This window comes from Streptomyces sp. NPDC048297 (assembly GCF_043201585.1).
Classification (GTDB): domain Bacteria; phylum Actinomycetota; class Actinomycetes; order Streptomycetales; family Streptomycetaceae; genus Streptomyces.
The window spans coordinates 76387-171099 of sequence record NZ_JBICZA010000020.1 but is presented as its reverse complement, the minus strand read 5'-3'; the positions used below and the strand labels follow the sequence as shown (position 1 = coordinate 171099).

Genomic DNA, 94713 nt, shown 5'->3' with positions numbered 1-94713 from the left:
AGGAACAAGATCAGCACGCACTCCGGACACCCTGCCGACCAAGATCGTCGAGCACAAGACCCGCAGCGCAACTCATTCTGAAACGATCAGTTAGGCGCAAAAAGCAGGCAGCCCACCGACGGGGGACGGTCGGCGGGCTGCCCGGGGTGTTGCCGCGATGGCTCTAGTGGACGGAGTGCTCCTCCAGCGGGAACGTCCCGTCGATCACGTCCTGTGCGAACTCCTTCACCGCGTCGCCCATGACCTCACGCAGGTTCGCGTACTTCTTCACGAACTTCGGGACCCGGCCCTGCGTCAGCCCGAGCATGTCGGTCCACACGAGCACCTGCGCGTCCGTCTCGGGTCCCGCGCCGATGCCGACCGTCGGGATCTGCAGCACGCGCGTGACCTCGGCCGCCAGCTCCGCCGGAACCAGCTCAAGCACCACCGCGAACGCGCCCGCGTCCTGCACGGCCTTCGCGTCCCGCAGCAGCTGCTGGGCCGCCTCCTCGCCCCGCCCCTGCACGCGGTAGCCCATCGCGTTCACGGACTGCGGGGTCAGCCCGATGTGGGCCATGACCGGGATCCCGGCCTCCACCAGCAGCCGGATCTGCTCGTGCGAGCGCTCGCCGCCCTCCAGCTTGACCGCGCCGACCCCGGCGTCCTTCACCAGCCGGGTCGCCGAGCGCAGCGCCTGCACCGGGCCCTCCTGGTAGGAGCCGAAGGGCAGGTCGCCGACGACGAGGGAGCGCCGCGTGCCGCGGACGACGGCCGCCGACAGCATGGTCATCTCGTCGAGGGTGACGGGCACCGTGGTCTCGTACCCGAGGTGGCAGTTGCCCGCCGAGTCGCCGACGAGGATCACCGGGATCCCGGCCTCGTCGAAGACGGACGCGGTCATCGCGTCGTAGGCCGTGAGCATGGGCCACTTCTCGCCGCGTTCCTTGGCGAGGGCGATGTCGCGGACGGTGATGCGGCGGGTGCCCTTCCCCCCGTACAGCGTCGTGCTGCCGTCGGAAGGCTTGTTCTGGGCAGCCGAAAGCTGCGTCATGACAACGGCTCCTTCAGTCATCTCGAGGCACCCTGACGGCGTCCCCGGACCGGTTCCATGGTGGCACTTCGTACCGGAGAGGGCCAGGGGGGACCCCTGTGATCCGCCGGACCACCCGAACGGCCGCCCGGACGTGCGGAAGCGGCCCCTCCGTGTAAGCAGTCGGTAAAAGTATTCAGATACGAGACGGTGCCGTATTGGAATGATCGTACGATCGAACACATGACAACGTCCGTCCCTGCCTCCCGAATACCGGAAGCCGTGCACCGGCGCCGCTGGGCGATCCTCGGCGTGCTGATGCTGAGCCTGCTCATCGTGGTGCTCGACAACTCGATCCTGAACGTCGCCATCAAGACGATCTCCACCCCGGCGCCCACAGGCATCGGCGCCACGCAGAGCGAGATCGAGTGGGCGATCAACGCCTACACCCTCGTCTTCGCCGGCCTGCTCTTCACCGCCGGTCTCATCGGTGACCGACTGGGCCGCAAGAAGATCCTGATCGGCGGCCTGCTCGTGTTCGGCATCGGGTCCGCCCTGGCCGCCGAGTCCGGCACACCGGGGGAGCTGATCACCTACCGCGCCCTCATGGCCCTCGGCGCCGCCTTCGTCATGCCCGCCACCCTCGCCGTCCTCATGAACGTCTTCGAGCGCGAGGAGCAGCCCAAGGCCATCGGCATCTGGGCGGGCGGCGTCGGCCTCGCCATCGCCATCGGCCCGATCACCGGCGGCGCGCTGCTGGACCACTTCTGGTGGGGCTCGGTCTTCCTGGTCAACGTCCCGATCGTGATCGTCGCCATCGCGCTGATGCTGTGGCTGGTGCCCGACTCGCGCGACCCGAACCCCGGCCGCCTCGACCCGGTCGGCGTCGTCCTGTCCGTGGTCGGCCTGGTCCTGCTCGTCTACGGCATCATCAAGGGCGGCGAGCTGGCCGACTTCACCGACGGCAAGGTGCTGGCGACCATCGTCGCCGGACTCGTCGTCCTGACCGCCTTCGTCGTCTTCGAGAAGCGCAGCGACCACCCGTCCCTGGACGTCAGCTACTTCAGGAACAAGGTCTTCTCGTCCGCCATGAGCGCCATCGCGCTCGTCTTCTTCGCGCTGATGGGCGTCACGTTCTTCGGCGTCTTCTACATCCAGAGCGTGCGCGGCTACTCGCCGCTGCAGGCCGGTCTGATGATGCTGCCGCTGGCCGCCGCGCAGATGATCTTCGCGCCGCGCGCCCGGCTGCTGGTCGACCGGTTCGGCAACAAGGCCACCACCACGGCGGGCCTGGTGCTGGTCGCCGCCACCCTGGCCGCGTTCGCCGGTTTCGAGGCCGACACGCCGATCTGGCTGATCGAGGTCGTCTTCTTCCTCATGGGCACCGGCATGGCGCACATCATGACGCCGACCTCCGTCGTCATCATGCAGGCCCTGCCGCGCGAGAAGGCCGGTTCGGCCTCCGCGCTCAGCAACACCTTCCGCCAGGTCGGCGGCGCCCTCGGCATCGCCGTCCTCGGCTCGGTGCTCTCCACCGCGTACCGCAACGGCATCGAGGGCAAGCTCGGCCTGCTGCCGCCCGCCCTGCGCGACACGGCCGGCGAGTCCATCGAGGCCACCCTCGGCGTCGCCGCCAAGCTCGGCCCGCGCGGTCAGGGCCTCGTCACCCCCGCGAACGACGCCTTCCTGCACGCCATGCACGTCACCGCCCTGTGCGGTACGGGCGTCGCGCTCGTCGGCGCCGTCGTCACGGCCCTCTTCCTGCCGGGCAGGCCGGCGGCGGGTCAGAAGGACACGAAGGAACAGGAGTTGGTGGTCGCGGCCGACTGAGAGCCGTGGACGCCGGGACGGGGGAAGGAGGCCGCTGCGGGACAATTCCCGCAGCACACCGAGAGGACGGACCATCGTGAGCCTTGCCGAAAGCCGGCCGCGCCCGGACGGCCCCGCCAGGGGACGGCCCCGCAGCGAGGCCGTGGAACACGCCATCGTGGAAGGCGTGATGAAGCTCCTGGAGGACGGCGTACCGCTCGCCGAGCTGTCCATCGAGCGCGTCGCGCGCACGGCCGGAGTCGGCAAGGCCACCATCTACCGCCGCTGGAGCGGCAAGGAGGAACTGTTCGTCGACGTCATGCGCGCCGCCGAACCCCCCGACCCGGTCCTGCCCGGCACCTCCATGCGCGACGACCTCGTCGTCCTGCTGGAGTCGCTGCGCCGGCGCGGCCTGGCCAGCCGCTCGTCGGCGATCCTGCACAACGTCTACGCCCAGATGAAGAGCAGCCCCAAGGTCTGGTCCGCCTACCACACCTGCGTCATAGCTCCCCGGCGCGCCCAGACCCTGGAGGTCCTGGAGCGGGGGCAGCGGAGCGGCGAACTGCGGGCGGACGTCGACCTGGAGCTGGCCAGCGACATGTTCACGGGCCCCATGCTCGTCCGCTCCGTGATGCGCCCCGACGCCGACCTGCCCGAGGACCTGTCCGAGGAGATCGTCGACGCGGTCCTCGCGGGCCTGCGGCCCGGCCCGCCGGCCTGACGGGGTCACCCGCCCGGCGGAGGCACCCGCCTTACGGGGTGCCCCCCTGACGCAGGCACCCGCCTGACCGGACCGCGGGGCGGAACTCGACGGTCCGGTGGCGCTGATGTGCATGTTTCGTCACAGACTCCCCGCCCGGCGCGGTGCTCGGAACTCCCCGCCCCGCCTTGTTCGTCATCGTCTTCCGTACGGCCGTCATGGGACGGCGGAACGGAGCCGTTCATCCCCTAGGGTCGGACACCGGGGGACGGCGGAGTGCACAGCGGGCAGTGAGGCAGACGGTATGGCGCAGCAGGCGTACGTGACGGAGACGGACGGCGACGGCTCGGGGCCCGAGCGACGTGGATCCCGGCTTCGGCGCCTGTCGCACCGCGTTCTGTCCCGCTGGCGCGGCGATCCGCGGATCTGGCGCCGGGGCCGGGTCCTCGCGGCGCTGGCCCTGCTCCTCGCCCTGGTGATGCTGCTGCACTCGCGCATCCCCAACCGGATCGGCAACCTCGGCAGCCTCACGGAGACCTTCCTGCCCTGGCTGGGGCTGGCCGTCCCGGTGCTGCTGGTGCTCGGCGTGCTGCGCAGGTCCGCGCCCGCGCTGATCGCGGTCCTCCTCCCGGCGATCGTGTGGCTGAACCTCTTCGGCGGGCTGCTCACCGACAAGACGGGCAGCGGCGGCGACCTCATGGTCGCCACCCACAACGTCAACGCCGACAACCCCGACCCGGCCGCGACCGCCCAGGACGTCGCCTCCTCCGGCGCCGACGTGCTCGCCCTGGAGGAACTGCCCGCGTCCGCCGTCCCGGTGTACGAGAAGGCGCTCGGGACGACGTACCCCCACCACGCGGTCGTCGGCACCGTCGGCCTGTGGAGCAAGTACCCGATGGCGGGCGTGCACGCCGTCGACATCAAGCTCGGCTGGCAGCGCGCGATGCGCGCGAGCGTCGACACCCCCGAGGGGCCCGTCGCGGTGTACGTCGCCCACATGCCCTCGGTGCGGGTGAAGATGGAGGCCGGGTTCACCGCGCGGCAGCGCGACAAGAGCGCCGACGCGCTCGGCGAGGCGATCGCCGACGAGACGCTGCGGCGGGTCGTCCTGCTCGGCGACCTGAACGGTACGATGAACGACCGCTCGCTCAACGCGGTCACCTCGCAGCTGCGTTCCACGCAGGGGGCCGCGGGAAGCGGCTTCGGGTTCAGCTGGCCGGCGTCGTTCCCGATGGCGAGGATCGACCAGATCATGGTCAAGGGCGTCGAGCCGGAGAGCTCCTGGACCCTGCCGCGCACCGACAGCGACCACTTGCCGGTGGCTGCTCGTGTGAAGGTGGACACGTCCTCTTAACCGGCCGGAATACTGGGCCTGGGAGAGTTTGTTCCGCGTCTGAACATAGAGTGGACGGAACTCCGCCCTCCCTGCTTCCCTCGAAAGGCACAGGCCCTTCATGCCTCTGGCCCTGCTCGCCCTGGCCGTCGGCGCTTTCGGTATCGGAACGACCGAGTTCGTGATGATGGGCCTGCTGCCCGACGTCGCGGACGACCTGGGCGTATCCATCCCCACCGCCGGACACCTGGTGTCGGCGTACGCGCTGGGCGTCGTCATCGGCGCCCCGCTGCTGGCCGCCCTGACCGCGCGGCTGCCCCGCCGCACGGTCCTGATCGGCCTGATGGTCCTGTTCGTCGTCGGCAACGCCCTCTCGGCCCTGGCCCCCGGCTACGACTCCCTCCTCGCCGCCCGCTTCCTCAGCGGCCTGCCCCACGGTGCCTTCTTCGGCGTGGGCGCGGTCGTCGCCACCGCGATGGTCCCGCCGGAGCGCAAGGCCCGCTCGGTCTCCCTGATGTTCCTCGGCCTGACCGTCGCCAACGTCGCGGGCGTCCCCGTCGCCACCCTGACCGGCCAGCACCTCGGCTGGCGGGCGACGTTCCTCGGCGTGAGCGCGATCGGCGTCGCCGCCATCGCCGCGCTCGCCCTCCTGATCCCGCACGACCGCGCCACCGCCCCCACCACGGGCCTGCGCGGCGAACTGGCCGCACTGCGCTCGCTGCCGGTGTGGCTCGCCCTGGGGACGACCGTGGCCGGCTTCGGCGCCCTGTTCGCGGCCTACAGCTACATCACCCCGATGCTGACGGACTCCGCCGGTTTCGCCGAGGGCAGCGTGACGGTGCTGCTCGCCCTGTTCGGCGTCGGCGCGACGGCGGGCAACCTGCTGGGCGGCCGCCTCGCCGACCACGCGATGCGCGGCACGCTGTTCGGCGGACTGGCCGCAGTGGGTGTCGTCCTGCTCCTCTTCCCCGTCCTGATGCGCGCCGAATGGAGCGCGGCCCTCGCCGTGACCCTCCTCGGCACGGCCGCCTTCGTCACCGGCTCCCCGCTCCAGCTGATGGTCATGGAGAAGGCCTCCAGCGCCCCCTCCCTCGCCTCCTCCGCCAACCAGGCCGCCTTCAACCTGGCCAACGCCGGCGGTGCCTGGATCGGCGGCCTCGCCCTGGCGGCCGGCTTCGGCGCCACGTCCCCCGCGCTGGCCGGGGCCGCCCTCGCGGTCCTCGGACTCGCGGTCGCCGCCGTGGCGTACGCGGTGGACGTGCGCCGGGCGCCGGTACACGCCGGCCGGGTGGTCGCCGCGCACGTACCCGAGGAGTCCGGCGCGCTGCACCACTGAGAGACGCGGGCACGCCGCACCACCGAGAGGCGCCGGCGTGCTGCACCACTGAGAGGCCCCGCGCTGCACACTGAGAGGCGCCGGCGCCCCGGTTACGGGCGCCGGATCGTCCCGTCCTGCGCGATACGGGCGGCGTCCGCGCCGAAGTCCTCCTCCGACACGCCGGAGACGAGGTCGATCGCGTCGCCGCCCGGCTCCGGGGTGCCGGGCGCCACGATCCGGGTCGGATCCAGGCGCCCGGACACATAGGTGCCGTCGGCGCGGAGGGTGACGTGCAGGACGCCGCTGGTGGAGAGGGTGCCGCCGAGGCCGAGCACCTTGTAGCCGGAGAAGTTGCCCAGGCTGTAGGCGATCAGCCGGCCCTTGTAGAACTCCATCCCCCGCATCACGTGCGGGCCGCTGCCCACGACCAGGTCGGCTCCGGCGTCGATCACCGCACGGCTGAAGCGGTGGCTGTCGCCGCGGTCCTCGCCGAGGAAGTACTCGGTGCCGGGCTCCACATGGGTGCGGTCCGAGCCCTCCGCGCCGGCGTGCATCGTGACGACCACGATGTCCGCCATCTTCGCGGCACGCGCGGTGAGCCGTTTCGCGGCGGGGATGTCCGTGAGGTCGTTCGCCCCCTGGTCGGGAGCGAACCCGAGCAGCGCGACCCGGACGCCGTGCACCCGCTGGACGGTGATCTGGCCGAGGCGCCCGGTGAAGGGCAGGTTCACCGAGCGCAGCGCGTCGAACGTCTCGCGCCGCCCCTGCGCCCCGAAGTCGTCGATGTGGTTGTTCGCCGCGTTCATGACCGTGAACCCGGCCTTCTTGAGCACATGGGCGTAGGACGGCGGGACGTGGAACGCGAAGCAGTTCGGGCCGTCGATGTCGTCGCACTTGCTGGGGCCGCCGGTGGCGAGGGTGCCCTCCAGGTTCCCCAGCACCACGTCGCCGGTGAGCAGATCGCCGACAGGGTCGAAGAACGAGGCGCCGTCGTCCGGCGGCAGGGCGTCCGGCAGCGAGCCCATCACGATGTCGCCCACGGCGGTGATCCGCACATCGGCGGCCGGGCGCGGCGGCGCCGGCGCACCGGACACCGTGGTCCCGGTCCTGTGCGGCGGGGCCGGGACGGAGCCGGTGGAGGCCGCGCCCTCGGGGCCGGCGCGGAACGCGAACACCGCGGCGACCACCACGCCGGTCCCGGCCAGGCCGAGAGCGAACGGGAGGTGACGGCGCACCGCCTTGTGCCGCTCGCGCCGCTGCTGCGGACGCTGTCCGTCGGACGTGATCATCGGCTCATGCTACGAAGCGGGCGCCCCTTCGTGACGGATCGTCACCCACGGGCGTGTTCCCGCCCCCGTTCCCCGTCCCCGCAGCCCTGCTGCCGTGCCGCGGTCAGAGATCGAAGCGCGGTCAGAGACCGAAGCGCGGTCAGAGATCGAAGCGGGCGAGGTCGCGCAGCCAGGCCCGTGCGTTGCCGTCGGACGGCGCGCGCCAGTCGCCGCGCGGGGAGAGCGAGCCGCCCGCCGAGACCTTCGGCCCGTTCGGCATGGCCGACCGCTTGAACTGCGCGAACGCGAAGAACCGGCGGCAGAAGACCTCCAGCCAGCGCCGGATCTCCGGCAGGTCGTACGCCACCCGCTCGGCCTCCGGGAAGTTCGGCGGCCAGGCGCCCGCCTTCGGGTCGTTCCAGGCGTGCCAGGCCAGGAAGGCGATCTTCGACGGCCGGAAGCCGTGGCGCAGGACGTGGAAGAGCGTGAAGTCGTGCAGCGCGTACGGGCCGATCTTCGACTCCGTGGACTGCATCTCCTCGCCCGGCACCAGCTCCGGGCTGATCTCGGTGTCAAGGATCGCGGCGAGCGTCCGCCCGGTCTCCTCGCCGAACTGGCCGCTGCTGATGACCCAGCGGATCAGATGCTGGATCAGCGTCTTCGGCACGCCCGAGTTGACGTTGTAGTGGCTCATCTGGTCGCCCACGCCGTACGTGGACCAGCCGAGCGCCAGCTCCGACAGGTCACCGGTGCCCAGCACGATGCCGCCGCGCTGGTTGGCGAGCCGGAAGAGGTAGTCCGTGCGCAGCCCCGCCTGCACGTTCTCGAAGGTGACGTCGTACACCGGCTCGCCGGAGGCGAAGGGGTGGCCCATCTCCGTCAGCATCAGCCGTGCGGTGGGCGTGATGTCCAGCTCGGCGGCGGTGACGCCGAGCGAGTTCATCAGCTTGTGGGCGTTGCCCTTGGTGTGGTCGCTGGTGGCGAAGCCGGGCAGCGTGAAGGCGAGGATGTCGCTGCGCGGGCGGCCCGCGCGGTCCATCGCGCGGGCGGCGACGATCAGCGCGTGCGTGGAGTCGAGGCCGCCGGACACCCCGATGACCACCTTCGGGCCGCCGATCGCCGCGAGCCGCTGCTGAAGGCCCTCGACCTGGATGTTGTAGGCCTCGTAGCAGTCAAGGGCGAGGCGGTCGGGATCGGCCGGCACGAACGGGAAGCGCTCCAGGCGACGGCGCAGCCCCAGGTCGGTGAGCGGCGGGTCCAGCTCGAACGCGACGGTCCGGAAGTCGCTCGTCCGCGCGTGATGCGTACGGCGGTTGTCGTCGAACGTGCCCATCCGCTGCCGCTCCTGGCGCAGCAGGTCGAGGTCCACGTCGGCCACCGCGTACTGGTCGCCGAGCGGGAACCGCTCGGTCTCGGCCAGCAGCGCGCCGTTCTCGTAGATCATGGTCTGTCCGTCCCAGGACAGGTCGGTGGTCGACTCGCCGAGGCCGGCCGCCGCGTAGACGTAGGCGGCGAGGCAGCGCGAGGACGCCGAGCGGCACAGCAGCCTGCGGTCCTCGGCCCGCCCGACCGTGATCGGGCTGCCCGAGAGGTTGACGAGGACGGTCGCGCCGGCGAGGGCCGCCTCCGCGCTGGGCGGCACCGGCACCCACATGTCCTCGCAGATCTCCGCGTGCAGGACCAGCCCCGGGACGTCCTCCGCCGCGAACAGCAGGTCCACGCCGAACGGCACGCTCTCGGAGCCGACCCGGATCGACCCGCCGCGCTCGTCGGCGCCGTCGCCGATCTGCCGGCGCTCGTAGAACTCCCGGTAGTTCGGCGGGTACGACTTGGGAACGACACCGAGGACACGGCCGCGGTGCACGATCACCGCGCAGTTGTAGACCCGGTTGCGGTGGCGCAGCGGGGCGCCGACGACCAGGACCGGCAGCAGCCCGGCCGACCCGGCCACCACCTCCCGCAGCGCCTCCTCGACCTCGTCGAGCAGCACGTCCTGCAGCAGCAGGTCCTCGATCGAGTAGCCGCACAGCACCATCTCCGGGAAGACGGCGACGGCGACCCCGTCCCCGGCGCACCGGCGCGCGTGGCGCAGGACCGCTTCGGCGTTGGCCCGCGGGTCCGCGAGGACCGTGTGACCCGTGCACGCGGCGACGCGTGCGAAGCCGTGCTGATAGATCGACCAGAAGTTCAACGGAGGCACCCGGCCAGTGTAATCGTCAAAGCGACGCGATGGGGGGCGTGGGGTGTCGGACACCCCACGCCCCCTACCGGCGTGTCACGTCAGCCGCTCAGCGACATCAGCGGATCAGTGACATCAGCGGATCGCTGACGTCAGCGGTTCAGTGGCGACGGTACGACTGCACGTAGCCGTTCGCGGGCGAACCCACGCCGGTGACGTCGTCGTAGCCCTTCACCGCGGACAGCGAGCTGTCCTTGCCGAGGCTGCGGACCGAGGTCGCGAGGCCGTCGGCGGCGTCGAAGCCGTTCACGAAGTCGAGCCGGGCCACCGCCAGGCCGGAGCCCGTCGGGTTGTCGGTGACGTCGTGGAAGACACCGGCCTTGCCGTACTTGCCGTAGATCGCCGGGTTGGCGAAGCCGATCGCCTTGCCGCCGCGCGCCTCCTGGGCCAGCGCCTGGACCGCCGCGATCACCGGGGCGGCCAGCGAGGTGCCGCCGATGCGGTACTCGCTGTACTGCTCGGAGCCGTCGGGGAAGGTCTGGGTCTGGCCGACCAGGAAGCCCGTGTTCGGGTCGGCGACGGCCGCGATGTCCGGGACGACGCGGTTGCCGTCGGCGCTGTTGGCCTTGGCGAGCGCGCCCGGGACGACACCCTTCTGGTAGTACGGCTGCGCCACCGTCTTGCTGGTGCCGCCGCCCGCGCCCGAGGTGAAGGCGCCCGGGAAGCCCGTCCAGCTCTTGCCGTCGGCCGCCAGGGTCGCCTTCTGGGTGCCCCAGCCGGTCTCCCACTGGTACGCGTCGCCCTTGCCGACGGCCAGCGAGGTACCGCCGACCGCAGTCACCCACGCCGAGTTGGCCGGGGTGTCGACCTGCTTGGTGCCGGTGTTGGCGACCTCGTCGCCGTTGTCGCCGGAGGAGAAGTAGAAGCCGATGCCCTGGACCGCGCCCAGCTGGAAGACCTGGTCGTAGGCGGCCGCGAGGTCCGGCGTCTGGTTGGCCTCGATGTCGCCCCAGGAGTTGGAGACGATGTCGGCCAGGTGGTTGTCGACGATCTTGCTGAGCGAGTCGAGCAGGTCGTCGTCGTAGCAGGACGCGGCGCCCACGTAGGTGACGTCGGCGTTCGGCGCGACGGCGTGCACGGCCTCGACGTCGAGGGTCTCCTCGCCGTACCAGCCGGCCGCGCCGCACTCCTCGGTCTTGGTGTACTTCTTCGGCAGCACCTGGTGCAGCTGGCCGGTCTTCCAGGCCGCGTCACCGTTCTTCACCGCGTACTTGCCGGCGTCGAAGGCGATGGTCGGCGAGGCGTAGGCGTCCGTGATCGCGATCCGGACGTTCTTGCCGGTGTACGCGCCCGCACCGTAGGAGGCGCGCAGCTGCTTGCCGGTGTAGCCCTTGACCGCGTACGGGATCGTGTGGCCATAGGCCTGCGGCAGCGTGCTCGCGGCGTTCGAGCCGTAGTACGAGGAGAACGGCCCGGCGTTCTTGAACACGGCGTCCGGCGGCGGGAGCTGCTCGTCGTGGTTCGACTTGTGCGGGGCGTTGTCCAGACCGGTCACGGTCAGGACGGCACCGCGCAGACCGGCCGGCACCGACGCGGTCCTCGCGGGGGCGCGGTAGGTCTTCGAACCCTTGGCGAACTGGTGCAGCTGGGTGCCGAAGGCCTTCTCCGCGGCGGCGACGTCACCGGAGACGGTGACGTAGTGCGCGCTGACCCCGGTGACCTTCAGACCGGCCGACGTCAGCCAGGACCTGACGGCGGACACCTGGGCCTTGGTGGCCCCGAAGCGGGCCTGCGCCTTCTTGGCGCTGAGGTACTTGCCGTAGTGCGGCGAGCTGGGGTCGGACACGGCCTTGGCGTAGGCGGCGAGTCCGGCGCGGTCCCGGCCGGCCAGGTAGACACGGGCCTTGACCTGCGCGTTGTCGGCGGTGGCGCCCTTGTCCGCCTTGGCCGTGGCCCAGGCGGGCCGCGAGCCCGCCAGTGCGTCACGGGCCGGGGTGTCCGCAGCGTGGGCCGCGGGTATGCCGAGCGCCAGCGCACCGGCGATCATCGGCAGTGTCGCTGCCATGCTCACGCCGGCGCGCATGGTGGCGCGGTTGGATCTCATAGAACCCCCTGCGATGCGGTTCGCATGCATGTAGTGGTCGGAACGTCGTGGAGGCGCGCACCGGCCCGCGGCGGTATCGGCCGGCGAATGGATCACACGATGGGGGCCACTCTTGCGATGAACCGTTCATGCCAGGGGAACGTGAAGGTCAAGAGAAGCTCAAGGAACCGTCATTCAGGGTGATTTGAGGGGGTGATGGAGGATTCGTCCCTCCGTCGGCGTTACGAACGGGCTTGCGCACCACGCTCCTTGAGCATGTCGGCCATCAACTGGATCTCCGACTGCTGCGCGTCGACCATGCCCTGCGCGAGCCGCTTCTCCACCCTGACGGTGCACTTGGCCACACACCCCTCGGCCATGTGGATACCGCCCCTGTGATGGGCCGTCATCAGATGGAGGAACAGGATCTCCGCCTGCTTCCCGTTCAGCGAACGGAGCTTGTCCAGCTCCTTGTTCGTCGCCATGCCGGGCATCAGCGCGCCGTCCTCGCCGGAGGCCATGTCACCCATGCCCATCCAGGTCATCGGCGGCTCGGCCGACACCTTCGGCAGCCCCCACAGATCCAGCCAACCGAGCATCATCCCGCGCTGGTTGGCCTGCGTCTGCGCGATGTCGTACGCCAGCCGCCGCACTTCCTCGTCCTTCGTGCTGTCCCGCACGATGTACGACATCTCGACGGCCTGCTGGTGATGGACGGCCATGTCCCGCGCGAACCCCGCGTCGGCGGACCGCGCACCCGGCGCCCGCGCCACGGACCCGTCGGTGCCCTCGGCGACCGCGTACGTGACCGCGCCGGCCGCGACGAGCACCGCCGCCGCGGCCCCGGCGACCCAGCCGGCGTGCCGCCGCCTCACTTCATCGCCCCGCCCGTGCAGGACGCGCCCGGCTCGGGCGTCTGCTGTCCCTGCACGTAGGTGGCGAAGAACGTGTCGACCTCGGGGTCGCTCGCGCTCTTCACCGTCACCTGGTGACCCCAGGCCGACAGGGTCAGCGGCGCGTCCTGGTTCTGGTACGGGCTCATCAGCGAGTACGGCGTCTTCTTCACCTTCGCCGCGAGCGCGTCCACGTCGGCCTTGCTCGCCTTGTCCGTGTACGTCACCCAGACCGCGCCGTGCTCCAGCGCGTGCACCGCGTTCTCGTCCTGCACCGGCTGGGTGTAGACGTCGCCGTTGCAGTTGAGCCACACGGGGTTGTGGTTGCCGCCGACCGGCGGGTGCATCGGGTACGACACCTTCGTCGTCACGTGTGTCCGCGCCAGCTTGCCGGACCAGGTCTTCACCCCGTCCTTGCCAGTGACGAAGTGCCCGGAGTTGCCCGCGTTCTTCGCGTCGCCGCTCGCGGACGAGTCCGCCGTGTTCGCCTTGTCCTTCTGGGCGTTGACGAGGACCACGCCGCCGACGACGAGTCCGGCGACGACCACCACGCTCGCGCCGATGGTCAGCACCCGGCCTCGGCGCTCGCGGGCACGCTCCGCGCGTCGCATCTCCTCGATGCGCGCCTTGCGCGCCGCGTTGCTGCTGTTCTTGGCGGAACCCATGAGGTGTGTCCTTCTGGGGGAAAGAGACGTGGACGGTGAGGCTCGCCGATCGTAGTGGGCCCGGTGCGGTCTCCCGTAGGGGGGCGGGGCGACCGCGGGGTGAGGACGCGGTGACGACAGCGTGCTGAGGGCGCGGCGACGGCAGCGTGGCGAGGGCGCGGCGACCGCGTGGTGAGGGTGTGGCGACCGCGTGGTGAGGGTGTGGCGACCGCGTGGTGAGGGTGTGGCGACCGCGTGGTGAGGGCGCGGGGACCGCGTCGCGCGGGCACGGCGTACGTCGTCGCCCCCGTCCGGCTCGCGGTCGTCGTGAGGGCACGGCGACCGTGTGGCGAGGACAGGCGACCGGAAAATTTGAACGCGGGATGCGCATTACCTACCCTCGCGATATGCGGCTGCTGCGTTCCACCGACCTGGCTCTGCGGGTCCTCATGCGACTCGCCGTCGCCGGCGACGACAGCCCCACGACCCGCCAGGTCGCGCAGGACATGGCCGTGCCCTACACGCACCTCGCCAAGGTCGTGGCCGAACTCCAGCACCTGGGCCTGGTCGACGCCCGGCGTGGCCGCGGCGGCGGCCTCACCCTCACCGAGAAGGGCCGCGGGGCGTCCGTCGGGGGCGTCGTCCGCACCTTCGAGGGCGAGGACGAGGTGGTCGAGTGCGAGGGCGCGAACCCCTGCCCCCTCAACTCCGCCTGCCGGCTGCGGGGCGCCCTGCGCCGGGCCCAGGAGGCGTTCTACGCGACCCTGGACCCGGTGACGGTGCGGGACATGGTCGCCGACCCGACCGGCCCCCTGCTGCTGACCATCTCGAAGGGCCCGCGCGACCTCTGACACGGGCCCCTCCTCCGTTCCTCCCGCCCGCTCAGCCCTGCGTCAGCCAGAGATCCGGCCCGAACACCTCGTAGTGGATGTCGGCCGGGGCCACGCCCTTGCCGATCAGCTGGGAGCGCACCGCGCGCATGAAGGGCAGCGGGCCGCACAGGTACGCGCGCGTGCCCGCGGGCACGGCCACGCCGGCGAGGTCGACCAGGCCGGTACGGGTGCCGGGCGCGGCGTCCCGCTCGTAGAAGAAGTGCACGGACGCGTCCGGGAGCTTGCCGGCGTACGCCTCGTGGTCGGCGCGCAGGGCGTGCTCGGCGGGGGAGCGGTCGCCGTGCACGACCGTGACCGGGGTGCCGTGGCCGTCGGCCGCGAGGGCGGCGAGCATCGCGACCATCGGGGTCACGCCGATGCCCGCGGAGGCGAGCAGCAGGGGCCGGCCGTCGCTGTCGCCGAGTACGAGGTCGCCGTACGGCTCGGACAGTTCGAGGACGTCACCGGCCCGCACGCGCGCGTGGAGGTGGTGGGAGACCTCGCCGTCGGGCCCCGCCTCGTCGTGCACCCGCTTGACGCTGATCTGCCGCAGGCCCGAGCCCGGCGCACCCGAGAGGCTGTACTGCCGTATCTGCCGGGCCCCGTCGGGCAGGGTGACCCCGACGGAGACGTACTGCCCCGCGCGGAAGTCCGTCACCGGGCCCCCGTCGGCCGGCCGCAGCCGGAAGGAGACGACGTCCGCGGTCTCGGCGACCCGCTCGACGACCTCCCACGGCCGCATGCCCTGGCTGCCGCTCTCCTCGTACAGCCGCTTCTCGATGGCGATGAGGGCGTTCGCCATCAGCCAGTACACCTCGTCCCAGGCGGCGGCCACCTCGGGCGTGACGGCGTCGCCGAGCACCTCGGCGATGGCGGCGAAGAGGTGCTCGTGCACGACCGGGTACTGCTCGGGCGTCACTCCGAGGGAGGCGTGCTTGTGGGCGATACGGCCGAGCAGGGCGTCGGGCCGCTGGTCCGGGTGCTCCAGGAGATGGCCGGCGAAGGCGGCGATGGAACCGGCGAGGGCCTGCTTCTGGGCGCCGGAGGCCTGGTTGCCGCGGTTGAAGAGGTCCCGCAGCAGTTCGGGGTGGGCGGCGAAGAGCCGGGCGTAGAAGCGCTCGGTGATCTCGCCCAGGGCCCCGCCGACGGCGGGAAGGGTGGCGCGAACGGTGGCCGCGGACTGGTCGGACAGCATCGGGACTCCTCACGACTCGACTGGTCCGCACGCTATGAAAACTTGCATCTGAGATGCAAATTAAACGGGCGTGTTCTGGGTCACGACCGAAGCGAACCGGCCACGCCGAATATCGACGCGACGGGCCACGCCGAATATCGACGCGACGGGCCACGCCGAATATCGACGCGACGGGCCACGCCGAATACCGACGCGACGGGCCACGCCGAATACCGACGCGACGGGCCACGCCGAATGCCGACGTGACGGGCCACGCCGAATGCCGACGTGACGGGCCACGCCGAATGCCGGCGCGACGGGCCATGACGAATGCCGGTGCGAGCAGGCAAGATGGGCGGCAGAGCGGTGCACCAGCCCCGCAAGGCGCGTTCAGACCCGCGACGCTCACGCGATCAAGGTCGGCAACGCGCACGAAACGGTGGTGTGGTGGGATGCTCAGGTGCCCGACCGCCTCCCGTTCACTCGGGGGCACAGGCGGCCTGACCAGCAAGGATGGGGAAGCGGAAGATGGACAAGCAGCAGGAGTTCGTGCTCCGGACCTTGGAGGAGCGCGACATCCGGTTCGTACGCCTGTGGTTCACGGACGTGCTGGGCTTCCTGAAGTCCGTCGCCGTGGCCCCGGCCGAGCTGGAACAGGCCTTCGACGAGGGCATCGGTTTCGACGGCTCCGCCATCGAGGGCTTCGCCCGGGTCTACGAGTCCGACATGATCGCCAAGCCGGACCCCTCCACCTTCCAGGTCCTGCCCTGGCGCGCGGAGACCCCCGGCACCGCCCGCATGTTCTGCGACATCCTCATGCCGGACGGCTCCCCGTCCTTCGCGGACCCGCGCTACGTCCTCAAGCGCGCCCTCGCCCGCACCTCCGACCTGGGCTTCACCTTCTACACCCACCCCGAGATCGAGTTCTTCCTGCTCAAGGACCGCCCGCTGGACGGCTCCCGCCCCACCCCGGCCGACAACTCGGGCTACTTCGACCACACCCCGACCAACGTCGGCATGGACTTCCGCCGCCAGGCGATCACCATGCTGGAGTCGATGGGCATCTCGGTCGAGTTCTCCCACCACGAGGGCGCCCCCGGCCAGCAGGAGATCGACCTGCGCTACGCCGACGCGCTCTCCACCGCGGACAACATCATGACGTTCCGCCTGGTCATGAAGCAGGTCGCGCTGGAGCAGGGGGTCCACGCGACCTTCATGCCGAAGCCGTTCTCCGAGCACCCGGGCTCCGGCATGCACACCCACCTCTCCCTCTTCGAGGGCGACCGCAACGCGTTCTACGAGTCGGGCGCCGAGTACCAGCTCTCCAAGGTCGGCCGCTCCTTCATCGCCGGCCTGCTCAAGCACGCGGCGGAGATCTCCGCGGTCACCAACCAGTGGGTCAACTCCTACAAGCGCATCTGGGGCGGCTCCGAGCGCACCGCAGGCGCCGGCGGTGAGGCCCCCTCCTACATCTGCTGGGGCCACAACAACCGCAGCGCCCTGGTCCGCGTCCCGATGTACAAGCCCGGCAAGACCGGCTCCTCCCGCATCGAGGTCCGCTCCCTGGACGCGGGCGCCAACCCGTACCTGTCCTACGCGGTCCTGCTGGCCGCCGGCCTCAAGGGCATCGAGGAGGGCTACGAACTCCCGCCGGGCGCCGAGGACGACGTCTGGGCCCTCTCCGACGCCGAGCGCCGTGCGATGGGCATCGAGCCCCTGCCCCAGAACCTCGGCGAGGCCCTCGCCCTGATGCAGCGCAGCGACCTGGTCGCCGAGACCCTGGGCGAGCACGTCTTCGACTTCTTCCTGCGCAACAAGAAGTCGGAGTGGGAGGAGTACCGCAGCGAGGTCACGGCGTTCGAGCTGCGGAAGAACCTGCCGGTGCTGTAGGCGGCGCGGCGCGGCGCCCCCCGAACTCCGGTGCGCCCCTGGGCACTTGGGCGCCCGGACCGGGCGGCGAGCGGACCGCGCCGTCCACCTGCGAAAGACCCCACACACGGCCCGACCACCACTCCACTCGGCGCACACGACTCACCGCACACGACTCAGCGCAGATAGGCGGGCGACACCGCCGCCCTGCTGATCAGCCGCGCCCTTCCGGAGCCGTCCGCCGGGACCTCGTACAGATCGGCGCCGTAGTCCCCGGGCAGGGCGTACACGAGCGTACGGGCGTCCTTCCACACCGCCTGGTCGTCCACGCTCCTGTGCTCGGCCGGCGCGGTCTCCCGCATCGTCCGCAGATCGAGGACGTACAGCCGCCAGGGAGCGTCCTTCGACACCCCCGCGACCCGCTTCTTGTAGGCGACGCGGGTGCCGTCGGGGGAGAGGGAGGGGCATTCGACGTTCGCGTGCACCGTGGTGACCGTCCGCGCGCGCAGGTCGCCCCGGACCAGAAAGGTGTGCCCCTCGGTCGCCAGGGTGGCGTAGAACGTGCGGTCGTCCGAGGCGAACGTGACGCCCCAGAAATTGGCGTCCGCCGCCCGGTAGGGCCGGCCGTCCTTGACGATCCGGAAGGCCTCCAGGGACGGGATCAGCTCCCCCGTACGGGTGTCCACGATCGTCGCGCGCGTGGAGAAGTCCGTCCCGGCGTACGAGTCCCCGCCGACGAACGCCGTCCAGGCGGCGAAGTGCCCGGTGGGGGAGACCCGGGCACGGGAGGGGATGCCGGGGACGTCGTACCGGTGGGTCTCCTTCAGCCGCGCGTCCAGGATCAGCGCACGGTAGGTGTCGGACACCGGGCCGTGCACCGCCTGGAGGCAGACACCGGTGCCCGAAGCGGCGTGGAAACGCAGGCACTTGACGCCCGAGGCGGTGCGCGGCCCGGCCGGGTCGGAGGCCGGCACGGCGGTCAGCTCGTCCCGGTGCGGACCCCACGCCATGTTGCGGAACACCATGCGCCCGCGCCCGGTCAGCGACACCGCGCCGGAGACGACCTCCGGGCCACCGGCCTGCGCCTGATCACGCCGCTCCGCCCGCGCCGACGCGTGCAGCACGGCCGCCAGGCCCACCCCCGCCAGCACCACGACGGCCGAGAGCAGAATCAGAATCCGAGTGCGCACGGTCATACGGCGACAGCACCTTTCGGCCGGACGACCACCGAGAAGACGGCACAGACGACCAGCACCGACGCGGCCCCCGCCAGCGCCGCCCGGTCGCCCCACACCGTCCAGGCCGCCCCGAACAACAGCGAGCAGGCGAACCGGGCCAGCGCCTGCCCGGTCTGTACGACGGCCAGCCCGGACGAGCGCAACGCCTCGGGCACCCCCTCCGAGGCGGCAGCCATCAGCACCCCGTCGGTGGCCGCGTAGAAGCAGCCGTGCAGGGCGAGGACGACATACGGCAGGGCCGAGCCGCGCCACGAGACGAGGAGAAGCACGTACGCCCCGAGCAGAGCCCCGTGCCCGGCCAGGAACACCGCCCACCGCCCCACCCGGTCCGCGAGCCGCCCCAGCGGCACCGCCAGCAGGAGGAACGCCGCCGCCGTACCGAGCGGCAGCAGCGCGAACCAGCGGTCGGGAACCCCCAGACGGCGCTGCAGCAGCAGATAGACGAAGGAGTCGCTGACCGTGGCGAGCCCCAGCAGCAGCGAGCAGCCGGTGATCCGCCGCAGGTCACGCCGCCGCAGCAGCCCCACGGCGGCACGCAGGGTGGGCCGCGTCTGCCCCACACCACCCACACCACCCGACCCCCCCGCACCCTCCCCCCGCCATCCCCGCCATCCCCGCCTTCCCTGCCCCTGACCCGGCACGAAGAGCACCAGCACGAGCACTCCGAGCACCGCGACACAGAAGCTGACGGTGAACACCGCGTCGTACCCGTCCACCGTGGCCCGCAGGATCAGGAACGCGACCAGGGGCCCCAGCAGCGCACCGGCCGTGTCCATGGCCCGGTGCACGCCGAAGGAACGCCCCCGGTTCTCCGGCGTGCTGGACAGCGAGATGAGCGCGTCCCGGGGAGCCGTACGCAGCCCCTTCCCGGTCCGGTCGGCGGCCAGGACCATTCCGATGGGCGTGAGCGTATGGACGACGAGCAGCAACGGCTTGCACAGCGCGGACATGAGGTAGCCGATCCCGGCCACCCACTTGTGCCGCCCGCCGCCCCGGTCGGCGAGGTGGCCGCCGACCAGCCGCACGAGCGCGGAGAACCCGTTGTAGACGCCGTCGAGCAGCCCGAACCCCAACGGTGAGAGCCCCAGCCCGGTGACCAGGTACAACGGGAGCACCGCCGTGACCATCTCGGACGAGACGTCGGTGACCAGACTGACCGTGCCGAGGGCGAGCACGGTCGGCGCGATCGCGGCACGGCGCCGCCCGGCCGGGGGCCGGACGGCGCCGTCCGCGGACGCCGGCGTACTCGCGCGGCTGTCCGCTACGTACACGTCAGGACGCCCAGATGCCGGTGATGTCCTTGGCGGAGGCCGCGTTGCCCGCGTGCGAGGTCAGGCCCTGGGAGTCCTCCAGGGTGCGCAGCAGGTCGTAGTGGTTGTACGTCGTGGAACTGCTCGCCCCGGCCGTGACGGGCTGGCCGTACAGAACCGTCGGGATCCGGTTGCCGCTGAGGCTGTTGTCCTCGTCGAACGTCACCACGAGCAGGCTGTTGTGACTCTGGGCCCATGTGGCGAAGGCGCCCAGATTGTTCTTCAGCCAGGTGTCACCGGTGGACACCGAGCAGTCGTGCATGTCGCTGCACAGGTTGGGGACCACGAACGACAGCTGGGGCAGCGTCGAGTAGTCCGTCGGGAACTGCGCGAAGGTCTTGGCGCTGGACGTCGGCACGTTGCCGAACCCGAACCACGGGTTGTGCTTGCGGGCGTACTTGCCGCTGCTGCACGTGGTGGACCCCTGGCTGGGCAGCGTCTCGTTGTAGCTGGCCCAGCTGCGCCCGGCGGCGATGAGCTCGGACGCCAGGTTCGGCGCGGACGAGAACCCCGGGGTGTAGCAGCTGTCGTCCGTGATGCCCTGGGTGGAGCCGGAGAACAGGGCGAAGTAGTTCGGCTGGCTCGGGTGGGTCAGGGCGTGCGACTGCGTGAGGTTGGCGCCACCGCTCTTGAGCGAGTTGATGTACGGGGCGCTGGAGGAGCCGATGACCTGGCTGTACGCGTGGTTCTCGAAGACCACGACGACCACGTGGTCCGGGCTCGGCACGGCGCCCGCCGCGTGCGCGGACTGGCTGCCGAGCCCGCTCCACAGGCCGATCGCGGCCGCGGCCAGCGCGGTGGCGGCGGCCACGAGGGTTCGGGCACGTCGGTACACGGAACTGCCGGACACATCAACCTCCGGAGGGGGGGAAGGACGGAGTTGGCAGCACGAGCATGCACACGCCAACATTCCCCCACTCCATCGAAGCCAACCCCACGCATGAACCCCGGATGAACACCCCTCCGCACACCACACCCGAGCCCCACCGCAGAACCCACCACGGCGCTCCACACCCCCTTCCCACCACAGCGCGTCGCTTGCCACGGCGCTCCACACCCCCTTCCCACCACGGCGCGTCGCTTGCCACGGCGCTCCACGCGCCACACGCCCTTCCCACCACGGCGCTGCACGCCCTCTTCCCGCCACGGCGCGTCGCGGGCCATGCCCCTCTTCCCGCCACGGCGCGTCGCGGGCCATGCCCCTCTTCCCGCCACGGCGCGTCGCGGGCCATGCCCCCCTTCCCGCCACGGCGCGTTGCTGGGCCATACCCCCCTTCCCGCCACGGCGCGTTGCTGGGCCATGCCCCCCTTCCCGCGATGGCGCTTTGCTCGCCACGGCGGGGAGGGGACGTGGGGGGTGGTGTCCGCCCGCAGCGGCCGGCGTCAAACGGGGGGTGCCGACAAAACGAACGGTCTCGCCGGCCCGAGGACGGATACCACCCCCCGCGGCACCGACTCACAACCCACCGTAGGCGCGACAGAACCCCCACCGCACCCGCAGAGGCCGCCGCAGGCATACCGCCCACCACCTACCGCTCCCCACCCCCCACCCCCCGCCCATTCCAGTTACGCTCTGGCCAGGACGACTCACGGGAGGCCACCCATGACGCCGGGGCGCAGAAGCAGCACCTTCACCCGACTGCTCCGCCACGGCTTCACCGACCCCTCCGCCGCCGAACGCCTCCTCGACAGCCCCGAGCTGTCCGCCGTCCGCGACGACCCCGTCCTCCTGGAGGCCCTGGGCGCCACCGCCGACCCCGACCTCGCCCTGCACGGCCTCGTCCGCCTCCTGGAGGCCCAGCCCGCCCCCACGGCCCACCGCGAACTCCTCGACACCCTCATCGCGGCCAAGCCCCTGCGCGACCGCCTCCTCGGCGTCCTCGGCGCCTCCTCCGCCCTCGCCGACCACCTCGCCCGCCACCCCAGCGACTGGCAGGTCCTCGTCACCTACGAGCCCCGCGACCTCCACCCCGGCGTGGAGGAGTTCGAACGCGGCCTGGCCGAGGCCGCCGACCCCGTCGCCCTCCGCGTGGCCTACCGCCGCTGCCTCCTCTCCATCGCCGCCCGGGACGTCTGCGGCACCACGGACGTCGCCCAGACGGCCGCCGAACTGGCCGACCTGGCGACCGCCACCCTGCGCGCCGCCCTCGCCCTGGCGAGCGCCGCCGCCCCCGAGGACGCGGCCGCCTGCCGCCTCGCCGTGATCGCGATGGGCAAGTGCGGCGGCCACGAGCTGAATTACGTCTCCGACGTGGACGTGATCTTCGTGGCGGAGGCGGCCGACGGCGCGGACGAGGGCAAGGCCCTCGGCTCGGCGACCAAGCTCGCCTCGCACATGATGCGGATCTGCTCGGAGACCACCGTCGAGGGCTCGATCTGGCCGGTGGACGCCAACCTCCGCCCCGAGGGCCGCAACGGCCCCCTCGTGCGCACCCTGAGCAGCCACCTCGCCTACTACCAACGCTGGGCCAAGACCTGGGAGTTCCAGGCCCTGCTCAAGGCCCGCCCGGTGGCGGGCGACGCCGACCTCGGCAAGGACTACACCGACGCGGTCGGCCCCCTCGTCTGGATGGCGGCCGAGCGCGACAACTTCGTGACCGACGTGCAGAAGATGCGCCGCAGGGTCGTGGAGAACATCCCCGTCTCCGAGATCGACCGCGAACTCAAACTGGGCCCGGGAGGCCTCAGGGACGTCGAATTCGCCGTCCAGCTCCTCCAGTTGGTGCACGGCCGCACCGACCCGTCCCTGCGCAGCGGCACCACCCTGGACGCCCTCCAGGCACTTGCCGCGGGCGGCTACGTGGGCCGCGAGGACTCCGCCCGCCTCGACGAGGCGTACCGCTTCCTGCGCTCCATGGAGCACCGTATCCAGTTGTACCGCCTGCGCCGCACCCACCTCGTCCCGGTGGACGAGGCGGACCAGCGCCGCCTCGGCCGCTCGCTGGGGCTGCGCACCGACCCGGTGGGCGAGGTGAACCGCGAGTGGCGGCGGCACACCGGTGTCGTACGCCGCCTGCACGAGAAGCTGTTCTACCGCCCGCTGCTGGACGCGGTCGCCCAACTCGCGCCCGGCGAGGCCCGGTTGCGCCCGGAAGCGGCCCGTGAACGCCTCGTCGCCCTCGGCTACGCCGACCCGGCCGCGGCCCTGCGCCACATCGAGGCGCTGGCCTCGGGCGTCACCCGCAAGGCAGCCATCCAGCGCACCCTGCTCCCCGTCCTCCTCGGCTGGTTCGCGGACTCCGCCGACCCGGACGCCGGCCTGCTGAACTTCCGCAAGGTCTCCGACGCGCTCGGCAAGACGCCCTGGTACCTTCGCCTGCTGCGCGACGAGGGCGCGGCGGCCGAGAACCTGGCCCGTGTCCTGTCGGCGGGCCGCCTCGCCCCCGACCTGCTGATGCGGGCCCCGGAGGCGGTGGCGCTGCTCGGCGAGGGCGACGGCACCATCGGCCGTATCGGCGGCCTCGAACCGCGTGGGCGCGCCCAGTTGGAGCAGGAGATACTCGCGGCGGTGGGCCGCGCGGAGAACGCCGCGCAGGGTGTCACCGCGGCCCGTGGCGTGCGCCGCCGCGAGCTGTTCCGCACGGCGGCCGCGGACATCATCGGCTCCTACGGCACCGAGACGAACCCCGCCGAGGCGGACCAGGGCGCCCTGATCGACCGGGTCGGGGCCGCCGTCTCCGACCTCACGGCCGCGACCCTCGCCGGCACCCTGCGCGCGGTGGTCCGCGAGGGCTGGGGCGACACCCTGCCGACCCGGTTCACGATCATAGGGATGGGCCGCTTCGGCGGCCACGAACTGGGGTACGGCTCCGACGCGGACGTGCTGTTCGTGCACGAGCCGCGTGACGGCGTGGACGACCAGGAGGCCGGGGCGGCGGCGAACAAGGTCGTCGCCGAGATGCGCCGCCTGCTGCAGCTGCCGAGCGCCGACCCGCCGTTGCTGATCGACGCCGACCTGCGCCCCGAGGGCAAGTCGGGCCCGCTGGTGCGCACCCTGAAGTCGTACGAGGCGTACTACCGCCGGTGGTCCCTGGTCTGGGAGTCACAGGCGCTGCTGCGGGCCGAGACGGTGGCCGGGGACCAGGACCTGGGCCGCCGCTTCATCGAGCTGATCGATCCACTGCGCTACCCGCGCCGGGGTCTGGGCGACGAGGCGGTCCGCGAGATCCGACGGCTCAAGGCCCGTATGGAGTCCGAGCGCCTGCCGCGCGGCGCCGACCCCAAGCTGCACACCAAGCTGGGCCCGGGGGGCCTGTCCGACGTGGAGTGGACGGTGCAGCTGATCCAGCTCAGGCACGGCTGGCAGGAGCCGGGACTGCGCACGACGCGCACCCGCGACGCCCTGGCCGCCGCCTGCGCCGCCGGGCTGCTGTCCGCCGAGGACACGGCCGTCCTGGACGAGGCATGGGTGCTGGCCGGCCGGGTGCGCAACGCGGTCATGCTGGTCCGCGGCCGGGCCGGGGACACGTTCCCCACGGAGCCGCGCGAGCTGGCCGCGGTGGGCCGCTACCTGGGCTACGGCGCCGGGCACGCGGGCGACATGCTGGACGCGTACCGCCGTACGACGCGCAGGGCACGAACGGTGGTGGACGAACTGTTCTACCAGGACTGACCCACCACGACTCTGCCTGAACCGACCCACCACGACTCTGCCTGAACCGACCCACCACGACTCTGCCTGAACCGACCCACCACGACTCTGCCTGAACCGACCCACCACGACTCTGTCAGAGCCGCCCCACCACGACCGGTTCCGGCTGCTCGGCCACCCCCGCCACCACCCTCGGCAGCGCATACGGCAGGCTGCCGTACCAGACCCGTGCCAGCGTGAACCCGAAGCACAGGCACACCACACCCCCCACCGCGTCCAGCCAGAAGTGGTTGGCGGTGGAGACGATGACCAGCAGGGTCGTGGCCGGATAGAGCAGCCCCAGCACCCGCACCCACGGCACCGAGGCCAGCGCGAAGACCGTGAGCCCGCACCACAGCGACCAGCCGATGTGCATGGACGGCATGGCGGCGTACTGGTTGGACATGTGCTTGAGGTCGCCGGAGGCCATCGAACCCCAGGTGTGGTGGACCATGACCGTGTCCACGAACCGTCCGCCGCTCATCAACCGAGGCGGTGCGAGCGGATACAGGTAGTAACCGACGAGAGCCACACCGGTGGTCGCGAACAGCACCGTACGGGACGCCGCGTAGCGGCCCGGATGCCAGTGGTAGAGCCACACCAGCACGCTCAGCGTGATGATGAAGTGCAGCGTGGCGTAGTAGTAGTTCATGCCGATGATGAGCCAATTCACCGTGTTCACGGTGTGGTTGATGGACTGCTCGACGGCGATGCCCAGCTGGTGTTCGAGCCCCCAGATCCGGTCCGCGTTGCGCAGCGCGTCGGCCCGCTGCTCCGGGACGGCGTTGCGGACGAGTGAGTACGTCCAGTAACTCACCGCGATCAGCAGCATCTCGAACCACAACCGGGGCCTGTGCGGCCGACGCAGCCTGCCCCGCACACCCTGCCCGTCCTCGCCCGTGACGTCGCTCGGAAGGGTCGCGTCCTCGCGACCTTCCGGATCTGTCACGGTCGAGTCACTCATAGGCACAGAGTCTGCCAGACAAGACTTCCTCGACAGATCATCCCAAGGTCGGGCCTGCCACGCATGTCCTACGACGTGCGGAGGAAACGTATGAAAATCAGGCGCGACGCGGAACGACGATCACACGCAACCGGGAACGACGATCACCGACGCGGAGCGACGATCACACGCGTCCGGGAGTACGCTCACCCGGCGCCGAAGCCGTCGAGCCACGCACCACCAGCTCCGGCATGAACACGAACTCGCTGTGCGGCGCGGGCGTCCCGCCGATCTCCTCCAGCAGCGTGCGCACCGCCGCCTGCCCCATCGCCGGAACCGGCTTGCGGACCGTGGTCAGCGGCGGGTCGGTGAACGCGATCAGCGGGGAGTCGTCGAAACCGACCACGGAGACGTCCCGGGGGACCTGAAGACCCAGCTGCCGGGCGGCCCGTATCGCACCGAGCGCCATCATGTCGCTCGCGCACACCACCGCCGTGCACCTGCGCTCGATCAGCGCGGTCGCCGCCGCCTGGCCGCCCTCCAGGGTGTACAGCGAGTGCTGCACCAGCTCCTTCTCGACGGTCTGCGCGTCCAGCCCCAGCTGGTCCTGCATCGCGCGCACGAAACCCTCGATCTTGCGCTGCACGGGCACGAACCGCTTCGGCCCGAGCGCCAGCCCGATCCGGGTGTGGCCGAGCGACACCAGGTGGGTCACGGCGAGCGTCATCGCGGCCCGGTCGTCGGGGGAGATGAACGGCGCCTGCACCTTCGAGGAGAACCCGTCGACCAGCACGAACGGCACGTCCTGCGCCCGCAGCCGCTCGTAGCGCTGCATGTCGGCGGTGGTGTCGGCGTGCAGCCCGGAGACGTAGATGATCCCGGCGACGCCGCGGTCCACCAGCATCTCGGTCAGCTCGTCCTCCGTGGACCCGCCCGGGGTCTGGGTGGCGAGCACCGGGGTGTAGCCCTGCCGGGTCAGCGCCTGGCCGATGACCTGCGCCAGGGCCGGGAATATCGGGTTCTCCAGCTCCGGGGTGATCAGGCCCACCAGGCCCTCGCTGCGCTGGCGCAGACGCACCGGACGCTCGTAGCCGAGGACGTCCAGCGCGGCCAGCACGGACTGGCGGGTGGTGGCGGCGACGCCCGGCTTCCCGTTGAGGACCCGGCTGACGGTCGCTTCGCTCACCCCCGCCTGCGCAGCGATGTCCGCAAGCCGTGTGGTCACGGCACCGGACTGTACCGGTCGTCCCTGCCCTTGCACACCGACGGGACGACCGACCGTGCGCCGTGCGCGGCCGGCCGGACGGCCTCCCGTGGATTGCTGCGTCATCGCGCTCCCTCGAATTCGTGACGGCAAGAGCTTGCAGAGTCTTGCACAAGTGCCCGTCCGCCCGCTCAACGGCTTCGATTCCCGGTTGCGGCGGGGTCGAGAGCAGGTCACGGCCGCGTAACCATCGTGCTCTCTTGCACTTTTTTTCTGCAAGACCTTTCGCAAGGCTTACAACGCTGTTACGTTCCCACTCGCCCGGCGGACGCAAAGGCGCGGTCGGCAAGACCGCGGGGACCGGCGGACGGGACCGCTCCCCGCACCACACGGGCTTTTACCTGAAGGAGAACTCATGCGGCGTGGCATAGCGGCCTCCGCGCTGGTGGCGTCCCTCGCCCTCACGGCGACGGCGTGCGGCGGGAGCGACAGCGGCGGCAAGTCGGACGGCCCGGTGACCATCACCTGGTGGGACACCTCCAACGCCACCAATGAGGCGCCGACGTACCAGGCCCTGGTCAAGCAGTTCGAGGCCGCCAACAAGAACATCAAGGTCAAGTACGTCAACGTGCCCTTCGACCAGGCGCAGAACAAGTTCGACACCGCCGCCGGCAGCAAGGGCGCGCCGGACGTGCTGCGCTCCGAGGTCGGCTGGACCCCCGCCTTCGCGAAGAAGGGGTACTTCCTGCCGCTGGACGGCACCGACGCCCTCGCCGACCAGGCCAAGTTCCAGCCGAACCTGATCAAGCAGGCCCAGTACGAGGGCAAGACCTACGGCGCGCCGCTGGTCACCGACACCCTCGCCCTGGTCTACAACAAGGCCCTGTTCAAGAAGGCCGGCATCACCGAGGCCCCCAAGACCTGGGACGAGCTGAAGGCCGACGCCGCCAAGGTCGCCGACAAGGCCAAGGTCGACGGCTACTGGGGCTCCACCCAGGCCTACTACGCGCAGAGCTTCCTGTACGGCGAGGGCACCGACACCGTCGACGCCGCCGCGAAGAAGATCACCGTGGACTCGACGGCCGCCAAGAGGGCCTACGGCACCTGGCTGAGCCTGTTCTCCGGCAAGGGCCTGCACAAGGCGGACACCACCGCCGACGCCTACGCCCACATCCAGGACGCGTTCGTCAACGGCAAGGTCGCCGCGATCATCCAGGGCCCCTGGGAGATCACGAACTTCTACAAGGGCTCGGCCTTCACGGACAAGTCCAACCTCGGCATCGCCACCGTCCCGGCCGGCTCCAGCGGCAAGGCGGGCGCCCCGACCGGCGGCCACAACCTCTCGGTCTACGCCGGCTCCGACAAGGCCCACCAGGCCGCGGCGCTGAAGTTCGTGCAGTTCATGACCTCGGCGAAGTCCCAGGAGACCATCGCCCTGAAGAACTCCACGCTGCCCACCCGCTCCGACGCCTACACCGCGCAGGTCAAGGCCGACCCGGGCATCGCGGGCTACCAGGGCGTCCTCGACGCCGCCCAGCCCCGTCCGGCGCTGCCCGAGTACAGCTCCCTGTGGGGTCCGCTGGACACCGAGCTGCCCAAGATCGCCGGTGGCAAGGAGTCCCTGGACAAGGGCCTGGGCAACGCCGAGGTCGCCATCGCCAAGCTGGTGCCCGACTTCAGCAAGTGAGCCCCTCGTGGCCGCCGGATCCTCCGAGAGGGGGAGAGGATCCGGCGGCCACCAGCCGTGCCCGGCGCGATCCCTGAACCTTCAGCCCGGTCCTGACCTGAACCGTCGGCCCGGCCCGGCCCAACCCCTGAACATGCAGCCCGGCCCAACCCCTGAACCATCAGAAGGTGTCGAACCATGACAGTCGCCATCGACCGCGCGACCGGCAGCGACCGCCGCGGTGACCGCGCGCCGCGGCCAGGGCCGGGTCAGCGCCTCAGGAACGCCTACCAGAAGCACTGGTACGCCTACGTGATGATCGCCCCGGTGGTCGTCGTGCTCGGCGTCATCGTGGGGTACCCGCTGATCCGCGGGTTCTACCTGACCCTCACCGACGCCAACAGCCTGAACTCGGCGCGGACGATCGGCGTCAACCACATCGCCGCCACGTACAAGTTCATCGGTGCCGGCAACTACAAGGACATCCTGTTCGGACCGCTGTCGTACGACCGGTTCTGGTCGCACTTCCTGTGGACCGTCGTCTGGACGGCCGCCTGTGTGGCCCTGCACTACACCATCGGCCTGGGCCTCGCGCTCATGCTCAACGAGAAGTTGCGCGGCCGCACCCTCTACCGTGTGGTGCTGGTCCTGCCCTGGGCCGTGCCGACCTTCGTGACCGTCTTCTCCTGGCGGATCATGCTCGCCGACTCCGGCGCGGTCAACCAGCTCCTGGGCGCCCTCCACCTGCCCGAGCCGCAGTGGCTGGAGGACACCTTCTGGCAGCGGTTCGCCGCGATCATGGTCAACACCTGGTGCGGTGTGCCGTTCATGATGCTCTCGCTGCTCGGCGGCCTGCAGTCCATCGACTCCACGCTCTACGAGGCCGCCGAGATGGACGGCGCGAGTGCCTGGCAGCGCTTTCGGCACGTCACGCTGCCGGGGCTGAGGCCCGTCAGCTCGACCGTCGTCCTCCTCGGCATCATCTGGACCTTCAACCAGTTCGCCATCATCTTCCTGCTGTTCGGCCCGACCAGTGCCCCGGACGCCCAGATCCTCGTCACCTGGGCGTACTACCTGGGCTTCGGCCAGCAGCCGCGCGACTTCGCCCAGTCCGCCGCGTACGGTGTCCTGCTGCTCTCGATCATCACCGTGTTCACGTCCTTCTACTTCCGCTGGCTGAAGCGCAATGACCAGCTCGCCGTCTGACGCCGCAGGAGCCGCCGCCATGAGCACCACGACCCCCGAGAAGACCGGCACCGCACCGGCCCCCGCCCCCGGGCCCCGGCGCCGCCGGCGCGGCGAACGCGGCCCGCTCGGCGCCGCCCTCCTGCACACCGGCCTCACGATCGCGAGCCTGATCGCGCTCGCCCCGGTGGTCTGGCTGATCTTCCTGTCGCTCGGGCCCGACAAGGACGACTATCTGCACCCGGGCAAGATCCTCGGCAAGGTGACCTTCTCCAACTACAGCTTCGTGCTGGAGCACACCGCGTTCTTCGACTGGTTCAAGTCGACGATGATCGTGGCCCTCGGCACCACCCTGATCGGTGTGTTCGTCGCCGCGACCACCGGCTACGCCGTCTCGCGCATGCGCTTTCCCGGCTACAAGTCGCTGATGTGGGTGCTGCTGCTCACCCAGGCCTTCCCGATCGCCATCCTGATCGTGCCGATGTACGAGATCTTCAGCGAACTCGGTCTCATCGACACCTACTGGGCGCTGATCGTCATCAACTGCACCACGGCCGTGCCCTACAGCGCCTGGCTGCTCAAGGGGTACTTCGACACGATCCCCTTCGAGATCGACGAGGCGGGCCGGGTGGACGGGCTCAGCCCGTTCGGCACCTTCTTCCGGCTGATCCTGCCGCTGGCCCGTCCGGGCCTGGCCGTCGCCGCCTTCTACAACTTCATCACCGCCGTCGGCGAGGTCGCGTTCGCGACGACCTTCATGCTGGACGACTCGAAGTACACCTTCGCCGTGGGCCTGCAGACCTTCGTCAGCGAGCACGACGCGCAGTGGAACTACATGGCCGCCACCGCCGTGCTCGTCGCGATACCCGTGTCCGCGTTCTTCTACCTCGTGCAGAAGAACCTCGTCACCGGCCTCACCGCGGGCGGCACGAAGGGCTGAGCCCCTGATCCGTACCGGGCTCCCGCGCGCCTGCGCGCGGGTGGGCGGCCGTGGTGCCTCTCCGACCCGCCGGCACCGCGGCCGCCTCGCACACCCGCCGGCCTCACCAGCCACCCATGAACCGAACTCTCTTACGCAGCAAGGAAGCCATGAGCCAGCAGAACCCTGCAGCCCCGGCCACCGACTCCGCGCTCGCCACCGTCGCCCAGCGTCGTGACTGGTGGCGGGACGCGGTGATCTACCAGGTCTACCCGCGCAGTTTCGCCGACAGCAACGGCGACGGCATGGGCGACCTGGAGGGCGTACGCTCCAGACTGCCGTACCTGCGCGACCTCGGTGCGGACGCGGTCTGGCTCAGCCCCTTCTACGCCTCGCCGCAGGCGGACGCCGGCTACGACGTCGCCGACTACCGTGCCGTCGACCCGATGTTCGGCAACCTGCTCGACGCCGACGCGCTGATCCGCGACGCGCACGAGCTGGGCCTGCGCATCATCGTGGACCTGGTCCCCAACCACTCCTCCGACCAGCACGAGTGGTTCAAGCGCGCCCTCGCCGAGGGCCCGGGATCCCCGCTGCGCGAGCGCTACCACTTCCGGCCCGGCAAGGGGAAGAACGGCGAACTCCCGCCCAACGACTGGGAGTCCATCTTCGGCGGCCCGGCCTGGACCCGGGTGACCGAGCCCGACGGCACCCCCGGAGAGTGGTACCTGCACCTCTTCGCGCCCGAGCAGCCCGACTTCAACTGGGACCACCCGGCCGTCGGCGACGAGTTCCGCTCGATCCTGCGCTTCTGGCTGGACATGGGCGTCGACGGCTTCCGCATCGACGTGGCCCACGGGCTGGTCAAGGCCGAGGGGCTGCCGGACCTGGGCGCGCACGACCAGCTCAAGCTGCTGGGCAACGACGTCATGCCGTTCTTCGACCAGGACGGCGTGCACGCCATCTACCGGCAGTGGCGGACGGTCCTGGACGAGTACGCGGGAAACAAGCAGGGGCCCGAAGGGCCTTCCTCAGAAGGGCGGTGGTGGGAGACGGGTGGGCGGATCTTCGTCGCGGAGGCGTGGACGCCGACCGTCGAGCGCACCGCCAACTACGTCCGCCCCGACGAGCTGCACCAGGCCTTCAACTTCCAGTATCTGAGCACCAGTTGGGACGCGGAGGAGCTGCGCACGGTCATCGACCGGACGCTGGAGGCGATGCGGCCCGTCGGTGCCCCCGCCACCTGGGTGCTGTCCAACCACGACGTCACCCGGCACGCCACCCGCTTCGCCAACCCGCCCGGCCTCGGCACCCAGATCCGCACGGCAGGCGACCGTGAACTGGGCCTCGCCCGCGCCCGCGCCGCCACCTTGCTGATGCTCGCGCTGCCCGGCTCGGCGTACATCTACCAGGGCGAGGAGCTGGGCCTGCCGGACGTCGTGGACCTGCCCGACGAGGTGCGCCAGGACCCGGCGTACTTCCGCGGCGCGGGCCAGGACGGCTTCCGTGACGGCTGCCGGGTGCCGATCCCGTGGACGCGGACCGGTTCGTCGTACGGCTTCGGGGACGGGGGCAGCTGGCTGCCGCAGCCGGAGAGCTGGGGCGAGCTGAGCGTCCAGGCGCAGACGGGCGTGCCCGGATCGACGCTGGAGCTGTACCGGGCCGCGCTCGCCGCCCGCCGGGAGCAGCCCTCGCTCGGCGCGGGCGACGCGGTGGAGTGGCTGCCCGCCCCCCAGGGCGTACTGGCCTTCAGGCGCGGGGAGTTCGTGTGTGTCGCGAACACCACGGGCGCGCCGGTGACCACTCCCGTCCACGGGCGCCTGCTGCTCAGCAGCCGTGAGGTCACCGAGACGGGCGGCGAGGCGGAGATCCCGGCGGACACCACGGTGTGGTGGACCACGGCCTGACCCGACCCGACCCGACCCGGCCTCACCTAACCTGATCTGACCGGACCCGGCCCGGCCCGGCCCGGCCCCGGAAAGTTCTTGCATCAACTTGGTTCGGCCCGCTGCCTTTTCAGGCGGCGGGCCTTTACCATCTGCGTCACCGCAAGGTCGCTGAAAAGTTTCAGCAAGTGCCTTCAACGAAGAAGGAACCCCCACATGGCGCGCAGAACCCTCCCCACGGCCCTCGCCCTCGCAGCCGCCTTTTCGATTGGCGTGTACCCGACCGCCGCTGCCCAGGCCTCCCCGCCCGGCACCAAGGACGTCACCGCCGTCCTCTTCGAGTGGAGCTACGCCTCCGTCGCCCGCGAGTGCACCTCCACCCTCGGCCCCGCCGGCTACGGCTACGTCCAGGTCTCCCCACCCGCCGAGCACATACAGGGCTCCCAGTGGTGGACCTCGTACCAGCCCGTCAGCTACAAGATCGCCGGTCGGCTCGGCGACCGCACCGCCTTCCAGAACATGGTGAACACCTGCCACGCGGCCGGCGTGAAGGTCGTCGCCGACACGGTCGTCAACCACATGTCGGCGGGCTCGGGCACCGGCACCGGCGGATCCTCCTACACCAAGTACAGCTACCCCGGCCTGTACTCCTCCGCCGACTTCGACGACTGCACCTCCCAGGTCACCGACTACCAGGACCGCTGGAACGTCCAGCACTGCGAACTGGTGGGCCTCGCCGACCTCGACACGGGGGAGGAGCACGTACGGCAGACCATCGCGAACTACATGAACGACCTGCTCTCCCTCGGCGTCGACGGCTTCCGCATCGACGCGGCCAAGCACATCGACACGGCCGACCTCGCCACCATCAAGTCCCGCCTGACCAACCCGAACGCCTACTGGAAGCAGGAGGTCATCTACGGCGCCGGCGAGGCGGTCCAGCCCACCGAGTACACCGCCAACGGCGACGTCCAGGAGTTCCGCTACGCCTACGACCTCAAGCGCGTCTTCACCTCCGAGAAGCTCGCCTACCTGAACAACTTCGGCGAGGCCTGGGGCTATCTGCCCAGCTCGGGCGCCGGCGTCTTCGTCGACAACCACGACACCGAGCGCAACGGCAGCACTCTCAACTACAAGAGCGGCGCGAACTACACCCTGGCCAACGTCTTCATGCTGGCCTGGCCCTACGGCGCCCCCGACATCAACTCCGGCTACGAATGGTCCGACGCGGAGGCCGGACCGCCCAACGGGGGCACGGTCAACGCCTGCTGGCAGGACGGCTGGAAGTGCCAGCACGCCTGGCCGGAGATCAGGTCCATGGTCGCCTTCCGCAACGCCACCCGCGGCCAGGCGGTCACCAACTGGTGGGACGACGGCGACAACCTCATCACCTTCGGCCGCGGCACCAAGGGCTACGTCGTCATCAACCACGAGAGCACCGCGGCCGACCGCTCGTACCAGACCTCCCTGCCCGCGGGCACCTACTGCGACGTACAGGCCAACCGGACCGTGACGGTCAACAGCACCGGCTGGTTCACGGCCTCCGTCGCCCCGAACGCCGCACTCGCCCTCTACGCGGGCAAGTCCAGCTGCTGACACCCGGGCACGGCCTGTGCCGCCGCTCCCTCAGCGGCACAGGCCGTCGGCTGTAGTTGGTGCTGAAACTTCTTGCCATCGCTTTCACGACTCTTGCTGTAAGGCTTTCGTCGGCGATACGGTCGCGCGGGGTCGGACCCAAGAGAGCCGCATTCGCTAGGAGTTATCGCCTGTGCCCGTGATACCGAGAGCGAGACGGGCCGCGGCCTTCACCGCCGTAGCCCTCGCCGCAGCCCTGCTCCAGCCGCTCGCGGCACACGCCGCGCCCAGCCCGCCCCCGCCACCGTCGGACGCCGCGCTGGCCGCCCAGCCCGCCCGGCACGACGACACCCGGGAGCAGTTCTACTTCGTCATGCCGGACCGCTTCGCCAACGGGGACACGGCCAACGACCGGGGCGGGCTCACCGGTTCCCGGCTCAGCACCGGATACGACCCCACCGACAAGGGCTTCTACCAGGGCGGTGACCTCAAGGGCCTCGCCCAGCGGCTCGACTACATCAAGGGCCTCGGCACCACCGCCATCTGGATGGCCCCGATCTTCAAGAACCGGCCGGTGCAGGGCACGGGCAGTGGGGGCACCTCCCAGGCTATTGGCTCTGGGGGAGCCTCGGCCGGCTACCACGGTTACTGGATCACCGACTTCACCCAGGTCGACCCGCACTTCGGCACCAACGCCGACCTCAAGGCCCTCATCTCCAAGGCGCACGCCAAGGGCATGAAGGTCTTCTTCGACGTCATCACCAACCACACCGCCGACGTCGTCGACTACAAGGAGAAGGCGTACGACTACCTGTCGAAGGGCGCCTTCCCGTACCTGACGAAGGACGGACGCCCCTTCGACGACTCCGATTACGCGGACGGCAGCAGGGCGTTCCCGGCCGTGGACGCCGCCTCCTTCCCGCGCACCCCGCAGGTCACCCAGCAGTCCAAGGTCCCGGCCTGGCTCAACGACCCGACGATGTACCACAACCGGGGCGACTCGACGTTCGCCGGCGAGTCCGCGGAGTACGGCGACTTCTCCGGCCTCGACGACCTGTGGACCGAGCGCCCCGAGGTCGTCCGGGGCATGGAGAAGATCTACGAGCGGTGGGTGAAGGACTTCGCCGTCGACGGCTTCCGGATCGACACCGTCAAGCACGTCGACATGGACTTCTGGACCCAGTGGGCCACCGCGCTCGACACGTACGCGGCCGCGCGGGGGCGCAAGAACTTCTTCATGTTCGGCGAGGTGTACTCCGCCGACACCTCCCCGTACGTCACCCAGGGCCGCCTCGACGCCACCCTCGACTTCCCCTTCCAGGACGCGGCCCGCTCCTACGCCTCCCAGGGCGGCAGCGCGAAGAAGCTCGCCGGCGTCTTCGGTGACGACTACAAGTACACGTCCGGCAAGGCCAACGCGTACGAGCAGGTCACCTTCCTCGGCAACCACGACATGGGCCGCATCGGGTCCTTCCTGAAGCAGGACGACCCGAAGGCCACCGACGCCGAGATCCTGAAGAAGGACCGGCTCGCCAACGAGCTGATGTTCCTCAGCCGCGGCAACCCCGTCGTCTACTACGGCGACGAGCAGGGCTTCACCGGCTCCGGCGGCGACAAGGACGCCCGCCAGACCATGTTCGCCTCCAAGGTCGCCGACTACCTGGACGACGACGAGATCGGCACCGACCGCACCCACGCGAGCGACGCCTACGACACGAGCGCCCCGCTCTACCGGGACATCGCCGCGCTCGCGGGGCTCCGCAAGGCCAACCCGGCCCTGACGGACGGCGTCCAGACCGAGCGGTACGCGGCCGACGGCGCCGGTGTCTACGCGTTCACCCGGACGGACGCGACGACGGGCGCCGAGTACGTCGTCGCCCTCAACAACGCCGGCGGCGAGCGGACCGCGACCTTCGCCACCGGCTCGCCGGACATGGCGTACCAGGGGATCTACGGCACCGACGGCACGCTGAGGACCGACGCCGGCCGCAGGCTCACCGTCACCGTCCCGGCCGGCACCACCGTCGTCTACCGGGCCACCGGCACCCTCGCCCCGCCCGCCACCCGGCCGGCGATCACCCTGAAGGCCCCGGCCACGGGAGCCACGGGCACCGTCGAGATCGGCGCCGACGTCGACGGCGGCCAGCTCGACCGCGTCGTCTTCGCCGCCCAGGTCGGAGACGGCCCCTGGAAGACCCTCGGCTCCGCCGACCACGCCCCCTACAAGGTCACCCAGGCCATCGGCAAGGCCGTACCCGCCGGGACCGCCCTGCGCTACAAGGCCGTCGTGATCGACTCGGCCGGGCGCACCGCGAGCGCCACAGCGGACAGCACCACCGGCACCCCGCCCGCGCCCGAGGTCCCCACGGCCTCCTCCCGGGACTACGCGATCGTCCACTACCAGCGCACCGACGGCGACTACGACAACTGGGGCCTGTACGCCTGGGGCGACCTCGCCGACGGCGAGGCCGAGCGTCCCGGCGAAGGACCAGGGCACCTACCTGGCCTTCACCGACCGCGGCAGCGACGGCTCGAAGCACCTGCGTGACCTGGCGAAGGCGGGCACCTCGTACGTGCACCTGCTGCCGGCCTTCGACATCGCCACCATCCCCGAGAAGAAGGCCGACCAGCAGAGCACCGACTGCGACCTGGCCGCCTACCCGGCCGACTCCGGCCGGCAGCAGGAGTGCGTGGCGAAGACCGCCGCGAAGGACGCCTACAACTGGGGCTACGACCCGTACCACTACACGGTTCCCGAGGGCTCGTACGCCACCGACCCCGACGGCACCGCCCGCACCGTCCAGTTCCGCAGGATGGTCCAGGCGCTCAACCAGGACGGTCTCAGGGTCGTCGTGGACGTCGTCTACAACCACACCGCGGCCGGCGGCCAGGCGGACACGCCCGTCCTCGACAAGGTCGTACCCGGCTACTACCAGCGGCTCCTCGCCGACGGCAGCGTGGCCAACAGCACCTGCTGCGCCAACACCGCGCCCGAGAACGCCATGATGGGCAAGCTCGTCGTGGACTCGATCGTCACCTGGGCCAGGGAGTACAAGGTCGACGGGTTCCGCTTCGACCTCATGGGCCACCACCCGAAGGCCAACATCCTGGCCGTGCGCAAGGCCCTCGACGCGCTCACCGTCGCCAAGGACGGCGTCGACGGCAAGAAGATCATCCTGTACGGCGAGGGCTGGAACTTCGGGGAGGTCGCCGACGACGCCCGGTTCGTGCAGGCCACGCAGAAGAACATGGCCGGCACCGGCATCGCCACCTTCTCCGACCGCGCCCGTGACGCGGTGCGCGGCGGCGGCCCCTTCGACTCGGACCCGGGAGTCCAGGGCTTCGCGTCGGGCCTGTACACCGACCCCAACGGATCGGCCGCGAACGGCACTTTGGCCGAGCAGAAGGCCCGGCTGCTGCACTACCAGGACCTGATCAAGGTCGGTCTGAGCGGCAACCTCGCGGCGTACCGGTTCACGGACACCGACGGCAAGGACGTCACCGGAGCGGAGGTCGACTACAACGGCGCCCCCGCCGGCTACGCGGACGCCCCCGGCGACGCCCTCGCCTACGTGGACGCGCACGACAACGAGTCGCTGTTCGACGCCCTGGCCTACAAGCTGCCGAAGGACACCTCCGCGTCCGACCGGGCCCGGATGCAGGTCCTGGCGATGGCCACGGCCGCCCTCTCGCAGGGCCCGGCCCTCTCCCAGGCGGGCACCGACCTGCTGCGCTCGAAGTCCCTGGACCGCAACTCCTTCGACAGCGGGGACTGGTTCAACGCCATCCACTGGAACTGCGCGGACGGCAACGGCTTCGGGCGCGGGCTGCCGCCGGCCGCGGACAACCAGTCCAAGTGGGAGTACGCGAAGCCCCTGCTCGACACGGTCAAGGTGGGCTGCCCGCAGATCAGCGGGACCACGGCCGCCTACCAGGACCTGCTGAGGATCCGTACGACGGACGGCGCCTTCTCCCTCGGCACCGCCGCGCAGGTGCAGGACCGGCTGTCCTTCCCGCTGTCCGGCAAGGACGAGACGCCGGGTGTCATCACCATGAGGCTCGGTGACCTCGTCGTCGTCTTCAACGCCACCCCGCAGGCGCAGGAGCAGCGGATCGGCGCCCTCGCCGGGACGCCGTACGCGCTGCATCCGGTGCAGGCGGCCGGGGCGGACGAGGTGGTGAAGACCTCCTCCTACGCGGCCGGCTCGGGCACGTTCACCGTGCCGGCGCGGACCGTGGCGGTGTTCACCCGGTCGGCGCCCACGCGGTAGCGGGCCCTCAGGGCGCCAGTGTCATCAGCCGGCCGACGAGCTCCGCGAAGGTGCCGTCGGCCGGCTCGTCCTTGAGGATGTCGCGCAGGATCGCGGCCATCTCCGCGTCGTAGGCGGCGCTGACGGCGGCCAGGGCGGCGAAGTCGTGCACGAGCTGCAGCTCCAGCTCGGCGCGCGGGATGCGCCGGCCGTCCAGCCAGATCAGCGCCGTCGACTCGGCGAGCGAGATCCACGAGCGGATGACCAGCTCAAGGCGCGGGGGCGCGGCGGTGAGGCCCAGGTGCGCGAGGATCTGCTCGTACGCGGCCTGCCGCACGGAGTCGATCAGCGCGTTGGTCGCCGAGGAGCCCACCGCCGGGCCGCCGCGCATCAGCGCGGAGAAGCCGGGCCCGTGTTCGTCCACGAAGTCGAAGAAGCGGACCATCACGCGCAGCAGCCGGGCCCCCAGCGGGCCGTCGTGCGGTTCCGCGAACCGGGCCGCCAGATCCTGCGAGGCACGCTTCAACGCGGCCTCGTACAGGCTGAGTTTGCCGGGGAAGTAGTGGTAGACCAGCGGGCGCGAGATCCCCGCGGCCGACGCTATCTCGTCGATGGAGACCTCGTCGGGCGAACGTCGGCTGAACAGGTCGAGGGCGACGCCGATCAGCTGCTGCCGCCGCTCCTCGACGCCCATCCTGCGGCGAACCCCGGTACTCATACGAACACCTTACCGAGCGGAACCGACCACCAACCGGTCGGTTCCGCCCAGGCGTTCACCACTGCGCGTCACATGTCCAGCACGAGACGCTCACTTCGGGCCCGGGAGACACAGATCAGCATCGAGTCGCCACGCTCCGCGTCCGTCAGCAACTCGTCCCGGTGATCCACCTCACCCTCCAGCACCCGCTGCTGGCAGGTGCCGCAGAACCCCTGCTCGCAGGAGTAGGCGGTGTCCGGCAGCTCGCGGCGCACGGCGGCCAGCACGGTGGAGTCGGCCGCGACCGTCAACGTCCGCCCGCTGCGCCTGAGTTCGACCTCGAACTCCGTGTTGCCGTCGGCCGACGTGCGCGGCGCGAACCGCTCCAGGTGCAGCGTGGCCCCCTCGGGCAGCCGCGCCTCGACCGCGGCCATCAGCCCCTCGGGGCCGCAGCAGTACACGGCCGTCCCCGCCGGCAGGTCCGCGAACAGGGCGTCCAGGTCCGGCCGCCCGTCCTCGTCCTCGGCGACGACGGTCAGCCGGCCCTCGGCGAGCTTGCCGACCTCCTCCAGGAACGGCATCGAGGCCCGGTTCCGGCCGCCGTACAGCAGCTTCCAGTCCGCGCCCTGCGGCAGGGACCGCAGCATCGGCAGGATCGGCGTGATGCCGATGCCGCCCGCGACGAACACGTACGAGGGCGCCCAGACGAGCGGGAAGCGGTTGCGCGGCCCGCGCACTTCCAACTCCATGCCCTCGGTGAGCTGCCCGTGCACCTCGCGCGAGCCGCCCCGCCCGTCCTCCACCAGCCGCGCGGCGACCGTGTACGACGAGCTGTCCTCCGGGTCCCCGCACAGCGAGTACTGGCGCACAAGACCCGACGGCAGCACCAGGTCCAGGTGCGCGCCCGGCCCCCAGGACGGCAGCCCGCCGCCCTCAAGGCGCAGCTGTACGACCCCGTCGGCGACCTTCTCGTGGGCGGTGAGCAGCAGCCGCAGCGCCCGGGAGCGGGGCCGGCCGGAGACCGGCGGGTCCAGCGTGGGCAGCGGCCACAGCGGGGATCCCTGGATGCGGCGGCGCAGGGCCCGCCGGGTCAGCAGGGCGGCACCCGCGACGAGCGCGACGGTACGCGGCTTCGGCATTTACGGCACCGCCTTCTCCGCGGCGACGGCGGCGGGGGAGGAGGCCAGGTAGGCGACCGCCTGGGCGGTGGAGCCCTCCTGGGAGGGGTGGTAGGCGTGGCTCAGATAGCGCGGGATCGACCTGACCATGGCGCCGGTCGTGGGCAGCGTGCCCCGGCGACCGCTTCGGTAGAACTCCGTGAAGGAGGCCTTGCCGTCCACCAGGGACGGGTCGTTCTCCATGAAGAAGCGGGTCCCGCGCTGCCACAGGAACACCAGTGCCGGGAAGGCCAGCGCCCAGGTGCGCACCCGGCGCCGGTAGCTGCCGTCGACGTGCGTGAACAGGTCGAAGGCGACGGAGCGGTGCTCGACCTCCTCCGCGCCGTGCCAGCGCAGCAGGTCCAGCATGGTCGGGTCGGCGCCGCGCCGGTCCAGCTCGCCGGCGTTCAGCACCCAGTCGCCGAGGAAGGCGGTGTAGTGCTCGATGGCCGCGATCAGCGCGATCCGCTCCAGCAGCCACCAGCGGCGCGCCCTGCCCGGCGGCAGCGTGCGGTCGCCGAGCAGCTTCTCGAAGAACCAGTCGACCTGCGCGGTGTACGGCGTCGGGTCGAGGCCCTGCTCGCGCAGGTGCGGGAGCACCTCGTCGTGGGCCTGGGAGTGCATCGCCTCCTGCCCGATGAAGCCGACCACGTCCTCGCGGAGCTTCTCGTCCCGGATGAGCGGCAGCGCCTGTTTGTACACATGGACGAACCAGCGCTCGCCGGCGGGCAGCAGCAGATGCAGCACGTTGATCGTGTGCGTGGTGAACGGATCGCCGGGCACCCAGTGCAGCGGCGTGTCCTCCCACGAGAAGGACACGTTGCGGGCCTTGAGCGGGATGCGCTCGGACTCCACCGGCCGGGCCTTCGTATTAGACATGGCGTCAATGTACTGACGGGTATGCCGTCTGAGAAGCCCTGCGGACGAGCTTGTTTACATTTCTGTCACCAGGAGGTCGGCCGCGGCGCACCCGCCCTGTCCACCGGTGCCCCGCACGATGCTCCGCAGCCCGCTACCGCAGCCCACTGATCGACGCCCCGTCCGTCAGCGTCCCCTTCAGATCGGCCTGCGCCCCCTGCTTCGCGGGAGCCGCCAGCAGCGGCCCCTGCCCGGACACGGTCACCCCGCCCGTCGTCCGGACCGACGCCGTGTCCGGGCCGCCCGCGGCCAGCAGGTACCAGCTCCCGGACCGGGACTTCCACAGCACCCCGGCCAGCACCTGCGGATCGCGCGCACCGCACGCCGTCACGTCCGTCCCCTTCGCCACCACGGCCCCCACCGCACCGCCCGGCGTACGGAACTGCGCCAGCGCGGCCGTGCCGTCACCGCGCCAGGTCTCGGCCCGCGTGCACACCCACTCCCCGCTGCCGCTCGCGTCCGGCAGCGGCTGCTGCGCGTACGCCCACGCGTTCACGCTGCGCACCCCGGCCGAGCGTTCCGCGGCCAGCGAGCAGGCGTACGGCGCCCAGGCCCGCAGCCCCTCCGTACCGGACGCCTCACCGGCCGAGCCCGGCCGCCCGGCGGTGAGATGCGCGGGCACCAACTCGCCGAGGTCCGTGGCGAGCCCCGTGCCGTCGGTTCCGGTCAGCTGGAGCACGTCCCACGAGTCGCAGCCGCCGGCCCGCAGCACCGGGCTGGCCATCGGCGCGGTGACACCGCCGGTGAGGGCGAGCCCGGTCGGGGCCGCGTCCGGCTTCATCAGGTCCCGCTCCGCGGCCTTCTTCACCCAGGGCGCGGTCAGATAGCGCACGTTGCCGTCCGAGCGGCCGAGCACCAGGGCGCTCGCCTCGGCGCCGCTCGCCCCGTCGACCCGGGCGAAGTCGAGGGCCGCGCCCTCGGTGGCGTCCGTCGGCTCGGCGTAGCGGACGATGCGCAGGCCGTCGTGGAGGATCACCACGCGCGCGTTGTCCACCTCGCCCGCGTACAGCAGCTGGGGCGGGCCCGGGGGGCCTCCGGCCTGGGTGCCGGGGGTCGCCGAGACCCGGACCGTCGCGCCCGGACGGGCCCAGACGGCGAGGGCACGGCGCAGCAGGGCCTTGTCGCCGGTGAGCGGGCCGCGCGCCGGCCACACGGAGAAGTCGGTGCGGGCCGAGGACTTCCAGGCGGTGGGGGCGACGCGGGTCAGCCTGCCGGGGTCGAGGGCCGCCTCGGCGGCCGGGTTCTCCGCGTAGGCCGGGGCGGCGGCGCCGTCCGGGCCCCAGCCGCCGCCCGGCATGGCGACCAGCGCACCGCACACCGCGAGCGCGGCGGCTGCGGCGAGCGCCGCCTTGATGTGCTGGCGGCGCCGCATCAGGTCGGTCGGCCGGGCCTGGAGCGAGCACGCGTCGAACTCCGGGGAGGCCAGCAGGGTGTACTGCTCGGGCACGCTGTTCGCCTCGGCCAGCGCGGACTCGGGGCGGGTGACCCCGGCGGCCTTGAGGACCTCCCGCACATCGGGGTCGGTCAGCCCCTCCAGACCGCGCAGCACGTACGCGGCGCGGGCCGCGCCGGACAGCTCCGACAGCCTTTGTTCCAGGGCGAGTTCGTCCGCGCCGCCCGAGCGCGGGAACAGCCGCAGGCCCCACACCTGCGGCAGCGGCGCCGGCAGGTGCGAGCGTCCGGGCAGCAGCCCCTTGCGCGGTCCGGCCGCCTCCAGGGCCGTGCGCAGGACCCGCAGCCGTACGAGCCCGTACCCGGGACCGCCGTCCCGGCCGCAGAACTGGGCCGGGATCGGCGAGGGCTGCTTGCGGCCCCGGGGAAGCGCGCGCTGGACCAGGGCATGTGCGGTCAGCACCCGGCGCCCGCGGCCCAGGCCCGGCGGCAGCACCAGGTAGGCGAGCCGGACGAGCCGGGGGTAGTGCTCGACGAGCGCGGCCTCGGCCTGCTCGACGTCGACGACCGGGCCGGCGGACCCGTCGGGGGAGGCTGCTGCGTGGCGCTGGGCTACATCCTGTGACTGCACATCGGGGAAAACGAGCGAGCCGTTGATCGGTCACCGCCAAGCGGGTGGCTCACGTCCGCGGACCGGCCAGTGCCCGCGCGTAGTTGGCCATCGAGCGCTGGTAGCGCGGCAGATGAGGAGCCAGGGCGCCGAGGACGAGGGACAGCCCCTCGCGGTCGCGGCCCAGACTGGACAGGCACAGGGCGAGACAGGCCCGTACCGCGTCGTCCAACTCGTCGGACGGGGATTCGAGTTCGGGGGTGAGCAGCTCGACTCCCTCGGCCGCCCGGCCGGTGTTGCGCAGCGAACTGGACAGCTGGATCTTCGCCCGCCGACCCTTGTACCCGCTCGCCCCGCTCAGGCCGCGCGCCAGCGCCTCCCGGTACAGCGGGACCGCCTTGTCCGAGTGTCCCGTGGAGTCCCAGGCGCAGGCCTGCTCGAACGGGCCCAGCGGGCTGCCCTCCGGCAGCTCGGCGACCAGCTTCCCGATCACGTCGCGGAACTCGCCCGCCCGCTCCTCGGGGTACTCGTCGAAGGTGGCCCATGCGGCATCCACACGCTCGTCCCAGTCTCGGTTCACCGGCACACCTTCGCACACGCGTCCCCGCACCGGCACCGGATTTGAGCACACCGCGCCCCGCAGCCGTATGCGACAGGACTGCGGCATGCTGGCCCCCACCACAGCGGAGGAACGGATGAGGCTCACAAGGGCGTTGCACCTCGGCGCGACGGCACCTGCCGCGGCACTCGCGGCGGCACTGACGCTGGCGGGCTGCGCGGCGGGCGGTGACACGAAGGCGGTGCCGCCCACCGCCACGGGCAGCCTGGAGAGCCTGGCCGCCGAGGTGAAGTGCACGCCCGACATGCAGACCGACGCCGACGAGATCCGCCAGGCGCTGTGCCGCAACGGCGACGGCAGGTTCGTCCTCGCCACCTTCGCCACCGACCGCGGCCAGCGCGAGTGGATCAACGACGCGAAGGACTACGGCGGTTACTACCTCGTCGGCCGCAAGTGGGTCGCCGTCGGCGACGACGGTGTCGTCGAGGCGCTGCGCTCCACGCTCGGCGGCGACATCGAGATCGGCACGAACCACCACGCCCACAGCGGCTGAGGCGTACGGGAAGCGGGCGGTGGGAGACCCCACCGCCCGCTTACTCGCCGGAGTGCCGGAGTGCGACTACGCGCGCGCCGGAGTGCCGGAGTGCGACTACGCGCAGCGCCGGCCGGAGTTGACGCAGCCGGCGATCTTGCTCGCCAGGCCTCCGGTGGTGACGCTGATGAAGTCGTCGTGGTCGGTGGCCGGCTTGTGCAGCTGCTCCGGGAACCCGTCCACCGCGTAGGCGTTCTTCAGCTGGCCGTTCTCCAGCGACGGCGGGGTGATGTCGTACACCAGACGCATCGTGAGCTGTGGGATCGCCTTGAAGCCGGCGGGGCAGTTGCCGTCCGCGTCGGCGAAGGCCACGTGCGTGCGGTGGTTGGCGCTGTCGATGTTCTGCCCGTCCCAGCAGCTCTGGAAGGCGAACGTGCGCACCATCCGGCTGCCCTGCGGGCAGATCGGGTACTGCTCGGTCAGCTGGACCTTGTCCTCGAAGCCGGTGCAGCTCCAGTGCGCGTTGGCGTTGGCCAGGCCGTTGGTGGTCGTCTTGGCGTCACCGGTGATGATCCGCAGGAACTGCGGCATCGCGACGACCTTGCTCTTCGGGCTGCCCACGTACTTGATCTGCGCCTGCGCCGGGGTCAGGATCCTGCCGACGTTGCCTTCCTTGCCGCCGCCGTCCTTGTCCTGGTCGAAGTCCTGCGAGCCGTCCTGCACGCGGACCACCGGCCAGTAGTACGACGACAGATCGTCGCGGTTCTGGCAACTGGTGCCGCCCCGCAGGAACGTGTCGTTGCTCGCGAACGCGTCGACCTTCTGGTTGCCGACGTAGTCGTGCAGGTGGTGCGCGCCGTTGGTCACGCCGGGCGCCACGATCACGTTGTCGGTGTTGTGGTTCTTGTTGGCGTTCACGCCGCAGCGGGTGGTGAAGGTGCCGGTCGACGCGCTGCGGTTCCTGGCTGGCTTGGGCGGGACGTTCGGCTGCACCGTGGTGATGTCGACGAAGTCGGCCGCGACCGGGCCGTTGCCGCCCTGGCCCCCGGTGTTCTGTCCGCCACCGGGCTGCTGCCCGTCACCTGGCCGGCCCGTCTGCTGGCCGCCGCTCTGCTGCTGCCCGTCGGTGCTGCCCGGGTCCGGCTGGGCCGAGCCGGTCTGGCCGCCGGCGCCGGTGCCGGTCTGGGCGCCGGTGCCGGTGCCGGTGCCGGTCTGGTCGGCGGGGCTGCCGGTGCAGGCGGCGAGGGTGTCCAGGTCGCCCGGGTCGGTGCCGCCGACGCGGGAGATCTCCAGCCTGATCCGGTCCAGGATCACCTTCCGCTGGTCCTGGAGCGGGCGCAGGATGGAGTTCTGCACGAAACTCGCGTCCTGGGCCTGTGCGTCCCGCGTGGTCGCCAGCCGCTGGTAGGCGTCGGTGATCTGCCGGTCGAGATTGGCCAGTTCCCCGTCGACCTCGGTACGGGCCTGCCCCGGCACGTCGGTCAGCTGCTGGCCGACGTCCGGGCAGGAGATCGTCGCGACCTGCGCCGAAGCGGACTTGATCCGGTCGCCTCCCCAGGGCCCGCTGTTCGACTCGTGCGCCGAGGCGTAGAAGTTCGCCCAGATCAGCCCGCCCCCACCGAGCGCGAGGGCCGCCGACGCGGCGATGACCTTGGTGGCCAGCGGCGTACGGCGCTTTCGTGTGTTGCGTCCCATGGAACTCCTCCGACGTCCTGCGGGGCGGCATCGAGGCACCCGCCAGGGGGTGAAGCGGCGCCCATCCATACGTACGCCGCCCCACCGGTGTTCAGCGGTCCCACGGATCGATCGGCGGCCCACGTCGGCTCGGAGGCCTCAAATGGCCCCTGAGCAGCAGGAGTTGACATGGGAAAGAGATGAGAACGACATGAGGAGGATGCGGAGCGGACCGCTCACCGGTCGCGGTCGAGGTACGCCAGCACCGCCAGCACACGGCGGTTGTCGTCGTCCGAGACCTCCAGGCCCAGTTTGGCGAAGATGTTGGAGGTGTGCTTGGCGACGGCCCGTTCCGTCACCACCAGCTGCCCGGCGATCGCCACGTTCGACCGGCCCTGCGCCATCAGCTCCAGCACCTCCAGCTCGCGCGGGGTGAGGCGGCCGAGCGGCCGGTCGGCGGCGGCCCTGCGGGACAGCAACTGCTGGATGACCTGCGGGTCCATCGCCGTACCGCCCGCCGCGACCCGTCGTACGGCGTCCACGAACTGCTCGGCGTCGAACACCCGGTCCTTGAGCAGATAGCCGACCCCGCCGGTGCCGTCGGCCAGCAGCTCGCGCGCGTACAACTGCTCGACGTGCTGGGACAGGACCAGCACCGGCAGTCCGGGCCGGTCCCGGCGGGCCCGGAGCGCGCACTGCAGGCCCTCGTCGGTGTGCGTGGGCGGCAGCCGTACGTCGACCACCGCGACGTCGGGTGCCGACTCGGCCAGCGCGCGGGCCAGTTCGGGGCCCGACTCGACGGCAGCGGCGATCTCGAAGCCGTAGGCCTCCAGCATCCGCACCAGCCCGTCGCGCAGCAGGAAGAGGTCTTCGGCTAGGACAACGCGCACGGGATCTCCATGGTCACCAGCGTGGGACCGCCCGCGGGGCTGCTGACGGCCAGGACGCCGTCGAATGTACCCAGTCGCCGTTCGATCCCCGCGAGCCCCGAACCCGCGCCGACCGCTGCGCCGCCCCTGCCGTTGTCGGTGACCGTGATCCGCAGCATGCCGTCCGTGTGGTGCACGTCCGCCCATATCCGGTCGGCACCGGAGTGCTTGACGGCGTTGGTGAGCACCTCGCTGACCGCGAAGTAGGCGGCCGACTCGACCGGCGCGTCCGCACGGCCGGGCAGCTCCACGGACACCTCCGTGGTCAGCGGCAGCCGCAGCGCCAACGCCCTTACGGCGTCGCCGAGTCCGCGCTCGGCCAGCACCGGCGGATGGATGCCCCGGACCAGGTCGCGCAGTTCCTCCAGAGCCTCGACGGAGTTCCGGCGGGCCTGCGAGAGCAGCCTCTTCGCCTGCGCCGGGTCCTTGTCGAGCAGCATCTCGATCGTGCCGAGGTCCATGCCCATCGCGACCAGCCGGGCCTGCGCCCCGTCGTGCAGATCGCGTTCGATGCGGCGCAGCTCGGCGGCCGAGGTGTCCACCGCGTCCTGCCGGGTCTCGGTCAACACCCGCACACGCGCGGCGAGTTCGCCCTGCCCAGTGGTGAGGACGGCGCGGGTGAGGTCGAAGTGCGCCTTCAGCAGGCGCGGGGTGTAGCGGTACGCGGCGACCAGCAGGACGGCGGCGGTGGCGGCGGCGCCGAGCGCGGTGGGCCCGTCGCTGACCGGCACGAAGCCGTACCAGTACGTATCGCCGCCGTCGGCGAGCACCCGCCACAGCCCGGCCGCCACCGCGAACCCCTCGAAGGGGTAGAAGAGGAGGACGGCCGGGAGCAGCGCCGTGAGGAAGCCGGCCGTCATGTCGGCCGGCAGCCACAGCACGTCCCGCCTGACCTGCGGGTCGCGCAGCAGGGCGAAGGTGCGCGTCCACGGGTTGGCGCCGGCGGGGACGGGCCGGTAGGCCGACGGGATGCGCACCCCGCACCACTCGGCGGCCAGTTCCCGGCGCTTGTCCGCGAGGGCGCGCACCCCGGTCAGGACCACCGGAGTCGTGACGAGGCCGACGCCGACCGGGAGGAGCGCGACGGAGACGAGGGTCAGGACGAGGAACAGCACCGAGAGAGGCAGCACGGCCACCGCCAGCGCCAGTCCCCGTACGCCGGCCCGCACGACCTCCCGGGCCCGCACGCGCACGACCTCCCGGGCCCCCACGACCTCCCGGGCCCGCGCCCGGACCCCGCCGTTCTTCGTGTCGGTGTTCATACGGCCAGTCTTGCCGACCCGAAGCCCCGGGTCACGGGGCGAAGCCCCACGTCAGGGGGTGGTGCCAGGTACACCCCCGGCCGGCAGCAGCTTCGCCTCCACCTCCGGGTCCAGGCCGAGCGGCGGGCGGTCCGGGCGCTGGGGCGCGGTGCCGCCGATCGACCGGAGCCAGGCCCAGGTGTCGGCCACCGTCTCGGTCACCGGGCGGCAGCGCAGGCCCGCCCCGACGGCCCGCGAGACGTCCGCGCCGTGCAGCGCGTCGTGCATGTCGGTCCCCGGCGGCACCCACACGGGCAGCTGGGTCCACGGCTGGACGCCCGCGTCGAGCACGGTGTCCGGGTCGGTCCAGCGCAGCTCGGCGTCCGCGCCCGTCGAGGTCACGCACGCGTCGAGGAACCCGCCCATCGTGGTGTGCCCCTGCGGGCTGATCAGGGTGTACGGCCCGCTCAGCCCGGCGCCGGCCGCGTCCAGGATCCACTCGGCGAGGTCGCGGACGTCGATGTACTGCAGGGGCATGTCCCGCGGGCCGGGCGCCAGTACCGGTCCGCCCCGGGCGATGCGGGACAGCCACCAGGGCAGCCGCCCGACGTTCTCGTATGGCCCGAGGATCAGCCCCGCCCGCACGAGCAGCGAGCGGTCCGCGCCGAAGGACTCCAGCGCGGCCAGTTCGCCGCCCCGCTTGTCCCGCGCGTAGTCGGTCTGCTCGGCACCGGCCTCGGCGCCCTCGGCCAGGGCGGCGTCCTCGGTGTAACCGGCGGGCGGGGCCCACGCGTACACCGAGCAGCTCGACACGTACACGTACCGCCCGGCGCGGTCCCGCAGCAGCCGCGCCGCGTCCCGCACCGCGCGCGGAGCCCGCGACCATGTGTCGACGACGACGTCCCACTCGCCCTCGGCGCCCTCGGCCAGGGCGGCGAGCCCGTCGGGCGCGGTGCGGTCGCCGCGCAACGCCCGTGCCCCCGGCGGGGGTTCGTGCCGTCCCCGGTTGAGGACGGTGACGTCCCAGTCGCGGGCGAGCGCCGCCTCGACGACGGCCCGTCCCGCGAACTCCGTACCACCCAGCACAAGAAGTCTCATGCGGGTGACTGTGCCCTCCGGGCCCGCGGAACGGAACGGCGTTCTGCTGTCGGCAGACGATCAACGCCCGGTCGGCGGAGTGTACTTGTAGCCGACCCTGCGCACGGTCTGGATCGTCTGGCGGTGCCGCGCGCCCAGTTTGCGGCGCAGCCGGGCGACGTGGACGTCGACGGTACGGCCGTCGCCGACGTGGCCGTACCCCCACACCGTGGTGACCAGCTGGTCTCTGGTGTGCACCCGGTGCGGATGCGCCACCAGGTGCGCGAGCAGTTCGAACTCCAGGTAGGTGAGGTCGAGTTCACGGCCGTCGACGCTGGCGGCGCGCTGTACGGGGTCGATGCGGACGAGGGGGGTGGCGGTGTCACCGGTGGCGCCGGGCCGGTCGGCGGGGACGGCGTGCGGCCCGTCGGCCGGAAGGGGGTGCGGCCCGTCGGCCGGGATGAGGACGAGGTAACCGACCATCGGCGGCTGGCCCGGCAGTGTCGGCAGGGTGTGCTGGGGCGCGGGCAGCCAGGTGGCGCCCGGCGGCAGGAACCGCGCCACGTCGATCACCTCGTCGCGGCCGACGGCGCGCAACCGGTGCCGGGCAGGAGAGGCGGCGGGGGAGGGGGCGAGGGCGGGGGAAGGGGTGGGGGACAGAGAACGAGTGGTCGCCATGAGAGGTCAGCTCTTTCGCGCGGAGTGTCGTCAGGGGACGTACGTCGTGCGCGCTGGCCGAAGGCCGGGGTGTACGGCTTCAGAGGGCCGGCGCGTTCGTCGCGCGGCAACACACCCGGTCGAAGTCGTGGTGCTGACGGGAGGGCCAGAAGGGCTCCAGGTCATGGCGACCCGTCGCTGCGTACTTCCGGAAGCTGGCCATGCACCCATTCAAGCAGACACGGCGGCGGCGCAGGAGCCCTCATCCACTGCTCGGACACTCCCGCGTTCCACTGTTCGGACACCCCGGACATGCCGAAGGCCGGACATCCCCGGGACATGCCGAAGGGGCGCCCACCTTCACGGTGAACGCCCCGAGCGGTACGGGAGGTGCGGGGGATCAGACCTGGCCGGCCTTCTCCAGCGCGGTGCAGCAGGTGTCGACCATCAGACGGGTCACCAGGTACGGGTCGACGTTGGCGTTCGGGCGGCGGTCCTCGATGTAACCCTTGCCCTCACGCTCGACCTGCCACGGGATGCGCACGGAGGCGCCGCGGTCGGAGACGCCGTAGGAGTACTCGTCCCACGGGGCGGTCTCGTGCAGGCCGGTCAGGCGCTCGTCGATGCCGGCGCCGTAGTTCTTGACGTGGTCGAGCGGCTTGGAGCCCTCGCCGAGCGACTCGCAGGCGGTGATGATCGCCTCGTAGCCCTCGCGCATCGCCTTGGTGGAGAAGTTGGTGTGCGCGCCCGCGCCGTTCCAGTCGCCCTTGACCGGCTTGGGGTCGAGGGTCGCGGAGACGCCGAAGTCCTCGGCGGTGCGGTAGAGCAGCCAGCGGGCCACCCACAGCTGGTCGGAGACCTCCAGCGGGGCGAGCGGGCCGACCTGGAACTCCCACTGGCCCGGCATGACCTCGGCGTTGATACCGGAGATGCCCAGACCGGCCTTCAGGCAGTTGTCGAGGTGGGCCTCGACGACGTCGCGGCCGAAGATCTCGTCGGCGCCGACACCGCAGTAGTAGCCGCCCTGCGGGGCCGGGAAGCCGTTCTCGGGGAAGCCCAGCGGACGGCTGCCGTCGAAGAAGGTGTACTCCTGCTCGATGCCGAAGATCGGCTCCTGCGCGGCGAACCGCTCGGCGACCTCGGCCAGCGCGGCACGCGTGTTGGACCGGTGCGGGGTCATGTCCGTGCCCAGGACCTCGCAGAGCACGAGGATGTCGTCGCCGCCGCGGATCGGGTCCGGGCAGGTGAAGACCGGCTTGAGCACGAGGTCCGAGGAGTGGCCCTCGGCCTGGTTGGTGGAGGAGCCGTCGAAGCCCCAGAGCGGAAGCGCGTCGAGACCGGCCGGTGCACCCGTGATGATCTTCGTCTTGGAGCGAAGCTTGGCCGTCGGCTGGGTTCCGTCGATCCAGATGTACTCGGCCTTGAAGGTCACGGGGTCCACTTCCTTAGGGGTGTGGGTCGGGCGCACTCGGTTCGGGTGCCGCGGGCTCGGTGCGCCGCGTCGATCTGCCCGTCACATTGGCAACGCGCGATTTCCCGTCCGTTGCCCTTATGTGAACCCCGTGTTACCTGGCGTTTCTGTGGCGCGTCTCACGTGACGGGGGGCTCGGCGCCCGGAACGGCGGGAATCTGCGCGGCGGCCGCCTCGCGCACCCCCTCCAGAAAGTCCCGGATCGTAGACCGCTGCCTGTCGTCGTAGCCGCGCAGCAACTCCACCGAGCGCTCGATCAGCGGACCGAAGAAGGCGAAGCCCAGCTCGACCGCCCGCTCCTCGACCTCGATCACGACCCGGCGCCGGTCCCGCTCCGCGCGCACCCGCCGCACATGACCCGCCCGTTCGAGGCGGTCGACGAGCGCCGTCGTGCCCGCCGAGTTGAGACCGAGTGCGGTCCCGAGCCGCCCCGCGGTCGTCTCCTCGCCGGCCCGCCGGGCGTCCATGAGCGCGATCAGGGCGCGGACGTCGGTGGGGTGCATGCCGTGACGGTGCGCGAACCGGGCGCTGTGCAGGCCGAGTTCGACGGTCGTGGCACGAAGGAGATGGACGATCTCCATCTCGGGTCCGGGCTGCTGCACAAGAGGCCTCCATAGTTATCATCTCGCTGAGCGAATATCTCGCCGAACGAGATAATAGGGGGTGTCGCGGCCATGGCCGGATATGACGGTGACCGCTTCAGGGACGCGTACGACACGGTGCTGGCGAAATGGCCCGCTGACCGTGAAGCGCTGACCGTCCCCACGCCCTTCGGCGAGACCCGCGTCAACGCCTGCGGCCCGCGCGAGGCGCCCCCACTGCTCCTGCTGCCGGGCGGCGGCGGAGCGACCTCCGTGTCCTGGTACGCGCAGGCGGCGGACCTCGCCCGCGTCCGCCGCGTCTACGCCCCCGACCTGATCGGCGCCCCCGGCCTGAGCACCCCGGCCACCGGTCGCCACCCCCGTACGGTCGCCGATCTGGCCGCCTGGCTGGACGCCCTGCTGGACGGCCTGGGCGTCACCTCCGCCGACGTGGGCGGGCACTCGTACGGAGCCTGGACGGCCCTGCACCACGCCCTGCGCTCACCCGCCCGGGTGCGCCGCCTGTTCCTCCTGGACCCGACCCGGTGCTTCGCCGGGTACAAGGCGGCGTACCTGCTCCACGCCCTGCCGATGCTGCTGCGGCCCGCGCCCCACCGGGTCCGCGCCTTCCTGGAGTGGGAGACCGGGGCAGCCGTGGACCCGGACTGGCTCCGCCTCCAGGAGGAGGCCGCCGGATTCCCTGCGGTGAGGCCGGTGACGGGGCCCCGTCCGGCGCCGGACGCGCTGCGGGCGCTGGACGTGCCGGTCCTGCTGCTCGTGGCCGCGAACAGCAGGACCCATGACCCCGTCACGGTGGCGGTGCGGGCCGGTGCGCTGCTGCCGCGCGTGGAGAGCGCCGTCCTCGCGGACGTCTCGCACCACGCCCTGCCGCAGGCGGCACCGGACGACCTCACTCGCCGGCTCACCGATTTCCTGTCGGACGGCTGAGCCTCACCCCACCTTCTCGATCACCGCGCGGCGGATGAGGAACTTGCCGGGCTCCCGGACCTGTTCGAAGGCCGCGTTGTTGAGCAGCACGCAACTGCCGGAGACGGAAGCGACCTTCACCGTCGTGGACTTGCTGTTGTCCAGGTTGGTGACCTTCAGCGTCGTACCCGCCGGGAACTGGTTGCTGGACGCGGCCGGGGCGCCGCCCTCGCCGGAGAGCGTGACGGTGGAGCCGTTGCAGACCTGCCGTCCCGAGGCCGCGGCGCCACCGCCGTTCACCGCGCCGCCGGCCTGCGCACCCTGCTGGGCGCCGCCGGCCTGCCGGCCGCTCTGAGCGTTGCCGCCCTGCCCGTTGCCGTTGTTCTGCTGACCGCCGCCCGCCTGCCGGCCGCCCTGCGCCGCCTGGGAGCCCTGAGCCGACTCCCCAACGGTGCATCCGGCGGCCTTCTGCTGGACCTCGATCTGCTTGATGACCGCCTCGCGGTTGGCGATCCTGGCCGCCGACTGGGCGTCCGGGTTCGCCTTCTGGTCCGCGATGAACCTGTCGTTGTTGCCGTGGGCCGTGGCCAGCCCCTGGCAGACGGTCGAGTTCGCGGCGGACAGCGTCTTCGCGCTCTGCGCGGGCTGCGCGGCGTTCGAGGTCGACGCCAGCGCGAAGGCCCCGCCGCCCGCCACCGCCGCGGCGCCGACGAGCACCGCGAGCTTCTTCTTCGTGCTGAGAGTTCTCCTGCGCGACATGCGCGCCTCCTGAAGAGGTAGGGGAGCGTACGTCGCTAGGTACGGGAGGCCGGACGCGGTTACTCAGCGGTCACCGCAGTCGTGGAAGTAACCTGCGTCACACCGGAGTTGAGCCGCGTTCGGCTTTCTCCCGGCTCTCGCTCAGCCCTTCTTCCGGGTGAGTGCCTCCTGTACGGCCTCGTCGGTGCGGGCCACCAGGGCGGTGCCGTCGTCGGCCGTGATGATCGGGCGCTGGATGAGCTTGGGGTGCTCGGCCAGGGCCGTGATCCACCGGTCCCGCGCACTCGCGTCCCGCGCCCACTCCTTGAGCCCCAGCTCCTTGGCGGCCGTCTCCTGGGTCCGGGTGATGTCCCACGGCTCCAGGTCGAGCCGCTGGAGAACGGCCCTGATCTCCTCCTCGCTCGGCACGTCCTCCAGGTAGCGGCGGACGGTGTAGTCGGCGCCCTCGGCGTCGAGGAGCGTCAGGGCGCTGCGGCACTTGGAGCAGGCCGGATTGATCCAGATTTCCATGGCGCCCACGGTATCGGGTGGCCTTCCAAGGGTAGCTCTGTTCGAATTCGACGCCGCCTCACGCGCCCCTCCCGGAGCTGGTGTGACACGGCGACAACTTCCCTGCTCACCTGGGGATTTGATGGACCGTGCGGACTGCCTGGATGTCAGTGCCCGGCAGTAGACTGGTAGCAGTGTTCGAGGGAGTCGCCGGGATTCCGGTGACTGCCCTGACCGCGACAGGAGGATGCCTGTGCCCGCTGCCGCTCTGAAGACCAAGCCGTTGCCGACCCAGTCCACCGCCCAGCGTTCCGTCGTGCTCGACTCGCCCTACACACCGATGGCGAAGCGCCCGCTGCCGGCCGGGCGGCCACGCGACTGGTACGTCACGCACAACCGGCGCCTGAAGGCGATGCGCCTGGCCATAGCCCTGCTCGACTCCGGGGTCTACCTGGCCGACCAGGCCCGCAACGAGACGATCCGCAGCACGGCGGAGCGGATCGGGGTGCACCCGCCGTCCGACACGACCTGCCACATGGTGCGGGCGCTGATGCGCTACTCCCGGTGAGCCACGGCGCCGGGCGCCCCGCGTCGGTGCGGGACGCTCGGCGCTGTGCCGTCCCATGCGTTTTCGGCGCCCGGCACCATGCCGCCCCAGGGGGATCCGACGCCCGGCGCCATGCCGTCCCACGGGTTCGGCGTCGGGCGCCTTGCCACCTGATGGATTCGGCGCCCGGCACCATGCCGTCCCATGGGTTCGGCGCCCGGCGCTATGCCACCCCTCGGGTTCGGCGTCTGGCGCCATGCCGCCCCTCGGGTTCGGCGTCTGGCGCCATGCCGCCCCACGGGACCGGCGGCGCTACGCCGTCAGCGTTCGCTCCAGCGGTGTCCGGAACCGCGGGGTGACTCTCGTCGCCCCCACCCAGTCCCGCAGCCGCTCGGCCTCCGCCGCGACGGCCTCCTCGGCCTCCCGGCGGACGCCCGCCTCCGGGATGTGCCAGACGATCTCTCCGTCCGCGCGCTGGGCCCAGCCCCCGACGATCTCGCCGTTCCACCAGACCGCCGGGCCCAGGTTGCCGCTGCGGTCGTACAGGTGGGGGTGCAGGTCGGGGGAGAGGTACCAGTCGCGCTGCTGCCAGGCCATGGTGGTCGGGTCGATGACGGGCAGGAGTGCGGCCCAGGGGGCGGCGGGGGGTTCCACCGGCTCCGTGTCCTCGGCGGTGACGTAGGCCGTGCCCTCGTCGAGGGAGACCTCGCGCGCGCCGATCGCGGACAGGGCGCGGCGGACGTCCGTGACCCGCCAGCCCGTCCACCACTTCAGGTCCGCCTCCGTGGCCGGGCCGCAGGCGCGCAGCCAGTGCCGCAGCAGGTCCGCCTGGGCCTGAGCGGCGTCCAGTTCCGGGTGTGCGGGCGCCGGCGCCCAGCGGAACTGGCCGGAGGTCCAGGAACCGAGGGGGCGCCCGCGGACCACCTTGCCCTCGACGCCGAGGACGCGCAGCAGGCGGGAGGAGACCGTGTGGACGCCCTCGTAGCTCTTGCCGGCCGCGTACGCGAACTGCTCGCGCAGCCGAGGCTCGTCCCGCGTCAGCTCCGTCGCCGTCGCCTGGCCGCGCCGCTCCAGCGCGGCCAGCAGGGACGACTCGACCTCCGCCAGCCAGGCCGCGTCCGGGGCGCCGGCCTTGGCCATGTCCTTGAGGAGGGAGGCACGCTCGCGGGCGGCCACCGTGAGGCCCGTCGAGGCGTGGACGACCGCGGTCAGCTCCGTCGGGAACACGAACACGGTGTGGCGCATGCCGTGCATACGGACGAGCGTACGGTCCTCGTACAGCGCCCGCTCGGTCTCCGGCACCGCCTTGGCGGCGTCGGCGAGCCGCGCGCCCACCGCCAGGTACACCGTCGCCGGGTCCGAGCCGTGCAGGGCCACCAGGGACGCGGCGACCTCCTCGGGGGTCGCCGCCCGCGCGCCGGGCGCCAGGTGGTGCCGCAGGGCCAGCCGGGCCCGGCGCTCCGCCGTGCCGATGTGCCGCAGCCGTCCGTCACCCATGCCGGTCTCCCCGTCGTCCGTACACCTTGCTCGTCCGCACACACCGCGTTGTGCTCGTCCGTACACACCGCGCTGTCCGCCATGGTCGCGCACGCCACTGACAACGGGCACCGCCGCACCCCTGCACCGGGGCTCCTGGCTCCTGGCTCCTGGCCAAGCCTCCGGCCCGCTCAGCACCCCGTTCGTCGGCCTCCGCCGGTCGACGGACTCATCGCTCCATCCCAGGCGCCCCCACACCGGGAACCAGCGGCTGAGGTCCTGCTCGATCCTCAGGTCGCCCGCGAGCATCGACTTCACCTGCAGCTCCAGCGCGTTGTCCCGGTGCTCGGTGCTCGGTGCTCGGTGCTCGGTGCTCGGTGCTCGGTGCTCGGTGCCCGGTGCTGCCGGGCAGCGGGGCAAAGGGGTAGAAGATACTTTGTTTCTTGGGTTGAGGTCGGCGTGGCCCGAGACGCGCACGTGTCAGCGGCGAAACAGAGTCCCTTCGAGAGGCCCGAGCTGGGCCACTGGCTCAAGGAACAGGCTCCGGAGTTCGATCTGATCCTCTTCTGGAAGCTTGATCGCTTCATCCGTAAAGTCATGGATATGAAGGACATGTTGCGGTGGGCAGAAGACCACGGCTGTAAGTCCTTCGCGTCCGTCACTGAGCCGATCTTCGACCTGACTGGCCCCTTTCGGCATGTGATCATCTCCCTGTTCTCGGCCTTGGCGGAGATGGAGGCCAGCAACACCGCCATGCGGGTCAAGAGCTTCCGGGAGAGCGTCCGGGAGCAGCAGAGGTGGCCCGGAGGCATGCCCGCTTACGGATACGAGGTCTTCAAGGGCGAGGACGGTGCCGCCTACCTCCGCCAGAATCCGCACCAGGTCAACGTCCTCCGCGAGATCGTTAACCGTTTGCTCACCGGAGACGACTCGGCAGCGACCGTCGCTGACGATCTCAACGCCAGGGGAGAGCTGACTCCGAGGGGCACGCGTCCGTCAAAGCGCATCCAGGAGTCCGGGCGCGATTACAAGTGGACGGCAGCCGGTATCCGCAAGATGCTCAAGAGCGAAGCTCTCATGGGCTGGAAAATGGAAAGTCGACGGAAACCCGGCAAGAAGTATTACGAGACCATTCCTGTCATCAACGGTGACGGTCAGAAGGTTCGCATTACGGAGCCGATTTTCACCGATGATGAGTGGAAGGCGCTCCAGGACTGCTTGAACGAGCGAACCTTCACGGTCTCCTCGCCCACCAATATCACCCCGTTCCTGGATGTGATCCGCTGCGGGTACTGCAAGGGCAAGATGCGGTTGCACATCTCTCGCAGAGACAGGAAGGACGGCTCCAGGGCCGAGTACCCGAAGTATCGGTGCGTCAGCCCGCGCATGGTAGACGGCAAGACGCGGCACGGCTGCGCAGAGCAGATCTCCTGGGAGCCAGGCAGGCTCCTAGCCACGTTCGAGCATCACCTGACGGGACAGTTCGGCGATCACGATGTGGAGGAACGTATCTACGTCGTCGGCGAGGACGCCGAAGGCCGGATGGCCGAAATCCGGGAACTGGTCAGTCACATCATGGCGGACATGGAGCCGGGCCGCCGGTACGGCACGGCCCTCATGCGACCCCAGGCAGAGAAGACGCTCGACAAACTCAACGCCGAGTACGAGGCCCTGAGCCAGATGCCAACGGGGGACAGGTGGGAGTACCGCAGTCTTGGTAAGACATGGCGACAGCTTTGGGATGAGAGCACCAACGTGGCTGAGTTGGAGGCGCTCATGAGGCGCAACGGCGTCCAGTTCCTCTGCTACAAGGCCTCGTTCGAGTTGCTCATCCCGGAACGGCTCAAAATATGAGAGGGCTTCTGCCCTTGCGTCGCGTTTTCCACTTGGCGTCTGACACTGAGTCAACAGGTACGTCCGACGTGCGATAGGAAGGGGATTGACTCGCGCGGTAGAAAGGCGTACATCTGGAAGTAGGGCCGCCGGCTGCCGCCGGGGGCCCTTCCTATGTCAGATGGAGGTTAGTTGAGCTACCACTTCGCCAAGGTGTACCGACCTCAGCATCACAATCCAGCAATCGGAAGCGCAGCCCTCCACCCGGAAACCCGTATGTGACTCCTCGCGTTGGACCGTATGCAGCGCGGCGGGCATGCACCCTTGGGTTCCGGTGAATTGCAGCTCATCTTGGCCGACGATAAGGGGGAGCTGTACAGCAAAGGCCGCTACTCGCAAGCGCTGGGGTCCCTCAAGGCTGGTGGACTTCTGGCTCCGGAAGCCAGCAACCCAGCCAGGTCGAGCTGTACGCCCGAGCCTTTGAGCAGCTTGCGCAGGGGGCCGCGCGGGGAGCTGCGGCACGTTCCCTGATAGCGGGTGCATTGGCATCCCTGGACAGAGTCAGCGTGGTTCTCGAGCGGGTTGGCCACGATAGGTACACGATTGAGTGGACTGTGACTCCACAGTCATGTCCGCAGGGTAGGACGCTGCCCCGGTTTCATGCCTTGAAGTCAGGGCCCTTTACCTTCACCGTGGCAGTCCCCTCGCAAGGAGTCGCAGTGCGCCAGGTGGCCGCGCGGCGAGGCTGGTCCTGTCGCTGCTGGGGGAGCGACTCGGAGGACCTGGCCGTCACCAGGGGCATGGCCTCCTCCATCCGCTCCGGGGTGATACCAGCCTCCATGATCAACTTGATGAGCATGTCAGGGAGGGTATGAGAGGTCGGCTTCACAGGCTCACTGTTCCATTCCAGGAGCGCCCCAGACAGGGAACCATCGAGACAGATCTTCCTCGATGCGCAGATCGTTCTTCAGTAGGCCGGCAATCTGGAGCTCCAGCGCGTTGTCACGTTTCTGCTGGCCAAGGCGTATACACAGTGGATAGAACGTACCGCGTTTGTAGAGGTAGACGAGGGCCAGCCTGCGGCCGTCGCCGTCGCTCTCCTTCCGGAACGTGGCGAGTGAGCAGAGCAACTGCGGACCGAAGCCGTTGACCTCCATCGAGCTGTTCACCGCGTGCAGGTCGTTGACCAGTTGGGGCAGCTGCTCGGGGGTGCGGCGGGAGACCAGCCACGAGTAGCCGTAGGCGTCCTGGGCGAGCTCCACCGGGGGGCCGGTGCGGTCCGTGTCCGCGTCGAGCAGCGCCTGGACCTCCCGGTGCGTCTGCTCGAAGGCGGCGCCCTCGACCGTGGCGAAACACACCGCGCCGACGCCGGTCGGCCGGTACCCGGCCGCCGCCTCCAGCGTCACCGCCGCCGACGGCAGCGCGAACAGCCGGTCGAGATCCGGCGCCACCGGTTTCGTACGCCCCAGCAGGATGTCCAGCAGGCCCAAGGTTTCACCCCGCCTTCCCGGGAGTGGCCGCCTCGCCCAGCTCCGCGGAGATCCGCCCCAGCTGGTCGAGCCGCTGCTCCAGGGTCGGGTGGGTGGAGAAGAAGCGCTCGATGCCGGGCTCCTTGCCGGTGGCCGGCGTGAAGTAGAAGGCGTTGAAGGCCTGGGCCGTGCGCAGGTCCTTCGTCGGGATCCGGGCGATGTCCCCGGAGACCTTGGTCAGCGCCGACGCCAGCGCGGAGGGGCGGCCGGTCAGCTGCGCGGCGGCCCGGTCGGCGGCCAGCTCGCGGTAGCGGGACAGCGCCCGGATCAGCAGGAAGCTGATCGCGTACACGGCGGCCGAGACGGCCAGTACGGCGGCGAAGACGGCGGCGGTGTTCTGGTCCCGGCGGCCCCCGCCGAAGACCTGCGAGTAGAACGCGAACCGCACGATGAGTCCCGCGATCACGCCGAGGAACGACGCGACCGTGATCACCGCGACGTCCTTGTGCGCCACGTGCGACAGCTCGTGCGCGAGCACGCCCTCCAGCTCGGCGGGCTCCAGCCGCCGCAGCAGCGCCGTGGTCACACAGACCACGGCATGATCGGGATTCCGGCCGGTCGCGAACGCGTTCGGCATGTCCATGTCGGACACGGCGACCACCGGTTTCGGCATGTCGGCGATCGCGCACAGCCGGTCCACGACGGCGTGCAGCTCGGGATACTCGTCCCGGTCCACGACGCGCCCGTGCATGGCGAACATCGCGATCCGGTCCGAGAACCAGAACTGCGCCACGAACATCGCCCCGACCAGGACCACGACCAGCAGCCAGGACTTCAGCAACGCGATCAACGCGGCCACGAAGGCCACGTACAGCAGCCCGAGCAGGAACAGCGTGACCGTCATGCGCACGGTCAGCTTTCGATCGCTCCGGAAGCGGCTCTGCATCTTGCACCACCCCGCACTCAGGCACTCGTCCCGCTGTCCAGTGTGCACCTCCCACCGGCCATGAACAGGCCCCCGTCACCCCTCGTCACAGCAAAGCCTTCCCCACGTCTGCTCAGTAGGGCGAGCGCATCTGCGCCCAGCCCAGCAGGACTATCACCGCGGCCACGCAGCCGAGGACCACGGCCGTGGAGACCCAGGAGGAGCGGCGCGGGGAGACGGGGTCGGGATCGGCGCGGAAGGGGGCCGGGTCAGGGGGGTTCTCCTTCCAGCGGGCGGCGAGCATACGGGCCCGCGCGGAGGGCTCCTTGTGCTCGGCGGAACTCGCCCAGCGATGATCGAACTCCCGCTCCCAGTCGTCCTGTTCGGACATCCCCGTGCAACCTCTCTCGTCGTGAAGAGCCAGGGCGCATGATCCCCCGGGAGTGGGAAGCCTGGGAAGGGCGAAAGGTTGCACGGCGCCGTGCTCCCGGGGGCTGATCCCCTCCAGGATGCTGAGGGGACGAGGGGCCACTAGCATCGAGTAGTGGGGCCGTCGCAGTGCGGCCACACCAACGACCGCGCCGGACTCTTAACTGAGGTCGCGGCCATCCGGTTCGTGCAGTCGATGACCGCACGGGGGGTGGAAGGAAGGTACGTCCATGAATGCACAGCGTGCCAGGCGTCTCGCGGCGATGTCCGCCGTCGGCGTCCTGCTGGCCGGCGGAGCCACCATCGCCACCGCCACCACGGCTTCGGCCGCCGCTCCCACGCAGGTCACCACCAACCGTGGCTGCGGCGGGTGGGGCAACTGCTACGGATTCAACAACCGCTTCGGCTTCAACAACGGCTTCAACTACGGGTTCAACTACGGGTTCCCGTACGGCTACGGCGGCTACGGCGGCTACGGCTTCGGCACCGGCAGCACGGTCGTGGTCGTGGTGAGGTGATCGCCGGGAGGCGAAGACCCGAGCCGCGGGCCGCGCGACACAACGACGTGACATGACGCGGCGGAGGGCCGCCACCCGGAGTGATTCCGGGTGGCGGCCCTCGGCGTCGGTCTCGGTGTGCGTCGGTCCCGGCGTGCGGGTCCGTCACACGCCGAAGCGCGGGTCTGTCACACGTCGAAGTACAGCTCGAACTCGTGCGGGTGCGGACGCAGCTGCAGCGGCGCGATCTCCTGGGTGCGCTTGAGGTCGATCCACGTCTCGATCAGGTCCGGCGTGAAGACGTCGCCCTGGAGGAGGAACTCGTGGTCGGACTCGAGCGAGTCGAGGACGGCCGGCAGCGAGGTCGGGACCTGGGCGACGTTCGCGTGCTCCTCGGGAGCCAGCTCGTACAGGTCCTTGTCGATCGGCTCGGCGGGCTCGATCTTGTTCTTGATGCCGTCCAGACCCGCGAGGAGCAGGGCGGAGAAGGCCAGGTACGGGTTGCCGGAGGAGTCCGGGGCGCGGAACTCGACGCGCTTGGCCTTCGGGTTGGAACCGGTGATCGGGATACGCATCGCCGCGGAGCGGTTGCGCTGCGAGTACACCAGGTTGATCGGCGCCTCGAAGCCCGGCACCAGGCGGTGGTACGAGTTCACCGTCGGGTTGGTGAAGGCCAGCAGCGACGGGGCGTGCTTGAGGATGCCGCCGATGTAGTAGCGGGCGGTGTCCGACAGGCCCGCGTAACCGGCCTCGTCGTAGAACAGCGGGTCGCCGTTCGTCCACAGCGACTGGTGCACGTGCATGCCCGAGCCGTTGTCACCGAAGATCGGCTTCGGCATGAAGGTCGCGGTCTTGCCGTTGCGCCAGGCGACGTTCTTCACGATGTACTTGAAGAGCTGGAGGTCGTCGGCGGCGGCGAGCAGCGTGTTGAACTTGTAGTTGATCTCCGCCTGGCCGGCGGTGCCCACCTCGTGGTGCTGGCGCTCGACCTTCAGGCCGGCCCGGTCCAGCTCCAGGGAGATCTCGGCGCGCAGGTCGGCGAAGTGGTCGACCGGCGGGACCGGGAAGTAGCCGCCCTTGTAGCGGACCTTGTAGCCGCGGTTGTTCTCGACCGCACCGGTGTTCCAGGCGCCCGCCTCGGAGTCGATGTGGTAGAAGGACTCGTTCGCGCTGGTCGCGAAGCGGACGGAGTCGAAGACGTAGAACTCGGCCTCGGGACCGAAGTACGCCGTGTCGGCGATACCGGTGGACGCGAGGTAGGCCTCGGCCTTCTTCGCCACGTTGCGCGGGTCACGGGAGTACTGCTCGCCCGTGATCGGGTCGTGGATGAAGAAGTTGACGTTGAGCGTCTTGTCGCGGCGGAACGGGTCCACCCGGGCCGTCGACAGGTCGGCGCGCAGGGCCATGTCGGACTCGTGGATGGCCTGGAACCCGCGGATCGACGATCCGTCGAAGGCCAGCTCCTCGTCCGGGTCGAACGCCTCGACGGGCAGCGTGAAGTGCTGCATGACGCCCGGCAGGTCGCAGAAGCGGACGTCGACGAACTTGACCTCCTCGTCCGCGATGAACTTCTTGGCCTCGTCGGCGTTCTGGAACATCCAGCTCCTCCTACTTCCCGACCGTCCTCGACGGGGTAGATCGTTCGTGCGGCCAGTGCGGTGGCACACGGTGGTCTCGACCCTAGGGACGGGTGATTTCTCGGGCGTGACCCGTTTGTTTCGCAGAAGTTAACCGGCCACCCTTCAACGGTAGCCCCGCGACACCCTCCGCGTTCCGCGCGAATGCGGGCACAGTACCGTTGACGGGTGGACAACAGGCAAGCAATCGGATCGTGGCTCTCCGGACCGCGGGCGGCCTTGGAGGACGCCGGTGCCGACTTCGGGTACCGGGGCGAGCGGCTCGGGCTGCCCGAACAGGGCCCGGACTCACTGGCCCGGCCCGGCCGCCGGCTCGGCGCGCTGGCCGTGGACTGGGCACTGTGCGTGCTGATCGCATACGGCCTGATCACGCACGGCAACAGCCCGGCCACGAGCAACTGGGCGCTGCTCGTCTTCTTCGTGATGAGCGCCCTGACGGTCGGCACGATCGGGTTCACCCCGGGCAAGCGCCTCTTCGGCATCCGGGTCGTGGACCTGCGGACCGGCACGGTCAACCCGCTGCGGGCCCTGCTGCGCACGTTCCTGCTCTGCCTCGCGCTCCCCGCCCTGATCTGGGACCGGGACGGCCGCGGCCTGCACGACCGGCTCGCGAAGACCGTCGAGGTCAGGATCTGACCCTTGTAGGCATCGCAGGTCTCGCAGGTCTCGCAGGTACGACGATGGGGCGCCCGGAGTGATCATCCGGGCGCCCCATCGTCGTACGCGTACGAGTCCGCAGGACCTCAGCGGGCCTTCGCGGGACCTCAGCGGGCCTTCGGGCCGCCACCCTTCGGCATCCGCGCACCCTTGGGCATCGGACCCTTCGGGACCGGCATGTTGCTCATCAGGTCGCCCATGGCGCGCAGCCGGTCGTTGGTGGTGGTCACCTGGGGGCCGGTGAGGACGCGCGGGTACTTCAGCATGGTCGTGCGCAGCTTCTTCAGCGCGATCTGGCCCTCGCCGTTGCCGACGATCACGTCGTGCACCGGGACGTCCGCGACGATGCGGTTCATCTTCTTCTTCTCGGCGGCCAGCAGGCCCTTCACCCGGTTCGGGTTGCCCTCGGCGACCAGCACGATGCCGGCCTTGCCGACCGCGCGGTGCACCACGTCCTGGCTGCGGTTCATCGCCACCGCCGGCGTCGTCGTCCAGCCCCGGCCGATGTTGTCCAGGACCGCCGCGGCGGCGCCCGGCTGGCCCTCCATCTGACCGAAGGCGGCCCGCTCGGCCCTGCGGCCGAACACGATCGCCGACGCCAGCAGCGCGACCAGCAGACCGAAGATGCCCAGATAGACCGGGTGACCGATCAAGAAGCCGATCGCGAGGAAGACACCGAGCGTGCCGATGCCGACGGCCGCGAGTACAAGGCCGATCTTCTTGTCGGCCTTGCGGGTCATCTTGTACGTGAGAGCGATCTGCTTCAGTCGCCCTGCGTTCGCGGCGTCCGCCGCGGGTTCCTTCCTCGCCATGCCACGAAGTCTACGTGGCCCCGGGAGCGCCCACGACGGCAGTGCCGGGAAGGGCGGCGGCCCAGGGGGAGGTGGCGGGGCCGGGGGCCGGGTCGGGGGTCAGGAGCGGGTGGTCGCCTGCTCAAGGACGCGCTGCGTCTCGACCCGGTCCTTGGCGCGGCGGCGGTCCTCCAGGACGGAGGTCCAGGCGTTACGGCGGGCGGTGCGCTGGCCGCTGCTCATGAGCAGCGACTCGACGGCGCGGAGTGCGCCGGTGAAGGTCGGAATGGCGGTGGCGCGAACGGGCGCGGCCTGCATGGTCGAGGTCCCCCCTCGGTCCGGGTCTACATCGAGTGATACCAGGGTCACTCATTGGTGTTACCAGGGCGTGACCGGCCGGTCAAACGCCAATGAAACCTTTATAGGGAGTCCGGAAACGCCGACGCGGCCCTGAGGTCGCCCTCATCTGCGAGGACGGTCAGGACCGCGCCAACTCGGCCACTACTGGCCAGTAGTAACTTGTGCGAGAATTCACACGCCTTGCTCACACCGCCTGGGTGGCGATGTACGAACCACGCTTCTCGACGGCCATCTGGTAAAGGCGCCCGGCGCGGTACGAGGAGCGCACCAGCGGGCCGGACATCACACCGGAGAAGCCGATCCTCTCGGCCTCCTCCTTCAGCTCCACGAACTCCTGCGGCTTCACCCAGCGCTCCACCGGGTGGTGGCGCACGGAGGGGCGCAGGTACTGGGTGATGGTGACCAGCTCGCAGCCCGCGTCGTGCAGCTGCTTGAGCGCCTCGACGACCTCCTCGCGGGTCTCGCCCATGCCGAGGATCAGGTTGGACTTGGTGACCAGGCCGAAGTCGCGGGCCTCGGTGATGACCTTCAGGGAGCGCTCGTAACGGAAGCCGGGGCGGATCCGCTTGAAGATCCGCGGGACCGTCTCGACGTTGTGCGCGAAGACCTCGGGGCGGGACTCGAAGACCTCGGCCAGCTGCTCCGGGACCGCGTTGAAGTCGGGGGCCAGCAGCTCCACCTTCGTACGGCCGGCCTCACGCTCCGCCGTCTGCTGGTGGATCTGGCGTACGGTCTCCGCGTACAGCCAGGCGCCGCCGTCCTCCAGGTCGTCGCGGGCGACGCCGGTGATGGTGGCGTAGTTCAGGTCCATCGTGACCACGGACTCGCCGACGCGGCGCGGCTCGTCGCGGTCGAGCGCCTCGGGCTTGCCGGTGTCGATCTGGCAGAAGTCACAGCGCCGGGTGCACTGGTCGCCGCCGATGAGGAAGGTCGCCTCGCGGTCCTCCCAGCACTCGTAGATGTTCGGACAGCCGGCTTCCTGGCAGACCGTGTGCAGGCCCTCGCTCTTCACGAGGTTCTGCATCTTCGTGTACTCGGGGCCCATTTTCGCCCGCGTCTTGATCCACTCGGGCTTGCGCTCGATGGGGGTCTGGCTGTTGCGGACCTCCAGACGCAGCATCTTGCGTCCGTCGGGTGCGACTGCGGACACGACCGGCTCCCTGCTGATTGCTTAGACCGTGGTCTTCGATTCTTCGGCGTACACCAGGGTACGCCCGTGTTAATCGAGCCCTGCCTGGGAGTCCGACCGGGGACCCGCAGGGCGGATTCCCGACGTCAGGCGGACGCCTTCTCGATCACGCGCGGTTTGAGGTCCGCGTTCTCCAGGATGTCCTTCAGGTGCCTCTCCGCCACCGGCAGGACCTCCTCGACCGTGATGTCCCGGCCCAGCTCGTTCGCGAGCGAGGCGACGCCCGCGTCACGGATGCCGCACGGGATGATCCGGTCGAACCAGCGGTTGTCCGGGTTCACGTTGAAGGAGAAGCCGTGCATCGTGACGCCCTTGGCGACGCGGATGCCGATCGCGGCGATCTTGCGGTCCTCGCGGCGCTGCCCGGCGTTGGAGGGGGCGTACTCCGGTCCGTTCAGACGGGGGTCGAACTCGTCGTCGCCGAGCCGGGGGTCGAGGTCCAGGGACAGCCCGCCGAGGGAGGGGCGCCGCTCGACCGGGTCGCCCAGCACCCAGACCCCGCTGCGGCCCTCGACCCGGGTGGTCTCGACGCCGTACTCGGCGCAGGTGCGGATGAGCGCCTCCTCCAGGCGGCGCACGTGCGCGACCACGTCCACCGGGCGGGGCAGCTTCTGGATCGGGTAGCCCACCAGCTGGCCGGGGCCGTGCCAGGTGATCTTGCCACCGCGGTCCACGTCGATGACCGGGGTGCCGTCGAGGGGGCGCTCGCTGTCCGCGGTGCGGCGTCCCGCCGTGTACACCGGGGGGTGCTCCAGCAGCAGCACGGTGTCGGAGATCTCGTCGGCGAACCGGGCCGCGTGGACCCGGCGCTGCTCGTCCCACGCCTCCTGGTACTCGACGGCATCCGCACCGAACCCCATGCGGACGAACCGCAGTTCACTCACGGCAAGCGCCTCCCTCGGCATTCCGTGGCACCCCCGGCCTGCCGGCGATGGGTGCGTCAGGCACGTATCGCGCCCACGCCACTGTACGTCCGACCGGGCGACGTCAGCCCAGCAGGCAATCCTCACACGATCGGATGAATGCATGGGGAAGTGTGCGACGACCTGCTCACTCAGCGCTACATTCGCGCCGTTCGTGAGGCCAAAAGGGCTGCTCATCGGCAATCCGGCACCTCAGAGGCCTGGAAGGCAGGAGACCGCACCACAGATGACGGACCGACCCGCGCAGCGCACCCCCAACCGCCAGCTCGCCGCGCTCATCGCAGAGGCGGGGTTCTCCAACGCGGGTCTGGCCCGTCGCGTCGACCAGCTCGGCCTGGAGCACGGGCTGGATCTCAGATACGACAAGACGTCCGTCACCCGCTGGCTGCGCGGGCAGCAGCCCAGAGGGACGACGCCCGCCCTCATCGCCGAGGTGTTCACGCGCCGGCTCGGACGCCGGCTCACGGCCCAGGACCTCGGACTGGACGCCTGTGCGCCGGTGTACGCCGGGCTGGAGTTCGCGGCGACCCCCGAGGAGGCCGTCGACATCGTCAGCGGGCTGTGGCGCAAGGACTCCGGCAGCCACGCCGAGCTGCGCAAGATCGCCTTCACACCGGCGGGGCTCGTCGTGCCCAGCCGCGACTGGCTGATCGGCAGGGCCGACGACCGGGTGGCCCGCGAGGCGCCGCCCCGGGTGCCCGCGCAGGGCCGGCCCGGCGTCACCAGGGACCGGACCGGCGGTCTCAAGGACCAGGCCGGCGGTCTCAAGGACCGGCCCGGTGGCGTCAAGGACCGGCCCGAGTCCGTGCTCGCCCCGCCCCGCTCCCGCGGCCACGCAGAGCGCACGCCCGGACACCGGGTCAGCGGCGGCGACATCGCCGCGCTGCGCTCGGTCGGGGAGCTGTTCCGCACCCTGGACGACCAGTACGGCGGCGGGCACGCGCGCCAGGCCCTGGTGCGCTATCTGGAGCACGAGTGCGAGCCGATGCTGCGCGGGGTGTACGGCGAGCAGACCGGCCGCCGCCTGTTCGCCGCTGCCGCCGACCTCACCCGGCTCGCCGGCTGGACGTCGTTCGACATCGCCGCGCACGGACTCGCCCAGCGCTACTTCGTGCAGGCCCTGCGGCTGTCCCAGGCGGCCGGCGACCGCGCGTACGGCTCGTACGTGCTGGTCACCATGAGCCGCCAGGCCGTCTACCTCGGGCACGGCAGAGAGGCGGTGCAGCTGGCACGGGTCGCGCAGCAGGGGGTCGGCAGCGGCGCGCCCCCGGTCGTCCAGGCGCTGCTGCACACCGCCGAGGCGCGGGCGCACGGTGTGCTCGCGGAGGTGCGGGCGTGCACGAGCGCGCTGGTGCGGGCCGAGCGCGCCCTGGAGGCGGCGCGGCCCGGGGACGAGGTGCCGTACTGGGCGCGCTTCGTCGACGAGGCACAACTGGCCGACGAGTTCGGGCACTGCCACCGCGACCTGCAGCAGTACCGGGCCGCCGCGCAGCACGCGGAGCGCTCTCTCCAGCTGCGGGCGCCGTCCTGTGCCCGCAGCAGGCTCTTCTGCCGCGTCGTCCTCGCCACCGCCTGTCTCGGCCTCGGCGAACTCGACCAGGCGTGCGCGCTGGCCGCCGAGGCGGCGGGGCAGGCGGCGGAGATGCGCTCCGCGCGGGCGCACGAGTACGTGAGGGACTTCGAGCGCCGGCTGGAGCCGTACAAGGACGCGGCGCCGGTGCGGGGGTATCGGGAGAAGGTCGCGGCTCTCGGCTGAGGGGGCCTGCGGAGCTTTCGCCGTTGTGGGTGGGGCTGTTCTTTGGGTGACGCTTTGTTGTGGTTGCTCGCGCCCCGCGGCGGAGCCGCCTGTCGGATGGGGCCCCGCGCCCCTTTCGGGGCGCTTCTTTCCGCGCTCCTTTCAGGGGCTCATGCCGCCTTCGGCATGGTCGGGGCCGGGTCGGCGCGGTGCATGGGGGTGGTGGCGGAGAGGTCCGCGAGGATCGCGGTCGTGGCGCGCTGGGCGGAGTGGAGGGCGCCCTGGACGGTGCTGGTGTCGCGGTGGTCGCCGCAGACGTAGAGGCCGGCCAGGAGGCGTACAGGGCGGCGCAGGTCGTGCGGGGGGCGCATGGTGGGGACGGCCTCGGGGGTGTGGTGGACGGCCAGGGTCTCCCAGCGGTGCGTCGAGGTGCCGTAGAGGCGGGAGAGGTGGATGCGCACGGCCGTGTCGAGGTCCTCGGGCGGGCGGCCGAGGACGGTCGAGGAGATCAGCGGCCGGCCGGCGGGCGCCCGGCTCGGGTCGACGTTGCTGAGGACCGCCGTGTGGGCCACCGGGCCGCCGCGGTCGGCGTCCAGGAGCAGTGACGTGCCCGTGGAGAGCGCCGGGCCCGGGTCGTCCGTGGTGTGGTGGACGACCGTCACCGGGTGGAAGTCCGGCACCCGCAGGCCCGGCAGCAGCTCGGCCGCCGCCCGCGCGTCGGTCGCCAGCAGCACGGCGCGGCAGCGGATCACCCCGTGCTCGGCGGTGGTCACCGCGGTCGTCGACACGGAGGTGACCCGCACCCCGGTGTGCACGGTGCCGGGTGGCAGTGCCCCGGCCAGCAGCTCGGGCAGTGCCTCGGCGCCCCCCTCCGGCACGCACAGCCGCCCGCTGGCGAACGAGCGCAGCGCCAGGTCGGCGCAGCGGCTGGACGTGCTCAGCTCGGGGTCGCAGAGCAGCGCGGCGAGCAGCGGGCGCAGGAAGCCGTCGACGGTGCGGGCGGGCACCCCGTGGGCCGCCAGCGCCTGCGCGGCGGGCAACTCCGGGCGGGACAGCAGCCGTTCGACGGGCATGGCCGCGATCCGGCCCAGCGCGGTGCCGAGCCGGGCCTGGTCGACCGCGCCGCCCATCGGCGCGCTCACCCGGGCAGGCGACGCCGCCGGCCCCCTGGGGGCGCTCGCGAGGGCGCGCGCCACATGGAGTGCGCCCCTGGCGCTCCCTCTGGCCGCCGGTGCGCCCGCGTGGTGCCTGCGCCCGTCGTGGTGCAGCAGGACGCCGGGGGCGAAGCGGCGCAGGGCGAGCGACCTGAGCCCCGGGGTCAGGCCGAGTTCGGGATACGACGTGGACAGCGGCTGTCCGATGCGGTCGAGCCGGAAGCCGTCGACCTTCTCGGTCGACATGCGGCCGCCCGGACACGGGGCGGCCTCCAGGACTGCGGTGGTCATTCCTGCGCTGGTGAGCCGATGAGCCGCCGAGAGTCCGGCGATCCCGGCTCCCACGATGACGACGTCCACCTGGTACGCGGGGTCAAGCACGAGCCCCTCCTGTGGTTGCGCGGCCGGTGGAGACGTCATGCCCCCAACAGGCTCCAGGGATACCCGAGTTCGGCTTGAGGTTAGGTCCCGGAGCGGCCAGGAACAGTCGCGCATGAACAGGGCACGGTCGCATGGAGGTCGCATACGGTCACATATGAACACTCACGCCGCTGCACGCACGGCGTCCTCGATCCCCGGGAACGCGAACCGGAACCCCGACTCCGACAACCGCTTCGGCACCACCCGCTGACTGCCCAGCACATCCCCGGCCATCTCGCCCAGCACCGTCCGCAGCACCGGCGCCGGCACCGCGCACACCGTCGGCCGGTGCAGCACCCGCCCCATCGCCGCGGTGATCTCACGGTTCGTCAGCGGTGTGGGCGCGGTCAGGTTGAACGGCCCGGACAGCTCGTCGTGGTCGATGAGATGCCGGATCGCGGCGACCTCGTCGTGCAGCGCGATGTACGACCAGTACTGCCCGCCGTCTCCCAGACGCCCCCCGAGCCCCGCCCGGAACAGCGGGAACAGCCGCCCCCAGGCCCCGCCGGACCGGGCCACCACCAGCCCCGTGCGCGGGAACACCGTACGCACGCCCGCCTCCTGAGCGGGCGCGGCGGCCTCCTCCCACTCCACGCACACCGAGGAGAGGAAACCGTCCCCCGGGGGCGTGTCCTCGTCCACGACCCGGTCACCCGTGTCGCCGTAGATGCCGATCGCGCTGCCGTTCACGAACACCCGCGGCGGCTCGGGCAGCGCGGCCACCGCCTCCGCCAGCGCCGCCGTGCCCAGCACCCGGCTGTCCCGGATCCGCCGCTTGTACTCCGCCGTCCAGCGGTGGTCGCCCACCCCGGCCCCGGCCAGATTGACCACCACGTCGCAGCCGGCCAGCCCCGCCGCGTCCACGTACCCCCCCTCGGGGTCCCAGCAGACCTCCTGCGCGCCCCGCGCCCCGCGGCGGACCAGCCGCACCACCTCGTACCCGTCCGCGGTCAGGGACCGCACCAGAGCGCCGCCGATCAGACCGGACGCACCCGCCACCGCGACTCTTGATCGTTGCATGACTCCAGCATGCGCGTTACGGCCCCGGGATCCGCGGAAAACCGGGCGGGTGTCCGTGAACCGCCGCCGTAGAGTGACCGCCATGCCCGAGCCGTACATACGCGTCGCCGCGGACGACGACGCACCGCAACTGTCCGCCCTCGACCGCGCCACCTGGTCCACCCTGCACGCGGTGACGCCCGAGCCGCAGCCGCCGTACGACCCGTTCTTCGACGAGCGTCATCCGGCGGGCGACTTCCTGGTCGCCGTGCTCGACGGGCGCATCGCCGGGTACATCCGGCTCGCCCGCCCGACCCCGCTCGCCGCGAACGCGCACGTCCTGCAGATCCAGGGGCTCGCCGTCGCCGAGGCGGCACGCGGACGGGGCGTCGCACGGGATCTGGTCCGGGCCGCCGCCGACGAGGCACGACGGCGCGGCGCGCGGCGCCTCACCCTGCGCGTGCTCGGCCACAACACCCCGGCCCGGGGGCTGTACGAGTCCGAGGGGTTCGCCGTCGAGGGGATCCAGCCGCAGGAGTTCTTCCTGGCCGGCGCGTACGTCGACGACGTCCTCATGGGCCGCGCGCTGTAAGCAGCGGGACGCGTCGCACGGCGTCCTACGACGTCACCAGTTCGCCCGTGTCCACCGGTGCCGTGGCCGACGCCGCCCGGGTGGCGTCGGCCGCCACCTCGTCCGCCGTGAGCGCGTACCCCGTCTCGGAGTCCGAGGTGGAGCGGGCGAAGACCACGCCGAACACCCGGCCGTCGGTGGTCAGCAGCGGGCCGCCGGAGTTGCCCGGCCGGACCGTCGAGCGCAGCGAGTAGATCTCCCGGGTGACCGAGCCGTCGTTGTAGATGTTCTGGCCCCTCGCCCGCACCCGGTTGCCCACCGTCGCCGCCTGGAGGTCCAGGCTGCCGTCCTGCGGATAGCCCGCGACCACCGCCGCCTGGCCCCGCCCGGCGAGCCCGTCGAAGCGCAGCACCGGGGCGCTCAGCCGGGGCACGTACAGCACCGCCACGTCCCGCTCCGGGTCGAAGAGCACCACCCGCGCCTCGTACGACCGCCCGACCCCGCCGACCCGCACGCCCGGGTCGTCGATGCCGGCCACCACGTGCGCGTTCGTCATCACGTGCTGCGGGGAGTAGACGAAGCCGCTGCCCTCGCGGCCCTCGGTCCCGGAGGCGCCCTCGATCTTCACCGTGCTCAGCCTGGCCGCCCGCGTCGCGTCCGCCGTGACGTTGTCGCCGGAGGGCTTGGCCACCTGCGCCGTGGACTCGTTCTCGAACGGGTTGAAGACCTGCGGGAACCCCGCCTCGGTCAGCGCGGAGGTGGCCCGCGAGAACCACGCCGGCGTCGTGTCCGGCATCGTGCGCTGCACCGCGCCCAGCAGCGCCGAGTTGCGGATCTGCGTCGTCAGCGTCTGGGACGGCGCCGCCCCCAGCACGCTCGCCGCGACCCAGGCCACGATCAGCACGGCGACCACGTTGGCCGCCGCACCCCCGACCCCGTCCGCCACCCGCAGCGGACTGCGGCCGGCCCGGTCCAGTTCGTCGCGCAGCCGCAGTGACAGCCGGCCCGCCAGCTCGTGCCCCACCATGCCCGGCACCAGCACCGTCAGCACGGCCAGCACCGTCGCCGTCGCCGAGCCGCGCGCCGCCAGCCCGGTCACCCAGGGCAGCGCCCACACGCCGACGACCGCGCCGCCCACGAACCCGGCCAGCGACACACATCCGGCCACCAGCCCGCGCCGGTAACCGGACGCCGCGTAGAGGACGAGCACCAGCACGAGCACCAGGTCGAGCAGGTCCACGGAGCCGCCTTTCCCTCGGGCCCCCTGATACGGGCGGGACAGGCCCGATGATCAGTCACACGCCACGAAGCGGCCACCCGGGGCCGCGCGGTGCACGAGTGCGTGCACTCCCAGAAACGTCCTGCACCTGGGGGATGGTTCCACCAGGTGGCACACCACACGTCGCGGACGGGGCGGACCGGTCCGACAGTGGGCCCATGCGTCTCATGCGAGGGCCCGGACCACGGAAGTGGCGACCCGTGCCCCTACCCGTGCCCCGTGCCGTCCTCGTCCTGCTCGGCGGTCTGCCCGGTCTGGCCGCCGTTCTCGCGCTGGTCCTGTGCGCCCAGGACTTCGAGAGCGCCGGCACCGCCCAGGTCGCCCGGCCCGCCCCCGCCCAGGCCGCGACCCCGCACCACGCGGCCCGCCCGGCCATCCTGCCCCGCTCCTCCTGGCTGGACAGCACCACCCTGCGCACCCAGCCGCCCCCGCGCTACGACGACAAGGTGATCGCCGTCTTCGTCCACCACACCGACTCGCCCAACGGCTACGACTGCGCCGACACGCCCCGCATCATCCGCTCCCTGTACGCGGGCCAGACCGGCGCCCGCGCCTGGGACGACATCGGCTACAACTTCCTCGTCGACCGCTGCGGCACCATCTACGAAGGCCGAGCCGGGGGCGCCGAGCTGGCCGTCACCGGCGCCCACACCCAGGGCTTCAACCACCGCTCCGCCGGCATCGCGGCCGTCGGCACCTTCACCGCGGGCGTCCCCGTGCCCCGGGCCATGACCGACGCGATCGCCCGGGTCGCCGCCTGGAAACTGGGCCTCGCCGACATCGACCCGCGCGCCCGCGTCCGCCTCGTCTCCAGCAACGGCCTCAGCCGCTACAAGGCCGGCACCACCGCCACCCTCCTCGCCGTCTCCGGCCACGACGACGGCTACCCGACCAGCTGCCCCGGCGCCTCCCTGAGCGCCCAGCTGCCCGCCATCCGGGAGTCCGCGGCCCGGCTGCAGGGCCGCATCCCCCCGGCACCGGCCCGTCCCAGCACACCCGCCACGCCCGGCCCGCCCAGCACGCCCGGCCCGCCCGGCACACCCGCCACGCCCGGCCCGCCCAGCACGCCCGGCCCGCCCGGCACACCCGCCACACCGGGCGCGCCCAGCACACCCGGCCCGCCCAGCGCGCCCAGCCCGCCCAGCGCGCCCAGCACACCCGTCACGCCCGGCCCGCCCGGCTCGCGTCCGTCCGCACCCGGCGTCACTCCCTGAAGCGCTCCCACAGCCGGGGATAGCGCTGCGCGAGCGCGCGGTCGTTCTCCAGCTCGACCGGTGAACCCTCCGGTTCCGAGGGGGCCGGGGCGATGCCCAGGTCCGGGGCGACGGTCCCGGTGAGCTGCTCGTACGCCTCGTCGGCGGCGTAGCCCAGCTCCTCGCCGTCCCCGTCGATCTCCTCGTCGAAGTCGTCCAGCAGGTCGGCCAGGGAGTCCGGGTCGTGCAGGGCGCCCTCGAAGACCTCCCGGCCGGCCCCGATCAGCCAGCAGCGGAAGAAGTCGAACGCGTCGTCGCTGGCCCCGTCCAGCAGCACCCAGGCGGCGCCCCACAGGTCCCAGCGGTAGGCCCGGTTGTAGCGGGCCTCGAAGTGACGGGCGAAGTCCAGGACCATCTCCGGGTCCAGCTGGAGCAACCGGTCCACCAGCAGGTCCGCCTGCTCCTCGGGGTCGCCCTCGGCGGCCTCGCGGGTGGCGTCGATCAGCGCCCAGAACTCCGTCTCGTCCATCACGGGACCAGCATCGGGCCTGAGCCGGTGGGCCGCACGTGGAGTGCGCCGGAGTGCGGCGGATCGTTATCAGGTGTCCGTACGTCCGTACAGCGCCCCTGCCGCGCCTCTGCGATGCCACTGACGAAGACACGAAGAGGGGGGCACGGCAGCCGCCGCGCCCCCCTCCCGGGAATCAGCCGATGATCACAGCCCGTACCTGTCCCGGGCCTCCTTCACCGCCGTGGCCTTGACCTCGCCGCGCCGGGCGAGCTGGGCCAGGGCGGCGACGACGATCGACTCCGCGTCGACGCCGAAGTGGCGGCGGGCCGCCTCGCGGGTGTCGGAGAGGCCGAAGCCGTCCGCGCCCAGCGAGGACCAGTCCTGCTCGACCCACTGCGCGATCTGGTCCGGGACCTGGCGCATGTAGTCGGAGACGGCGAGGACCGGGCCCTCGGCGCCCTGCAGGGCCTGGCGGACGTACGGCACGCGCTCCTCGCCGCGCAGCAGGGCCGCGTCGGCCTCCAGGGCGTCACGGCGCAGCTCCGACCAGGAGGTCGCGGACCACACGTCGGCAGCCACGCCCCAGTCCCCGGCGAGCAGCTTCTGCGCCTCAAGGGCCCAGTGGATCGCCGTGCCGGAGCTGAGCAGCTGGATGCGCGGGGCGTTGGCGGCGGGGGTCACGCCCGCCGACTCGGCCGTGTTGAAGCGGTACAGGCCCTTGACGATGCCCTCGTCGACGCCGGGCCCGGCGGGCTTGGCCGGCTGCGGCATCGGCTCGTTGTAGACCGTCAGGTAGTAGAAGACGTTCTGGTCCTCGCCCGCCTCGGCCTCGCCGTACATCCGGCGCAGACCCTCGCGGACGATCACCGCGATCTCGTAGGCGAACGCGGGGTCGTACGTCAGCGCCGCCGGGTTGGTGGCCGCGATGACCGGGGAGTGGCCGTCGGCGTGCTGCAGGCCCTCGCCCGTCAGCGTCGTACGGCCCGCCGTCGCGCCGACGAGGAAGCCGCGGCCGAGCTGGTCGCCGAGCTGCCACATCTGGTCGGCCGTGCGCTGCCAGCCGAACATCGAGTAGAAGATGTAGAACGGGATCATCGCCTCGCCGTGCGTCGCGTACGCGGTGGACGCGGCGATGAAGTCGGCCATCGAACCGGCCTCGGTGATCCCCTCGTTGAGGATCTGGCCGTTCTTGGCCTCCTTGTAGTACATCAGCTGGTCGCGGTCGACCGGCTCGTACGTCTGGCCCTTGGGCGAGTAGATGCCCAGGGACGGGAAGAGGCTCTCCATGCCGAAGGTGCGCGCCTCGTCCGGGACGATCGGCACCCAGCGCCTGCCCGTCTCCTTGTCGCGGACCAGGTCCTTGACGAGGCGGACGAACGCCATGGTGGTCGCCACGCTCTGCGAGCCGGAGCCCTTGTCGAAGGAGGCGAACGCCTTCTCGGCGGGGGCGGGCAGCGGGGCGAGCGCGTGCGTACGGCGGGCCGGGGCGGGGCCGCCGAGGGCCGCGCGGCGCTCCTGGAGGTAGCGGACCTCGGGGGAGTCGGCGCCCGGGTGGCCGTAGGGCACCTGGCCGTCGGCGAAGTCGCTGTCCTTGATCGGCAGGTCGAGCAGGTCCCGCATCGTCTTGAACTCGTCCACCGACAGCTTCTTCATCTGGTGGTTGGCGTTCTTCGACGCGAAGCCCTCGCCGAGGGTGTGGCCCTTGACCGTCTGGGCCAGGATCACGGTCGGCGCGCCCTTGTGCTCGACGGCGGCCTTGTACGCGGCGTAGACCTTGCGGGCCTCGTGACCGCCGCGCGAGAGGTGGAAGCACTCGAGGATCTTGTCGTCGCCGATCAGCTTCGCCATCTCGGCGAGCGCCGGGTCCTTGCCGAAGAAGTCGGCGCGGATGTAGGCGGCGTCGCGGGTCTGGTACGTCTGGACCTGCGCGTCCGGTACCTCGCGCAGCCGGCGTACGAGCGCGCCCGTGGTGTCGAGGGCGAACAGCTCGTCCCAGGCGGTGCCCCACAGCGTCTTGACGACGTTCCAGCCGGCGCCGCGGAACTGGGCCTCCAGCTCCTGCACGATCTTGAAGTTGGCGCGGACCGGGCCGTCGAGGCGCTGCAGGTTGCAGTTGATGACGAAGGTCAGGTTGTCGAGGCCCTCGCGGGAGGCGAGCGCGAGTGCGGCGGTCGACTCGGGCTCGTCCATCTCGCCGTCACCGAGGAACGCCCACACGTGCGAGGAGGAGACGTCCTTGATGCCGCGGTTGGTCAGGTAGCGGTTGAAGCGCGCCTGGTAGATCGCCGACAGCGGGCCGAGGCCCATGGACACCGTCGGGAACTCCCACAGCCAGGGCAGCCGGCGCGGGTGCGGGTACGACGGCAGGCCGTTGCCGCCGGACTCCTGGCGGAAGTTGTCCAGCTGCGCCTCGGTCAGGCGGCCGTCGAGGAAGGCGCGGGCGTAGATGCCGGGGGAGGCGTGGCCCTGGATGTACAGCTGGTCGCCGGACCCGGCGGCCTCCCCGGACTCCTTGCCCTTGAAGAAGTGGTTGAAGCCGGTCTCGTAGAGCCAGGCCGCGGAGGCGAAGGTGGCGATGTGGCCGCCGACGCCGTGCTTGGCGCCGCGGGTCACCATGGCGGCCGCGTTCCAGCGGTTCCACGCGGTGATGCGGGCCTCCATCTCCGGGTCACCGGGCAGGCCCGGCTCGGCGGAGGTGGGGATGGTGTTGACGTAGTCCGTCTCGAGGAGCTTCGGCAGCGCGACGCCGCCCGCCTCGGCGCGCTCCAGCGTGCGGCGCATCAGGTATGCGGCGCGGTGCGGCCCGGCCTCCCTCGCGACGGCGTCGAGAGAGGCCTGCCATTCGGCGGTCTCCTCCGGGTCGCGGTCCGGGAGCTGGTCGAGCGCGCTCGGCTGGATGGCCTTGGGGTCGGTCATGTCGCCGCCTTCCTCAGTCGAAGGGGTTCCCTCATGGGTAAAGGGGTCGGGGGTTGCCCTAGGTCTTTGGCAGGACAGGGCAGGCGGACTCCGGTGGCGGCGTCGATGTGCGCCCCCGTCGCGTGTCCGTCGGTGACTCTAACTCCCTGATCGATGATCGATCAAAGGGGGGAAGGTCAAAAAGTCTCGATTCCGAGAAAGTCGGCACCGGGTGCCTTCGCCGATGGCACCGGGTGACGGGGAATCGCCTTGTTTTCGCAGATGGGGCGGAGGATGAGCGGGGCCGCGCTCTCCTGCGTCACGCGGTGTGTCACGTGCTGGGTCACGTGGTGTGTCACGCGGTGCGTCACGTGGTGCGTCACGTTCTGTGTCACGCGGTGCGTCACGCGGCGTCTCACGTTGTGGGTCACGCGCGCGGCGCGCAGCCGAGGACGTGCGCCTTCACCAGCTCCGCGATCTGCGGATCCCGGCGCTTGAAGGCCTGCACCAGCTCCTCGTGCTCCTCCGCGTACGACTGCTGGACCGTGCCCAGCCAGCGGATGGACAGCGCCGTGAAGACCTCGATGCCGAGCCCCTCCCAGGTGTGCAGCAGTACCGAGTTGCCCGCGGCACGTACCAGCTCGCGGTGGAAGCCGACCGTGTGACGGACCTGGGCCGTGCCGTCGGCGGCGCGGTCGGCCTCGTACAGGGCCAGCACATGCGGCTCCAGGGCCGTGCAGTCCACGGCGAGGCGCTCGGCCGCCAGCTCCGCCGCGATGGCCTCCAGGCCGGCCCGGACCGGGTAGCTCTCCTCCAGGTCCGCCGCGCTCAGGTTCCGGACCCGCACGCCCTTGTTCGGCGCGGACTCGATCAGCCGCAGCGACTCCAGCTCGCGCAGCGCCTCCCGCACCGGCGTCTGGCTGACCTCCAGCTCGGTGGCGATCCGCCGCTCCACGATCCGCTCACCCGGCTGCCAGCGCCCGCTGACGATCCCCTCCACGATGTGCTGGCGGATCTGTTCGCGCAGCGAGTGGACGACGGGCGCGGTCATGGGGGGCTCCTTAGGGAGGGCTGACGTTTAGACAATACGGCGGGTTCGCTTCGCCGGTGTGGCCGAGGGGGTGCTTCGGTGCAGGTGAGACGAGGCTTACACGGCGTTTATGACGCCGTCGGGCCCGCAGGGGTCCGTCCGGGGTGGCCGCGGCGTCGCCGTACATGACGGCGCCCCGCCCGGGAGAACCCGGACGGGGCGCCGTACACCTTGCAGGGGGACTCAGAGGCCCAGCTCGACCTCGAACTCGCCCGCCTCCAGGATGGCCTTGACCGCCGTCAGGTAACGGGCCGCGTCGGCGCCGTCGACCAGGCGGTGGTCGTAGGACAGGGTCAGGTACGTCATGTCGCGGACGCCGATGACCGTGCCCTCCTCGGTCTCGATGACGGCCGGACGCTTGACCGTGGCACCGATGCCGAGGATCGCGACCTGGCCCGGCGGCACGATGATCGTGTCGAACAGGGCACCGCGCGAACCGGTGTTGGAGATGGTGAAGGTCGCGCCGGACAGCTCGTCCGGGGTGATCTTGTTGGCGCGGACCTTGCCGGCCAGCTCGGCCGTGGCCTTGGCGATACCGGCGATGTTGAGGTCGCCCGCGTGCTTGATGACCGGGGTCATCAGGCCCTTCTCGGAGTCCACCGCGATACCGATGTTCTCGGCGTCGAAGTAGGTGATGGTCCCCTCGGCCTCGTTGATCTTGGCGTTGATGACCGGGTGGGCCTTCAGCGCCTGCGCGGCGGCCTTGACGAAGAACGGCATCGGGGAGAGCTTGACGCCCTCACGGGCCGCGAAGGCGTCCTTCGCGCGGGCGCGCAGCTTCATCAGGCGCGTGACGTCGACCTCGACGACCGACGACAGCTGGGCCTGCTCGTGCAGCGCCTTGACCATGTTGTCGCCGATGACCTTGCGGATGCGGGGCATCTTGACGGTCTGGCCACGCAGCGGGGAGACCTCCAGCGCCGGCGCCTTCTTGGCGGCGGCAGCCGGAGCGGCGGCGACCGGAGCCGGGGCAGCGGCGGCGGCCTTCGCGGCCTCGGCGGCGGCGAGGACGTCCTGCTTGCGGATACGGCCGCCGACGCCGGTGCCCTTGACGGCGGACAGGTCGACGCCGTTCTCGGCGGCGAGCTTGCGCACCAGCGGGGTGACGTACGCGCCCTCGTCGGTCGCCTGGGCGGCGGCGGGAGCGGCAGGAGCGGCGGCGGGGGCCGGGGTGACCGGGGCCGGAGCGGCCGGAGCCGGGGCAGCGGCGACAGGCGCCGGGGCCGGAGCCGGGGCAGCGACGGGGGCCGGGGCGGCGGGCGCGGCCGGGGCGACCGGAGCCGGAGCCGGGGCGGCGACGGGGGCCGGGGCGGCGGCAGGAGCCGGGGCGGCCGGAGCCGGAGCGGCGGCCGGGGCGGCACCCGCGGCACCGATGACGGCGAGCTTGGCGCCGACCTCGGCGGTCTCGTCCTCGCCGACCACGATCTCCAGCAGGACACCGGCGACCGGTGCCGGGATCTCGGTGTCGACCTTGTCGGTGGAGACCTCGAGCAGGGGCTCGTCCTCCGCGACCTCCTCGCCGACCTGCTTCAGCCAGCGGGTGACGGTGCCCTCGGTGACGGACTCACCGAGCGCCGGCAGGACCACGTCCGTGCCGGTGGCGCCACCGGCCGGGGCGGCCGGGGCGGCGGCGGGAGCCGGGGCGGCCGGAGCCGCGGGGGCCTCGGCGACCGGGGCCGGGGCGGGCTCGGCCACGGGGGCCGGGGCCGCGGCGGCGGCCGGGGCGGGAGCGGCAGCAGGCGCGCCCGTGCCGTCGTCGATGATGGCCAGCTCGGCGCCGACCTCGACCGTCTCGTCCTCGGCGACCTTGATGGAGGACAGGACACCGGAGACGGGCGAGGGGATCTCGGTGTCGACCTTGTCGGTCGACACCTCCAGCAGCGGCTCGTCGGCCTCGACGCGCTCGCCCTCGGCCTTCAGCCAGCGGGTGACAGTGCCCTCGGTGACGCTCTCACCGAGCGCCGGAAGGGTTACGGAAACCGCCATGGTTTCGGTTGCTCCTTACGAATTGCGGAAGTCTGTGTCGTCGCGCCCGTTGACCGAGGGTCAGTCGTGGGAGTGCAGGGGCTTGCCGGCGAGAGCCAGGTGCGCCTCGCCCATCGCCTCGTTCTGCGTCGGGTGGGCGTGGATGAGCTGGGCGACCTCGGCCGGCAGCGCCTCCCAGTTGTAGATCAGCTGGGCCTCGCCCACCTGCTCACCCATGCGGTCGCCGACCATGTGGACGCCGACCACGGCACCGTCCTTCACCTGGACGAGCTTGATCTCGCCCGCGGTGTTCAGGATCTTGCTCTTGCCGTTGCCCGCCAGGTTGTACTTCAGGGCGACGACCTTGTCCGCGCCGTAGATCTCCTTGGCCTTGGCCTCGGTGATACCGACGGAGGCGACCTCCGGGTGGCAGTACGTCACGCGCGGGACACCGTCGTAGTCGATCGGGACGACCTTGAGACCGGCCAGACGCTCGGCCACCAGGATGCCCTCGGCGAAGCCGACGTGCGCGAGCTGGAGGGTCGGGACCAGGTCACCGACGGCGGAGATGGTCGGGACGTTCGTGCGCATGTACTCGTCGACCAGCACGTAGCCGCGGTCCATGGCGACGCCCTGCTCCTCGTAGCCGATGCCCTGGGAGACCGGGCCGCGGCCGACGGCGACGAGGAGGATCTCGGCCTCGAACTCCTTGCCGTCGGCGAGGGTGACCTTCACGCCGTCCTGCGTGTACTCGGCCTTCTGGAAGAAGGTGCCGAGGCTGAACTTGATGCCGCGCTTGCGGAACGCGCGCTCGAGAAGCTTCGAGCTGTTCTCGTCCTCGACCGGGACGAGGTGCTTGAGGCCCTCGACGACCGTGACGTCGGAGCCGAAGGACTTCCACGCGGAGGCGAACTCGACGCCGATGACACCGCCGCCCAGGATGATCGCGGACTTCGGCACGCGGTCCAGGACGAGGGCGTGGTCGGAGGAGATGATGCGGTTGCCGTCGATCTCCAGGCCCGGCAGGGACTTCGGCACGGAGCCGGTCGCCAGCAGGACGTGGCGGCCCTGGATCCGCTGCCCGTTCACGTCGACGGAGGTGGGGGAGGACAGCCGGCCCTCACCCTCGATGTAGGTCACCTTGCGGGAGGCGATCAGACCCTGCAGACCCTTGTACAGGCCGGCGATGACGCCGTCCTTGTACTTGTGGACGGCCGGGACGTCGATGCCCTCGAAGGTGGCCTTGACGCCGAACTGCTCGCTCTCGCGGGCCTGGTCGGCGATCTCGCCCGCGTGGAGCAGGGCCTTGGTGGGGATGCAACCCCGGTGCAGGCAGGTGCCGCCGACCTTGTCCTTCTCGATCAGGGCGACGTCCAGGCCCAGCTGCGCCCCCCGCAGGGCCGCGGCGTAACCACCGCTACCACCGCCGAGGATCACTAGGTCGAAAACGGTGCTGGCGTCGTTCGCCACGTCACGTCCTCCATGCATGTGCGCCTTGCGCCGGTCTCGAGTGACCGACGGGCGGCTGGTGTCCGGCCGCTTGATGCTTCGGCCCTTTGGTGGGGGCCCTGTCCTGCCGGGCTCCATCTTTGCACTTGTCGCGGCCATTCGAGATGCCGGGCCGGGGTGTGAGACGTCCCACTTCCGCGCGGAACGGGCGCGGAGGGCGGCGCACCCGCGACGAAGACGGCGCACCCGCGACGAAGACGGCGCACCCGCGACGAAGACCGGCGCAGTCGATCTTCAGGGGCGCGGGGTGATGTACCGCGGTCCGGCGGCCGCGGGGGCGCGACCGGCCCCCACGCCCCCGCGGCCGCCGGACCACGGAAGGAACCGGGCTCTCAGGAGCCTCGGCCCAGTGCCTCGGCCCAGCGCCTCAGTCCAGTGCCTCGGCCCAGTGCCTCAGTCCAGTGCCTCAGTCCAGTGCCTCGGCCCAGCGCCTCGGCCCAGCGCCTCAGCCCAGTTCGCCTGCGGCGGTCAGCTCGGCGAACCGCACCAGCGTGCGCACGGCGGAGCCGGTGCCGCCCTTCGGCGTGTACCCGAAGGCACCGCCCTCGTTGAACGCCGGACCGGCGATGTCGAGGTGCGCCCACGTGATGCCGTCGGCGACGAACTCGCTCAGGAACAGGCCGGCGACCAGGCCGCCGCCCATCCGCTCACCCATGTTCGCGATGTCGGCGACGGTGGACTCCATGCCCTTGCGCAGGTGGTCGGGCATCGGCATCGGCCAGGCGGGCTCGCCGACCTCCTCCGCCGTCTCGTGCAGCGCGGTGCGGAACGCCTCGTCGTTGGCCATGATCCCGAAGGTGCGGCTGCCCAGCGCCAGCACCATCGCGCCGGTCAGCGTGGCGACGTCCACGATCGCGTCCGGCATCTCCTGCGAGGCCGCCCACAGCGCGTCGGCCAGCACCAGCCGGCCCTCCGCGTCCGTGTTGAGCACCTCGACGGTCTTGCCGCTGTACATGCGCAGCACGTCACCGGGGCGCACGGCGGAGCCGGACGGCATGTTCTCGGCCAGCGCCAGCCAGCCGGTGACGTTGACCTCCAGGCCGAGCCGCGCGGCGGCGACGACCGCGGCGAACACGGCGGCCGCACCGCTCATGTCGCACTTCATCGTCTCGTTGTGCCCGGCCGGCTTGAGGGAGATGCCGCCCGAGTCGTACGTGATGCCCTTGCCGACGAAGGCGAGGCTCTTGGCGGCCTTCGGGTGCGTGTAGGACAGCTTCACCAGACGCGGGGTCGCCGCCGAGCCGCTGCCGACGCCGAGGATGCCGCCGTAGCCGCCCTTGGTGAGCGCCTTGTCGTCGAGCACCTGCACCTTGATGCCGTGCTCCTTGGCCGCGGCCTGCGCGACGGCGGCGAAGTCTCCCGGAGTCAGGTCGTTCGGCGGGGTGTTGACGAGGTCGCGGGCGCGGTTCAGCTCCTCGCAGACCGCGAGGGCACGGGCGACGGCGTCCTTGTGGGCCGCGTCGCGGGGCTTGCCGCCGAGCAGCGCGGCCTCCGCCAGCGGAGCCTTGCCGTTCTTGCCCTTGGCGTCCTTGCCGTTCTCCTTGTACGTGTCGAAGGAGTACGCGCCGAGCAGGACACCCTCGGCGATCGCGCCCAGGGCACCGGGGCCGTCGACGGGCAGGGCGAGCGCGGCCTTCTTGGAGCCGGCGAGGGCGCGGGCCGCCACACCGGCGGCCCGGCGCAGCGTCTCGGCGTCGTACGCGGCGTCCTTGCCGGGCTCCGCGCCCAGGCCCACCGCCACCACGAGCGGCGCCTTGAAGCCGGCCGGGGCGGGCAGCTTCGTCAGCTCGCCCTCGGCACCCGAGGCACCGAGGGTCTCCAGGACGCCGGCCAGCCTGCCGTCGTACGCGTTGTCCACGGCGTCGGCGCCAGGCGCGACGACGGGTCCCTTGGCACCCTTGGCGACACCGATCACGATCGCGTCGGCCCGCAGGCCGGGCGCCGCGGCGGTGCTGAGAGTCAGAGCAGTCACGGTGGTGAGATCTCGCTTCCGATGTGAAGTTGCTGTGGCCGAACGGGGGTGGGTCGACCGGGCCCGAGAGCCGACCCTAGGTCCAGGCCCTGAGGTGTGCGGCACCGGGGCCTTCACCCTGTCGGCGAACACCCGGGACGAGACTACGCGCGTGCGCCCGTTCGCTCATTCCTGCGGACGTTCACCTGTGCGTGGCGTCGTGGCCACTTCCCACCTCTCGACGCCGGTGACCTGAGCCACACTCGTCGGGTTCCGGCGGGTCGTCGTCCCGCCGAATCACATGATTTCCACCGATCCTCCGTGAATTCACCACAGGGGATCTTCTGGGGGAGGAACCTGCCCATGGCGCAGCGTGCGCTTCGTGCCCGTCGTCGCAGAGCCGTGGCCGTCACCACGACGGCCGCCGCTCTGATCGCTCTCACCACGGCCGCCCCGGGCGCGTCGGCCGCGACCGATCCGCGTATCGACCTGCGGGTCCTGGTGGTGGACGACGGCGGCGGCCAGGTCGGCGCCCTCACCGCACAACTGCGGAGCGAGGGCGTCCCGTACACCCGCGTCGACCTGAACGACCCCGGCCGCCCCGCCCTCACCGCCGCGTTCCTCGACGACACGGTGAACGGCCGGCCCCGGGCGAAGTTCCAGGGCGTGGTGCTGCCCGACGAGGCCCCGTTCGGCGCCGGCTCGGCCGAGTGGACGGCGCTGGAGACGTACGAGCGGACGTACGGCATCCCGCAGGTCGACGCCTCCACCTGGGCGCACCCCGAGGTCGGCCTCGACTACACCGACCAGGGCGGCTACAACGGCGGCCTCGACGGCAGCGCCGCCACCGTCACCGCGGCCGGGAAGGCGGGCCCCTTCGGCTATCTGAACGGCGCCTTCTCCTTCGAGGACAACTCGCCCTCGGTCCAGGAGAGTTACGGCTTCGTCGCCCGGCCCCGCACCGGCTTCACCAGCTACGTCGACGTCCCCGTGCCCGGTGGCACCGGCACCGGCAGCCTGCTCGGCGAGTACGCCCACGACGGGCGCCGCGAACTGGTGCTGACCTTCGCCTACAACCAGTACCAGCAGCAGTTCCGGGTGCTGGCGCGCGGCATCGTGGAGTGGCTGACCCAGGGCGTGCACCTCGGCCAGGCCCGCAACTACCTCGCCGTCCACGTGGACGACGTCTTCGCGCCCGACGCCCGCTGGGACTCCGGCCGCAACTGCACGCCCGGCGACATCGACTGCGGCACCGGCACCGGCACTGGCACCGCCGACACGACCACGCCGATCCGGATGACCGCGGACGACGCCCGGTACGCCGCCTCCTGGGAGCAGAGCCACGGCTTCACCCTGGACATGGTGTTCAACGCGGGCGCCGGCGAGGAGTGGAAGAGCGAGCACGGCGGCACCGACGCGCTCACCACGCAACTCCTCGCGGACAGGGCCAAGTTCCGCTGGGTGAACCACACCTACACCCACCTCTTCCTCGGCTGCGTCCAGGACACCTCGACCGTGCCGTGGAGCTGCGCGAGGAACACCGACGGATCGACCCGGTGGGTGAGCCGCTCCGACATCTCCGGGGAGATCTCGGACAACGACAACTGGGCGCTGCTGCACGGCCTTTCCACCGACCGCAGCGAACTCGTCACCGGAGAGCATTCGGGCCTGAAGACCCTGCCGCAACAGCCCCAGGACAACCCGGACCTCGGGCCCGCGCTCGCCGCGAACGGCGTGAAGTGGACCGCCTCGGACAACTCCCGCGAGTCCGCGCAGCGCACCGTGGGCACCGGCACGCTCACCGTGCCCCGCTACCCGATGAACGTGTACTACAACGTCGGCACCAAGGCCGAGATGGCCGACGAGTACAACTGGATCTACACGTCCAGAGCCGACGGCGGCAGCGGGGTCTGCGAGAACAACCCGACCTCGACCTGTCTGCCGCAGCCGCTGGACACGGCCACCGGCTACACCGACCACATCGTGCCGGCGGAGGCCCGCACCGACCTCGGGCACGTGCTGGCCAACGACCCGCGCCCGCACTACGCCCACCAGTCCAACCTGGCCGAGGACCGCATCCTCTACCCCGTCCTCGACCGGGTCCTCGCCGACTACCAGGCGCTGTTCGCCGCCGACACCCCGATCGTCAACCTGCGCCAGAGCGCCATCGGCGCCGAACTCCAGAACCGCGCCGTGTGGCAGACCGCGCTCGACAGCGGCAAGGTCACCGCCTACCGCATCGGCGACACCGTGACCGTCACGGCCCCGTCCGGCACCCGGATCCCGGTGACGGCCCCGGAGGGAACCCGTCAGCAACTCCTGCTCGGCACGACCACCTTCGGCACCGCGTACGCCGGCGAACGCTCGGCGTGGGGGACGCCGGCGCTGCTGCAGCCGGCACTGACGCTGAAGCTGCCGTAGAGGGGAGCGCTCCGCAGGGGGCGCCGGGGGATCAGAGCCCTGAAGGGGCGCGGGGCCGTGTCGACATGCGGCTCCGCCGCGGGGCGCGACCAGCCACAGGAGACCCGCAGCCGGGCTCCGGTCCGCAGGTCCCCGAACATCATCCGCGAAAACCAGGGGGGAAGCCGCGCAGCGATGCGTACAGGCCGTCACGTCACCATGCTCACCGAAGGCACCTACCCGCACGTCCACGGAGGGGTCAGCACCTGGTGCGACCAACTCGTCAAGGGCATGCCGGAGGTCACCTTCCACGTCGTCTCGCTCGTCGGCAGCGGTCGCGAACCCGTGGTCTGGGAGCTGCCGCCCAACGTCCGCCGGCACGTCACCGTGCCGACCTGGGGCCCGCGCCCCGGCCGCGCCCGCGCCCCGTACGGCAGGGCACGGCGCCGCTTCACCGCCGCGTACGAACAGCTCCTGCTCTCCTTCCTCGACCCCGAGGCGCGCTGCGACTTCGGCGAGGCGCTGTACGAGCTGGCCCGCATCGCCCGCGAGGGATGGCTCACGGCCGCCCTGCGCACCGAGTCGGCGCTGCGCTCGCTGCAGTGGATCTGGACGATGCCGCATCTGCCGACGGCGGGCGCCCACCCCACCGTGCACGACGCGCTGACCGCCGTCGACCTGCTGGAGCACGCCCTGCGCCCGCTGGGCACGAAGATTCCGGAGGACTCGGTGGCACACGCCGTCAGCAGCGGTCTGGCGACGTTGCCGGCGCTCGCCGCGCACCACCTGGACGGGGTGCCGTTCCTGCTCACCGAGCACGGCATCTATCTGCGCGAGCGCTATCTGGAGCAGCGCGGGGAGGGTGAACGCTGGCCCGTGAAGGCGTTCATGCTCGGCTTCTACCGTGAACTGAATTCACACGGCTATCGCGCGGCCGACCTGATCACACCGTGCAACCGGTACAACCGCCGCTGGGAGGAGCGCGGCGGCGCCGACACCGACCGCATCCGCACGGTCTACAACGGCGTCGACCCGCACGCCTTCCCGCACGCGGGCCCCGAACCCGACGTGCCCACCCTCACCTGGTGCGGCCGTATCGACCCCATCAAGGACCTGGAGACCCTGCTGCGCGCCTACGCCCTGGTCCGCGCCGAACTCCCCGAGACCCGGCTGCGGCTCTTCGGCCCGGTCCCGCCCGGCGCCGAGGCCTACCGCACCCGCCTGGAGAAGCTCGCCGCCGAACTCGGCATCACCGACGGCCTCACCTTCGAGGGCCGCGTCACCGAGGTCCGGCGCGCCTACGCGGCCGGCCACATCGTCATGCTCACCTCCATCTCCGAGGGCTTCCCGTTCTCGATCATCGAGGCCATGTCCTGCGGTCGTACGACCGTCTCGACCGATGTCGGAGGGGTCCGCGAGGCCGTCGGCGACACCGGTCTGGTCGTACCGCCGCGCGAACCGGAGAAGACGGCCGCCGCCGCCCTGACCCTCCTGCGCGACGACGAACGGCGCCTGCGCCTGGGCGGACTGGCCCGGCAGCGCGTGATCGACCGGTTCACACTGCGCCGCTCGGTCGACAACTTCCGCACCATCTACCAGGAACTCGCCGGCCTGCCCGAGGTGTACGAGCCGACGGTCGAGACGGTCGCCGACTGGACCCGGGAACTGCGCGACCCCTGGTACGCGGCCGTCGCGACGGACGGGACCGACTGGTGAGCGACCATGTGCGCCTCCCCGCCACCCTGCCCGGCATCCCGCACCAGCCCCGGCGGCCGGACCGGGTGACGGGGACCGGGACCGGGACCGACCCGATCGGCGAACTCGCCCGCGAACTGGACGCGTTCGTCGCCGCGGCCGTCCACCCCGACGAGGTGGCGGCCCTGCTGGAGGCCGACGGCCTCACGGACGCCCGGATACGCGAGCGCTACGGCGTCCGGGACTCCTTCGCGCTCGCCGAGGAACTGTACGGCCGCACCCCGCGCCGGCACCCCGAACCCGACGGCGCCCACCCCGACTCCTGGCGGGCCGGCCTGCTCGGCTGCCTGCTGCGCGGGCTCGTCTTCGCGCTGCCGGGCTTCGCCTACGTCCTGGGCGCCCCGCTGCTCGCAGGGCCGCACGAGGCGTACGGACTGCCGCCGGGCACCCTCCCGCTGCTGGCCGGGGCGCTGTGCGGCTGGGCCTTCAACCAGGGGCTCGCCCACCGCGCCCACTCCTGGCTGAGCCTCGGTGACCTTCCGGCCGCCCGCCGCTGCCTGCTCGTCGGCGCTCCGGCGGGCATGCTGCTCGGCACCCTCGTCGCCCTCGCCGTCGCGGACCGGGCCCACCCGGCCGCCGCCGCGTTCGCGGCCGGACAGTCCTGCTACCTGGGCGCGGCCGGCGTGCTGCTCGTGCTGGGCCGGGAGCGGGTCCTGCTCGCCGCCCTGCTCCCCATGACGGCGGGTGCCCTGCTCGCCCTCGTCCATCCCGTGCCCGAACCGGCCCGACTGCTCCTCCTGGTGACCTCCCTCAGCGCCGTCGCCACCCTCGCCCTCCTCGAAGTCGCCCCGGCCGCCAAGGCGCCGGGCGACGGAAGCCGGCCCGCGGGGCTCGCCGCGCTGCTGCCGGCCGGCCGCCGCCGCGGCGCCGGCCGCGCCCGCCCGGCGGTCGCCGGCCCCCCGCTCCTCGCCTCCCTGCCGTACGCCGTCTTCGGCCTCGCCACGGGCGCGCTGGTCGTGTACGCCGCCCTCGGTGACGTCCTCACCGGCGCCGAGCGCAGCGCCGTCGAGGCGCCCGCGGCCGTGGCCCTGACGCTCAGCATGGGGCCCGCCGAATGGCTGCTGTACCGGTTCCGGGGCGGGGGAGTCGCCGGGCTGCGGGCCAGCGGCACGTCACGGGCGTTCCGCCGCCGAGCGGCCCGCACCCTGGCCCGCTGCCTCGGCGGATACCTGGCCGCCCTGCTCGCCCTGGCGCTCGCCACCACCGCGCTGTGGCCGCACGCCCCCGTGCCCACCGGCGTCCGCCTGGCCGGACTGCTCGCGCTCGGCGCGGTCCTGTGGACGGGACTGCTGCTCCAGTCCTTCGGCACCGTCCTCGGCACGACGGCGGTGTGCTGCGCGGCCGCCCTCGCCCAGAGCCTGGCGCTGCTCACCCGCACGGGCGCCCCCGGGACCGTCGCCCTCGTCGTGTACGCGAGCGCCGCCACCGCCCAGGCCGCCCTGGCCCGCGTCCTGCTGGGAAGGGCGACCGCCCACCGATGAACACCCCGCAGGACCCTACGGCGAACACCCCGGCGAACACGCAGGCGAACACCCAGGCGGACCCTGCGGCGAACACCCTGCTGGTCCCGTACTACGAGCACCCCGCCGTCCGCCCCGCCGAGTGGGCGGCGATCCTCGCGGCGGCGCCCCGCCTGTACGGCGTCGTCCTCAACCCGGCCAGCGGCCCCGGCGACCGGCCCGATCCGGCCTTCGCCGAGACCGCCGCCCGGCTGCGGACCGCGGGCATCACCCTGCTCGGCTACACCGACACCGGCTACGGCGCACGGCCGTACGAGGACGTCGTACGCGATCTGCGCCGGCACCGCGAGTGGTACGGCACCCACGGCGACTTCCTCGACCAAGTGCCGTCAGGGCTCGGCGAGTTGCCCCACTACGAGCGGCTGGCCGCGGCGGCCCGCCGCCTCGGATCCGGCACGCTCGCGCTGAACCACGGCACCCCGCCGCACCCGGCGTACGCGGCCCTGGCCGACCTCCTCGTCACCTTCGAGGGCCCGTGGGCCGCGTACCGGCGCACCCCCGCAGGGCCCCGGCACCGTCCGCCGGGGGTGCGGCTGTGCCACCTGGTGTACGGGGTGCCGGCCGGCGCCGACGCCGAGGGGGAGGCCCGGGAGCGGGGCGCCGACGTGCACTGCGCGGTGCCCGGCACGGGCGCTCACCCCTGGGGCACACTGCCCCACGGTCTCGACCCCGCCCGCTGAAGCGCGCCCACCCCTAACGGCCCAGGGACAGCACCACGAGCGCGGTCGTCGCCGCCGTCTCCGCGAGCGCCCCGAACACGTCCCCGGTGACCCCGCCGAAGCGCCGGACGCAGCGGCGCAGCAGGAGTTCGGCGGCGGCCAGTGCCAGCAGGACGGCGACCGCGGTCCGGAGGGCTCCGAGGGGGCCGGAAGCCGCTCCCCAGGCGGCCGTCACGAGCGTGACGGCGCTCGTGACGGCCAGCGCGCCCGGCACCGGCACCACCCCGGCGACCGCCGCCCCGAGCCCCTCCGGGCGGGCGGCCGGCACCCCGGTGCGCGCGGCCAGGGTGAGCGCGAGCCGTGCCACGACCGCCGAGACGACCGCCGCGACAGCGCCCCGCGCCCACGAGTCGCCGTAGAGCCGCGCCAGCGCGGCGACCTGCGCCAGCAGCACCAGCAGCAGGGTGATCACCCCGAACGGCCCGATGTCCGACTGCTTCATGATCCGCAGCGCGTCCTCGGCGGGCTTCCCGCTGCCCAGCCCGTCCGCCGTGTCCGCGAGCCCGTCGAGGTGCAGCCCCCGGGTCAGCGCGGCCGGCACGGCCACCGAGGCGACGGCGGCGAGCAGCGGACCGGCGCCGAGGAAGAGCAGCAGCAGCCCGAGCCCCGCCGCGCCGGCCCCCACCACCAGCCCGGCCACCGGGGCGGCCAGCATGCCCGCGCGGGCCGCCCGGCGGTCCCAGCGGTGCACCCGTACGGGCAGCACGGTGAGGGTGCCGAAGGCGAAGCGGAGTCCGTCGAAGGGGGAGGTCGTGAGCACCGGCGCAGGCTACCCGGCGGGCGGCGGGCTCCCCGCGGCGCCCGGGGACACCGTGTGCACATGTGGGATAAAAAGTGCGCACATGTATGGATAAAGTGCGCACATGGGGCACTGGTGGGCGCGGAACATCCTGGAGCCGGGCAAACTCCCGCTCCTGCTGGCCCTCGCCGCCTTCGTCCTCACCTTCGTCGTCACCCGGATCATCACGCGCCTCATCCGGGCGGGCAAAGGCCCCTTCGGCAACATCAAGGCGGGCGGGCTGCACATCCACCACGTCGTACCCGGCGTCGTCCTCACCGTCGTCGGCGGCTTCGGCGCGGTCGCCAGCGACCGGCACGGCGCCGACGCGGCCGTCTCCGCCGTCGTCTTCGGCATCGGCGCCGGGCTGGTGCTCGACGAGTTCGCCCTGATCCTGCACCTCGACGACGTCTACTGGAGCGCGGAGGGCCGCAAGAGCGTCGAGGCCGTCGTGCTCACCGCCGCCCTGGTCGGGCTGCTGCTGGCCGGCTTCTCCCCGTTCGGCGTCAGCGACCTCTCCCAGGAGGAACTCCACAACCGGGGCACCGCCGCCGCCACCATCGTCGTGAACTTCCTCTTCGCCCTCGTCGCGCTGAGCAAGGGCAAGACCCGCATCGCGATCTTCGGGGCGATCGTGCCCCTGATCGCCCTCGTCGGCGCGATCCGCCTGGCCCGCCCCACCTCCCCGTGGGCCCGCCGCTTCTACGGCAACCGCCCCCGAGCCCGCGCCAGGGCCACCCTGCGCGCCTACCACCACGACCGGCGCTGGGCCGGACCCCGGCGCGTCGTTCAGGACTGGATCGGCGGGAAACCCGACCCGCGCCCGGCCCGTCTGCCCGGCAACCGGTGAACCGGCAGCGGCAGCGGCGGACCCCCGTACCGGTGCCGCGCCGCCGACAGCAGACACAGCACCCCCACCGCGCTCAGCGCGGCCAGATGCTCCTTGCCCGCCAGGTTCTCCTTGAGCAGCACCTCCGCCACTATCGCGGCGGTCACCGCGCTCGCCGTGACATCCGCGCCGTAGCGCCAGGCCACGAACACGGCGAGCCCCACCACGGCCGCCGACGGGCCCGTGTCCACCACCTGCGCGTCGGAGGCGGGCAGCCCGAACGGGGCGTGCGGGCCGAGCGCGATGCCCACGCGCGCGTACAGCGTCCCGGCGAGCGTGGCGGCGTACGCGATGGTCAGCGTCCGCGACCAGCCCAGACAGATCTCGGCGATCCCGAACACGAACAGGATCTGCGCCAGCGCCCCCCACACGGGCAGGTCCAGCGCCGGCACGTACAGCGACAGGGGCGTGCGCAGCAGCGCGAGCCCCAGCGGGTCCTGGGCGCGTACGGCGCCCACGTTCTGCACCAGCTGAAAGCCCCACGGCTGGTTCTGCACGTACTGCAGGAGCGCCGTCAGGCACACCCCCGCCAGCGTCACCGGAACCGCCCACGGGCCCCGCTCCAGCAGACGGTCGCGGACAGTGACGTACAACGGCCCCCACTCGGCCCGGCCCCACCGGGCGAGTCGTCTCATCGGGCGAGTCGTCTCATCGGGCGTTCCTCATCGGTGCGTGTCCAGATGCCGCCGGTGCAGCCACTTCGGCAGGCCCGGCGCCTCCAGGAACCCCTCCGCGCGGGCCGAGGCGAGGCCGATGCGCGGCAGGTCCGCGCTCTTCTCGAAGAGCAGGAACCGCGGCTCCCAGATGGGACGGTACTTCGCGTTCGCCCGGTACAGCGACTCGATCTGCCACCAGCGGGAGAAGAAGCTGAGCAGTGACCGCCACAGCCTCAGCACCGGGCCGGCCCCCAGGCGCGCGCCGCGCTCGAAGACCGACCGGAACATCGCGAAGTTGAGGGAGACCTGCGTGATCCCGATCTCCCCGGCCCGCCGCAGCAGCTCGATGACCATGAACTCCATCAGCCCGTTGTCGCAGTCGCGGTCCCGCCGCATCAGGTCGAGGGACAGCCCGTGCGGGCCCCACGGCACGAACGACAGCAGGGCCCGAAGCCTGCCCTCGCCGTCGGTGCACTCCAGCATCACGCACTGCCCGTCCTCGGGGTCCCCGAGCCGGCCGAGCGCCATGCTGAACCCGCGCTCGGTCGCCCCGTCCCGCCAGTCGTCCGCCCGCTCGACGAGATACGCCATCTCGTCCGCCGGGATGTCTGAGATGTCTTCGTGTCTCCGGATCCGCACCTCGTACCCGGCCCGCTTCACCCGGTTGTACGCCTGCCGGACGGTCCGCATCGCCCGCCCCTCCAGCGTGAAGTCGGCGACCTCCACGAGCGCCTCGTCACCCAGTTCCAGCGCGTCCAGACCGTGCCGGGCGTAGACGGTCCCGGCCTCCTCGCTCGCCCCCATCACCGCCGGGATCCAGCCGTGCGCCCGCGCCTCGGCCAGCCACGGAGCGATCGCCCCGGGCCAGGCCTCCGGATCCCCGATCGGATCCCCGGAGGCGAGGCTCACCCCGCCGACCACCCGGTAGGCGACGGCAGCCTTCCCGGTCGGCGACCACACCACGCTCTTCTCCCGGCGCAGCGCGAAGTAGCCGAGCGAGTCCCGGTCGCCGTGCCGCTCCAGCAGGGCCCGCAGCCGCTTCTCGTCGTCCTCGGTGAGCGGGTCGACGGCACGGCGGGAGCGGAAGGCGGCGTAGAAGACGGCGAGGACCAGGACCGTGCTGAGCACGTTGATGGACACGTTGGTCAGGTTGGGCGGGTCGATGTCCGGGAAGCGGGAGCCTTCGGCGGCCACCGACACCAGGCGCAGGGTGCCGTAGTGCCAGCGCTCCAGGAACGTCGAACGGGCCGCTTCCGGTGCCTGGTTGGTGACCGTCACCAGCAGCCCCGCGAGCAGCGAGGCCACGAGCCCGCCGCCCACGGCCACGGTCGCGGCGAGCCGCGGGTTGGACCGGTCGCCCTTGGCGTAGAACTCCCGGCGCCCGACCAGCAGCGCGCCCACGAACGCGGCCGTCAGCACCAGTGAGACCCAGTTCTGCGCGTACCGCCGGATCTCCGGGAACGCCATCGCGAAGGCGAACAGGGCCAGGAACAGGCCGCTCAGCACCAGGTTCAGGATCCACGCGGCCCGCTTGCGGCGCCGCATGGTGATCGCCAGGAACGCGGTGAACACGCCCGAGGCGAAGCCGGCCGTCAGCAGGTACGGCGTGAAGAAGTTCTCCTGGTTGTGCCGGCGCACGTCCTGGCCGAGGGACACCCACACCGCGCTGAGGAAGTTGATGAAGGTGACGGCCCGCAGGTACCAGACGGCGAAGGCCGCGGCCCGCGAAGAGGCTGCGCCGCCCGCCCGCACCGTGTCACCCGGGCGCCCCGGGCTCGCTTCCTGTTCCGCAGCAATTCGGGCATCTCCCATGAGGAAGGATCATATTGGCCCACCCCGCCAACCGCACCGCCCCCACCCCGCACCTCCCCCTGCGGGGCTTGGGCGGGTGGGGTTGCTGTTCTGGGCGGGGCTTGGGTGAGTGGGGTCGCTGTTCTCGGGGTGGCGGTGTGCGGGGGCGCTGTTCGCAGGGTGGTGGTGTGCGGGAGCGCTGTTCGCGGGGCGGTGACCGGCAGGGCCTTCCTCCGCGGCGTGGTGGCGGGCGGGGTCGGTTCGCAAGGCGGGGGCGGGCACCGGCTCTGTGCGCGGGCGGCGGCGGTGGCCGGGACCTCTGTTCGCCGGGCGGCGATGGGCACCGCCCCTTTCCGCCGCGACGGCGCTCAGCCGGGGCGCCGGAATTCGGCGGTGCCGAACTCACCGTGACTGGGTGCCTTTGCCTTCCGCGCTGGCGACCTCTCTCCACGCGGTGGGCACCGCCCTTTTCCGCCGCGGCGGCGCTCAGCCGGGGTGGCGGAATTCGGCGGTGCCGGACTCACCGTGACGGGGTGTCTTTTCTCTCCGGGCCGGCGGCCTCTTTCCTTGCAG

Annotated in this window: 72 protein-coding genes and 3 pseudogenes; 27 read left to right on the top strand and 48 right to left on the bottom strand. The window is 71.6% G+C overall.

Annotated features, from left to right (window positions below; all coding sequences use genetic code 11):
- Positions 1 to 163 precede the first annotated feature (163 nt).
- Positions 164 to 1030 carry a 3-methyl-2-oxobutanoate hydroxymethyltransferase gene (gene panB, locus ACGFYV_RS22975; protein ID WP_393880290.1) on the bottom strand — a complete coding sequence of 289 codons (867 nt, stop codon included), beginning with the start codon at positions 1028 to 1030 and terminating at the stop codon, positions 164 to 166.
- Between the two features lie 222 nt (positions 1031 to 1252).
- On the opposite strand from panB, the gene ACGFYV_RS22970 reads away from it, so the two are divergent.
- The 4 genes from ACGFYV_RS22970 to ACGFYV_RS22955 all read left to right on the top strand — a co-directional run bounded on the left by ACGFYV_RS22970 (position 1253) and on the right by ACGFYV_RS22955 (position 6187).
- A complete protein-coding gene (locus tag ACGFYV_RS22970; RefSeq protein ID WP_393880289.1) occupies positions 1253 to 2839 on the top strand; it encodes an MFS transporter in 1587 nt (528 codons plus the stop codon).
- A 76-nt stretch (positions 2840 to 2915) separates the two neighbouring features.
- The gene (locus tag ACGFYV_RS22965) at positions 2916 to 3539 is read left to right on the top strand and encodes a TetR/AcrR family transcriptional regulator (protein ID WP_393880288.1); all 624 of its coding nucleotides are present in this window, start codon (positions 2916 to 2918) and stop codon (positions 3537 to 3539) included.
- Between the two features lie 283 nt (positions 3540 to 3822).
- Positions 3823 to 4872: an endonuclease/exonuclease/phosphatase family protein gene (locus ACGFYV_RS22960; RefSeq protein WP_393880287.1), complete on the top strand. Its 1050-nt coding sequence runs from the start codon at positions 3823 to 3825 to the stop codon at positions 4870 to 4872.
- A gap of 100 nt (positions 4873 to 4972) precedes the next feature.
- The gene (locus ACGFYV_RS22955; protein WP_393880286.1) at positions 4973 to 6187 is read left to right on the top strand and encodes an MFS transporter; all 1215 of its coding nucleotides are present in this window, start codon (positions 4973 to 4975) and stop codon (positions 6185 to 6187) included.
- A gap of 92 nt (positions 6188 to 6279) precedes the next feature.
- On the opposite strand, the gene ACGFYV_RS22950 is transcribed toward ACGFYV_RS22955, so the two are convergent.
- From ACGFYV_RS22950 to ACGFYV_RS22930, 5 genes are all read right to left on the bottom strand, one after another.
- A complete protein-coding gene (locus ACGFYV_RS22950) occupies positions 6280 to 7458 on the bottom strand; it encodes a CapA family protein (RefSeq protein ID WP_393880285.1) in 1179 nt (392 codons plus the stop codon).
- A gap of 139 nt (positions 7459 to 7597) precedes the next feature.
- Positions 7598 to 9637, bottom strand: coding sequence for an NAD(+) synthase (locus tag ACGFYV_RS22945; protein ID WP_393880284.1), 2040 nt, complete (start codon positions 9635 to 9637; stop codon positions 7598 to 7600).
- Positions 9638 to 9776: 139 nt separating this feature from the next.
- Positions 9777 to 11720: a protease pro-enzyme activation domain-containing protein gene (locus ACGFYV_RS22940; protein WP_393880283.1), complete on the bottom strand. Its 1944-nt coding sequence runs from the start codon at positions 11718 to 11720 to the stop codon at positions 9777 to 9779.
- 221 nt (positions 11721 to 11941) lie between these two features.
- Positions 11942 to 12574, bottom strand: coding sequence for a DUF305 domain-containing protein (locus ACGFYV_RS22935; protein ID WP_393880282.1), 633 nt, complete (start codon positions 12572 to 12574; stop codon positions 11942 to 11944).
- Complete coding sequence (locus ACGFYV_RS22930) at positions 12571 to 13257, bottom strand: DUF3105 domain-containing protein (protein WP_393880281.1); 687 nt, start codon at positions 13255 to 13257, stop codon at positions 12571 to 12573. The genes ACGFYV_RS22935 and ACGFYV_RS22930 overlap by 4 nt, the downstream gene beginning before the upstream one ends.
- Before the next feature lie 386 nt (positions 13258 to 13643).
- Between ACGFYV_RS22930 and ACGFYV_RS22925 the strand changes: the two genes are divergently transcribed.
- On the top strand, positions 13644 to 14087 hold the full coding sequence (locus ACGFYV_RS22925) for an RrF2 family transcriptional regulator (RefSeq protein ID WP_393880280.1): 444 nt from the start codon (positions 13644 to 13646) through the stop codon (positions 14085 to 14087).
- Positions 14088 to 14118: 31 nt separating this feature from the next.
- Here the strand turns inward: ACGFYV_RS22925 and ACGFYV_RS22920 are convergent, their stop codons facing one another.
- Positions 14119 to 15303 carry a globin domain-containing protein gene (locus ACGFYV_RS22920; RefSeq protein WP_393880279.1) on the bottom strand — a complete coding sequence of 395 codons (1185 nt, stop codon included), beginning with the start codon at positions 15301 to 15303 and terminating at the stop codon, positions 14119 to 14121.
- Between the two features lie 507 nt (positions 15304 to 15810).
- Here ACGFYV_RS22920 and glnA (ACGFYV_RS22915) point away from each other — a divergent pair.
- On the top strand, positions 15811 to 17172 hold the full coding sequence (gene glnA / locus ACGFYV_RS22915; RefSeq protein WP_393880278.1) for a type I glutamate--ammonia ligase: 1362 nt from the start codon (positions 15811 to 15813) through the stop codon (positions 17170 to 17172).
- Positions 17173 to 17327: 155 nt separating this feature from the next.
- Here the strand turns inward: glnA (ACGFYV_RS22915) and ACGFYV_RS22910 are convergent, their stop codons facing one another.
- From ACGFYV_RS22910 to ACGFYV_RS22900, 3 genes are read right to left on the bottom strand one after another with little or no spacing between them, the layout of a single operon-like run.
- The gene (locus ACGFYV_RS22910; RefSeq protein ID WP_393880277.1) at positions 17328 to 18347 is read right to left on the bottom strand and encodes a TolB family protein; all 1020 of its coding nucleotides are present in this window, start codon (positions 18345 to 18347) and stop codon (positions 17328 to 17330) included.
- Positions 18344 to 19660: an MFS transporter gene (locus ACGFYV_RS22905; RefSeq protein ID WP_393880276.1), complete on the bottom strand. Its 1317-nt coding sequence runs from the start codon at positions 19658 to 19660 to the stop codon at positions 18344 to 18346. Before ACGFYV_RS22905 ends, ACGFYV_RS22910 begins: the two co-directional genes overlap by 4 nt.
- Before the next feature lies 1 nt (position 19661).
- Positions 19662 to 20549, bottom strand: coding sequence for an alkaline phosphatase family protein (locus ACGFYV_RS22900; RefSeq protein WP_393880275.1), 888 nt, complete (start codon positions 20547 to 20549; stop codon positions 19662 to 19664).
- Positions 20550 to 21302: 753 nt separating this feature from the next.
- Between ACGFYV_RS22900 and ACGFYV_RS22895 the strand changes: the two genes are divergently transcribed.
- Entirely contained in the window at positions 21303 to 24311 is a 3009-nt protein-coding gene (locus tag ACGFYV_RS22895; protein WP_393880274.1) for a bifunctional [glutamine synthetase] adenylyltransferase/[glutamine synthetase]-adenylyl-L-tyrosine phosphorylase, read from the top strand.
- A 115-nt stretch (positions 24312 to 24426) separates the two neighbouring features.
- Here the strand turns inward: ACGFYV_RS22895 and ACGFYV_RS22890 are convergent, their stop codons facing one another.
- Both ACGFYV_RS22890 and ACGFYV_RS22885 read right to left on the bottom strand, forming a co-directional pair.
- Entirely contained in the window at positions 24427 to 25293 is an 867-nt protein-coding gene (locus ACGFYV_RS22890) for a phosphatase PAP2 family protein (protein WP_393880273.1), read from the bottom strand.
- Positions 25294 to 25456: 163 nt separating this feature from the next.
- On the bottom strand, positions 25457 to 26497 hold the full coding sequence (locus ACGFYV_RS22885) for a LacI family DNA-binding transcriptional regulator (RefSeq protein WP_393880272.1): 1041 nt from the start codon (positions 26495 to 26497) through the stop codon (positions 25457 to 25459).
- A gap of 394 nt (positions 26498 to 26891) precedes the next feature.
- Between ACGFYV_RS22885 and ACGFYV_RS22880 the strand changes: the two genes are divergently transcribed.
- The 6 genes and pseudogenes from ACGFYV_RS22880 to pulA all read left to right on the top strand — a co-directional run bounded on the left by ACGFYV_RS22880 (position 26892) and on the right by pulA (position 37978).
- Positions 26892 to 28163, top strand: coding sequence for an extracellular solute-binding protein (locus tag ACGFYV_RS22880; protein ID WP_393880271.1), 1272 nt, complete (start codon positions 26892 to 26894; stop codon positions 28161 to 28163).
- Between the two features lie 177 nt (positions 28164 to 28340).
- Positions 28341 to 29348, top strand: coding sequence for a carbohydrate ABC transporter permease (locus tag ACGFYV_RS22875; RefSeq protein WP_393880270.1), 1008 nt, complete (start codon positions 28341 to 28343; stop codon positions 29346 to 29348).
- Positions 29349 to 29367: 19 nt separating this feature from the next.
- Positions 29368 to 30267 (top strand): sugar ABC transporter permease, encoded by a 900-nt coding sequence (locus ACGFYV_RS22870; RefSeq protein ID WP_393880269.1) that lies wholly within the window; start codon positions 29368 to 29370, stop codon positions 30265 to 30267.
- A 149-nt stretch (positions 30268 to 30416) separates the two neighbouring features.
- A complete protein-coding gene (locus ACGFYV_RS22865; RefSeq protein WP_393880268.1) occupies positions 30417 to 32153 on the top strand; it encodes a glycoside hydrolase family 13 protein in 1737 nt (578 codons plus the stop codon).
- A gap of 195 nt (positions 32154 to 32348) precedes the next feature.
- Positions 32349 to 33728: an alpha-amylase family protein gene (locus ACGFYV_RS22860; RefSeq protein WP_393880267.1), complete on the top strand. Its 1380-nt coding sequence runs from the start codon at positions 32349 to 32351 to the stop codon at positions 33726 to 33728.
- 172 nt (positions 33729 to 33900) lie between these two features.
- Positions 33901 to 37978 (top strand): annotated as a pseudogene (gene pulA / locus ACGFYV_RS22855) (pullulanase-type alpha-1,6-glucosidase).
- Positions 37979 to 37985: 7 nt separating this feature from the next.
- Here pulA and ACGFYV_RS22850 read toward each other — a convergent pair.
- The 5 genes from ACGFYV_RS22850 to ACGFYV_RS22830 form a co-directional block, all read right to left on the bottom strand.
- Positions 37986 to 38675, bottom strand: coding sequence for a TetR/AcrR family transcriptional regulator (locus ACGFYV_RS22850; RefSeq protein WP_393880266.1), 690 nt, complete (start codon positions 38673 to 38675; stop codon positions 37986 to 37988).
- 68 nt (positions 38676 to 38743) lie between these two features.
- A complete protein-coding gene (locus ACGFYV_RS22845) occupies positions 38744 to 39793 on the bottom strand; it encodes a PDR/VanB family oxidoreductase (protein ID WP_393880265.1) in 1050 nt (349 codons plus the stop codon).
- Positions 39794 to 40690: a metal-dependent hydrolase gene (locus ACGFYV_RS22840; RefSeq protein ID WP_393880264.1), complete on the bottom strand. Its 897-nt coding sequence runs from the start codon at positions 40688 to 40690 to the stop codon at positions 39794 to 39796.
- Positions 40691 to 40823: 133 nt separating this feature from the next.
- Complete coding sequence (locus tag ACGFYV_RS22835; protein WP_393880263.1) at positions 40824 to 42752, bottom strand: hypothetical protein; 1929 nt, start codon at positions 42750 to 42752, stop codon at positions 40824 to 40826.
- A gap of 49 nt (positions 42753 to 42801) precedes the next feature.
- Positions 42802 to 43329: a tetratricopeptide repeat protein gene (locus ACGFYV_RS22830; protein ID WP_393880262.1), complete on the bottom strand. Its 528-nt coding sequence runs from the start codon at positions 43327 to 43329 to the stop codon at positions 42802 to 42804.
- 97 nt (positions 43330 to 43426) lie between these two features.
- On the opposite strand from ACGFYV_RS22830, the gene ACGFYV_RS22825 reads away from it, so the two are divergent.
- On the top strand, positions 43427 to 43843 hold the full coding sequence (locus tag ACGFYV_RS22825; protein WP_393880261.1) for a hypothetical protein: 417 nt from the start codon (positions 43427 to 43429) through the stop codon (positions 43841 to 43843).
- 96 nt (positions 43844 to 43939) lie between these two features.
- Here the strand turns inward: ACGFYV_RS22825 and ACGFYV_RS22820 are convergent, their stop codons facing one another.
- From ACGFYV_RS22820 to ACGFYV_RS22790, 7 genes are all read right to left on the bottom strand, one after another.
- The gene (locus ACGFYV_RS22820) at positions 43940 to 45517 is read right to left on the bottom strand and encodes a DUF1996 domain-containing protein (RefSeq protein ID WP_393880260.1); all 1578 of its coding nucleotides are present in this window, start codon (positions 45515 to 45517) and stop codon (positions 43940 to 43942) included.
- Between the two features lie 215 nt (positions 45518 to 45732).
- Positions 45733 to 46386 (bottom strand): LuxR C-terminal-related transcriptional regulator, encoded by a 654-nt coding sequence (locus ACGFYV_RS22815; RefSeq protein WP_393880259.1) that lies wholly within the window; start codon positions 46384 to 46386, stop codon positions 45733 to 45735.
- Positions 46371 to 47687 carry a sensor histidine kinase gene (locus ACGFYV_RS22810; RefSeq protein ID WP_393880258.1) on the bottom strand — a complete coding sequence of 439 codons (1317 nt, stop codon included), beginning with the start codon at positions 47685 to 47687 and terminating at the stop codon, positions 46371 to 46373. The genes ACGFYV_RS22815 and ACGFYV_RS22810 overlap by 16 nt, the downstream gene beginning before the upstream one ends.
- Before the next feature lie 51 nt (positions 47688 to 47738).
- Positions 47739 to 48764 carry an NAD-dependent epimerase/dehydratase family protein gene (locus ACGFYV_RS22805; protein ID WP_393880257.1) on the bottom strand — a complete coding sequence of 342 codons (1026 nt, stop codon included), beginning with the start codon at positions 48762 to 48764 and terminating at the stop codon, positions 47739 to 47741.
- A 60-nt stretch (positions 48765 to 48824) separates the two neighbouring features.
- Complete coding sequence (locus ACGFYV_RS22800; protein WP_393880256.1) at positions 48825 to 49421, bottom strand: winged helix-turn-helix domain-containing protein; 597 nt, start codon at positions 49419 to 49421, stop codon at positions 48825 to 48827.
- 379 nt (positions 49422 to 49800) lie between these two features.
- Positions 49801 to 50832, bottom strand: a complete 1032-nt coding sequence (gene glnII / locus ACGFYV_RS22795) for a glutamine synthetase (protein WP_393880255.1) — start codon at positions 50830 to 50832, stop codon at positions 49801 to 49803.
- A 158-nt stretch (positions 50833 to 50990) separates the two neighbouring features.
- Positions 50991 to 51452, bottom strand: a complete 462-nt coding sequence (locus ACGFYV_RS22790) for a MarR family transcriptional regulator (RefSeq protein WP_393880295.1) — start codon at positions 51450 to 51452, stop codon at positions 50991 to 50993.
- Between the two features lie 93 nt (positions 51453 to 51545).
- On the opposite strand from ACGFYV_RS22790, the gene ACGFYV_RS22785 reads away from it, so the two are divergent.
- A complete protein-coding gene (locus tag ACGFYV_RS22785; protein ID WP_393880254.1) occupies positions 51546 to 52400 on the top strand; it encodes an alpha/beta fold hydrolase in 855 nt (284 codons plus the stop codon).
- A 3-nt stretch (positions 52401 to 52403) separates the two neighbouring features.
- Here ACGFYV_RS22785 and ACGFYV_RS22780 read toward each other — a convergent pair whose 3' ends face one another.
- Entirely contained in the window at positions 52404 to 53138 is a 735-nt protein-coding gene (locus tag ACGFYV_RS22780) for a hypothetical protein (RefSeq protein ID WP_393880253.1), read from the bottom strand.
- 141 nt (positions 53139 to 53279) lie between these two features.
- The gene (locus ACGFYV_RS22775; RefSeq protein WP_393880252.1) at positions 53280 to 53648 is read right to left on the bottom strand and encodes an arsenate reductase family protein; all 369 of its coding nucleotides are present in this window, start codon (positions 53646 to 53648) and stop codon (positions 53280 to 53282) included.
- 232 nt (positions 53649 to 53880) lie between these two features.
- On the opposite strand from ACGFYV_RS22775, the gene ACGFYV_RS22770 reads away from it, so the two are divergent.
- Positions 53881 to 54195, top strand: coding sequence for a hypothetical protein (locus ACGFYV_RS22770; protein ID WP_393880251.1), 315 nt, complete (start codon positions 53881 to 53883; stop codon positions 54193 to 54195).
- A 291-nt stretch (positions 54196 to 54486) separates the two neighbouring features.
- Here the strand turns inward: ACGFYV_RS22770 and ACGFYV_RS22765 are convergent, their stop codons facing one another.
- On the bottom strand, positions 54487 to 55671 hold the full coding sequence (locus ACGFYV_RS22765) for a winged helix DNA-binding domain-containing protein (protein ID WP_393880294.1): 1185 nt from the start codon (positions 55669 to 55671) through the stop codon (positions 54487 to 54489).
- A gap of 240 nt (positions 55672 to 55911) precedes the next feature.
- Positions 55912 to 56127, bottom strand: a pseudogene (locus tag ACGFYV_RS22760) (hypothetical protein); the annotation flags it as partial.
- On the opposite strand from ACGFYV_RS22760, the gene ACGFYV_RS22755 reads away from it, so the two are divergent.
- A complete protein-coding gene (locus tag ACGFYV_RS22755; protein WP_393880250.1) occupies positions 56110 to 57504 on the top strand; it encodes a recombinase family protein in 1395 nt (464 codons plus the stop codon). The pseudogene ACGFYV_RS22760 and the gene ACGFYV_RS22755 sit on opposite strands and share 18 nt — an antisense overlap.
- 872 nt (positions 57505 to 58376) lie before the next feature.
- On the opposite strand, the gene ACGFYV_RS22750 is transcribed toward ACGFYV_RS22755, so the two are convergent.
- The 3 genes from ACGFYV_RS22750 to ACGFYV_RS22740 all read right to left on the bottom strand — a co-directional run bounded on the left by ACGFYV_RS22750 (position 58377) and on the right by ACGFYV_RS22740 (position 60268).
- Positions 58377 to 58973, bottom strand: coding sequence for a hypothetical protein (locus ACGFYV_RS22750; protein ID WP_393880249.1), 597 nt, complete (start codon positions 58971 to 58973; stop codon positions 58377 to 58379).
- Positions 58974 to 58977: 4 nt separating this feature from the next.
- Complete coding sequence (htpX, locus tag ACGFYV_RS22745) at positions 58978 to 59898, bottom strand: zinc metalloprotease HtpX (RefSeq protein ID WP_393880248.1); 921 nt, start codon at positions 59896 to 59898, stop codon at positions 58978 to 58980.
- 112 nt (positions 59899 to 60010) lie between these two features.
- Complete coding sequence (locus ACGFYV_RS22740) at positions 60011 to 60268, bottom strand: hypothetical protein (protein WP_393880247.1); 258 nt, start codon at positions 60266 to 60268, stop codon at positions 60011 to 60013.
- 268 nt (positions 60269 to 60536) lie between these two features.
- On the opposite strand from ACGFYV_RS22740, the gene ACGFYV_RS22735 reads away from it, so the two are divergent.
- Positions 60537 to 60824 (top strand): hypothetical protein, encoded by a 288-nt coding sequence (locus tag ACGFYV_RS22735; protein ID WP_393880246.1) that lies wholly within the window; start codon positions 60537 to 60539, stop codon positions 60822 to 60824.
- Between the two features lie 167 nt (positions 60825 to 60991).
- Here ACGFYV_RS22735 and glnA (ACGFYV_RS22730) read toward each other — a convergent pair whose 3' ends face one another.
- Positions 60992 to 62401, bottom strand: coding sequence for a type I glutamate--ammonia ligase (glnA, locus tag ACGFYV_RS22730; RefSeq protein WP_393880245.1), 1410 nt, complete (start codon positions 62399 to 62401; stop codon positions 60992 to 60994).
- A gap of 207 nt (positions 62402 to 62608) precedes the next feature.
- Here glnA (ACGFYV_RS22730) and ACGFYV_RS22725 point away from each other — a divergent pair, with 207 nt between their 5' ends.
- Complete coding sequence (locus tag ACGFYV_RS22725; protein ID WP_393880244.1) at positions 62609 to 63076, top strand: RDD family protein; 468 nt, start codon at positions 62609 to 62611, stop codon at positions 63074 to 63076.
- A gap of 128 nt (positions 63077 to 63204) precedes the next feature.
- On the opposite strand, the gene ACGFYV_RS22720 is transcribed toward ACGFYV_RS22725, so the two are convergent.
- From ACGFYV_RS22720 to lipB, 4 genes are all read right to left on the bottom strand, one after another.
- Positions 63205 to 63909 carry a DUF4191 domain-containing protein gene (locus ACGFYV_RS22720; protein ID WP_393880243.1) on the bottom strand — a complete coding sequence of 235 codons (705 nt, stop codon included), beginning with the start codon at positions 63907 to 63909 and terminating at the stop codon, positions 63205 to 63207.
- A gap of 99 nt (positions 63910 to 64008) precedes the next feature.
- Positions 64009 to 64206: a hypothetical protein gene (locus ACGFYV_RS22715; RefSeq protein WP_393880242.1), complete on the bottom strand. Its 198-nt coding sequence runs from the start codon at positions 64204 to 64206 to the stop codon at positions 64009 to 64011.
- Between the two features lie 226 nt (positions 64207 to 64432).
- Positions 64433 to 65398, bottom strand: coding sequence for a lipoyl synthase (lipA, locus tag ACGFYV_RS22710; protein ID WP_393880241.1), 966 nt, complete (start codon positions 65396 to 65398; stop codon positions 64433 to 64435).
- Between the two features lie 125 nt (positions 65399 to 65523).
- Positions 65524 to 66321, bottom strand: a complete 798-nt coding sequence (gene lipB / locus ACGFYV_RS22705; RefSeq protein ID WP_393880240.1) for a lipoyl(octanoyl) transferase LipB — start codon at positions 66319 to 66321, stop codon at positions 65524 to 65526.
- A gap of 265 nt (positions 66322 to 66586) precedes the next feature.
- On the opposite strand from lipB, the gene ACGFYV_RS22700 reads away from it, so the two are divergent.
- Positions 66587 to 68116, top strand: a complete 1530-nt coding sequence (locus ACGFYV_RS22700) for a regulator (RefSeq protein WP_393880239.1) — start codon at positions 66587 to 66589, stop codon at positions 68114 to 68116.
- Between the two features lie 149 nt (positions 68117 to 68265).
- On the opposite strand, the gene ACGFYV_RS22695 is transcribed toward ACGFYV_RS22700, so the two are convergent.
- Both ACGFYV_RS22695 and ACGFYV_RS22690 read right to left on the bottom strand, forming a co-directional pair.
- A complete protein-coding gene (locus ACGFYV_RS22695; protein WP_393880238.1) occupies positions 68266 to 69630 on the bottom strand; it encodes an NAD(P)/FAD-dependent oxidoreductase in 1365 nt (454 codons plus the stop codon).
- A 162-nt stretch (positions 69631 to 69792) separates the two neighbouring features.
- A complete protein-coding gene (locus ACGFYV_RS22690; protein ID WP_393880237.1) occupies positions 69793 to 70689 on the bottom strand; it encodes a TIGR01777 family oxidoreductase in 897 nt (298 codons plus the stop codon).
- A gap of 82 nt (positions 70690 to 70771) precedes the next feature.
- Between ACGFYV_RS22690 and ACGFYV_RS22685 the strand changes: the two genes are divergently transcribed.
- The gene (locus ACGFYV_RS22685) at positions 70772 to 71260 is read left to right on the top strand and encodes a GNAT family N-acetyltransferase (RefSeq protein ID WP_393880236.1); all 489 of its coding nucleotides are present in this window, start codon (positions 70772 to 70774) and stop codon (positions 71258 to 71260) included.
- Positions 71261 to 71285: 25 nt separating this feature from the next.
- Here the strand turns inward: ACGFYV_RS22685 and ACGFYV_RS22680 are convergent, their stop codons facing one another.
- Positions 71286 to 72479 (bottom strand): MarP family serine protease, encoded by a 1194-nt coding sequence (locus ACGFYV_RS22680; RefSeq protein ID WP_393880235.1) that lies wholly within the window; start codon positions 72477 to 72479, stop codon positions 71286 to 71288.
- Between the two features lie 134 nt (positions 72480 to 72613).
- Here ACGFYV_RS22680 and ACGFYV_RS22675 point away from each other — a divergent pair.
- Positions 72614 to 73486 (top strand): annotated as a pseudogene (locus tag ACGFYV_RS22675) (peptidoglycan recognition protein); the annotation flags it as partial.
- Between the two features lie 235 nt (positions 73487 to 73721).
- On the opposite strand, the gene ACGFYV_RS22670 reads toward ACGFYV_RS22675, so the two are convergent.
- The 6 genes from ACGFYV_RS22670 to ACGFYV_RS22645 form a co-directional block, all read right to left on the bottom strand.
- A complete protein-coding gene (locus tag ACGFYV_RS22670) occupies positions 73722 to 74240 on the bottom strand; it encodes a DUF4240 domain-containing protein (RefSeq protein WP_393880293.1) in 519 nt (172 codons plus the stop codon).
- Between the two features lie 186 nt (positions 74241 to 74426).
- Positions 74427 to 77138, bottom strand: coding sequence for a pyruvate dehydrogenase (acetyl-transferring), homodimeric type (aceE, locus tag ACGFYV_RS22665; protein WP_393880234.1), 2712 nt, complete (start codon positions 77136 to 77138; stop codon positions 74427 to 74429).
- Between the two features lie 406 nt (positions 77139 to 77544).
- Positions 77545 to 78168, bottom strand: coding sequence for a GntR family transcriptional regulator (locus ACGFYV_RS22660; protein ID WP_393880233.1), 624 nt, complete (start codon positions 78166 to 78168; stop codon positions 77545 to 77547).
- A 222-nt stretch (positions 78169 to 78390) separates the two neighbouring features.
- Positions 78391 to 80193 (bottom strand): 2-oxoglutarate dehydrogenase, E2 component, dihydrolipoamide succinyltransferase, encoded by a 1803-nt coding sequence (gene sucB, locus ACGFYV_RS22655; protein WP_393880232.1) that lies wholly within the window; start codon positions 80191 to 80193, stop codon positions 78391 to 78393.
- A gap of 60 nt (positions 80194 to 80253) precedes the next feature.
- Positions 80254 to 81642, bottom strand: coding sequence for a dihydrolipoyl dehydrogenase (gene lpdA, locus ACGFYV_RS22650; protein ID WP_393880231.1), 1389 nt, complete (start codon positions 81640 to 81642; stop codon positions 80254 to 80256).
- 484 nt (positions 81643 to 82126) lie between these two features.
- The gene (locus tag ACGFYV_RS22645) at positions 82127 to 83653 is read right to left on the bottom strand and encodes a leucyl aminopeptidase (RefSeq protein WP_393880230.1); all 1527 of its coding nucleotides are present in this window, start codon (positions 83651 to 83653) and stop codon (positions 82127 to 82129) included.
- A 342-nt stretch (positions 83654 to 83995) separates the two neighbouring features.
- On the opposite strand from ACGFYV_RS22645, the gene ACGFYV_RS22640 reads away from it, so the two are divergent.
- The 4 genes from ACGFYV_RS22640 to ACGFYV_RS22625 all read left to right on the top strand — a co-directional run bounded on the left by ACGFYV_RS22640 (position 83996) and on the right by ACGFYV_RS22625 (position 89987).
- Positions 83996 to 86053, top strand: a complete 2058-nt coding sequence (locus ACGFYV_RS22640) for a hypothetical protein (RefSeq protein WP_393880229.1) — start codon at positions 83996 to 83998, stop codon at positions 86051 to 86053.
- 174 nt (positions 86054 to 86227) lie between these two features.
- Positions 86228 to 87748: a GT4 family glycosyltransferase PelF gene (gene pelF / locus ACGFYV_RS22635; RefSeq protein ID WP_393880228.1), complete on the top strand. Its 1521-nt coding sequence runs from the start codon at positions 86228 to 86230 to the stop codon at positions 87746 to 87748.
- Positions 87745 to 89268, top strand: a complete 1524-nt coding sequence (locus ACGFYV_RS22630; protein WP_393880227.1) for a hypothetical protein — start codon at positions 87745 to 87747, stop codon at positions 89266 to 89268. Before pelF ends, ACGFYV_RS22630 begins: the two co-directional genes overlap by 4 nt.
- A complete protein-coding gene (locus tag ACGFYV_RS22625) occupies positions 89265 to 89987 on the top strand; it encodes a spherulation-specific family 4 protein (RefSeq protein ID WP_393880226.1) in 723 nt (240 codons plus the stop codon). The genes ACGFYV_RS22630 and ACGFYV_RS22625 overlap by 4 nt, the downstream gene beginning before the upstream one ends.
- A 13-nt stretch (positions 89988 to 90000) precedes the next feature.
- Here ACGFYV_RS22625 and ACGFYV_RS22620 read toward each other — a convergent pair whose 3' ends face one another.
- Complete coding sequence (locus tag ACGFYV_RS22620; protein ID WP_393880225.1) at positions 90001 to 90786, bottom strand: adenosylcobinamide-GDP ribazoletransferase; 786 nt, start codon at positions 90784 to 90786, stop codon at positions 90001 to 90003.
- Between the two features lie 103 nt (positions 90787 to 90889).
- Between ACGFYV_RS22620 and ACGFYV_RS22615 the strand changes: the two genes are divergently transcribed.
- The gene (locus tag ACGFYV_RS22615) at positions 90890 to 91654 is read left to right on the top strand and encodes a hypothetical protein (protein ID WP_393880224.1); all 765 of its coding nucleotides are present in this window, start codon (positions 90890 to 90892) and stop codon (positions 91652 to 91654) included.
- Here the strand turns inward: ACGFYV_RS22615 and ACGFYV_RS22610 are convergent.
- On the bottom strand, positions 91594 to 92328 hold the full coding sequence (locus tag ACGFYV_RS22610; protein ID WP_393880223.1) for a hypothetical protein: 735 nt from the start codon (positions 92326 to 92328) through the stop codon (positions 91594 to 91596). The two genes, ACGFYV_RS22615 and ACGFYV_RS22610, sit on opposite strands and share 61 nt — an antisense overlap.
- A gap of 27 nt (positions 92329 to 92355) precedes the next feature.
- Positions 92356 to 94161 (bottom strand): phosphatidylglycerol lysyltransferase domain-containing protein, encoded by a 1806-nt coding sequence (locus ACGFYV_RS22605; protein WP_393880222.1) that lies wholly within the window; start codon positions 94159 to 94161, stop codon positions 92356 to 92358.
- Positions 94162 to 94713: the final 552 nt, after the last annotated feature.

Bases quoted from the DNA above. Each gene is read 5' to 3' on its own strand.
- ACGFYV_RS22870 (WP_393880269.1), top strand. From the start codon at position 29,368: ATGAGCACCACGACCCCCGAGAAGACCGGCACCGCACCGGCCCCCGCC.
- ACGFYV_RS22840 (WP_393880264.1), bottom strand. From the start codon at position 40,690: ATGTCTAATACGAAGGCCCGGCCGGTGGAGTCCGAGCGCATCCCGCTC.
- ACGFYV_RS22930 (WP_393880281.1), bottom strand. From the start codon at position 13,257: ATGGGTTCCGCCAAGAACAGCAGCAACGCGGCGCGCAAGGCGCGCATC.
- ACGFYV_RS22845 (WP_393880265.1), bottom strand. From the start codon at position 39,793: ATGCCGAAGCCGCGTACCGTCGCGCTCGTCGCGGGTGCCGCCCTGCTG.
- ACGFYV_RS22850 (WP_393880266.1), bottom strand. From the start codon at position 38,675: ATGAGTACCGGGGTTCGCCGCAGGATGGGCGTCGAGGAGCGGCGGCAG.
- ACGFYV_RS22810 (WP_393880258.1), bottom strand. From the start codon at position 47,687: ATGAACACCGACACGAAGAACGGCGGGGTCCGGGCGCGGGCCCGGGAG.
- ACGFYV_RS22895 (WP_393880274.1), top strand. From the start codon at position 21,303: ATGACGCCGGGGCGCAGAAGCAGCACCTTCACCCGACTGCTCCGCCAC.
- ACGFYV_RS22605 (WP_393880222.1), bottom strand. From the start codon at position 94,161: ATGGGAGATGCCCGAATTGCTGCGGAACAGGAAGCGAGCCCGGGGCGC.
- ACGFYV_RS22660 (WP_393880233.1), bottom strand. From the start codon at position 78,168: ATGACCGCGCCCGTCGTCCACTCGCTGCGCGAACAGATCCGCCAGCAC.
- ACGFYV_RS22685 (WP_393880236.1), top strand. From the start codon at position 70,772: ATGCCCGAGCCGTACATACGCGTCGCCGCGGACGACGACGCACCGCAA.
- ACGFYV_RS22780 (WP_393880253.1), bottom strand. From the start codon at position 53,138: ATGTCGCGCAGGAGAACTCTCAGCACGAAGAAGAAGCTCGCGGTGCTC.
- ACGFYV_RS22820 (WP_393880260.1), bottom strand. From the start codon at position 45,517: ATGGGACGCAACACACGAAAGCGCCGTACGCCGCTGGCCACCAAGGTC.
- ACGFYV_RS22720 (WP_393880243.1), bottom strand. From the start codon at position 63,909: ATGGCGAGGAAGGAACCCGCGGCGGACGCCGCGAACGCAGGGCGACTG.
- ACGFYV_RS22715 (WP_393880242.1), bottom strand. From the start codon at position 64,206: ATGCAGGCCGCGCCCGTTCGCGCCACCGCCATTCCGACCTTCACCGGC.
- ACGFYV_RS22890 (WP_393880273.1), bottom strand. From the start codon at position 25,293: ATGAGTGACTCGACCGTGACAGATCCGGAAGGTCGCGAGGACGCGACC.
- htpX (WP_393880248.1), bottom strand. From the start codon at position 59,898: ATGCAGAGCCGCTTCCGGAGCGATCGAAAGCTGACCGTGCGCATGACG.
- ACGFYV_RS22610 (WP_393880223.1), bottom strand. From the start codon at position 92,328: ATGAGACGACTCGCCCGGTGGGGCCGGGCCGAGTGGGGGCCGTTGTAC.
- ACGFYV_RS22765 (WP_393880294.1), bottom strand. From the start codon at position 55,671: ATGGGTGACGGACGGCTGCGGCACATCGGCACGGCGGAGCGCCGGGCC.
- ACGFYV_RS22940 (WP_393880283.1), bottom strand. From the start codon at position 11,720: ATGAGATCCAACCGCGCCACCATGCGCGCCGGCGTGAGCATGGCAGCG.
- ACGFYV_RS22865 (WP_393880268.1), top strand. From the start codon at position 30,417: ATGAGCCAGCAGAACCCTGCAGCCCCGGCCACCGACTCCGCGCTCGCC.
- ACGFYV_RS22735 (WP_393880246.1), top strand. From the start codon at position 60,537: ATGAATGCACAGCGTGCCAGGCGTCTCGCGGCGATGTCCGCCGTCGGC.
- ACGFYV_RS22875 (WP_393880270.1), top strand. From the start codon at position 28,341: ATGACAGTCGCCATCGACCGCGCGACCGGCAGCGACCGCCGCGGTGAC.
- ACGFYV_RS22880 (WP_393880271.1), top strand. From the start codon at position 26,892: ATGCGGCGTGGCATAGCGGCCTCCGCGCTGGTGGCGTCCCTCGCCCTC.
- ACGFYV_RS22960 (WP_393880287.1), top strand. From the start codon at position 3,823: ATGGCGCAGCAGGCGTACGTGACGGAGACGGACGGCGACGGCTCGGGG.
- aceE (WP_393880234.1), bottom strand. From the start codon at position 77,138: ATGACCGACCCCAAGGCCATCCAGCCGAGCGCGCTCGACCAGCTCCCG.
- ACGFYV_RS22785 (WP_393880254.1), top strand. From the start codon at position 51,546: ATGGCCGGATATGACGGTGACCGCTTCAGGGACGCGTACGACACGGTG.
- panB (WP_393880290.1), bottom strand. From the start codon at position 1,030: ATGACGCAGCTTTCGGCTGCCCAGAACAAGCCTTCCGACGGCAGCACG.
- ACGFYV_RS22640 (WP_393880229.1), top strand. From the start codon at position 83,996: ATGGCGCAGCGTGCGCTTCGTGCCCGTCGTCGCAGAGCCGTGGCCGTC.
- sucB (WP_393880232.1), bottom strand. From the start codon at position 80,193: ATGGCGGTTTCCGTAACCCTTCCGGCGCTCGGTGAGAGCGTCACCGAG.
- ACGFYV_RS22800 (WP_393880256.1), bottom strand. From the start codon at position 49,421: ATGGCGACCACTCGTTCTCTGTCCCCCACCCCTTCCCCCGCCCTCGCC.
- ACGFYV_RS22615 (WP_393880224.1), top strand. From the start codon at position 90,890: ATGGGGCACTGGTGGGCGCGGAACATCCTGGAGCCGGGCAAACTCCCG.
- ACGFYV_RS22825 (WP_393880261.1), top strand. From the start codon at position 43,427: ATGAGGCTCACAAGGGCGTTGCACCTCGGCGCGACGGCACCTGCCGCG.
- ACGFYV_RS22910 (WP_393880277.1), bottom strand. From the start codon at position 18,347: ATGACCGTGCGCACTCGGATTCTGATTCTGCTCTCGGCCGTCGTGGTG.
- ACGFYV_RS22625 (WP_393880226.1), top strand. From the start codon at position 89,265: ATGAACACCCCGCAGGACCCTACGGCGAACACCCCGGCGAACACGCAG.
- pelF (WP_393880228.1), top strand. From the start codon at position 86,228: ATGCGTACAGGCCGTCACGTCACCATGCTCACCGAAGGCACCTACCCG.
- glnA (WP_393880278.1), top strand. From the start codon at position 15,811: ATGGACAAGCAGCAGGAGTTCGTGCTCCGGACCTTGGAGGAGCGCGAC.
- ACGFYV_RS22805 (WP_393880257.1), bottom strand. From the start codon at position 48,764: ATGAGACTTCTTGTGCTGGGTGGTACGGAGTTCGCGGGACGGGCCGTC.
- ACGFYV_RS22740 (WP_393880247.1), bottom strand. From the start codon at position 60,268: ATGTCCGAACAGGACGACTGGGAGCGGGAGTTCGATCATCGCTGGGCG.
- ACGFYV_RS22920 (WP_393880279.1), bottom strand. From the start codon at position 15,303: ATGCTGTCCGACCAGTCCGCGGCCACCGTTCGCGCCACCCTTCCCGCC.
- ACGFYV_RS22955 (WP_393880286.1), top strand. From the start codon at position 4,973: ATGCCTCTGGCCCTGCTCGCCCTGGCCGTCGGCGCTTTCGGTATCGGA.
- ACGFYV_RS22790 (WP_393880295.1), bottom strand. From the start codon at position 51,452: ATGGAGATCGTCCATCTCCTTCGTGCCACGACCGTCGAACTCGGCCTG.
- ACGFYV_RS22925 (WP_393880280.1), top strand. From the start codon at position 13,644: ATGCGGCTGCTGCGTTCCACCGACCTGGCTCTGCGGGTCCTCATGCGA.
- ACGFYV_RS22670 (WP_393880293.1), bottom strand. From the start codon at position 74,240: ATGGACGAGACGGAGTTCTGGGCGCTGATCGACGCCACCCGCGAGGCC.
- ACGFYV_RS22860 (WP_393880267.1), top strand. From the start codon at position 32,349: ATGGCGCGCAGAACCCTCCCCACGGCCCTCGCCCTCGCAGCCGCCTTT.
- glnA (WP_393880245.1), bottom strand. From the start codon at position 62,401: ATGTTCCAGAACGCCGACGAGGCCAAGAAGTTCATCGCGGACGAGGAG.
- ACGFYV_RS22970 (WP_393880289.1), top strand. From the start codon at position 1,253: ATGACAACGTCCGTCCCTGCCTCCCGAATACCGGAAGCCGTGCACCGG.
- ACGFYV_RS22690 (WP_393880237.1), bottom strand. From the start codon at position 70,689: ATGCAACGATCAAGAGTCGCGGTGGCGGGTGCGTCCGGTCTGATCGGC.
- ACGFYV_RS22950 (WP_393880285.1), bottom strand. From the start codon at position 7,458: ATGATCACGTCCGACGGACAGCGTCCGCAGCAGCGGCGCGAGCGGCAC.
- ACGFYV_RS22700 (WP_393880239.1), top strand. From the start codon at position 66,587: ATGACGGACCGACCCGCGCAGCGCACCCCCAACCGCCAGCTCGCCGCG.
- ACGFYV_RS22775 (WP_393880252.1), bottom strand. From the start codon at position 53,648: ATGGAAATCTGGATCAATCCGGCCTGCTCCAAGTGCCGCAGCGCCCTG.